The organism is Roseomonas marmotae (assembly GCF_017654485.1).
Taxonomy (GTDB): domain Bacteria; phylum Pseudomonadota; class Alphaproteobacteria; order Acetobacterales; family Acetobacteraceae; genus Pseudoroseomonas; species Pseudoroseomonas marmotae.
In genome coordinates this window covers 1,426,776-1,539,520 of record NZ_CP061091.1, presented here as the reverse complement: position 1 = coordinate 1,539,520, position 112,745 = coordinate 1,426,776, and the positions used below count along the sequence as shown (strand labels likewise).

General features: G+C 69.0%; 110 protein-coding genes (1 of these 110 only partly in view). 53 read left to right on the top strand and 57 right to left on the bottom strand.

The features are described from left to right. Positions 1–189 precede the first annotated feature (189 nt). From IAI58_RS07305 to IAI58_RS07250, 12 genes are all read left to right on the top strand, one after another. Entirely contained in the window at positions 190–1,308 is a 1,119-nt protein-coding gene (locus IAI58_RS07305; protein ID WP_207448262.1) for a tetratricopeptide repeat protein, read from the top strand. Between the two features lie 160 nt (positions 1,309–1,468). Beyond that, positions 1,469–2,293, top strand: coding sequence for an FkbM family methyltransferase (locus IAI58_RS07300; RefSeq protein ID WP_207448261.1), 825 nt, complete (start codon positions 1,469–1,471; stop codon positions 2,291–2,293). A 77-nt stretch (positions 2,294–2,370) separates the two neighbouring features. Further along, positions 2,371–4,524, top strand: coding sequence for a hypothetical protein (locus IAI58_RS07295; RefSeq protein WP_208776042.1), 2,154 nt, complete (start codon positions 2,371–2,373; stop codon positions 4,522–4,524). A 29-nt stretch (positions 4,525–4,553) separates the two neighbouring features. Next, positions 4,554–7,814, top strand: coding sequence for a glycosyltransferase (locus IAI58_RS07290; protein WP_208776040.1), 3,261 nt, complete (start codon positions 4,554–4,556; stop codon positions 7,812–7,814). Between the two features lie 7 nt (positions 7,815–7,821). After that, positions 7,822–8,340 (top strand): hypothetical protein, encoded by a 519-nt coding sequence (locus IAI58_RS07285; protein WP_207448255.1) that lies wholly within the window; start codon positions 7,822–7,824, stop codon positions 8,338–8,340. A gap of 5 nt (positions 8,341–8,345) precedes the next feature. Then, the gene (locus tag IAI58_RS07280; protein ID WP_207448254.1) at positions 8,346–9,539 is read left to right on the top strand and encodes a motility associated factor glycosyltransferase family protein; all 1,194 of its coding nucleotides are present in this window, start codon (positions 8,346–8,348) and stop codon (positions 9,537–9,539) included. Between the two features lie 76 nt (positions 9,540–9,615). Further along, the gene (locus tag IAI58_RS07275; protein ID WP_207448253.1) at positions 9,616–10,935 is read left to right on the top strand and encodes a DUF1800 domain-containing protein; all 1,320 of its coding nucleotides are present in this window, start codon (positions 9,616–9,618) and stop codon (positions 10,933–10,935) included. Then, positions 10,932–12,140, top strand: a complete 1,209-nt coding sequence (locus tag IAI58_RS07270) for a DUF1501 domain-containing protein (RefSeq protein WP_207448252.1) — start codon at positions 10,932–10,934, stop codon at positions 12,138–12,140. The genes IAI58_RS07275 and IAI58_RS07270 overlap by 4 nt, the downstream gene beginning before the upstream one ends. Before the next feature lie 293 nt (positions 12,141–12,433). Continuing rightward, positions 12,434–13,039, top strand: a complete 606-nt coding sequence (locus tag IAI58_RS07265) for an acyltransferase (protein ID WP_207448251.1) — start codon at positions 12,434–12,436, stop codon at positions 13,037–13,039. A 98-nt stretch (positions 13,040–13,137) separates the two neighbouring features. After that, complete coding sequence (locus tag IAI58_RS07260; protein WP_207448250.1) at positions 13,138–14,085, top strand: glycosyltransferase family 2 protein; 948 nt, start codon at positions 13,138–13,140, stop codon at positions 14,083–14,085. Between the two features lie 42 nt (positions 14,086–14,127). Beyond that, positions 14,128–14,940, top strand: coding sequence for an acyltransferase (locus IAI58_RS07255; RefSeq protein ID WP_207448249.1), 813 nt, complete (start codon positions 14,128–14,130; stop codon positions 14,938–14,940). A 134-nt stretch (positions 14,941–15,074) separates the two neighbouring features. Beyond that, positions 15,075–16,517, top strand: a complete 1,443-nt coding sequence (locus IAI58_RS07250) for a hypothetical protein (protein ID WP_207448247.1) — start codon at positions 15,075–15,077, stop codon at positions 16,515–16,517. 63 nt (positions 16,518–16,580) lie between these two features. Here the strand turns inward: IAI58_RS07250 and IAI58_RS07245 are convergent, their stop codons facing one another. Genes IAI58_RS07245 through IAI58_RS07235 form a run of 3 tightly spaced genes read right to left on the bottom strand, consistent with a single transcriptional unit; the run spans position 16,581 to position 19,023 of the window. Continuing rightward, on the bottom strand, positions 16,581–17,147 hold the full coding sequence (locus IAI58_RS07245) for a D-sedoheptulose-7-phosphate isomerase (protein ID WP_237182486.1): 567 nt from the start codon (positions 17,145–17,147) through the stop codon (positions 16,581–16,583). A gap of 59 nt (positions 17,148–17,206) precedes the next feature. Then, the gene (locus IAI58_RS07240; protein ID WP_237182926.1) at positions 17,207–18,253 is read right to left on the bottom strand and encodes a Gfo/Idh/MocA family protein; all 1,047 of its coding nucleotides are present in this window, start codon (positions 18,251–18,253) and stop codon (positions 17,207–17,209) included. 32 nt (positions 18,254–18,285) lie between these two features. Beyond that, entirely contained in the window at positions 18,286–19,023 is a 738-nt protein-coding gene (locus IAI58_RS07235; RefSeq protein ID WP_207448245.1) for an inositol monophosphatase family protein, read from the bottom strand. Positions 19,024–19,108: 85 nt separating this feature from the next. Between IAI58_RS07235 and IAI58_RS07230 the strand changes: the two genes are divergently transcribed. The 4 genes from IAI58_RS07230 (at position 19,109) to IAI58_RS07215 (ending at position 22,311) form a co-directional block, all read left to right on the top strand. Continuing rightward, positions 19,109–19,900, top strand: coding sequence for a 2-keto-4-pentenoate hydratase (locus IAI58_RS07230; RefSeq protein WP_207448243.1), 792 nt, complete (start codon positions 19,109–19,111; stop codon positions 19,898–19,900). Beyond that, complete coding sequence (locus tag IAI58_RS07225) at positions 19,897–20,859, top strand: phosphoglycerate dehydrogenase (RefSeq protein WP_207448241.1); 963 nt, start codon at positions 19,897–19,899, stop codon at positions 20,857–20,859. The genes IAI58_RS07230 and IAI58_RS07225 overlap by 4 nt, the downstream gene beginning before the upstream one ends. A 12-nt stretch (positions 20,860–20,871) precedes the next feature. After that, entirely contained in the window at positions 20,872–21,549 is a 678-nt protein-coding gene (locus IAI58_RS07220) for an acylneuraminate cytidylyltransferase family protein (RefSeq protein WP_207448239.1), read from the top strand. Between the two features lie 78 nt (positions 21,550–21,627). Further along, positions 21,628–22,311, top strand: coding sequence for a hypothetical protein (locus IAI58_RS07215; RefSeq protein ID WP_207448236.1), 684 nt, complete (start codon positions 21,628–21,630; stop codon positions 22,309–22,311). Positions 22,312–22,317: 6 nt separating this feature from the next. On the opposite strand, the gene IAI58_RS07210 is transcribed toward IAI58_RS07215, so the two are convergent. The 5 genes from IAI58_RS07210 to IAI58_RS07190 all read right to left on the bottom strand — a co-directional run bounded on the left by IAI58_RS07210 (position 22,318) and on the right by IAI58_RS07190 (position 27,010). Further along, positions 22,318–23,376, bottom strand: coding sequence for a DUF808 domain-containing protein (locus IAI58_RS07210; protein WP_207448234.1), 1,059 nt, complete (start codon positions 23,374–23,376; stop codon positions 22,318–22,320). A 53-nt stretch (positions 23,377–23,429) separates the two neighbouring features. Continuing rightward, entirely contained in the window at positions 23,430–24,215 is a 786-nt protein-coding gene (locus IAI58_RS07205) for a sensor histidine kinase (protein ID WP_207448232.1), read from the bottom strand. Positions 24,216–24,349: 134 nt separating this feature from the next. Further along, positions 24,350–24,658 carry a 50S ribosomal protein L28 gene (rpmB, locus tag IAI58_RS07200; protein ID WP_207448230.1) on the bottom strand — a complete coding sequence of 103 codons (309 nt, stop codon included), beginning with the start codon at positions 24,656–24,658 and terminating at the stop codon, positions 24,350–24,352. Between the two features lie 125 nt (positions 24,659–24,783). Beyond that, on the bottom strand, positions 24,784–25,050 hold the full coding sequence (locus IAI58_RS07195) for a hypothetical protein (protein WP_207448228.1): 267 nt from the start codon (positions 25,048–25,050) through the stop codon (positions 24,784–24,786). 100 nt (positions 25,051–25,150) lie between these two features. After that, positions 25,151–27,010, bottom strand: coding sequence for an ABCB family ABC transporter ATP-binding protein/permease (locus tag IAI58_RS07190; protein WP_207448226.1), 1,860 nt, complete (start codon positions 27,008–27,010; stop codon positions 25,151–25,153). Between the two features lie 133 nt (positions 27,011–27,143). Here IAI58_RS07190 and IAI58_RS07185 point away from each other — a divergent pair, with 133 nt between their 5' ends. Both IAI58_RS07185 and IAI58_RS07180 read left to right on the top strand, forming a co-directional pair. After that, positions 27,144–28,007, top strand: a complete 864-nt coding sequence (locus IAI58_RS07185; protein ID WP_207448224.1) for an NUDIX hydrolase — start codon at positions 27,144–27,146, stop codon at positions 28,005–28,007. Between the two features lie 298 nt (positions 28,008–28,305). Next, complete coding sequence (locus IAI58_RS07180) at positions 28,306–29,004, top strand: PEP-CTERM sorting domain-containing protein (protein WP_207448222.1); 699 nt, start codon at positions 28,306–28,308, stop codon at positions 29,002–29,004. 93 nt (positions 29,005–29,097) lie between these two features. On the opposite strand, the gene IAI58_RS07175 is transcribed toward IAI58_RS07180, so the two are convergent. Both IAI58_RS07175 and IAI58_RS07170 read right to left on the bottom strand, forming a co-directional pair. Next, on the bottom strand, positions 29,098–29,907 hold the full coding sequence (locus IAI58_RS07175) for a lipid-binding SYLF domain-containing protein (protein ID WP_207448220.1): 810 nt from the start codon (positions 29,905–29,907) through the stop codon (positions 29,098–29,100). A 78-nt stretch (positions 29,908–29,985) separates the two neighbouring features. Continuing rightward, positions 29,986–30,615, bottom strand: coding sequence for a histidine phosphatase family protein (locus IAI58_RS07170; RefSeq protein WP_207448218.1), 630 nt, complete (start codon positions 30,613–30,615; stop codon positions 29,986–29,988). A 119-nt stretch (positions 30,616–30,734) separates the two neighbouring features. Here IAI58_RS07170 and IAI58_RS07165 point away from each other — a divergent pair, with 119 nt between their 5' ends. The 3 genes from IAI58_RS07165 to dgt all read left to right on the top strand — a co-directional run bounded on the left by IAI58_RS07165 (position 30,735) and on the right by dgt (position 34,369). Continuing rightward, positions 30,735–31,433, top strand: coding sequence for a metallophosphoesterase family protein (locus tag IAI58_RS07165; protein WP_207448216.1), 699 nt, complete (start codon positions 30,735–30,737; stop codon positions 31,431–31,433). A 92-nt stretch (positions 31,434–31,525) separates the two neighbouring features. Next, positions 31,526–33,046, top strand: coding sequence for a D-glycero-beta-D-manno-heptose-7-phosphate kinase (gene rfaE1 / locus IAI58_RS07160; protein WP_237182484.1), 1,521 nt, complete (start codon positions 31,526–31,528; stop codon positions 33,044–33,046). Between the two features lie 6 nt (positions 33,047–33,052). Further along, on the top strand, positions 33,053–34,369 hold the full coding sequence (dgt, locus tag IAI58_RS07155) for a dGTP triphosphohydrolase (RefSeq protein ID WP_207448214.1): 1,317 nt from the start codon (positions 33,053–33,055) through the stop codon (positions 34,367–34,369). A 10-nt stretch (positions 34,370–34,379) separates the two neighbouring features. Here the strand turns inward: dgt and IAI58_RS07150 are convergent, their stop codons facing one another. Continuing rightward, positions 34,380–34,835 (bottom strand): hypothetical protein, encoded by a 456-nt coding sequence (locus IAI58_RS07150; protein ID WP_207448212.1) that lies wholly within the window; start codon positions 34,833–34,835, stop codon positions 34,380–34,382. Between the two features lie 256 nt (positions 34,836–35,091). Between IAI58_RS07150 and IAI58_RS07145 the strand changes: the two genes are divergently transcribed. Together IAI58_RS07145 and IAI58_RS07140 are read left to right on the top strand one after the other, a co-directional pair. Further along, positions 35,092–37,371 (top strand): heavy metal translocating P-type ATPase, encoded by a 2,280-nt coding sequence (locus IAI58_RS07145; protein WP_207448210.1) that lies wholly within the window; start codon positions 35,092–35,094, stop codon positions 37,369–37,371. A gap of 79 nt (positions 37,372–37,450) precedes the next feature. Then, entirely contained in the window at positions 37,451–38,206 is a 756-nt protein-coding gene (locus IAI58_RS07140) for a sulfite exporter TauE/SafE family protein (protein WP_207448208.1), read from the top strand. A gap of 98 nt (positions 38,207–38,304) precedes the next feature. Here IAI58_RS07140 and IAI58_RS07135 read toward each other — a convergent pair whose 3' ends face one another. After that, complete coding sequence (locus IAI58_RS07135; RefSeq protein WP_237182483.1) at positions 38,305–38,877, bottom strand: TetR/AcrR family transcriptional regulator; 573 nt, start codon at positions 38,875–38,877, stop codon at positions 38,305–38,307. A 170-nt stretch (positions 38,878–39,047) separates the two neighbouring features. On the opposite strand from IAI58_RS07135, the gene IAI58_RS07130 reads away from it, so the two are divergent. Continuing rightward, on the top strand, positions 39,048–39,446 hold the full coding sequence (locus IAI58_RS07130; RefSeq protein WP_207448206.1) for a RidA family protein: 399 nt from the start codon (positions 39,048–39,050) through the stop codon (positions 39,444–39,446). Between the two features lie 258 nt (positions 39,447–39,704). After that, complete coding sequence (locus IAI58_RS07125; RefSeq protein ID WP_207448204.1) at positions 39,705–39,890, top strand: tautomerase family protein; 186 nt, start codon at positions 39,705–39,707, stop codon at positions 39,888–39,890. Positions 39,891–39,938: 48 nt separating this feature from the next. On the opposite strand, the gene IAI58_RS07120 is transcribed toward IAI58_RS07125, so the two are convergent. Continuing rightward, a complete protein-coding gene (locus IAI58_RS07120; protein ID WP_207448202.1) occupies positions 39,939–41,003 on the bottom strand; it encodes an aspartate-semialdehyde dehydrogenase in 1,065 nt (354 codons plus the stop codon). Positions 41,004–41,221: 218 nt separating this feature from the next. Then, positions 41,222–41,692 (bottom strand): MmcB family DNA repair protein, encoded by a 471-nt coding sequence (locus IAI58_RS07115; protein ID WP_207448200.1) that lies wholly within the window; start codon positions 41,690–41,692, stop codon positions 41,222–41,224. Between the two features lie 61 nt (positions 41,693–41,753). On the opposite strand from IAI58_RS07115, the gene IAI58_RS07110 reads away from it, so the two are divergent. The 5 genes from IAI58_RS07110 (at position 41,754) to ydfG (ending at position 46,773) form a co-directional block, all read left to right on the top strand. Further along, positions 41,754–42,221, top strand: coding sequence for a YcgN family cysteine cluster protein (locus IAI58_RS07110; protein ID WP_207448198.1), 468 nt, complete (start codon positions 41,754–41,756; stop codon positions 42,219–42,221). 30 nt (positions 42,222–42,251) lie between these two features. Beyond that, positions 42,252–42,566, top strand: a complete 315-nt coding sequence (locus tag IAI58_RS07105; protein ID WP_207448196.1) for a cupin domain-containing protein — start codon at positions 42,252–42,254, stop codon at positions 42,564–42,566. Positions 42,567–42,582: 16 nt separating this feature from the next. Further along, the gene (locus IAI58_RS07100; RefSeq protein ID WP_207448194.1) at positions 42,583–45,231 is read left to right on the top strand and encodes a response regulator; all 2,649 of its coding nucleotides are present in this window, start codon (positions 42,583–42,585) and stop codon (positions 45,229–45,231) included. A gap of 2 nt (positions 45,232–45,233) precedes the next feature. Then, complete coding sequence (locus IAI58_RS07095; RefSeq protein ID WP_207448192.1) at positions 45,234–45,923, top strand: M48 family metallopeptidase; 690 nt, start codon at positions 45,234–45,236, stop codon at positions 45,921–45,923. Between the two features lie 100 nt (positions 45,924–46,023). After that, the gene (ydfG, locus tag IAI58_RS07090; RefSeq protein ID WP_207448190.1) at positions 46,024–46,773 is read left to right on the top strand and encodes a bifunctional NADP-dependent 3-hydroxy acid dehydrogenase/3-hydroxypropionate dehydrogenase YdfG; all 750 of its coding nucleotides are present in this window, start codon (positions 46,024–46,026) and stop codon (positions 46,771–46,773) included. Positions 46,774–46,804: 31 nt separating this feature from the next. Here the strand turns inward: ydfG and IAI58_RS07085 are convergent, their stop codons facing one another. The 5 genes from IAI58_RS07085 to IAI58_RS07065 form a co-directional block, all read right to left on the bottom strand. Beyond that, a complete protein-coding gene (locus IAI58_RS07085) occupies positions 46,805–49,156 on the bottom strand; it encodes a bifunctional diguanylate cyclase/phosphodiesterase (protein WP_207448188.1) in 2,352 nt (783 codons plus the stop codon). 142 nt (positions 49,157–49,298) lie between these two features. Continuing rightward, entirely contained in the window at positions 49,299–49,646 is a 348-nt protein-coding gene (locus IAI58_RS07080) for an Hpt domain-containing protein (protein WP_207448186.1), read from the bottom strand. 87 nt (positions 49,647–49,733) lie between these two features. Further along, positions 49,734–50,966, bottom strand: coding sequence for a multidrug effflux MFS transporter (locus IAI58_RS07075; RefSeq protein WP_207448184.1), 1,233 nt, complete (start codon positions 50,964–50,966; stop codon positions 49,734–49,736). 60 nt (positions 50,967–51,026) lie between these two features. Then, complete coding sequence (locus tag IAI58_RS07070) at positions 51,027–51,890, bottom strand: TIGR01459 family HAD-type hydrolase (RefSeq protein ID WP_207448182.1); 864 nt, start codon at positions 51,888–51,890, stop codon at positions 51,027–51,029. Continuing rightward, positions 51,890–52,948: a quinone-dependent dihydroorotate dehydrogenase gene (locus tag IAI58_RS07065; RefSeq protein WP_207448180.1), complete on the bottom strand. Its 1,059-nt coding sequence runs from the start codon at positions 52,946–52,948 to the stop codon at positions 51,890–51,892. Before IAI58_RS07065 ends, IAI58_RS07070 begins: the two co-directional genes overlap by 1 nt. Positions 52,949–53,074: 126 nt before the next feature. Here IAI58_RS07065 and IAI58_RS07060 point away from each other — a divergent pair, with 126 nt between their 5' ends. Continuing rightward, positions 53,075–53,920 (top strand): DMT family transporter, encoded by an 846-nt coding sequence (locus tag IAI58_RS07060; RefSeq protein WP_237182925.1) that lies wholly within the window; start codon positions 53,075–53,077, stop codon positions 53,918–53,920. Here IAI58_RS07060 and IAI58_RS07055 read toward each other — a convergent pair. Genes IAI58_RS07055 through IAI58_RS07045 form a run of 3 tightly spaced genes read right to left on the bottom strand, consistent with a single transcriptional unit; the run spans position 53,917 to position 55,167 of the window. Beyond that, positions 53,917–54,273, bottom strand: coding sequence for a DUF952 domain-containing protein (locus IAI58_RS07055; RefSeq protein WP_207448178.1), 357 nt, complete (start codon positions 54,271–54,273; stop codon positions 53,917–53,919). The genes IAI58_RS07060 and IAI58_RS07055 overlap by 4 nt on opposite strands. A 58-nt stretch (positions 54,274–54,331) precedes the next feature. Beyond that, the gene (locus tag IAI58_RS07050) at positions 54,332–54,793 is read right to left on the bottom strand and encodes a cell wall hydrolase (protein WP_207448176.1); all 462 of its coding nucleotides are present in this window, start codon (positions 54,791–54,793) and stop codon (positions 54,332–54,334) included. Beyond that, a complete protein-coding gene (locus IAI58_RS07045; protein WP_207448174.1) occupies positions 54,790–55,167 on the bottom strand; it encodes a hypothetical protein in 378 nt (125 codons plus the stop codon). The genes IAI58_RS07050 and IAI58_RS07045 overlap by 4 nt, the downstream gene beginning before the upstream one ends. Positions 55,168–55,265: 98 nt before the next feature. Here IAI58_RS07045 and IAI58_RS07040 point away from each other — a divergent pair, with 98 nt between their 5' ends. Beyond that, complete coding sequence (locus IAI58_RS07040; RefSeq protein WP_207448270.1) at positions 55,266–55,490, top strand: hypothetical protein; 225 nt, start codon at positions 55,266–55,268, stop codon at positions 55,488–55,490. Positions 55,491–55,582: 92 nt separating this feature from the next. Here IAI58_RS07040 and IAI58_RS07035 read toward each other — a convergent pair whose 3' ends face one another. The 13 genes from IAI58_RS07035 to IAI58_RS06975 all read right to left on the bottom strand — a co-directional run bounded on the left by IAI58_RS07035 (position 55,583) and on the right by IAI58_RS06975 (position 67,960). Next, positions 55,583–56,092, bottom strand: a complete 510-nt coding sequence (locus tag IAI58_RS07035; RefSeq protein WP_207448172.1) for a hypothetical protein — start codon at positions 56,090–56,092, stop codon at positions 55,583–55,585. A 121-nt stretch (positions 56,093–56,213) separates the two neighbouring features. After that, positions 56,214–57,659: a phage terminase large subunit gene (terL, locus tag IAI58_RS07030; protein WP_207448170.1), complete on the bottom strand. Its 1,446-nt coding sequence runs from the start codon at positions 57,657–57,659 to the stop codon at positions 56,214–56,216. Continuing rightward, a complete protein-coding gene (locus IAI58_RS07025) occupies positions 57,640–57,963 on the bottom strand; it encodes a hypothetical protein (RefSeq protein WP_207448168.1) in 324 nt (107 codons plus the stop codon). Before IAI58_RS07025 ends, terL begins: the two co-directional genes overlap by 20 nt. Positions 57,964–57,965: 2 nt before the next feature. Then, entirely contained in the window at positions 57,966–60,308 is a 2,343-nt protein-coding gene (locus IAI58_RS07020; RefSeq protein ID WP_207448166.1) for a hydrolase, read from the bottom strand. Between the two features lie 57 nt (positions 60,309–60,365). Further along, complete coding sequence (locus IAI58_RS07015; RefSeq protein WP_207448164.1) at positions 60,366–60,806, bottom strand: hypothetical protein; 441 nt, start codon at positions 60,804–60,806, stop codon at positions 60,366–60,368. Further along, on the bottom strand, positions 60,806–62,686 hold the full coding sequence (locus IAI58_RS07010; RefSeq protein WP_207448162.1) for a phage tail protein: 1,881 nt from the start codon (positions 62,684–62,686) through the stop codon (positions 60,806–60,808). The genes IAI58_RS07015 and IAI58_RS07010 overlap by 1 nt, the downstream gene beginning before the upstream one ends. A gap of 4 nt (positions 62,687–62,690) precedes the next feature. After that, positions 62,691–63,260 carry a phage connector family protein gene (locus IAI58_RS07005; protein WP_207448161.1) on the bottom strand — a complete coding sequence of 190 codons (570 nt, stop codon included), beginning with the start codon at positions 63,258–63,260 and terminating at the stop codon, positions 62,691–62,693. 101 nt (positions 63,261–63,361) lie between these two features. Next, positions 63,362–64,198: a phage capsid protein gene (locus IAI58_RS07000; protein ID WP_207448160.1), complete on the bottom strand. Its 837-nt coding sequence runs from the start codon at positions 64,196–64,198 to the stop codon at positions 63,362–63,364. 212 nt (positions 64,199–64,410) lie between these two features. Beyond that, positions 64,411–65,124 carry a capsid assembly protein gene (locus IAI58_RS06995; protein WP_207448159.1) on the bottom strand — a complete coding sequence of 238 codons (714 nt, stop codon included), beginning with the start codon at positions 65,122–65,124 and terminating at the stop codon, positions 64,411–64,413. A gap of 8 nt (positions 65,125–65,132) precedes the next feature. Further along, positions 65,133–66,578: a portal protein gene (locus IAI58_RS06990; RefSeq protein ID WP_207448158.1), complete on the bottom strand. Its 1,446-nt coding sequence runs from the start codon at positions 66,576–66,578 to the stop codon at positions 65,133–65,135. Between the two features lie 3 nt (positions 66,579–66,581). Next, positions 66,582–66,815: a hypothetical protein gene (locus IAI58_RS06985; protein ID WP_207448157.1), complete on the bottom strand. Its 234-nt coding sequence runs from the start codon at positions 66,813–66,815 to the stop codon at positions 66,582–66,584. A gap of 144 nt (positions 66,816–66,959) precedes the next feature. Beyond that, positions 66,960–67,433, bottom strand: a complete 474-nt coding sequence (locus IAI58_RS06980; RefSeq protein ID WP_207448156.1) for a hypothetical protein — start codon at positions 67,431–67,433, stop codon at positions 66,960–66,962. Between the two features lie 83 nt (positions 67,434–67,516). Further along, positions 67,517–67,960, bottom strand: a complete 444-nt coding sequence (locus tag IAI58_RS06975; RefSeq protein WP_207448155.1) for a hypothetical protein — start codon at positions 67,958–67,960, stop codon at positions 67,517–67,519. A gap of 141 nt (positions 67,961–68,101) precedes the next feature. Between IAI58_RS06975 and IAI58_RS06970 the strand changes: the two genes are divergently transcribed. Continuing rightward, the gene (locus IAI58_RS06970; RefSeq protein ID WP_207448153.1) at positions 68,102–68,749 is read left to right on the top strand and encodes a S24 family peptidase; all 648 of its coding nucleotides are present in this window, start codon (positions 68,102–68,104) and stop codon (positions 68,747–68,749) included. A gap of 22 nt (positions 68,750–68,771) precedes the next feature. Here the strand turns inward: IAI58_RS06970 and IAI58_RS06965 are convergent, their stop codons facing one another. Both IAI58_RS06965 and IAI58_RS06960 read right to left on the bottom strand, forming a co-directional pair. After that, positions 68,772–70,688, bottom strand: a complete 1,917-nt coding sequence (locus IAI58_RS06965; RefSeq protein WP_207448151.1) for a putative bifunctional lysylphosphatidylglycerol flippase/synthetase — start codon at positions 70,686–70,688, stop codon at positions 68,772–68,774. Beyond that, complete coding sequence (locus tag IAI58_RS06960) at positions 70,685–72,334, bottom strand: lysine--tRNA ligase (protein WP_207448149.1); 1,650 nt, start codon at positions 72,332–72,334, stop codon at positions 70,685–70,687. The genes IAI58_RS06965 and IAI58_RS06960 overlap by 4 nt, the downstream gene beginning before the upstream one ends. A 98-nt stretch (positions 72,335–72,432) precedes the next feature. Between IAI58_RS06960 and IAI58_RS06955 the strand changes: the two genes are divergently transcribed. The 3 genes from IAI58_RS06955 to IAI58_RS06945 are packed head-to-tail and all read left to right on the top strand — an operon-like array spanning position 72,433 to position 77,797. Further along, positions 72,433–75,237, top strand: coding sequence for an ATP-dependent DNA helicase (locus IAI58_RS06955; RefSeq protein ID WP_237182924.1), 2,805 nt, complete (start codon positions 72,433–72,435; stop codon positions 75,235–75,237). A 53-nt stretch (positions 75,238–75,290) separates the two neighbouring features. Continuing rightward, on the top strand, positions 75,291–75,713 hold the full coding sequence (locus IAI58_RS06950; RefSeq protein WP_207448148.1) for a tellurite resistance TerB family protein: 423 nt from the start codon (positions 75,291–75,293) through the stop codon (positions 75,711–75,713). 11 nt (positions 75,714–75,724) lie between these two features. Further along, positions 75,725–77,797: a prolyl oligopeptidase family serine peptidase gene (locus IAI58_RS06945; protein WP_207448146.1), complete on the top strand. Its 2,073-nt coding sequence runs from the start codon at positions 75,725–75,727 to the stop codon at positions 77,795–77,797. Here IAI58_RS06945 and IAI58_RS06940 read toward each other — a convergent pair. The 4 genes from IAI58_RS06940 to groES form a co-directional block, all read right to left on the bottom strand. Further along, a complete protein-coding gene (locus IAI58_RS06940) occupies positions 77,789–78,166 on the bottom strand; it encodes a hypothetical protein (RefSeq protein ID WP_207448144.1) in 378 nt (125 codons plus the stop codon). The two genes, IAI58_RS06945 and IAI58_RS06940, sit on opposite strands and share 9 nt — an antisense overlap. 249 nt (positions 78,167–78,415) lie before the next feature. Next, positions 78,416–78,619 (bottom strand): cold-shock protein, encoded by a 204-nt coding sequence (locus IAI58_RS06935; protein ID WP_207448142.1) that lies wholly within the window; start codon positions 78,617–78,619, stop codon positions 78,416–78,418. Positions 78,620–78,900: 281 nt separating this feature from the next. Further along, positions 78,901–80,544: a chaperonin GroEL gene (gene groL / locus IAI58_RS06930; RefSeq protein WP_207448140.1), complete on the bottom strand. Its 1,644-nt coding sequence runs from the start codon at positions 80,542–80,544 to the stop codon at positions 78,901–78,903. A gap of 50 nt (positions 80,545–80,594) precedes the next feature. Continuing rightward, complete coding sequence (gene groES / locus IAI58_RS06925) at positions 80,595–80,885, bottom strand: co-chaperone GroES (RefSeq protein ID WP_207448138.1); 291 nt, start codon at positions 80,883–80,885, stop codon at positions 80,595–80,597. A 272-nt stretch (positions 80,886–81,157) separates the two neighbouring features. Here groES and IAI58_RS06920 point away from each other — a divergent pair, with 272 nt between their 5' ends. Then, on the top strand, positions 81,158–81,433 hold the full coding sequence (locus IAI58_RS06920; protein ID WP_207448137.1) for an usg protein: 276 nt from the start codon (positions 81,158–81,160) through the stop codon (positions 81,431–81,433). A gap of 21 nt (positions 81,434–81,454) precedes the next feature. Here the strand turns inward: IAI58_RS06920 and IAI58_RS06915 are convergent, their stop codons facing one another. The 3 genes from IAI58_RS06915 to IAI58_RS06905 are packed head-to-tail and all read right to left on the bottom strand — an operon-like array spanning position 81,455 to position 83,923. Then, entirely contained in the window at positions 81,455–82,381 is a 927-nt protein-coding gene (locus IAI58_RS06915; RefSeq protein ID WP_207448136.1) for an AEC family transporter, read from the bottom strand. A 19-nt stretch (positions 82,382–82,400) separates the two neighbouring features. Further along, positions 82,401–83,030 (bottom strand): guanylate kinase, encoded by a 630-nt coding sequence (gene gmk, locus IAI58_RS06910; RefSeq protein WP_207448135.1) that lies wholly within the window; start codon positions 83,028–83,030, stop codon positions 82,401–82,403. Continuing rightward, positions 83,027–83,923 carry a YicC/YloC family endoribonuclease gene (locus IAI58_RS06905; RefSeq protein ID WP_207448134.1) on the bottom strand — a complete coding sequence of 299 codons (897 nt, stop codon included), beginning with the start codon at positions 83,921–83,923 and terminating at the stop codon, positions 83,027–83,029. The genes gmk and IAI58_RS06905 overlap by 4 nt, the downstream gene beginning before the upstream one ends. Positions 83,924–83,962: 39 nt before the next feature. On the opposite strand from IAI58_RS06905, the gene IAI58_RS06900 reads away from it, so the two are divergent. Next, on the top strand, positions 83,963–84,763 hold the full coding sequence (locus IAI58_RS06900) for an SDR family NAD(P)-dependent oxidoreductase (RefSeq protein WP_408906207.1): 801 nt from the start codon (positions 83,963–83,965) through the stop codon (positions 84,761–84,763). On the opposite strand, the gene IAI58_RS06895 is transcribed toward IAI58_RS06900, so the two are convergent. The 6 genes from IAI58_RS06895 to fabD all read right to left on the bottom strand — a co-directional run bounded on the left by IAI58_RS06895 (position 84,750) and on the right by fabD (position 90,102). Next, entirely contained in the window at positions 84,750–85,637 is an 888-nt protein-coding gene (locus IAI58_RS06895; RefSeq protein ID WP_207448132.1) for a DMT family transporter, read from the bottom strand. The two genes, IAI58_RS06900 and IAI58_RS06895, sit on opposite strands and share 14 nt — an antisense overlap. Beyond that, entirely contained in the window at positions 85,634–86,614 is a 981-nt protein-coding gene (gene mltG / locus IAI58_RS06890; protein ID WP_207448131.1) for an endolytic transglycosylase MltG, read from the bottom strand. Before mltG ends, IAI58_RS06895 begins: the two co-directional genes overlap by 4 nt. An 80-nt stretch (positions 86,615–86,694) precedes the next feature. Next, positions 86,695–88,002 carry a beta-ketoacyl-ACP synthase II gene (gene fabF, locus IAI58_RS06885; protein WP_408906208.1) on the bottom strand — a complete coding sequence of 436 codons (1,308 nt, stop codon included), beginning with the start codon at positions 88,000–88,002 and terminating at the stop codon, positions 86,695–86,697. A 28-nt stretch (positions 88,003–88,030) separates the two neighbouring features. Further along, the gene (locus tag IAI58_RS06880) at positions 88,031–88,270 is read right to left on the bottom strand and encodes an acyl carrier protein (protein WP_120637424.1); all 240 of its coding nucleotides are present in this window, start codon (positions 88,268–88,270) and stop codon (positions 88,031–88,033) included. A 138-nt stretch (positions 88,271–88,408) separates the two neighbouring features. After that, positions 88,409–89,146 (bottom strand): 3-oxoacyl-[acyl-carrier-protein] reductase, encoded by a 738-nt coding sequence (gene fabG, locus IAI58_RS06875; protein WP_207448127.1) that lies wholly within the window; start codon positions 89,144–89,146, stop codon positions 88,409–88,411. A gap of 14 nt (positions 89,147–89,160) precedes the next feature. Further along, a complete protein-coding gene (gene fabD, locus IAI58_RS06870; protein ID WP_207448126.1) occupies positions 89,161–90,102 on the bottom strand; it encodes an ACP S-malonyltransferase in 942 nt (313 codons plus the stop codon). A gap of 252 nt (positions 90,103–90,354) precedes the next feature. Here fabD and rpsF point away from each other — a divergent pair, with 252 nt between their 5' ends. From rpsF to IAI58_RS06820, 10 genes are all read left to right on the top strand, one after another. After that, on the top strand, positions 90,355–90,831 hold the full coding sequence (gene rpsF, locus IAI58_RS06865) for a 30S ribosomal protein S6 (protein ID WP_207448125.1): 477 nt from the start codon (positions 90,355–90,357) through the stop codon (positions 90,829–90,831). Between the two features lie 6 nt (positions 90,832–90,837). Further along, positions 90,838–91,116, top strand: a complete 279-nt coding sequence (gene rpsR, locus IAI58_RS06860) for a 30S ribosomal protein S18 (protein WP_120637428.1) — start codon at positions 90,838–90,840, stop codon at positions 91,114–91,116. A gap of 49 nt (positions 91,117–91,165) precedes the next feature. Beyond that, positions 91,166–92,104: a DUF2232 domain-containing protein gene (locus IAI58_RS06855; RefSeq protein WP_207448124.1), complete on the top strand. Its 939-nt coding sequence runs from the start codon at positions 91,166–91,168 to the stop codon at positions 92,102–92,104. 18 nt (positions 92,105–92,122) lie between these two features. Next, entirely contained in the window at positions 92,123–92,692 is a 570-nt protein-coding gene (gene rplI, locus IAI58_RS06850; RefSeq protein WP_207448123.1) for a 50S ribosomal protein L9, read from the top strand. Positions 92,693–92,888: 196 nt separating this feature from the next. Further along, positions 92,889–94,121: an SAM-dependent methyltransferase gene (locus tag IAI58_RS06845; protein WP_207448122.1), complete on the top strand. Its 1,233-nt coding sequence runs from the start codon at positions 92,889–92,891 to the stop codon at positions 94,119–94,121. 140 nt (positions 94,122–94,261) lie between these two features. Further along, a complete protein-coding gene (locus tag IAI58_RS06840) occupies positions 94,262–95,770 on the top strand; it encodes a replicative DNA helicase (protein ID WP_207448121.1) in 1,509 nt (502 codons plus the stop codon). Next, on the top strand, positions 95,748–96,827 hold the full coding sequence (alr, locus tag IAI58_RS06835) for an alanine racemase (protein WP_419555847.1): 1,080 nt from the start codon (positions 95,748–95,750) through the stop codon (positions 96,825–96,827). Before IAI58_RS06840 ends, alr begins: the two co-directional genes overlap by 23 nt. A 16-nt stretch (positions 96,828–96,843) precedes the next feature. Further along, positions 96,844–97,629 carry an MlaE family ABC transporter permease gene (locus tag IAI58_RS06830; protein WP_207448120.1) on the top strand — a complete coding sequence of 262 codons (786 nt, stop codon included), beginning with the start codon at positions 96,844–96,846 and terminating at the stop codon, positions 97,627–97,629. Further along, positions 97,626–98,402: an ABC transporter ATP-binding protein gene (locus IAI58_RS06825; protein ID WP_207448118.1), complete on the top strand. Its 777-nt coding sequence runs from the start codon at positions 97,626–97,628 to the stop codon at positions 98,400–98,402. Before IAI58_RS06830 ends, IAI58_RS06825 begins: the two co-directional genes overlap by 4 nt. Positions 98,403–98,406: 4 nt before the next feature. Continuing rightward, entirely contained in the window at positions 98,407–98,832 is a 426-nt protein-coding gene (locus IAI58_RS06820; RefSeq protein ID WP_207448116.1) for a VOC family protein, read from the top strand. Here the strand turns inward: IAI58_RS06820 and IAI58_RS06815 are convergent. After that, entirely contained in the window at positions 98,829–99,263 is a 435-nt protein-coding gene (locus IAI58_RS06815; protein WP_207448115.1) for a cupin domain-containing protein, read from the bottom strand. The two genes, IAI58_RS06820 and IAI58_RS06815, sit on opposite strands and share 4 nt — an antisense overlap. A 66-nt stretch (positions 99,264–99,329) precedes the next feature. Then, positions 99,330–100,517 (bottom strand): MFS transporter, encoded by a 1,188-nt coding sequence (locus tag IAI58_RS06810; protein WP_207448114.1) that lies wholly within the window; start codon positions 100,515–100,517, stop codon positions 99,330–99,332. Between the two features lie 191 nt (positions 100,518–100,708). Between IAI58_RS06810 and radA the strand changes: the two genes are divergently transcribed. The 5 genes from radA (at position 100,709) to IAI58_RS06785 (ending at position 106,094) form a co-directional block, all read left to right on the top strand. Next, the gene (gene radA / locus IAI58_RS06805) at positions 100,709–102,148 is read left to right on the top strand and encodes a DNA repair protein RadA (protein WP_207448113.1); all 1,440 of its coding nucleotides are present in this window, start codon (positions 100,709–100,711) and stop codon (positions 102,146–102,148) included. Between the two features lie 34 nt (positions 102,149–102,182). Beyond that, entirely contained in the window at positions 102,183–102,743 is a 561-nt protein-coding gene (locus tag IAI58_RS06800) for a CvpA family protein (RefSeq protein WP_207448112.1), read from the top strand. A 29-nt stretch (positions 102,744–102,772) separates the two neighbouring features. Next, on the top strand, positions 102,773–104,272 hold the full coding sequence (gene purF, locus IAI58_RS06795) for an amidophosphoribosyltransferase (protein WP_237182482.1): 1,500 nt from the start codon (positions 102,773–102,775) through the stop codon (positions 104,270–104,272). Further along, positions 104,269–104,985 carry an SDR family NAD(P)-dependent oxidoreductase gene (locus IAI58_RS06790; protein ID WP_207448110.1) on the top strand — a complete coding sequence of 239 codons (717 nt, stop codon included), beginning with the start codon at positions 104,269–104,271 and terminating at the stop codon, positions 104,983–104,985. Before purF ends, IAI58_RS06790 begins: the two co-directional genes overlap by 4 nt. Before the next feature lie 113 nt (positions 104,986–105,098). After that, a complete protein-coding gene (locus IAI58_RS06785) occupies positions 105,099–106,094 on the top strand; it encodes a DUF4214 domain-containing protein (protein ID WP_207448109.1) in 996 nt (331 codons plus the stop codon). 45 nt (positions 106,095–106,139) lie between these two features. Here the strand turns inward: IAI58_RS06785 and der are convergent, their stop codons facing one another. The 5 genes from der to asnB form a co-directional block, all read right to left on the bottom strand. Beyond that, positions 106,140–107,480, bottom strand: a complete 1,341-nt coding sequence (der, locus tag IAI58_RS06780) for a ribosome biogenesis GTPase Der (RefSeq protein WP_207448108.1) — start codon at positions 107,478–107,480, stop codon at positions 106,140–106,142. Between the two features lie 93 nt (positions 107,481–107,573). Then, on the bottom strand, positions 107,574–108,908 hold the full coding sequence (locus tag IAI58_RS06775; RefSeq protein WP_207448106.1) for an outer membrane protein assembly factor BamB family protein: 1,335 nt from the start codon (positions 108,906–108,908) through the stop codon (positions 107,574–107,576). 5 nt (positions 108,909–108,913) lie between these two features. Further along, a complete protein-coding gene (locus tag IAI58_RS06770) occupies positions 108,914–109,558 on the bottom strand; it encodes a tetratricopeptide repeat protein (protein ID WP_207448104.1) in 645 nt (214 codons plus the stop codon). Positions 109,559–109,655: 97 nt separating this feature from the next. Next, on the bottom strand, positions 109,656–110,990 hold the full coding sequence (locus IAI58_RS06765; RefSeq protein WP_207448102.1) for a dihydroorotase: 1,335 nt from the start codon (positions 110,988–110,990) through the stop codon (positions 109,656–109,658). A 46-nt stretch (positions 110,991–111,036) separates the two neighbouring features. After that, positions 111,037–112,745, bottom strand: partial view of an asparagine synthase (glutamine-hydrolyzing) gene (gene asnB, locus IAI58_RS06760; RefSeq protein ID WP_207448100.1) — the 3' portion only. The gene runs 61 nt beyond the window's last position; 1,709 of the gene's 1,770 nt are visible here — the last part of the coding sequence; its start codon lies beyond the right edge, outside the window; the stop codon is at positions 111,037–111,039.

Here is a 112,745-nt window from a genome sequence, read left to right as displayed (position 1 = left end):
CGCCATCAAGAACCAAATGCCAAATTTCAGTCCGTTCCGACATCATCATGAAGAACTCTTCAAACTTCCCCGTGATGAAGGAGCGTAAAATTTGCGAACCTCCAGCTAACGGTTGTGGGAATTTTCTTCTTAATATATTCCGCCCATGCCGGCACGCCGCCGCGGCACGCCAGAGGACAAAAGCTTTTCATGACTGCCCGCTCCCGAGAATTTCGAGTTGCGTTTGCGCGCAAGCAGAATGAGCGTGCGGTCCTGTCGCTGCGCTCGTCAGCCAAGGGCGGCGGCCAGGAAATCGTGGAGAAGACCCTGACCCAGCAGGGTTGGGTAATACACCGCGCCGTCAGTCAGGCGTATCAGCGCGCAGGCCTTCTGGATGCGGCGCTGGACTGGGCGGAGGCGGCGATCAGGGCCCTCGGCGAGGGAACACAGGACCATGGCCTGCTGGCCTCTCTGCTCGGCCACCTCGGCAATATCCATATGCAGCGCGGCGACACCGCCGCCGCCCGCGACGCCGCCAGGCGTGGATTGAGCGTGGCGCCACAGGCGCCATCTCTGCTGCGGCTGATGAGCCAGACCCTGCGCCAAGAAGGCGATCTGCAAGGCGCGCTGGACTGGGCACAGCAGGCCACAAAAGCCGCGCCCTACGACATCGCAATCCTGAACCATCTCGGCGACCTGCAGTTGCTGGCAGGCGCTTTCGAGGAGGCCGAGGCCACCGCGCAGCGCGGCCTTGAAATTGCCCCCACTTCCGCGCCGATGATGCGCCTGATGACACGCCTGCGGCAGCAGCAGAATGACCATGTCGGCGCCCTGGAATGGGCACGCAGGCTGGCGGCGGCACTGCCGCAGGATCCAGCCGTGATGAATCAGCTCGCTCACTTGCTTCTGCGGGTGGGTGATGTCGAGCAGGCAGAACTGGTCGTGAGTGATGCCCTGAAGATGGCGCCTGGCTTCGCGCCCTTGATGCGCATGATGAGCATGCTGCAGCAACGGAAGGGCGACATGGAAGGCGCATTGGGCTGGGCCAGGAATGCCGTGTCGGCGGCGCCGGCGGATGCAGCTATCCGCGCTCATCTCAGCGCGATCCACCTGCATCGCAGAGAGTACGAAGAAGCCCGCCTGACGGCAGAGCAGGGGCTGCCGCTGGTAACAATGAAGCTACCTCTGTTGCTCGCGCTGAGCCGCGCGGCGCAGGCCATGAACGATCTCGATGCAGCGCGCGAATGGGCGAGGCGTGCGGCTGACGCTTACCCGCAGGATCCAGGCACGCAGCGCCAGCTACAGGCCTGCGAGGCAGCCGCGGCCTGAAACCCGCTCCCTCATCTGGCCGGTGAAAAACTCAGGCACAGACGGCGGATGCCTTGTGAAGATAGCCAGGGCGCCGTTAGTCTGTGCTCCCCCCTTCGCGGCCTGCAAATCTGATCCTGAGGATCGGGCGCAGCTTGGCAGGAGATCATAGTCCCTCACGATGCGACAGCCGAAGCAAGAAGCGAAGCGCAGGACATACGACGCGCTCTACGCGGCGCTGGATCCCAGGAGCGTGAACGGGCTTTACGACACTATCGTGAAGCGTATCTTCACCTCGCATCTGGCGAATGGCGACAGGGTGGCGGATCTCGGCGCCTTCCACGGCCGGCAGACCCTGCTGATGGCCGCGGCCGTTGGTCCGCTTGGCCGCGTCTTCGCCTTCGAGCCGCTGGATACCGCCTTCGCCACGCTGTGTCAGCAGATTGAGCGCCATGGCCTTCAGTCGGTGATCGAGCCGCGCCAGGTGGCGCTCATGGACCGTCACGCCGAGGTCGATTTCTATCTCGTGAACGAGGCCCCAGGCCGCTCCGGCCTGGTCTGGACCGGCAGCCCTTCGGAGAAGGCCGGGAGCTTCACCGCTACGCGAATGCGCGTGCAGGGCACGCAGTTGGACGACGCGCTGCAGGCATCCGGCCCGCTCCGGCTGCTGCATCTTGACCTGGAAGGAGCCGAGCTCACGGCGCTGCGTGGCGCCACGGATCTGCTGATGCGGCACCGCCCACTATTGGTCTTCCGCAACTCGAGGGCTGCGGCGGCGGCCATGCATCATTATACAGCTGAAGAGTTCTGCGGCTTCTTTGATGCCGCTGGCTATGAGATCTTCAATATCCTCAGCTTCCGCTTCCAGGCGCAGGATTGGACCACCGGAAGGCAGCCCAGCTGGTATATCGGCATTCCGGCCGAGGACGAGACCAGCAAGGGAAGCCTGCACGGCATGATCGACGACGTGATCGGCCAGAAAGCCCTGTCGTCGATCTTTGACTGAACGTCGCGCCAAGGCCTTTTAGGGGTGCACGATAGATGGATTTCGCGATGGATTTTCAGGAGTCCGCCTCTCAGGACATGAGCCGACGGACCGCTGAGATCGCGGAAGACCCGCTGCGGATCGAGGAAGCCACCCTCAGCGACCGCAGCGTGGTGCGGATCCGCGCGGTCTGGGCCGGGCCGGCCGAGACCGCGCCAAGGTCCCTCATCGTCAGCCTGGCCGGGCGACGGCTGGGCGAAGCGTCGCGCAGCCTGTCAGGCGGTCGGATCCTTTATCTGCTCCAGCAGGAATTGGGCGAGGACATCCCCATCCATGACCCGGTCCGGGTGATCGTGGAGGCAGATGAAGCCTGGGCCCAGGCGATGCTGGGCGGCAGGCTGGGCCCTGCACGGGGCTGGTTCGCGGATGCGACCTGGACCGCGCACCCTGACGTAATCTCAACGCTCTCCGACCCCGCGCCCAGCATCCTGCTGGTGGGCGAGGCGCTGCCGCAGCAGGGCGCGGCGGAATGGCTGCCGGTGGCCAATCTGGCGGCGGCGCTGCGGCAGGCCGGCTACCGCCCCGTCCTGCTGCATTTCGGCGAGGTGGCGGACTGCGCCGCAAATGCCGCGCAAATGCTGCTGGACTTCGATGTGGTGCATCACCACACCACCATGCTGTCGCAGCGGGGCTGGGACCGTTCGGCGCCCGGTGCCTTGCCGCCTGTGGATCGCAGGCTGGTGCAGAGCATCGCGGCCATTGCCCGGGCCTGCGGCGCCTCCATGGTCATGGCGGTCTCGCCGGCAGGGCTGAACCTGCTGAGCAAGCTGCCGGAGGATCTGCGCCGCGGCGCCCTGATGGCGCGCGATTTCGTGCTGGCACCGCGCATGATCTTCTCCCCCGTGCCCCGGGAAAAGGCCATCGCGACGCTACGGAGCATCCTCTCCGGCGTCACCGCCGTGGTCGAGGATGAGGGGCTGCGGCTGGAACTGCTGAAGTGGCTGCCAGGCGCGCAGGCTGCGGTGCTGCCGCCGGCCGGCGCGCTCCCCCTTCCGCAGCCAGGCCGCGACGATACGCCGGCAACGGTCGCCATCGGGCCGACCGCGGCCCAGGCCGTGGCCGAGGCTCTGCCCGCGACGGAACCTGTGGTCCTGATCAATTCCACGACCCAGCCGGACCTGCTGCTGGCAGGCTTGCGGCGGGCCCGCTGCATCGTGACTTGGTCGGATTCCGGGCTGCCCGGCATGCTGGCGCAGCGGCAGGCTGCCCTCTGGCACCTGCCGCTGGTCGGCCTGCCGGCCTCCCCTCTCCCCCGCATGGTCAGCGAGGAGGCCGGAAAGGCCGCGCTGGTCGCCATGCTGACGGAGTTCCGCCGCTCCGGCGCCACCCAGCCCGCGGCGGGGACGCCGCCCTGGACCGCCACAGGCTTCGCAGCAGAGCTGGGCCTTGCGCCCATTGGCGGGGAGAAGACGGAAGCGGCGCCGATCTTCATCTCGCGGTTGCTGTCCCTGCGGCTCGGCAGCCTGCCGGAGCGCGAGCGGACGGGAATGCTGGTGGACCCCCAGCAGCCGGGAGCCACCTTCCTGGCCGCCGCCTGCCGTGCCGTGCTGGGGAAAGGGCACGTCTTCGCCCAGAACCCGGTGCCGGGCAGCGGCCTGGCGCCTCTGACCAGCGCCCTGGAAGCGGGCATCGAGAACATGCTGGTGGATCTGGGGCCCGACCGGGCGGCGGGCATGGCGCTGATGGAACGCGTCCTGGATTGCGGCGTATTGCCCCTCCCGCTGACGCCGCAGGCATCCTGGGCGGACCATCGCGCCCTGGTGGACTGGCAACACGCGCGGCGGGGCCAGACGGCCTATATCGGCGGCGGCCTCGTACCGGATGATGCCGACCTGGTCCTGACCCCCGGCACGGCGGAACTGCCGGCCGATGTCGTGGAACTGGCCGGCCCTGCCGATCCGCGCCGGGGGCGGCTGCTGACGCTGTTCGCTGCCAGCGAGGACGCTTTCTGGCAACGCCCGCCCTCCCCCGCCATCGGCTATGACAGGGACCCTCGGGCGACGGGCCTCGATATCCTCTCCGGCCTCGCAGGACGGCACGAGGCGATTTCGATGCTGGCGATGGCCCTGCATCTGGGTTGCTCCAGGGTTCTGCTGGCAGAGGAACTGGCGGGGCATCCCCTCCTCGCGGACTCCCTCGCGGCGCTGGCGCGCGCGGGCGTTCAGGTGATGCCAGTGGCCGCAGGAGCCTGATGATGAGCGTGCCACCGGTGAAAGCTGAGATGCGTGTTGCCATATTTGTGACGAATGCGTCTGGGACGTATGGGGGTGGTCGTCTGGCGGCGTTCCTGCTGGCGCAGTGCCTGGCGCGGGCGGGGGCGGAAGTGGCCTTCGTCACCAATGCCAAGCCGGTCTTCTATGAGGACCTGAAGCATTTCGGCCATCCCGGCCGCGTCGCCTTCCACCAGACCAAGGATTTCCACGCCGGACTGCCGGCGGGCGGCTTCGACATCGTCATCATCATCCCCGGCCAGTCGCAGGACCGCCAGTTCTACATCGGCGCCCGCGGCTTCGCCCGCCGCCGCGGCGCCCGCCTGGTGCTGTTCAACTTCGAGACGCCCAACTGGTTCAACAGCCAGGCCCCCACCACCCGCAGCGAGGATATGTGGCTGGAGTGGCGCCGCTGCATCGAGGACGGCTGCCTCGTCCTCTCCAATTCCGAGCAGTCCATGCGCTTCGCCCAGGACTATTACTGCTCGCATCCCGAGACCACCTTCTTCGACTACTGGCACCAGCCGATCAACCTGCAGGCGCTGGCCCGCGTCGCGCCGCAGTATCGCGAGAACCGCGCCGTCTGCTTCGTCCGCGCCCGCGACCCGCACAAGGGCGGACAGGACCTGATCGACGCCCTCTCCGAGGACCTGCGCGGCTGGACCCTCTCGCTGATCGTCGGCTCCGCCAAGCTCGACGAGGAATACCACGAGGCCATCGCCGCCGCCGCGCGCCGCCACCAGATCGCCATCGAGGTCAAGCCGCTGCTGTCGGACACCGACAAGTTCGTCGAACTCAAGCGCGCCCGCATGCTGATCTACCCCTCCCGCTTCGAGGGCTACGGCATCCCCCCCATCGAGGCCCTCTCCGCCGGCACACCCTGCGTCTGCTACGACCTGCCGGTCTTCCGCGAGGTCTGCGGCGACGCCCTCATCGCCGTGCCCTCCGGCGATATCGAGGGCCTGCGCGCCGGCATCCGACAGGTCATCGCCTCCTCCCCCGCAGACTGGAACCACCTGCCCCAACAGGTCGCCTCCGTCTCCTCCATCCTCCAGTGCGGCCAGGCCGCCCTCGCAGCTCTCCAGACGTATCTGCGACAGGAGATCCGCGAAACCGGGCACGCACTGCCCGCGCCGCGTCCGCAGCGGCCTACGCCGCATCTCGTCTATATCAGCGGCGCCCGCCTTGACCCTGCCGGCTTCATCGAGTTGCGCGGATGGTCGCCGCTACGCCAGCGCTCCCGCCTCATGGCCTCAGTGAACGGGGTGGTGCTGGGCGAGGTCACGCGCGGCCTCGCGCGGCAGGATGTGCTGGAGAAGCACCCCTGGCTGGGCACGGCGGATTGCGGCTTCGTGCTGTGCCATCCCCTCCGCGCGGAAACGGAGGAAATTTCCGTGACCGTGACGGCGCTGGGCCGGGATGGCACGCAGTTCGACAGCATCCGCCGTGACTTCGCCGTGGCGGATATCCGCAAACCCGCCGGCAAGCCGGACCCGGCATTGTATCAGCGCGGCGGCGTCAAATTCGTGCGGGAGGGCGAGACCGGTTACATCACCGGCTGGGTGGCCACGACCAAGCCGCTGATGAAGCTGGAAGCCTTCGCCGGCAATCGCACGCTCTGGCTGCAATACGGCCGCACGCGGCCCGATGTCATGGCGAAGCTGGAAGGCTTCCCGCCGCAGGCTCCCGGTTTTGCCATTCATCTGAGCAGCGAGGACATGGCGGCGCTCGATGAAGCGAAGGAAGTGGCGCTGGTCACTACCGCTCCGACGGGCGTCTTCATCGAACGGCTGAAGGTGAAATGGGAGGAGATGGCGCCCGGCGTGGCGGAGCTGCCGCCGGAGCTGCCGAGCGAAGCCCAGCCCCACGCCCTCCCGCTGACGGCCAATATTCGCAAGGTCACCTACGACGAATACGGTGTGGCGGAATTCGAGGGTTATGTGCTCTCGGTGCCGCGCGTCGATGTCATCAAGTTCTGGCTGGGGGATGTCTTCCTGGGCGAGGGGATGCCCGACCGCCTCTACATGAACATCTTCGAGAAGAACCGCGTCTATGGCGATGCCTTCTGCGGCTTCCAGTTCACCGGCCGCGCCATCGGCCTGCCACCGGCCGAGGCCCGCTACCGGGTCGAGTTCTGTTATGGCGAGGATACGGCGCATGTCGTGGAAGGCATCGCCACCCCCAGCCGGCGTGCCGCGGCGGCGCTGCAGACCGATGCCGCGCTTTGGCCGCAGGATTTCCTGACATCCCCCACGCGGCCCGCCGTGGCCGCGCTGGTGGTGGAGGATGCCCGCCTGCTGGACAATGCCATGGGCGCGGCGCACCGGGCCCTGCTCACGCATCTGCGGCACACGGGGCAGGAGATCCTCATCATCCTGCACGGCAATCCGCACCGCTTCTCCGACGAGTTGCCGCGCTGGCGTGCCCTGGCGGATGCGGTGTTGCTGGTCAATCCGGTGACGCCGGTGCCGGGCGCTGCGCCCCTGCCCTTCGCGGATTGGAACCGTTCCTCCGCGGCCTTGCAGGCAGTCCTGGCCTCCCTGGCCGGTCAGATGCCGCGCCTGGCCGCCGTGCTGGTGCAGCGTCCGGCACTGGCCCCCGCACTCGCGGCCCTGCCCGAACATGGCCCCCTGGCGCTGGTGCTGGAGGAGGCGGCCGAAGCCCATCTGCCCTGGAGGGAAGCGGCGCCCCTGGCGCGCCAGCTCGGGCCTACGCCGGGCGAAGGAATGCTGCATCTGGGCCTGGATCCGGCCGGCATCGCCGCGCAGGTCATGCCCATGGACGGTGGCCCGGCGCCGGATGGGAGGCCCTGGCTGGTGCTCAATGGCACCAGCATCGGGGAGGATGCTTATGCCACGCTGCTGTCCACCGCCGCCGATGCCGGGCTGCGTCTGGGCGCCGTGATCGATGCACCACCGCTGGAAACAGCCGGAGCCATCCAGGCGCGGCTGGGACTGCCGCCGCAGGTCGAGCCGCTCTGGCTGCCCTGGCTGGCCGCTATGCCGCGGGATTCGGTGCGGGCGGTGCTGGATCTCGGCGGCGGCCATCCTGGAGCTTTGGAGGCCGTGGCGCTGCAACGCGGCTTTCCGCTCGGCCTCTGGAAGGAGGTGGCGCCGGAGGCTCCGCGGCGCCCCTGGCCGGCGCTGCACCTGACCGAGATCCTCGCCGGGCACGGTGCGGCGCACGGGCCCAGCGGCAGCAGCCCCTACGCGGCCCTGGACGAAGTTCTGGCCGGGCATGCGCGCCGGGTCCTGTTGATGGCCGCGGAGTGATCTGGTCGTGGTGAATGCAGCGAATTCCCCTGCCCTGCCGCAGCTTGGACGCCCCTGGCGGGACCGCTTCCCCGGGCCGGATCCGCAGCCGGTGGATGTGGGCCACAAGCTGGAATTGCATGAGGGTATGCGGGTGCTGGGCTTCTGGCCGACGGAACGGCAGGCACGGCTCTCCTGCCGCCGGATCGGGCCTGAGCCCGAGGCCGTGATCTTTATCGGCGCCCTGGCGCCGGAAGTGCAGACGCTGCGGCTGACCTTCCTCGCCCCGGCGGACCCGGCGCCTTTCGGCCTGCTGCGCCTGTTCTACGAGGACCAGCCGCTGCCGCAGCGGCCGACCCTGGTGCCGGAGACAGTCGCGGCGCTGGTGCCGCAGGCCTGGGCCGTCCAGGCATCGCTACCAGCGGTGGAAGATCAGCCACGGCCTGCCTGGGCACGGCTCGAGATCCGCATTAGCCGCACGCTGCCCGATGCCGCCCATGCCCGCTGGGTCGGGCCGGCGCTACACGCTGTCGAGTTCCTGGGGTAATGGTGATGTTGACGCTTGCCTATGTCGCCGCGAGCGATGTCGATCTGGCGACAGCCTGGCTGCAGCAGACCGTGGCGCAGGGGCAGAAGCCCGTGCTGGTGTCCGACGCTGCGGATCGGCCGGTGCTGCGCGCGCTGGCGCTGCGCTTCGGGCTGGAGCATCACCTGCTGCCCGGCGCGCCGGACTGGCCCGAGGCCCTGGCGCTGCGGCCGCTGCTGGGGCGCATCGCCCAGGGCCAGGCCGAAGCCGTTTTCCTGTGCGATCCCGTGCCCTTCAACATGGTGTTCCGCAACAACGAGGTCGTGCCCTCCTGGGCGGACCGCTTCCCGGCCGTGCGGGTGCTGCACCAGCTGGGCGTGAGGGACTTCCGCTTCATCGGCCGACAGGGCGAGTACAAGGCGCATATCCCCTGGCTGCTGGATAGCCTGGTGGGCCGCCACAGGAACCAGCGCGCCTTCATCGTCGGCAATGGACCCTCGCTGCGGCAGACCGACATGACGAAGCTGAAGGACGAGATCACCTTCGGCTCCAACCGCAGCTTCCTCGGCTACGAGGACTGGGGTTACGCCTTCAAATACTGGGGCATTTCCGACCGCCTGCAGATCGAGATGTATCGGGAGGAATACGAGCAGGGGATCGACCGGGATTCGGTCAAGTTCTTTCCCTTCGAGTATCTGCCCTTCTTCCGCGTGGAGAATGCCTGCCCGATCCCGGTGGCATCCGAAATCTTCTTCGGTGACACTACGCCGCTGCGCTTCCCCTATTTCGCCGAACGCCCGAGCATGGTGTTCATGGCCTTCACCGTGACCATCACGCTGATCCAGATCGCGGCCATGATGGGCTGCAACCCGATCATCCTGATCGGCGTGGACCACAGCTATCCCATTGCCCGCGTCAAGCGCCGCGGCCAGGGTGAGACCGGGCTTAACCCCACCGCGCTGGCGCCGCCTGAGGAGCTTGCCCGCAACAGCAAGCTGGGCTGGGACTTCTGGGAAGGAAATGCCGCGACCGGCGCCACGCATTTCACCGACAAATACACCAGCAACAAGGTCTTCGTGCCGCCACGTACCGCCTGGTCCGAGAGCGCCTACGACTATTGCCGGCTCTGGGGCGAGCGCTATGGCGTGGAAATCCTGAACGCGACCGTCGGCACCCACCTGGAGAGCTTTCCGAAGGTGGATTACGCCAGCCTGTTCTGAAGCCGCCCTCCCTGCCAGTGGCACATAAACCCTTTGTTGTTCGGCTTGTTCCGCGTGCCGTGGCACAATGGGTTCCATGAATGCGCGATCTTTCCAGGCCGCGATCCGCTTCGGGCTGGGACCACGACCGGACCAGCCCGTACCTGCGGATGCCGAACGGTGGCTACTGGACCAACTTGAAGGTCCGGCCCCGGAGCCACCACCTCCCGCCGGCTTCGACCATCCGCCCACCGTAGCCGATGGCTTCCGCATCTGGCGGGAGCGTGATGCCGCCCCGCCGCCGGAGCCCGGCCAAAGAACGCCCGTCGACACCTACTTCCTGGCCGAGAGCATCGCCGCCCACGCCTGGCGCCTGGATACACCGGCCCCCTACCGGGAAAGGCTGGTCGATTTCTGGAGTAACCATTTCACCATCAGCCGCCGTGCCGGAACGCAGGTGTCAGTCACCGTCCCCTCCTTCGTGCGGGACGTCATTCGCCCGGGCGCGACCGGGCGCTTCGCCGATATGCTGGTCGCCGCCTTCAAGCATCCGGCGATGCTGGGCTATCTGGACCAGGCATCCTCCGTCGGTCCCAACAGCCGCTTCGGCCGCCGGACCGGCCGCGGGCTGAACGAGAATCTGGCGCGCGAGATCCTGGAGCTCCACACCGTCTCCCCCGCCGCCGGCTATACCCAGCAGGATGTGACGGAGTTCGCCCGCCTGCTGACCGGCTGGCGCACCGAGCGGGACCGCGAGCCCTTCGGCACCGTTTTCACGGAGGCGGCCCACGAGCCAGGGGAAAAGACCGTGATGGGCCGCCGCTTTGGCGAGGGCGAGCTGGCTGCGGAGCAGGCCCTGCGCTTCCTGGCCGCGCATCCGGCCACGCATCGCCATCTCGCCACCAAGCTGGCGCGCCACTTCGTGGCCGATGATCCACCGGTTTCCGCTGTGGCGCGGCTAGAGGCCGTGTTGAGGGACACCAATGGCGACCTTGGCGCCGTATCTCGTGCTCTGGTGCAATTGCCACAGGCCTGGGATCCGCCCTTCAGCAAGCTGCGTGCGCCCTCCGACTATGTCACCGCCGTCTATCGTGCCTGCGGTGCCGGCGGCGACCGCTTTGGCGAGGCGGCCTTCAAAGCCACAGCCGGCTTCGGACAGCCGGTCTGGAGCGCTCTTCAACCCAATGGCTGGCCGGATCTTGCCCAAGACTGGGCAACACCGGAGGCCGTGATGCAGCGGCTGGACTGGGCTTTTCGCCTGGGCGGGCAGTTTGCCCGACTGCGGCCCCTGGAGGTGCTGGAGACCACGCTCGGTCCCCTGGCGCCGCTTGAGACGCGGCAGGCCCTCATGGGTGCCGGATCGCCCCAGGAGGCACTTGCCCTGCTCTTCGCCAGCGCGGAGTTCCAACGCCGATGAGCCATCTTCCGAAAATCGGCCGCCGCGGCTTCCTGCTGGGACTCAGTGCCTTCGCCGCGAGTTCAGGCGCCAGGCTGGCCCTGGCCAATCCTCCACCCGGCACGCTGGTCACGGAAGCCCGGCTGGTGGTCGTGATCCTGCGGGGGGCGATGGACGGCATGGCGGCGCTCGCGCCCTATGGCGATGCCAGTTACCGCGCCATCCGCGGCGGCCTGGCCCTGCCAGAGCCCGGGCAGGAGAACGGGCTGCTGGACTGCGGCGGCTTCTTCGGCCTCAACCCGCGGCTGACATCGCTGCATACCATGTTCCGCGAGGGATCGCTGCTGCCGGTGCATGCGGTGGCCGGCCCCTACCGCAACCGCAGCCACTTTGAGGCGCAGGACATGCTGGAAAGCGGCGCCCTCGAGCGGGGCGGGCTGACCTCAGGCTGGCTGAACCGTGCGCTGTCGGGTCTTCCGCCGCGGGCACCGGGGCAGCCGGATGCCGGGCTGGCCGTCGGACTGGCCCTGCCACTGCTGATGCGCGGGCCACAGAACGTAGGTATGTGGGCGCCGCCGAGCACGGTACTCCCCCCACCGGATCTTTATGCCCGCATGGCGGACCTGCTGCATACCGACCCGGTGTTGGGACGGGCGGTGACGGATGGGCTGCGGGGGCGCGGCTTCGCGGCGGAGACGCTGATGGACGGATCCCGCCCGTCCGGCGGCTTTCTGGCCTTAGCCGGCGTGGCAGGCAAGCTGCTGAGGTCGCCGGATGGGCCACGTGTCGCGGCCATGGAACTGGCGGGCTGGGATACCCACGCGGCGCAAACCCAGCGCATGGGGCCGGTGCTCGGGCAACTCGACGCCGGGCTGAATGCTCTGCGGGCGCAACTGGGCGAAGCCTGGCGCAATACGGCCGTGCTGGTGATGACGGAATTTGGCCGCACGGCACGCGTGAATGGCAATAACGGCACCGACCACGGGACCGGGGGCGTGGCCTTCGTGCTGGGCGGCGCCGTGGCAGGTGGGCGGGTGCTGGCGGATTGGCCGGGGCTGGCGGAGAATCAGCTATTCGAGAAGCGTGACCTGCAGCCCACGCGGGATCTGCGGGCCGTCGCCAAGGGCCTGCTGCGGTACCACCTGCGGCTGCCGCCGGCAGCCGTGGCCGCGGCCTTCCCGGACAGCGAGAATGTCGATGCCGAAAAGGGGCTGGTTGACGCTTAGAAGCAATCGCCCCGCCCTCAGCGTGAGGTGTCGCATCATGTGCCGGCCCCTGATCCAGCACATTGCAGGCCAGTTCATTAGGACATTACTGAAATCAAAGAAGGCTGCTTAGTTCGTAGCGACGCAGTAATAATATTTACATGTAAATACGTTATTTAAGTCGATATTGCATATTGTTAAATTATTAGTCGCCAGGATCAGAAAATCCTAAAATATCTATCCACCGTTATCTGCGCCAATCTGGAAAACCATAGGTACATCTCTTATGGTTCCGTCAGCAGTTGGATGTGGCCATGAAGGTTTCAGGCGACCTCGCGGAAAATACGATCACCGGTGAATTCGCTGACGGGAGTGCCGTGCACGTCGCTTTTCGAGGAAAGGGCAACCGACTGGAAATTGGCCCGAACGTGCTGTTCAAGGGCGGCACCATCAATTTCCGGGGCAGCGGGCAGAGCGTCAGGATTGCCGGCGATAACGTCATCATGGGCGAAATCCATCTCTCTGGAAACGGCAGCCAGGTCGAGATCGGCCACGGGACCAAAACGAACTCCGGACTGTGGATGAATCTTGGCGAAGCTGATGATCGCGTGCAAATCGGTAACGATTGTCTCTTTGCCAATGTCCGCTTTCGCACCTCTGATTCCCATCCGATTTATGACGATGAAACGGGCGAGCGGATTAACCACTCCAAGCCGATCAGAGTAGGAAACCGGGTTTGGATCGCGGAGGACGTGCTGATCCTCAAAGGCAGCGTGATACATGACGGCGCTGCCATCGGTGCTCGTTCTTTGGTGGCGGGAGAGATTCCAGCCAAATGTATCGCAGTCGGTGTGCCTGCCCGGGTGGTGCGGAAAAATATCCGCTGGGAAGAAAAATTCTCCTCGCCCGCCCGGATTTAGTTTCAACCTTACTCTAAGGGGAATTCTCTCCCCCAAGCCCCGTCCCGGGCGTTCATCCTCTCAGATGCATTCTTCGTCGTAAGCCAGTTAGGAATAACATGGTCACAGATACGGACAGCGCCGCGCTCCCGCGAAAGAAGTCCAGCGTGGTGCTCATGGGGCGAGCGAAGGATGAGGCCCTGCATCTTCTCGAATGGATCAGCTACCACAAGGCCGTAGGCTTCGATGAAATCGTCATCTTCTCGAACGAGAGCAGTGACGGCACCAATGCCCTGCTGGATGCCCTCGCGAATGCCGGGATCATCCACCACCAGATTTGCCACCTTGCCGAGGGGGAAACCCCCGACAAGGATATGAACAAGAGGCTCATCGAATACAGCAGATTGCTTCCTGTCGAATGGGCCGCTCTTCTGGATATCGATGAATATCTCCTCCTGGAGAAGCACAACAATATCCATGATTTCCTGGACGACCACGCCCACGCGGATGCCATAGCATTCAACTGGCGGAGCTTTGGATCGTCCGGCCACAGGGAGCGCACTCCAGGCCTGACAATCGAGCGTTTCACCCGTTGCGCTCCACCCCAGTCGCCGCTCAATAGATGGGTCAAGAGTATTGGCAAGCTAGAAAAAATTACCGGCGGCGGCCCGCATTACTTCCATTTGCGTGATGGCAATAAATTTTATTACCACGCCAGCGGAAACAAATACACGAACTACGCCGATCAGGAGGCGATAAACCATGATATCGCCTCCATCCACCATTACGCCATACGCTCAAAGCTTGAATTCTTGTTGAAGGAGGCGCGCGGAGATGCCCTGCATCCAGTCGAGAAGCAAGGCGAACTGAATCGGTACAACCTGAAGTTCTTCGAATCCCGCGATACGAACCATTGCAGTAACACATCCATCTTCAGGTTCATCAGCGCCACGAAGGAAAACATGGCGGACTTCGCCAGGAGGGCCGGGATCAACGGCCTTCTTCAGGAAATAGAAGACCGCCAGAACCGGATGATGCGCCAGCTTTCCACAACCACGCCGGCATGAGCCAAACGCTTGAAGCAAGCATCATGAAAGGCTGAGCTTCCCATGCGCCATGATCTGCCCGGCTTTCCTCCATTGGGCCAGCCGGGATTCACCCTGCCCGATCTCGACTCCATGAGCTGCATCGAGCTTCGTTCAGCCGCTGATGCGGAAAGCCTGAAGGCGCTGGGCATCGATATTGATTTCGGCTCTCAGGGGCCAGCCACGGACGAGGTCAGGGCAAAGGTGTTTCTTAGCCGGGATATGAGGAAGCGGAGGCTCTCGGTGTCCCTCTCCCCGAGAAGCCGCGGCGCAGTGCTTGTTCTCGGGAGTCCGTTCGGCCTGTCTGGCAAGTTGCATATCGATGGCGCGACCTGCTTCTTGCTGGACATGGGATCATCCCGGAAGAGTTCGACCGGTTCAGTGCATCTCATGTCCAATGGGTGCACCTTCTATTTTGGTCGCGAGGCCTCGGCCAACCATTTCTCGACGACATGCAAGGGCGAGGGAAATGCGACCATCATTGGCAGCGATTGCATGCTGGCTACCGAGATCCTTCTTTACGCCACCGACTTCCACGGGATCTTCGACCTGAAAAGCGGCGCTCTGATCAACGAGCATCCAGAAAATACCAAGACCATCGTCCTCCACCCCCATGTCTGGCTTGGCAGCAGGGTCATCGTGAACAAAGGCGTCAGCATCGGCCCAGGCAGCGCCGTCGGCGCCGCGAGTGTGGTGACGCGGGATATCCCGCGACATGCCCTCGCGGTTGGCAATCCGGCGCGCGTCATCCGGGAAGGCGTTTCCTGGACACGCGAGTTGCAGCCCGGTCAATCCGGCATTCAGGCCGTGACGGATTTCCTGGCGATGATCCCGTGACACGGCACTCGTTCGAGAGGGACATTGGCGCTTTGCCCGGAGCTATGGGCGGAGAGTATTACTCTTCGTGACGGCATGACGCACCGCGACAACCGAAGGACGGCCCAGTAGAGACTATGGACAAAGGACCTCCCTTGCCTTCTTCCGGCGTCGCCCCCGCGGCCTCCCCTGAGGGCCTGGACCTCCCCTCCGCAGGGCTGATCTCCGCCACTCGCAGCACAGCCGGGGAAGTCCTGCTGACGGGCCGCGCCTATTGGTCCTCCGTGCCAGAGCGGGTAACCGCCTTCAGCCCCGACGGCCCGATCCTGCCGGTTCTCTGGCAGGCGGAGCCTGCGGACTCCGGCGTGACGCCGGTGTTGTTCCGGGTTCTGGCACCAGCAGGCATCATCGGCCACCAGCTGGCACTCACGGCCTTCGCCGGGGGCATGGCGTTGCCTCCCTGCCCCGCGATGCCGGTCGAAGCAGCTGAGGCCCCCCCATGCGCGCGCCCGGCGCTTTGCGGTATCGAGCAGGACGAGACGGAAGGGCGCTGGCGGGCATTGCGCGGCTGGGTGCTGGCGCGGGAGCCGATCACTGAGATCCGCTACAGCCCTGACGGCCTCCAGTGGTTTGGCGCCCCTGCCACGCCTGACCCGGATGACGATCCCTCTGTCCATCCGGACTACCCCTTCCGCCGCTCCACCTTCTCCCTGGAATTCCCGCTGACTGGACGCGCGGAGGGGCAGGACCGGCTGCTCTGCCTCGCAAGCGACCATGCCGTCGATCTCCTGAGCGGCTGGCCGCTGAAGGCCGGGCGACATTTCCCGCGGCCTCCGGCGTTCGGCATCCGCAACGCCCTGCAGGAAGTGCTGGCAGGACTGTCCGAGCGCATGCCCGGGCTGCGGGCCATCATGGCGACGGACCCTCGCCTGCTGCCTGAACTTTCGATCCTGCCGGAGGACGCGGGAATAGCGCGCATCCTGCTGCCGGATCTCGGCACGCCCCGCCCCGTCGAGGCGACCGGGGCGGAATGGATCATGCCGAGCCTCGATCCCGCCGGCATCGCGGCAGAACTATCGCCGGTGCCGGAGCCGGCGCTGCTGCAACCGGATATCCGGTTCCTCGCTCTGGATGGCACAGCCATGGCGCCGGCGGCCCTGGGCCATGCCGCCGAAATCCTGTTGGGGATCGCCAAGGCAACCGGGCTGCGCCTGGCGGTGGTCGTGGATGCTCCTCCGCTGGAAGACAGCATGCGGATCGTCCGGCGTCTCGGCCTGCCGACGGAGGCCGTGCTGCTCTGGCCGCAATCCCTGCTTGCTGCCACACCCCGGCAGATCCAGGTCCTGGTGGACCCCGGAAGCCTTCCGGTACCCGGGCCCGTGGCCGCGCTCGCCCTGTCCCGCCGCATCCCGGTCGTGCTCTGGGACGAACTGGCGCCCGCCGGCCTGGACCGCCCCTGGCCGAGATTGCCGCTGGCGCGCATCCTGTCGGTGCCGCCGCCAGATCCGCCGACCTATCCGGCAGAGCCATATGCGCAGCTGGAAGCACTGTTATCCCGGTCGGGCACAGGCCGATCCAGCCTGGATACCGCCTGTTAAAACAGAAGACGGCGGGAACCGGTTCCCGCCGTCTCACATTCATGCCTTGGCGGGCAGCCGTCGTCAGGCGACGGCGTATTCGGCCTTGCCCACCAGCATGTCGACCACGGTGGTCAGCCAGATGTTGTGCATGCCCTCGACAACGTTATAGGCGCGCGAACCCAGCCAGAAGTCGATGTCGGAAAGTCCGCGCAGCGGATTATCCGACGCGCTGCCGGTGAAGCTGACGACCTTGAGGCCGCGCGAGCGCGCGTATTCCGCCGCCGCCACCGCGTTGGGCGACTTGCCGGAAACGGAGATCAGCACCAGCACGTCGCCATCATCGGCGTAGAATTCCACAGCCTTGGCCATGAAGTTCTCGAAGCCGAAGTCATTGGACAGGCAGGTGATCAGGTTGGGCTCGTTGAAGTCCATCGCCCGCACCCGGCCCTGCTTGGTGAAGTCGACGGCGCCATGCGAGGCGATGGAAGCGCTGGCGCCGTTGCCGGCGAACATGAGCTTGCCCTTCCGCTCCCGCACCTGCAGGCAGAGGTCATGGAAGGCGACCAGCTTCTCGTTGATGTTCTCCGTCGCCAACGCGCTGCGATAGAGATCAAAATACTGGCCCAGCCAGCTATTCCATTCGCTCATCACCATCTCCTTAGACAGTCGGATCAATCATGCCGCGTGCGCGCCTTGTATGCGCGGCTTCAACGTTCCTGGCGCACCATCTGCAGGTTTTCATGCAACACCGGGGAGACGGTGTGGTCATTGGCATAGATGCGGTCGATCAGGCTCATCACTTCCAGCGCCTGGCTGGAATTACCGTAGGTCACCGGCATGCCCAGCGTCACAGCATCCATGAAATGCTCGGCCTCGCGGTCCCAGGAGGTGTCGGTCGCATAGTGCAGCCGTTCCTCGCTGGCGAAGTTGGCGGCCGGCGCCGTCGCCCGGTTCTTGGCGATCGTCAGTTCCTCCTCGCCATAGCTGCCGGAGGAGGTCTTGAGCCCGTTCAGCACGAGGTAGCCGCGCTCCAGGAAGACCTCGAGCGAGAAGAGATGCCGCCACTGCGTCATGGTCGAGTGGAAGGAGACCTCCACCCCCGTCTTGCTGGACCGCATGATCGAGAAGACGTTGTCCTCGATGCCGGGGATCTTCCAGTAGCGCGAAGAGACCAGTGCATGCACCTGATCGAAGGGCGCGCCATTGATGTGCAGGAACAGGTCCAGCATGTGGATGCCCTGGTCCAGCAGGATGCCGCCGCCGGCCCGGGCACGGTCGGCCCGCCAGGTCTTCAGGTAGTCGCCGTCCACACTCTTGCCGTAGCGGCCACGCATCCAGAGCACCCGGCCATAGGCGCCGCTGTCCACCACCTGCTTCATCTTGATGACGCCGCCGTGATGGCGGTGATTGAAGCCATACATCAGCACGCGGCCGCTGGCCCGCTCGGCCTCGATGATGTCGTGCACATCCTCGGCCGTGAAGGCCGGCGGCTTCTCGCAGAAGACGTGCTTGCCGGCCCGTAGCGCGGCGATGGTCAGCGGCTTGTTCACCTCGTTCGTGGCGCAGATGAAGACACTGCCGATCGCCGGATTATCGATGATCTCCTGCGCCGAGGCCGCCACGGGGTGGCCCGCAGCGGGCTGCACGGCCACGTCGTAGACCTGCACGATCTGCGCGCGGCCGTCCCGCAGCAGGCTCTCGGCACGGGTCTGCCCCATTTTGCCAAAGCCGATAATTCCGACCTTCTCCGCCACAACAGCCTCCTTCAAACAGCCGCCCGGTCCCGTCAGCGCGAGACAAGGATATCAACCGCGTTTTCGTCCAATGCCGTAAAGGTGATCTCGGTCAGGCCAGCGCCCCGGGCCAAAGCCAGGCCGGCGGCGACATCCCACCACATGATATTGGTTTCCGCGTAGCCGTCGAGCCGCCCCATCGCCACCCAGGCCAGTGAGAGCGCGGCGGATCCGAGCATGCGGATCTTTTTCCAGTCCCGTGTCTGTCCCGCCAGGCGGGCACAGACGACGTCGGGATCGGCATAGCTGGGGAAACCGGTCGCCAGGATCTGACGTGGCGCCTGCGGCGGCGCCAGCGGCGCGCCATTCAGGAAAAGGCCAAGTCCCGGGCCGCCTGTCATCAATTCGTCGCGCTCAGGGTCATAAATGGCGCCGAGCACCGGCTCACGGCCACGACAGAGCGCGATGGAAACGGCATAGAGCGGAATGCCGCGGTAGAAGTTGAAGGAGCCGTCTAGAGGATCGACGACCCAGTGCAGCCCTTCCGCTTCGCCACCGCTGCCCCAGCCCTGTTCCTCACCCAGCACGGGAAGGTCCGCACGCTCGGCCAGCAGGCTCCGGATGCGTGCTTCCGAGGCGCCATCCTCGGCCAGCTTGATGTCACGTCCCAATTGCGTGAGCGGCGCACTCTCCCGATCTCGGGAAGCCACCAGGATGTCGCGGGTACAACGAGCTGCGTCACCTGCCAGCGTCAGCAGGAACTCTGGAGTGTATTCGGTTGTCTTCTGCACGGGGGCCCTCATGCTCGCCCGGTGCCGGCTTTACAGATGAGACTGGGGCATGGCAATCAGTTTCATACAAATTGGTTAGGACGTCATGAGCCCGCAACCCAAACTGGCGCGGCTGATCGCCGAAGCCTTTGACACGGCGCAGATCGTTATCCCGGAACCGCAGGATCTGCCTGCCGATATGGCCGCGGCAGCCCGGGTCAAGGATACGCTGGCGCGTCAGCTGGGACCGATTGCCGCCTTCAAGCTGGGTGCGACGATCGCCGGCGTGCGCACGAGTCTCGGCCTGTCCCGGCCTTTCTTTGGCGTCTTGCCGGAGTCACGTGTTTTCCAGGACGGCGCCACCGTTTCCGGCCCCGGTGCCCGGCAGACAGGCGTGGAAAGCGAATACGGCTTCCGCCTGGCCCGCGACATCACGGCCGACGACCTGCCGAAGGATGCGACCGGCGTTGCCGCGTTGATCGATGCCGTGCATCCGGCGCTGGAGATTCCGGGCACCCGCTTTGCCTCGCTGGGCATTCACGGCGGGCTGGCCCTGATGGCGGATGGCGGCGCCGCCGGCGCGCTGGTGCTCGGTCCCGCCCGTCCCTTCGACCCCCTGGCCGATTATGCCACCGCCCCCGTGACGCTGGAGATCGGCGGCAAGACCGCGGCCGAGGGCCGTGGTGACATTATCGACAATGGCCCCCTCGGTCCGTTGCTGGGCTTCTTTCAGGATGCGCTGGCGGCCGGCTACACGCTGAAGGCCGGACAGGTCATCGTGACCGGCAGCTGCACCGGCTATATCGAGGCGCCACGCGGCGCCAAGGTCGTCGCCCGCTTCGCCGCATTGGGCGACGCCTCCGTTTCCATGTCCTTTGGTGCCGGGCCTGCCGCATGACCACCTCTCCGCGCAGCGTGGCGGTCCTGTCCCGCTCCTTTTCCAAACACCCCGTGCTGCGCGCCGAATTGCAGGCGAAGTACCCGCAGGCCCTCTTCAACGATACTGGCCGCACCCTGGCGGGCGAGGAACTCATCGCCTTCCTGCGCGGCCATGACGCCGCCGTGGTGGCGCTCGAGAAGATCGACGACGCCACCCTGGCCGCCCTGCCGGATCTGCGGATCATCAGTAAATACGGCGTGGGCCTGGATAATGTGGACCTCGCCGCCGCCGCGCGCCGGGGCATCCGCGTCGGCTGGGAAGGTGGCGTGAACCGCCGCTCCGTGGCCGAGCTGGCCATCGGCTTCATGATCGCAGGCCTGCGCGGCGTCATCACCTCGCATGAGGAGATCAAGGCCGGCACCTGGCGGCAGTATCGTGGCCGCCAGCTCGGCGCCGTCACGGTCGGCCTGCTGGGCTTCGGCCATGTCGGGCGCGATGTCGCGGGACTGCTGCGCGCCTTCGGCACCCGGGTACTGACGCATGACATCCGCGATGTCTCAGCCCCCGCCGCCGAACTTGGCGTCGAGGTCACGGACCTCGATACGCTCGTGGCACAATCCGACGTGATCTCGCTGCACATTCCCAACACCACTGCCACCCGCAACATCTTCGGCGCCGACCGTCTGGCTGCCATGAAGCCCGGTGCCGTGCTGGTGAACACCGCGCGCGGCGGGCTGGTGGATGAGGATGCGCTCAAGGCCAGCCTGGCCTCCGGCCATCTCTCGGCCGCCTGCTTCGACGTCTTCGCCTTCGAGCCGCCGCAGGACATGGAGCTGTTCAATACGACGGGCTTCATCGGCACCGGCCATATCGGCGGCAGCGCCGAGGAAGCGGTCGTCGCCATGGGCCGCGCCGCCATCGCGGGGCTGGATAAGGCCACGGACCCGCTTTCCTTCATTCCTTCCTGGGCAGCCTGAGGCAGCGAGAGCATGTCGAATATCGCGATGATCCCGGCGCGGCTTGGCAGCCAGCGCCTGAAGCAGAAGAACCTCCTGCCGCTGAAGGGCGCGCCGCTGATCGCCCATGCGATCCGCAAGTGCCTGTCCTCCGGCGTCTTCGACGAGGTCTGGGTGAATTCCGAGGCCGATGAGATCGCCCGCATCGCCGAGGCCGAGGGCGCGAAGTTCCACCGCCGCCCGGCGGAACTCGCCAACAACGTCGCCACCAGCGAGCAGTTCGTGGCCGAGTTCCTGGACAAGCATCCCTGCGAGCGGGTCTTCCAGGTGCATTCCATCGCGCCGCTGCTGACGATCGAGGACATCGCCGGCTTCGTCCGCGCCATGGAGCAGACCAGCGCCGATGTGATGCTGAGCGTGGTGGATGAGCCGCTGGAGGCCCTCTGCCGTGGCGAGCCGGTGAACTTCACCTTCGCCGAAAAGACCAACAGCCAGGACCTGCCGCCGGTGCGCCGCATCACCTGGTCCGTCACAGGCTGGCGCCGGCAGACCTATCTGGACGCGGTGAAGTCCGGCGGCTGCGCCACCTATGCCGGCAAGGTCGAGCTCTTCAGCGTCGACCGCCTGGCCGGGCATGTCATCAAGCACGCCGAGGATCTGGCCATCGCCGAGGCGCTGTTCGACCTCGTGCATCAGCCCGCCACGGCCTGATGCCCATGTGGCCGGGCGAGGCAGCCCGGCCACCATTCCCCGGCCTGCCCCACGGCGGCATCCTGACGGGAGCGTGCCATGGCACCTGAACGACTGGACGAGATCGCCACCGGGCTGGCCCGTGCTCTAGCCGGCCATACGCCGGGGGCGGAGGACGGCGGCGGCCCGGGTGAGCGGGCCATGCAGGCGCGCATCCTCGACCTCTACGCGCGGGAGCTGAAGGGGCTGGAGGGTGACGAGGCCCTGAGCTGGCTGCTGCGCCGCATGGCCATGATCGAGGCGCGGCTGCACAACCTGCGGCCTGATGACGGCGACCCGCTGGAGGAAGCGGATGCCCCTCCCCGCCTCCTGCGGCTGGCCTGCGATGCGGAGCTGGTCCAGGGCGGCTTCTACCCCGCTGAACGCTCGGCAGAAGGTGTGGAGTTCCGCTGGATCGGCCCCTCACCCCAGGCCAATGTCTTCCTGCCACGCATGCGCCTGCCGCTGGAGGTGCGGCTGCATGTCCATTCCGCCTTCGTGCCGGAGGTGGTGCCGGAGGTGCGCCTCTCGCTGGATGGCGGCCCCTGGAAGCCGGTGATGGTGCGGGAGGGCAGGGACGGGCTGGTGCTCTCCGCCGTGCTGGAGGCCGGGCCCATGGGCCATGGCGGGCTGCTGCGGCTGGATATCGACACGATCCGCACCGACAGCCCCGGCAGGCGGGGCGGCACCGATGGGCGCCACCTCTCCCTCGCCCTCTCCGCCATCGAGGCCGAGAGCGCCTGAAGCAGGCTACCGGGTGGTGCGGGAGGGCAGCAGCGCCTGCACGCCGCGCGCCAGCGGCGCGAGGACCAGTTGCACCAGTGGGACGACCAGTGCCCCCAGCAACAGCCCCAGCACGCCGGAGATGGCGGCCGTGACGAACCACTCGGTCGCCGCACCGAGGGCCGGCAAGGCCCCTGCGGCGCCGAGGGCGGCGTCATGCACCAGATGGCCAGGGCCAGTGACGCCGAATTCCTCCAGGCCGTGCAGGATGATGCCGCCGCCGACCCAGAGCATGGCGGCCGTGCCGACGATGCCGAGGACCCGCAGGAAATGCGGCATCCCCACCACCAGCCCGCGTCCCAGGGCCTGCGTCAATGGCCGCAGCGCCCGATCGGCGCCCGATGGCGCGCCCGCCGCCATGGCGCTCCGCAGGCCCAGCAGGGTCGAGGCCGGGCAGGTGTTCCGGGCCAGCGCCACGCCGGCGTCATCGGCCTTCACGATCAGCGCCACGCTGCCATAGACCAGCAGCGTGATGCCGATGCCCACCAGCGCCAGGATGGCGGCCTTCGTCACGGTGGAGCCGCTGGTCAGCGTGGCCAGGGTCAGCGCCATGATCTCGGCCGAGAGGATGAAATCCGTCTGGATGGCGCTCCGGACCCGCTGCTCCTCCAGCACCGCCGGGTCGCGCGGGGCGGCGCCGATCTTCTCCTCATGCACATGCGCCTCATGCGGGCGGAGGGCGTGCAGGATCTTCTCGGCCCCCTCGTAGCAGAGGTAGAGCCCGCCTAGCATCAGCAGCGGCGTGATGACCCAGGGCGCGAAGTAGCTGAGCAGCAGCGCGCCCGGCAGCAGGAAGAGCAGCTTGTTTTTCATCGAGCCCAGTGCGATCCGCCCGACGATGGGCAGCTCCCGAGCGGCGGCGAAGCCCACGACGTAACGAGGCGTGACGGCCGCGTCGTCGATCACCACGCCCACGGCCTTGGTGCCCGCCTTGGCCGCCTGCGCCGCCACGTCATCCAGGGAGACGGCGGCCATTTTCGCCAGGGCCGCCACGTCATCCAGCAATGCGATCAACCCGAGGCTCACGCCGCTCTCCCGCTTTGTAGCATTCCCGGAATGACGCAGCGGCAGGGCCGGTTTCATGGGCTGTCAGAGTTGGGCTCCAGCACCCGCTCACGCGGCAGGGTCAGCCAGACGCGGGTGCCGATGCCGGGCACGGCCTCGATGCTCAACCCTCCGCCATGGGCGCGTAGCAGGTCATCCGCCACGAGCACCCCGAGGCCCAGCCCACGGGTACCCTGGCCGATGGTCAGGCCGTTCAGATCCTCCCCCGCATGGCCGCTGCCGTCATCCTCCACCAGGATGGCGACGCTCTCATCCGCCCGCACCAGCCGGATCTGAACGGAGTCGCCATCCCGTGTATGCCGCACCGCGCGCGTCAGGACCTGCCGTAGCGTGGCCGAGAGAGCCCTCCGATCGGCGGCCAGGGTCAGGCGGCGCAGTTCCGGGGCCACCTGCCAATGCCGCCGCCCCGGTGCCAGGGACTGCGTGATCTGGCCGATCGCCTCCTCCAGCAGCGGCCCCAGGGGCAGATCGGCCTCCCACAGCACGCGTGGGCCGGCATCGCGCGCCAGGATGTCGGAGACATCAGCGGCCAGCCCCATCAGCGCCCGCGCCCGTCCCGCCAGGCAGGCGTCCGGCGCGGCCTCCCCGGGCCGGGAGGCGGTGGCATAGCCCAGCAGCGTCAGCCCATGGCCCTGCATCTCCTGCGACAGCAGGCCCAGGTAGCGGCCGCGCGCTTCCAGGTCCCGCTCCACTTGCCGGAGCCGCGCCTCGACCCGGTGACGCTCCAGCCGGGCAGAACGGGTGATCAGGCCAGCGACGAGAACGGCGCAGCCCAACACCGCGGGGAGAATGGCATCCATACGCCTCATGCTGTGCGAAGGCGCTTAACAGGGGGTGAATGCCGCCTGGAAAATGAGACGGCGTCGGAACACGAAAAAGGGCGCTCCCGTCAGGCGGGAGCGCCCTTTTCCTTATCCGTTCCGAGCGGGTCGGTTCAGGCGGCGGCCGTCGCGGCGGCCTTCTTGGCCTGGGCGCGCAGGATGCGGCGCTTCAGGGTCTGGGCCTCGGCCGGCAGGTTGCGGTTCGGCGTGCCGATCAGGAAAGCGTCCAGGCCACCATTGTGCTCCACCGTGCGGATGCCGTTGGTGGAGAGGCGGATCTGGATCGAGGTGCCCAGCACGTCGGAGAAGAAAGACGACTCCTGCAGGTTCGGCAGGAAGCGGCGGCGCGTCTTGTTATTGGCGTGGCTGACGTTGTTGCCAGCCTGGACGCCCTTACCGGTGATCGCGCAACGGCGAGCCATGGCAATACCCTCTAGATTCAGCAGGCTGGGCACGCACGGCACCACTCGCCCGTCGGTGACAGGAAATCAGGAGGCGGCGTAATGGCCTGCCGCCCCGCCTGAGTCAAGGATTCGCGCGGGTCGGCTCAGTTGTTTCCGGCCGCCGGCGGGCTGGACTGGCGCATCTCCTCCAGCTCCCCCGATTCGACCGAGGCCAGGGCGCTGCGGAGAACATTGGCGATGGCCTGGTCCTTCATGCTGCGGGCCATCAGCCCCAGGGCCCCACCGAGCAGCGCCGAGGCCACGGAGATCGGCGCGATGTTCTGGCCAATCATATATTCGATGGCCTTATCCACGACCGAACCGGCGTGGCTGAGGTCCTCGGGGGCCATTCCCTGCGGATCAAGTTGCATGTGATGCCCTCCTGGATACGGTTCGGTCACATAGTCAGTGTCAGGCGTCGGCGGAAGCCCCAGGCCCCGCCTTCTTGCCCGCGGCCCGGCCAAAGCTCGCTCAGGGCGCCACGCCGGCCTCCCGCGCCGCCTCCTGCGCGGCGGCGGCGGCCTCGGCGGCAGCCACCGCCTCGGACTGCCGGCGCCACATCTGGGCATAGAGCCCGCCGCGCGCCATGAGCGAGATGTGGTTCCCGCGCTCGGCGATCTGGCCGTCCTGCAGCACCATGATCTCGTCCGCCTCCACCACGGTGGAGAGGCGGTGGGCGATGACCAGCGTGGTCCGTCCGGCCGAGACCCCGCGCAGCGCCGTCTGGATCTCCTGCTCCGTGCGGGTATCCAGCGCGCTGGTGGCCTCGTCGAGGATGAGGATGCGCGGGTTCTTCAGGATGGTGCGGGCGATGGCCACGCGCTGCTTCTCGCCGCCCGAGAGCTTCAGCCCGCGCTCGCCCACCCGGGTATTGTAGCCGTCGGGCAGGCGCATCACGAAGTCATGCACCTGGGCGAGCCGTGCCGCCTCCTCCACCTCCGCATCCGTGGCGCCGGGGCGGCCATAGGCGATGTTGTAGCCGATGGTGTCGTTGAACAGCACGGTGTCCTGCGGCACCACGCCGATGGCCGCCCGCAGGCTCTCCTGCGTCACCCCGCGGATATCGTGGCCATCGATGCGGATGGCGCCGCCCTGGACGTCGTAGAAGCGGAACAGCAGGCGGGAGATGGTGGACTTGCCCGCCCCCGTCGGCCCGACGATGGCCAGCGTCCTGCCCGGCGGCACGCTGACGGTGACGCCCTTGAGGATGATGCGGTCGGGACGGTAGCCGAAGCGGACATTCTCCAGCTCCAGCGCGCCTGGGCCGGGCGGCAGCGGGATGGCATCGGGGGCATCGGCCACCTCCTGCGGCTCCCGCATCAGGGTGAACATGGCCTCCATGTCCGTCAGGCCCTGCTTCAACTCGCGGTAGACAAAGCCCAGGAAGTTCAGCGGCAGGTAGAGCTGGATGAGGTAGGTGTTCACCAGGACGAAATCGCCCACCGTCATGCTGCCAGCCTGCACCCCCCGCGCCGCCATCAGCATCACCGCCGTCAGGCCGATGGCGATGATCGCCGCCTGCCCCATGTTCAGGTAGTTCAGCGTCACCTCGGAACGGACATAGGCGCCCTCGTAGCGCGCGAGCGAGCTGTCATAGCGCCGCTCCTCATGCCGCTCATTGCCGAAATACTTGACGGTCTCGTAGTTCAGCAGGCTGTCGATCGCCTTGGTATTGGCGTCCTGGTCCATTTCGTTCATGGCGCGGCGGAAGCGCAGGCGCCAGTCGGTGAAGACCAGGGTGAAGGCCACGTAGAGGCCGATCGTGATCAGCGTCACCACGGCGAAGGACCAGTCGAACATCCCCCAGAGGATGGCAGCCACCAGCAGCACCTCGAGCAGCGTCGGGACGATGCTGAAGACCATGAAGTCCAGCACGAAGTTGATGCCCTTCGTGCCGCGCTCGATGACACGGGAGAGGCCGCCGGTCTGCCGGTCCAGGTGGAAGCGCAACGAGAGCGCGTGCAGGTGCCGGAAGACCTGCAGGGCGATCACCCGGGCCGCCCGCGCCTGCACGCGAACGAACACCGCGTCCCGCAGTTCCGCGAACCAGGAGGAGGCGATGCGGAGCAGCCCGTAGCCCACCACCAGCGCCACGGGGATGGCCAGGATGGCGGCCACGCCTTCCTTCGGCGTCAGCGCATCCACGGCGCGGGCATAGACGATGGGCACCAGCACATTGGCGCCCTTGGCCACGACCATCAGGACCAGGGCGATGACGACCCGCGCCCGCAGGCCTGGCTCACCCCGCGGCCAGAGATAAGGGGCGAGGGTACGTAAGGTGGAAGCATCGCCGCGGCCCCGGCTGGGCGCGGCTTTGGTCTCGGCGGGCAAGGGAAATACTCCGGCGGTCTGGGACCGTTACATGGAGATACCTGCCGGGGCTGACAATGCGTCGCCGGGCTCAGCCAGGCCGTCGCCGCGCCGCCCATTGCCCGAGGCGCCATCAGGGGCCAGAAACCGGGACATGGAACACGCTGCCCTGGATGGCTTCGCGCGGCACATCGCCGCCTGCAACAACCTGGCCTCGCCGGCCGGGCTGGTCCCCTTCCGCATCCTGGGGCAGCAGGTCGGCTGGCTGCAGCCGGAACTGGCGCGCTGGCTGACCTACCGGCCGCAGCATTTCCATTTCGATGCCTCGGGCGCCGCGCTCGCGGCCAACCTGCGCGGCATGGCCCGGCGGGATGCCGCCCTGGCCGATGCGGTGAAGGGCATGGCCCGTGCCGGCTATGGCTCGGAACGCGGCGAGTTGTTCGACGTGCGCTCGACACCGGACGGGCCGGTGCTGGCCCGGCTGGACCGCGGCGCCGTGCCGGCCTTCGGCGTGATGGCCCAGGGAGTGCATCTGAACGGGCTGGTGCGCCGTGCCGACGGGCTGCACATGTGGCTGGGCCTGCGCGCGCGCGACAAGGCGGTGGCGCCGGGCCAATGGGACAATATCGTCGCCGGCGGCATCCCGGCTGGATTGAACGCGCTGGAGACCCTGGTGAAGGAAGGTGCCGAGGAAGCGGGCCTGCCGCCGGAGATGCTGGGCGCGGCGCGGCCGGTGGCCCGCATCTCCTACAACATGCAGCAGGATGAGGGCCTGCGCCGGGACATCCTGCATGTCTTCGACCTGGAACTGCCGGAGGACTTCACCCCCACCCCGCATGATGACGAGGTGGAGCGCTTCGAGCTCTGGCCGGCCTGGAAGGTGCTGGAGCTGGTAAGGGACACCGACAGCGTGAAGTTCAACGTCAACCTGGCGCTGATCGACCTCTTCCTGCGGGAAGGGATGATCGACGCGGGAGGGACGGAGGGCCGGGCATTGGCGGCGGCCCTGCGGGACTGAGCCTTGGGCCGGGAGCGGGAAGCGACAGCTTTCCCGCATCTGGTTTATTAGCGGCCTGGACGCGAATTAACCTTACGTTGTCTCACATTACTTACTAAAAATAGTACATGCCGTATGCTGTCTTACATGATTAAAGCGAAGATAGAGTTAAGCGAGTCGATTTACTTTACGCTACACAATATTTTCAGTTTTAATTTTGCGTAACAAACTGATTTTGCTTCGCATTTTCGTCTGGCATTCCACTTGCAATATGATCGCGGGGACTTGCCCCAGGCATGCTGTAGTGTGGAGATTACCGATGAAAACATCCGGATGGCTGGGCACGGCGGTCTTCGCCAGCCTCGCCTATCTCAGTGTCTCGGTCGCGCAGGCCGCGCCCGTTACCTCCAATCCCAGCTTCACGACCGGCGGGATCACCTTCAACAACTTCACGATCGCGCTGTCAGGTGAAGGCAACAGCTTCCCTACAATCGCCAAGAACGTCGATGTCAGCCTGATTCCCGAAGGCGTAGGGCTTCAGTTCAGCAGCAGCTTCAGCGTGCTCACTGATCCCAAAGCCGAGATCCCCAGCGGCTCGGTCCTGGATGCGGCGATCAGCTACATCGCCAGCGGCACTTCCGGCGTCACCTCCATCGGCCTCTCCTTCGACGCCTCCTTCTTCGGCCTTGCCGTCGCCTCCGTCACGGAAACAGCATGGGCCGATGCCAACCGGACGCAGATTGCTGGCCAGGTCAAAGTCACCTGCGGCTTCCTGGAGGGGTGCACTCCCAGCGACTCAGCCAAGGTCGTGGCGTTGAACGGTTCCTACGACAAGCTCTACATCACCAAGGACATCCTCCTGCGGGCCTTACCTAGCGGGGGGAGCGCGGAGACGTCCTTCATCAACCAGACCTACAATCCCAAGCCGACCCCGGTTCCGGAGCCCGCGACACTCGCGCTCTTCGGCACGGGCCTGGCGGCCCTGGGTCTGATCCGCCTTCGGCGCAAGGCGGCCTGAGCCTCCAGCCACGGCGAAACATGAAAGGGCCGGACCCCTGAAGGTCCGGCCCTTTTCTTATGAGCGGCAACCGGCGGCAGCCTACGCGGTGCCTCAGCGAAGAGGCGTGGCCTGCACGCCCTGGGGATAGCTGGGCGGCTGGTAGTTCCCCATGGGCTGCTGCCCGGCCGGGGTCTGCGGCGTCGCGGCGGCGGGCTGGCTGGTGGCGCCGAAGCGGATCAGCATACCGCGCAGCGGGTCGGCCCCGGGATTATGCGCGGCCATGTCGATGACGATCTGCCGCGCCGAATAGTTCTGGCCGTAATAGGCCCGGTTGGCCTCGCTGTTGCTGCCCATGATCGAGCCGTCCAGCGAGATGCCGGCATAGAGGCCGCGGGCCCGCGCCACCGTCACGATATCCGCGCCCACCGCTGCCGTGGTGGCCCCGGCGATGCCGCCGCCGATGGTGGCGACGGCGACCGAGGCATCCGCGCCGATCTTGAACTGGCTGTCCAGCAGCGCGCCCAGGCCCTTGTTGGTCAGGATCATCATCATGACCTGCGCGTCCTGCACGCCGATCTGGAAGCCGATGCTGCCGGCGCCAAGATTGTAGAAGGCTGGCGAGGACCAGGACCCCGCTCCGTCCCGCGCCAGCAGCACGCAGGAGCCGCCCTGCCCGCCGACGATGAAGCCGGCCCGGAAGATGCGCGGGCAGACCATGACGGCCCTCGCCTTCTGCAGCAGGGCCACCGCATCGGCCTGCGCGCCACCGCCATTGATCGGGCCCAGCATCTCCTGCACCGTCAGGGTTGACCGGTCGACCAGGGCCTGCTCCTCGCCCTGCGCGGAACCGGTGCAGGCCGGCAGCAGCACGGCCAGGGCGGCAACCGCGCCACGAGCCTTCCGCGAGATGGAGTGCCGCATCAAAAACCTCCTCCAAACCTTTGGTGGGACATGACCTTCTAACGCAGGCGTGGCAAGCCAAACTTGCGCCAGCCTGCCTCAGGGCACGGTCAGCGGCGGCTCCTCGTTGATCGAGGCCACACGCCAGTCCGCGCCGTGCCGCTCCAGCCGCGTCAGGGAGAGGTTCTTGACGGAGAGCTGGAAGGCCTGGTGCGGGTCCAGCCGCATGGCATGCGCCACCGCCGCGCGGATCGAGCCGCCATGGGCGATGATGACGATGTCCTGCCCGGGCATCTGCTCCGCCATATCCTCCAGCGCCGGGCCGACGCGGCCGATCACATCGGCCAGGCTCTCCCCGCCGGGCGGGCGCTCCCCGGCGGAATGGGGCCAGAAGGGATGCGGCGGCTCGGTCAGGAGGGCGGTGAACTCCTCATGCGTCATGCCCTGCCATTCGCCCAGATGCTGCTCGACGAAGCGCGGCTCCACCTCCAGCCCCACCGGCGGCAGGCCGGCCGCGAAGATCGCGGCGGCGGTGGCCTGGGTGCGGGAGAGCGGGGTAGTGAACCAGCGCGCCCCGGCCGGCAGCCGCGTGGCCAGCCAGCGATAGGCGGCGACATCCTGCGCCAGGGAGATGGCGCAGATGGAGACATCCATGTCGCCATACATCACGGCCCTCGCCGAGGGTTCGACGATGGCGTGGCGGATCAGGAAGAAGCGGGTCTTATGCACCCGCGCTCTCTAGAACGGATCGGTGCCGACGGAAACCGGCCAGAGGCACCCTGTCTCTGCCCGGCCCGCGCATCGCGGAGGGCGTGCGGGCGGGCGGCGAATCTGCTCTGCTGCGCGCCATGTCCTCCCTGTCCCTCCCCTGCGCGGCACCGGGCCGCCTGCCCCCGGGCCTGCGCGTCTACGCCATTGGCGACGTGCATGGCTGCGCCGGCCAGCTGGCCCGGCTGCACGATCTTATCGCCGCGGACTGGGCGGCCATGCCGGCGCGGAAGGCTGCCGTGGTGCATCTGGGTGACTACGTGGACAGGGGGCCGGACAGTCCGGGCGTGCTGCGGCGTATCGCCGGGCCAGCGCCGATCCCCGGCGCCGAATCGGTCGCGCTGCGCGGCAATCATGAAGCGATGATGCTGGATGCCCTGGCGCCCAGCGCCTCGCCGGAGGCCCGGGCGCTCTGGCAGATCAATGGAGGCCGCGCCACCCTTGCCGCCTATGGCGGCACGGTGCCGGATCGGGACCTGGAGATCCTGCGCGGCCTCGCCCTCTCCTGGCGGGCCGGGGATTATCTTTTCGTCCATGCCGGCATTGTCCCCGGCAAACCCCTGGATGAGCAGGCGGAGATGGATCTTCTCTGGATCCGTGAGCCCTTCCTCTCCTGGACCGGGCCGCTCGGCATGGTGGTGGTGCATGGGCATACGCCCGTGCCGGCCCCGGTGATACGGCCGAATCGGATCGGCATCGACACCGGCGCGGTGGGGGGCGGCCCCCTGACCTGCCTGGTGCTGGAGGATGACAGGCTCCGCTTCCTCCAGGCCCGCTGACCACCTTAAATGGAGATTGAAACGCTTCTCCTCGCCGCCCCGGCGTGACGTTGTCTTGCGCCTTGGGCCAGGGCTGCGCTAGGCCGTTGCCGATGCAAGGCACCTTGCCCCCTGCGGACCCGGCAAGCCCGGCGGATCGCGCGCCCTTCCCCGCAGCCGACACCCCTGGCCCAGACCTGGCCGAAGCGGTGCGGCAGCTTAAGCGCGCCTCCGTTCTGGTGGTCGGCGACGCCATGCTCGACCGCTACGTCTACGGTCAGGTGAAGCGTATCAGCCCCGAGGCCCCCGTGCCTATCCTGGGGGTGGAGCGCGAGGTCGCCATGCCCGGCGGCGCCGGCAATGTGGTACGCAACCTGACAGCCCTGGGCGCGGCGGTGGCCTTCCTCTCCGTGGTGGGCGACGACCAGGCCGGCAGCGACCTGACCGGGCTGATCGGCGGCCAGCCGGGGGTGGAGCCCTGGCTGCTGGTGCAGGGTGGCCGCGCCACCACCAGCAAAACCCGCTTCATCGCCAATGGCCAGCAGATCATGCGGGCCGACCACGAGATCGCCCGCCCGATCCATGAGCGGCTGGCCGACCGGCTGGTGCGTATCGCCGCCGACACCGTCGCGGCCACCAGCGTCATGGTGCTGTCCGACTACAACAAAGGCGTGCTCTGCACCGATGTGCCGGCGCGGCTGATCGCCGCCGCCCGCGCCGCCGGCCGGCGCGTGGTGGTTGACCCGAAGGGGCTGGATTACGGCCGCTATGCCGGCGCCGACATCATCACCCCCAACCGCGCCGAGCTGGCCCAGGCCACCGGCATGCCGGTGGATACGGAGGAGGAGATCGTCGCCGCCGCCCGCCACCTGCGCGATGCCCATGGCTTCGGCGCCGTGCTGGTGACGCGCAGCGAGGACGGCATGACGCTGCTGGAAGGGGATGAGCTGCATCATTTCCCCGCCGAGGCGCCGGAAGTGCATGACGTCTCCGGCGCGGGCGATACCGTGGTGGCCGTGCTGGCGGCCGGCGTCGCGGCCGGGCTGGCGCTGCCGGTGGCCGCGCGGCTGGCGAATATCGCCGGCGGACTGGTAGTCGGGAAGGTCGGCACCGCCGTGGCGCGGGAGAACGACCTGCTGGAAGCCCTGACGCCCGAGCGCGGCACGCTGCGGAAGGTGATGCGCCGCGCCTCCGCCGCCGAGCAGGTGGAGCGCTGGCGCCAGCGCGGCTGGCGTGTCGGCTTCACCAATGGCTGCTTCGACCTGCTGCATCCCGGCCATGTGCATCTGCTGGAACAGGCGCGCAGCTGGTGCGACCGGCTGGTGGTGGGGCTGAACGCCGATTCCTCGGTCAAGCGCCTGAAGGGCCCGAGCCGACCGATCCAGCAGGAGGCGGCGCGCGCCGCCGTGCTGGCCTCCCTCTCCACCGTCGACCTCGTGACCATCTTCGAGGAGGACACGCCGGTCGAGCTGATCCGCCTGCTGCGGCCGGATGTGCTGGTGAAGGGCGCCGATTATACCGTCGATCAGGTAGTGGGCGGCGATCTCGTGCAGGAATGGGGCGGGGTGGTGAAGCTGGCGGAGTTGCTGCCGGGCAATTCCACCACCGCCACCGTGGCCCGTATCCGCGGCTAGGGCGGCATGGACTGGGGCGCGCTGTTCAATACCGGGCGCTTCCCGGACCGGCCGGCACGGGACGACCCCGCGCGCAACCCCTTCCAGATCGACCAGGACCGCATCGTCTTCAGCCGCCCCTTCCGGCGCCTGCAGCAGAAGACGCAGGTCCATACCATGATCGGCAACGCCCATGTGCGGAACCGGCTGGTGCATACGCTGGAAGTCGCCTCGATCGGCCGTTCCATCGGCTTCGGCGTCGGTGCCGCGCTGCGGGAGGAGCTGGCCGCGGCCGGCCGCACGCCGGACGATCTCGGCTATCTCGTGCAGGCCGTCTGCCTCGCGCATGACATCGGCAACCCGCCCTTCGGCCATGCGGGCGAGGAGGTGATCGCCACCTTCATGACTGAATGGCTGGAGGGGACAGGGCGCAAGGCCGGCCTGCTGCTGGACGAGGACCTGCGCTTCTTCGACGGCAATGCCCAGGGCTTCCGCATCCTGACGCGCTCGGACGGCTACCGGGAGCGGGGCGGGCTGCGGCTGACCTTCGCCAGCCTGGGCGCCTTCGTGAAGTATCCCTGGGCCGCCACCGACCCGCGCGCCGCCCGGCGCGGCACGGCCGGCGTCAAGTTCAACCGCTTCGAGACGGAGGCCGGGGGCTTCGATGCCGTGCTGCGCGAATGCGGCATGGCCGGCCCCCTGCCCCGCCACCCTGCCGTCTGGCTGATGGAGGCGGCGGACGACATCACCTATGGCCTCGCGGATATGGAGGATGCGGTCGAGCTGGAGATCGTGCCCTTCCGCACCTACCGCGACCTCGTCATGCCGCTGACCGACATCACCGCCGCGAGGCTGGAGGAGGAGGACGGCATCCCGCAGAAGATCGCCCTGCTGCGCTCGGCCGCCGCCGGGCGATTGATCGGCGCGGTGCGGGATGCCTTCTGTGCGCGGCAGGCCGGGTTCCTGGCCGGCACTATCTCCGCCGGGCAGGGGCTGACGGACATGCTGCCGCCGGAGCTGGACGAACCCTTCCGGGCCCTGGCCAGCGCCAATAGCGACACGCTCTACATGCATCCGCGCAAGGTGCAGTTCGAGATCGGTGCGCGGGACGTGCTGGAGAAGACGCTGGGCGTCTTCCTGGAGGCCAGCCTCGCCTTCGTGCAGGCGGGGGGAGAACCGGAGAGGCTGCCGCTGCGCGCCCGGCAGGCGCTAACGCTGATGCAGGACTACCACCCCCGCCCCGGCTTCTCCGCCAGCGAGACCATCCGCTGCGCCATCGATTTCGTCGCGGGCATGACGGACAACTACGCCGCCAATCTGGCGGCGCGGCTGCGCGGGCTCTGACGGGCCGGGCCTAATTCCCGATCGGCTCCATGGTCATAGGCAGGCTGTCGGTGGGGACCCGCGCAGGCACCGGTTGGCGCAGGCAGCCGCGCACGATCGGCGCGCAGACACCGTTCTCCCCGCCCACATCGTCGTTGTCGCCAGTATAGTTCAGGCCGATCACGCGGTTGTCCGCCACGCGGAACAGCGCGTGGCAATAGCTGCCGCTGCCGGCCAGGTTGAAGCCGCCCAGCAGCGGCAGGCTGACATTCAGCCCGCCGACATTGGCGTTCTTCTCCTCGTAGGACAGCAACCGGGTTCCGTCCGCCAGTTCCTTGCTGCGAGTGGGGATGCCGGCGCAGGCCTGCAGGTCATCCACCCGCATGCCCACCAACCTCTGCTGCGCTTCTTCGGCCACCCGTGCACCAGGTGAGGTGCAGGCGGCCAGGGCCAGGAACAACATCGGCAGCGGGCAGGCAGGGCGCATGAAGTCTCCTTCTCGACAGGGTAGCGGGCGGGAGGTGGGTCCTGCGGCGCCGGTCTTGAACCCCTGGCCGCTGCCGGCTGACGGCCACGTGGCCAGGGCCGCGCCCGGCATGGAGGTGGGTGATCCAGGTCAATGACGCCATGCCGGGACGAGGGCATGCTGCCTCAGGCGCGGCGCCCTCCCCTGGAGGGACGGTCCTCGACCGCCCCTTCGCCCGGCTTGTGTCATGCTGCCGCGCATCGGTCTGGAGGCTTTCATGCGCGGTTACCTCCTCCTCGGCTGGGTGCTCGCGGGGCTGGCCGCCGGCGGCGTGCTGGCCTTCCTGGGCAATCCCCTGGCAGCCTGGATCTGGTCCGCCGCCGCCGCCCCGGTGGCGCTGCATGTCGGCCTCAATGTCGTCCGCGCCCTGATCGGTGGCCGGCTGGGCGTCGATGTCATCGCCCTCGCCGCCATCCTGGGCGCCCTGGCACTGGAAGAAGCCGCGGCGGCAGCCGTCATCGCCCTGATGGTCTCCGGCGGCGAGGCGCTGGAAGCCTGGGCCGAGGGCCGCGCGACGCGGGCCCTGACGGACCTGGTGGCGCGCGCCCCGCGCCGCGCCGCGCGCATCCAGGGCGAGGCTATCGAGGAGATCGATGTCTCGGCCATCCGCCCTGGCGACCTGCTGCTGGTCCGGCCGGGCGACACCGTGCCAACGGACGGCCTGCTGGCGGACGCCCTCGCCGTGCTGGATGAGAGCATGCTGACCGGCGAATCGCGCCCGGTGGAAATCCCGCAGGGCGGCGCGCTCCGCAGCGGCGCGGTCAATGCGGGCGGCGCCTTCAGGCTGCGGGCCGGGCGGGACGCGGCATCCAGCTCCTACGCCGCCATCCTGCGCCTGACGCAGCAGGCGGCGGCGGCCCGCGCGCCGCTGACCCGGCTGGCGGACCAATGGGCGCTGGGCTTCGTCGCCTTCACCGCCGTCTTCTCCCTCGCGGCCTGGGCCCTGACCGGGGACCCCGTGCGGGCGCTGTCGGTTCTGGTGGTGGCCACCCCCTGCCCGCTGATCCTGGCCGCCCCCGTGGCGCTGGTGGCGGGTATCGGGCGGGCGGCGCGGCGCGGCATCGTGGTGAAGGGCGGTGGCGCGCTGGAGCGGCTGGCGCGCGTCCGCACCGTGCTGTTCGACAAGACCGGCACCCTGACCCCGGGCCAGCCGCGCCTGGCGGCCGAGGATGCCGACCCGCGCATCGGCCGCGATGCGGCCCTGCGCCTGGCGGCCGCGCTGGCGCAGGGCTCCACCCATCCCGTCTCCGCCGCCCTGGTGGCGGCAGCGGCATCGCGCGGCATCGGGCTGCCGGTGCCCGAGGCCGTCACAGAGGTGGCAGGCGGCGGCGTCTCCGGCGTGGTCGAGGGCCGCAGGCTGCTGCTCGGGTCCGAAGGCTTCCTGCGCAGGTCGGGGGTGGAGCCGCAGGCCGGCTTCGGCATCAATGCGCAGGTGGCGACGGCAGCGGCCTCGGTTGCCTGGCTGGCCGTGGATGGCCAGGCGGCGGCCGCCTTCGTCATGGCGGACGGCGTGCGCCCGGAGGCGCCGCGCACCATCCGGCAACTGCGCGCGCTGGGCGTGCGGCGGATCGTCATGCTCACCGGCGACCGCGTGGCGGCGGCGGCGCCGATCGGGCGCGTGCTGCGCCTCGACGAGGTGCGGGCGGGGCAGGAGCCGGCCGACAAGATTGCCAATGTGCGGGCCGAGGCGGCGAAGGCACCGACGGCAATGGTGGGCGACGGAGTCAACGACGCACCCGCGCTGGCCGCCGCCGATGTGGGCATCGCCATGGGCGCCACCGGCACCGCCGCGGCATCGGAGGCGGGGGATGCCGTACTGCTGGTCGACCGCGTTGACCGGGTGCCGGAGGCCATCGCCATCGCCATGCGCTCACGCCGCATCGCCTTGCAGGCGATCGCGCTCGGCATGGGCTTCTCCGGCCTGGCGATGGGCGCGGCCGCCGCCGGCTGGCTGACGCCGCTGGCCGGGGCGGTGGTTCAGGAAGCCATCGACGTCTTCGCCATCCTCTATGCCCTCACGGCGCTGCGGCCAGGGGCGGGGGAAGTGGCGCCGGCCGCCTTTCCGGCCGGCACCGGCCTGGCGGAGCGGCTGCGGGAACATGCCGGTCTTCGGCAACTGACCAGCAGCCTGCGGGAAGCGGCCGAGGCCGTCGGCACGCGCCCGGACATCCTGCCGGCGCTCACGGCGCTGGAACAGAAGCTGCGGCAGGAATTGCTGCCGCACCAGGATGCAGAGGAGCGGACCCTCTTCCCCGAGGCCGCGCAGCGGCTGGGCGGGCGCGACCCGATGGCGCCGCTGATCCGCATGCATGCGGAGATCGAGGGGCTGGTGGATCAGCTGGGGATGCTGCTGCGGATAGCCGCTCGGGATCATGGGGGGCAGGCCCTGCCTGAGTTGCGCCGCACCCTCTTCGCCCTGGAGGCGCTTCTGAGCCTGCACCTGGTGCTGGAGGAAGGGATGCTGGAGGGGCTGTCGGACGACAGCATGGCGGCATAGCGGGCTGCGCCCACCAGCGCCGCCTGGACAGGCCGCCCAGCAGCGGCGAGCCTGCCACGCCGCCGGAGCCCTTCTTCCAATGTTCCTTGTCGACCTGCCGCCCCTCCCCGCCCTGCTGGCCACGCTGGGGGCCGCGCTGATGGCCGGGCTGGCGCGCGGCTTCTCGGGCTTCGGCTCGGCGCTGATCTTCATCCCGCTGGCCAGCGCGGCGCTGGGGCCGAAGCTGGCGGCGCCGCTGCTGCTGCTGGTGGACAATGTCACCACCCTTCCCCTGCTGCCCTCCGCCTGGCGCCGGGCGGACCGTGCGCAGGTGGCGGCCCTGGCCGGCGGCGCCGTCCTCGGCGCCCCCTTCGGCACCTGGCTGCTGCTCCAGGCCGACCCGGTGCTGCTGCGCTGGGGTATCTGCCTCCTGGCGCTGGGCATGCTCGGGCTGCTGGCCTCCGGCTGGCGCTACCACGGGCGCCCGGCGCTGCCGCTCTCGCTGATGGTGGGGGCGGGCTCCGGGCTCTGCTCGGGCGCGTCGCAATTGGGCGGGCCGCCGGTGGTGGCCTATTGGCTGGGCGGTGCCATCCCTGCGGCGCAGGTACGCGCCAACCTCGTGCTCTTCTTCGCGGCCAGCGGTGTGATCAGCGCCGCCGCCTATCTGCTGGGCGGGCTGCTGGGGGCGGAGGCCGCCTTGCTCGCCCTGATGGTGTCACCGCTCTACGCCCTGGGCGTGTGGGGCGGCAGCAGAATGTTCGGCCGCGCCAGCGAGGCCGGCTTCCGCCGCGCCTGCTTCTGGCTGATCGGGCTCGCGGCGGTGCTGGGGCTGCCGCTCTGGGACCGGCTGCGCTAGGCGAGAAGCCGGTCAGAAGTCCTTGCTGCCGTGGGAGGCGGGTTTCCGCACCATGATGGACCCGCCCGCTCCGTGCGGATGGCCTTCACCCGCTCTCGTCAGCCCCTGGTTTTCAGCAGGCCGGATGCGAGATGCCGGAAGGCTTCGGTAGCCTTGGGGAGAACGGCCCCGGGGTCATCGGCGGCGGCGATCCAGAGCGCGGCGTTCAGCGCTGCCCCGTTGATCAGGCGGGCGGCGGCCTCGGCATCCACCGGCCACACCGTTCCGGCATCGATCAGCGCCTGGATCGTCTCCGTCGTCGTTCGGAGGCAGGCGTTCTGGCCCGGCCATTGCGAGGGATCGCCCAACACGGCCGGCCCGTCCAGCAGCATGATCCGCTGGATCTCCGGCTCCAGCGCTAGCTCGATGTAAGCCACGCCCTCCGCCAGGAAGCCGAGCCACGGCGTCTCAGCCTGATCCCGCGCCGCCCGTGCCTTTGCCACCATCTCCGCGTCGAGCTGGTCGATGACGGCGCGCAGCAGGCCCTTCTTGTCGCCGAAGTTGTGATAGAGCGCCCCCCGTGTCAGCCCGGCCGCAGCGGTCAGGTCATCCATGGATGCCGCCGCGTAGCCCTTTTCCGCAAAGGCCTGCCGCGCAGCCCGGATCAACTTGGCCCGGGTCTCTTCCATCATGCGCGCGCGTTGTCCCACAGCCACTAGCAGCCCCTCCAGCCTTCAACATACGTCCTGCACGTCAATTGACATACGAACCGTATGTCGGCATGTGTCATCATACGAGGCGTATATGAATGCGCTCTCGCTGCCGGGAAAGGGTTCCCGGCTCAAAGAGAAAGGGGGCCGCAATGGCCAAGCGTGACGCGATCTTCCCACCCGGTCGTCAGGCGCTTTACGAGAAGCACCGCTATTCCGCGGCGATCCGCTCGGGCGACCTGCTTTTCGTCTCCGGTCAGGTCGGCAGCCGCGAGGACGGCTCGCCCGAGCCTGATTTCGCCAAGCAGGTGCAGTTGGCCTTTGACCGGCTGGACACCGTACTGAAGGCCGCGGGTTGCAGCTTCGATGACGTGGTCGATGTGACGACCTTCCATACCGACCCAGAGGCACAATTCGAGACCGTGATGGCCGTGCGTGACAAGGTGATCGGCGCACCCCCCTATCCCAACTGGACCGCGCTGGGCGTGAACTGGCTCGCCGGCTTCGACTTCGAGATCAAGGTGATCGCGCGCATACCACAGGCCGCCTGATCCGGCTGAAGGCGCAGCGCGGGCGACGGGCCGGCCAATGGGCCGGCATATCGCCCAACGTTGGAGCAAACCAGATGCGAGGGTCGGTTCACACCCCGGACCCGGCGCCAGCGAAGGCCGCGGTCCGCCCAGCCTGTCAGCGATCATGCGGGCGGCAAAGGAAGCTCAATTTCGAAGCGGGGCTTCCTGATCCGGTTCTCACCCTGGCGGCCTGCGCGATTCCTGGCCTAGCCTTCCCCGGCAGCAAGGAGATCGCGCATGCCTGAGATCATGGTCTTTGCCGCCGAAGGGCGGACGGTGGAGCAGAAGCGTGGGCTGGTCCGCGACCTGACCGATGCCATGGTGAAGAATTTCGGTGTCCCGGCGGATTCCGTGACCGTGCAGATCGTGGAATCCCCGAAGGACTCCAAGGCCAAGGGCGGCGTGCTCTTCAGCGACCGCTGAAGCAGGCCGGGGGGCGCCATGGCGGGCGCCCCCTACCATCTTACGTCCTTACCGCTTCAGCAGCAGCTCGGCGATCTGCACGGCATTCAGCGCCGCACCCTTCAGCAGCTGGTCGCCGGCGACAAACAGCGCCAGCGAGCGGCCGGAGGGGTCGCCGAGATCGGTGCGGATGCGGCCCACCAGAACATCGTCGGTGCCGCTCGCCTCGGATGGCATCGGGAAGTGGTTCTTCTCCCGGTCGTCCACCAGCCGCAGGCCGGGGGCCTGGGCCAACAGGGCGCGGGCCGCTTCCGGCGTCACCACCTCGTCGAATTCTACCGTCAGCGCCATGGCATGGGCGCGCAGTACCGGCACGCGGATGCAGGTGATGCCGATGGGCAGTGCCTCCGCGCCCAGGATGCGGCGGGTCTCCGCCACCACCTTGGTCTCCTCCCCGTTGTAGCCGCTCCCGACATCCATGTCGGCGTTGTGGCTGAAGAGGTTGAAGGCATAGGGGTGCGGCAGCACCTTCGGCTCGAAGCTCTCACCGCGCAGATAGGCGGCGGTGGATTCCCGCAGCTCTTCCATCGCGGCCGCGCCGGCGCCGGAGGCCGCCTGATAGGTGGCGGCGGTCAGGCGGCGGATCGGGTGGGCGCGGTGCAGCGGCGCCAGGGCCACGGTGGCGATGGCGGCGACGCAGTTGGGGTTGGCAATGATGCCACGATGGCCCGCCAGCGCCCCCGCGTTCACCTCGGGCACCACCAGCGGCACGCCGGGCTCCATGCGGAAGGCGGAGGAATTGTCCACCACCACCGCGCCCGCCTTCACCGCCACCGCCGCATAACGCTTGGAGATGCCGGAACCGGCGGAGAAGAGCGCGATATCCACGCCCTCGAAGCTCGCCTCGTCCAGCGCCTCGACCACCAGCTCCTGGCCCCGGAAGGACAGCGTCTTGCCGGCTGAGCGCGGCGAGGCCAGCAGCTTCAGGCGGGAAAGCGGGAAGCCGCGCGCTTCCAGGCAATGCAGCAGCTCGACGCCCACGGCGCCGGTGGCCCCGACGATGGCGACGACGGGGTTGGCGACTTCCACCTGGCGGAAGGTCGCCTCGGCGGCGGGTTCAAGGGTGGTGCTCATGTCAGTCTCTCATCCGTTATGCCGGGAGAGACGGGGCGCCTGTCCGGCGCTGGCCCCGTCCGTCTCCGGCGGGGCCTTCTGGTGCTTATGCCGTGGCGATCACCGCGCAAGCACCGAAGGACGCCCCGCCGGAGCGGTCGTCTTGGTAATGCGCTTAATGATGATCGGGGTCGCGAACATGGCCGGATGCTTAGGCGTGGCGAGGGTGTGCCGTCAACTCATTCCACCCGTAGGGCCGCGCGCATCTCGGCCGCGCCCGCCGGGTCCGCCAGCATCTGCAACCGCCCGGCTGCTAGCCGCGCGTAGCGCAGCAGCAGCGCGCGGCGCCGCGCCGGGGCCAGCTTGTGCTCGGCCGGGTGGCGCAGGATCGCGGCCTCCCCGTCATCGGCCACGATCAGGCCTACATCCTCGGGGATCAGCGCCTGCGGAAAATCCAGATCCACGGCAAAGTAAAGCCGGTCGCACCAGTCGCGGTATTCCCACCATTTGCTGTCGGTCAAGAAGTCGCGGGCGCAGCTTTTCACCTCGATGGCGGTGAAGCCGCCGTCATTGTCGAGCGCCAGCAGGTCCATGCGCCGGCCATTCGGCAGCGGCACCTCGGGCACCGCCGTCCAGCCCCGCTGCGCGCAGAGGCGGGAGGCCGCGCGGCAGACGCGCAGCGTGCGTTCGGGAGGGAGCAGTTCGGACATGGCGGGGTAGTTCGCACTCTGTTCCCTGGCCGGTCAAGGTTTAAGAGGCTAGGGAAGGCCCATGGCGGACGACCCCCCCTTCTGGAAGACCAAGCCTCTGGCACGGATGAGCCGGTCGGAGTGGGAAAGCCTCTGCGACGGCTGCGGCCGCTGCTGCCTGCATAAGCTGCGGGACGAGGATACCGAGGAACTGGCCTGGACCACCGTGGCCTGCCGCCTGCTGGATACCCGGACCTGCCAGTGCCGCGACTATCCCAACCGCCGCGACCATGTGCCGGACTGCGTGAAGCTGACGCCGAAGAAGCTGGCGAAGATCGACTGGCTGCCCCCGTCCTGCGCCTACCGGCTGGTGGCGGAGGGCAAGGACCTGCCGGACTGGCACCCGCTGGTCTCCGGCGACCCGGAGACGGTGCATACATCCGGCGCCTCGGTCCGTGACCGCGCGATACCGGAGCGGCAGGCGCGGGACCTGGAGGACCACCTGGCCGAATGGCCGGGCACCTGGCCCAGCCCGCCCGGCCGCCGCTAGCCTGCTTCCCCAAGCCAGAGAGGATCGTCCATGAAGGAACCCTTGCGCTGCCGTCCCCCCGCCACCGGGACGGTGCAGATCGACAGCGAGGATGTGCGCGTGATGCGCTGGGACTTCCCGCCCGGCGCCGAGACAGGCTGGCACCGCCACGGCTTCGCCTATGTCGTCGTGCCGCTGCATCCGGGGCGGATGCTGATCGAGCTGCCCGATGGCGGAACGATGGATGTGACCCTCACCCCCGGCCAGAGCTATGAACGTGTGGCCGGCACCGAGCACAACGTGGTCAATGCCGGCACCGAGGCCTTCAGCTTCGTTGAAATCGAGATGAAATCGCGGCCGGGTTGAGGGGCGACCGCCGGCGGTGGGTGACAAGCCCACCCACCCCGGCCATATCGGTGCTGCTGCCCTGACCGCCCCGAGGTGCCCGACCGTGCCCATCGCCGCGCTGGATGTCGATTTCGAACGCCTCATGGCCCTGGCGCCGCACCCCTACGTGCTGATGGACCGCGCGTTTAACCTGCTCTGGATGAACGAGGCCTATCTGCGGGCCACCGGGCGGGCGCGGGAGGAGCTGATCGGGCGCAATATGTTCGAGGCCTTCCCGAAAGGTCCCCACGACCCGGAGGGCGAGAGCATCAAGATGCTCCGCGCCTCGCTGGAGCGGGTGCTGGAGACCGGGCAGAAGGATGTGCTGGCGCTGATCCGCTATGCCATCGCCCGCCATACCGGAGCCGGGGCCGTCTTCGAGGACCGTTACTGGAGCGCCAGCCATACCCCGATCCTGAACGACCAGGGCGAGGTCACGCTGATCCTGCAGCAGACCGACGACGTGACGGAATTGCAATCGCTGCGGCTGGGCCAGGCCGGGCAGGCCGGGGCCTCGCAGCTGGCAGGCGGCTTCTTCCGCCGCGCCCAGGAAGTGCAGCACGAGAAGGAGGCGCTGGGGGCCGAGCAGGCGCGCCTGCGCCGCCTGCTGGACCAGGCCAGCGTCTTCGCCGCCTTCTTGCATGGCCCGGACCATGTCTATGAACTCGCCAACCAGGCCTATCTGCGGCTGATCGGGCGGCAGGACATCCTGGGCAGGCCGGTGCGGGAGGTGCTGCCCGAACTGAAGGACCAGGGCTTCCTGGAGACACTGGACCAGGTCTTCACCACCGGCACCACCTATCACGGCCGATCCGCCCTGGTGAAGCTGCTGGACGAGGATGGCGCCACCGTCAACGACCGGGTGCTGGATTTCGTCTTCCAGCCCATCCTGGAGCCGGATGGCACCATCTCCGGCATCTTCGTCCTCGGCAGCGACGTGACGGAGGGTAAGCGCGCCGCCGACGAGCTGGAGCGCTACAGGAACCACCTGGAAGAGATGGTGGCCGAGCGTACCCGGGAGCTGGAGGAGAGCGAGGCCGAGCGCCGCAGCACCGAGGCCGCCCTGCGCCAGAGCCAGAAGATGGAAGCCATCGGCCAGCTCACCGGCGGCGTGGCGCATGACTTCAACAACCTGCTGCAGATCCTCAGCGGCAATCTCCAGCTGCTGCAGCGCCGGTTGCATGAGCGGGAGGACCAGAAGCGGGTCTCTGCCTCGCTCGCCGCTGTGGAGCGGGGCGCCAAGCTGGCCTCGCAGCTTCTCGCCTTCGCCCGGCGGCAGCCGCTGGAGCCACGGGCCATCAATCTCGGCCGCATCATCCGCGACATGGACGAGCTGCTGCGCCGCGCCCTGGGCGAGGCGATCGAGGTGGAGACGGTGATCGCCGGCGGCCTGTGGAACACGCTGACCGACCCTGACCAGGTGCAGAACGCCATCCTGAATCTGGCGGTGAATGCACGGGATGCGATGGGCGGCAGCGGGCGCCTGACCATCGAGGCGGGGAATGCCATGCTGGACGACCTCTATACCGGCCAGCATGATGATGTCCGGCCCGGGCAGTATGTGATGCTCGCCATTTCCGACACCGGCAGCGGCATGTCGCCGGAGGTGCTGGAAAAGGCCTTCGATCCCTTCTTCACCACCAAGCGCGAGGGGCAGGGCACCGGGCTCGGTCTTTCCATGGTCTATGGCTTCGTCAAGCAGAGCCACGGGCACATCAAGATCTATTCCGAGCCCGGCCAGGGCACGACCATCCGCATCTACCTGCCCCGCACCTTCTCGGCCGAGGAGGTGGTTCCGGACATCTCCTCGGCCCCGATCGAGAGCGGCAATGAGACGATCCTGGTGGTGGAGGATGACCCGGTGGTGCAGTCCACCGTCGTCGATCTGCTGAAGGATCTCGGCTACACGGTGCTGAAGGCTTCCGACGGGCAGGGCGCGCTGACCCTGGCGCGCAGCGGCATCGCCATCGACCTGCTCTTCACGGATGTGGTGATGCCCGGACCGGTGCGGGCGCCAGATCTGGCGCGGCAGGTGCAGCAGTTGCAGCCGGGCGTCGGCGTGCTCTTCACCTCCGGCTATACCGAGAACGCCATCGTGCATGGCGGCCGGCTGGACCCTGGCGTCAACCTGCTGAGCAAGCCCTACCGGCGGGAGGATCTGGCGCGGAAGGTGCGCCACATCCTCAACAACCGCCAGCAGGCCCTGGCCGCCGCCGCGCGCCTGGAGCCCTCGCCGCCCGCGCGCCCGGCCGTGGCGCAGCCGCCGGAACCTGTCCCGGAACGGCCGTTGCGGGTGCTGCTGGTGGAGGACGACCCGCTGATCCAGATGGATAGCGAGGACATGCTGGCCGGCCTCGGCTGCCATGTCCGCGCCGTACGGGAGGGGCGCAGCGCGCTGCGGGAACTCGAGCGTGCCACCTATGACGTGCTCTTCACCGATATCGGCCTGCCCGGCATTTCCGGCGTCGAACTGGCGCGGCAGGCGGTGCAGCAGCAGCCGGAGCTGAAGGTGATCTTCGCCAGCGGCTTCGGCCAGCAGGAGGAGGCGCGGGAGGCGGTGCCCGGCGCCCTCTTCGTCACCAAGCCCTATGGGCTGAACAAGCTGGAAGCCGCGTTGCAAAGCGCCATGGTCCCGCGAAGCTGAACATGACGCGGATCGAGGAAGTGCCACTCGGCCGGCGCTCCTGCCCGGTGCAGTGGCGCATCTCGGCGCGTGCCCGGCGGGTTTCGCTCAAGATCGATGTGGCGCTGGGGGTAGTGGTCATCACCCTGCCGCAGCATGCACCGCGCCAGGCCGGGCTGACCCTGCTGCATCTCCATGCCGCCTGGGCGCTGGCCGGGCTGGACGCCCTGGCCCCCGCCGTGCCGCTGGAGGATGGGGCGGTGGTGCGGCTGGGCGACGTGCCCCATGCCATCCGCCATGAGCCCGGCGCCGGCAACCACCTGGAGGATGGCGAGATCGTCGTGGGCGGCCCGACGCCGCAGCTCCGCCGCCGCGTGCTGGCCCTGCTGCGCGGCGAGGCGGCGCGGCGCATCCCCCCGCGCGCGGCGCGGCATGCCCAGGTGCTGGGCGTCTCGCCCCGCATCGTGCGGTTGAAGGATACCCGCAGCCGCTGGGGCAGCTGCGCGCCGGATGGCACTCTCGCCTTTTCCTGGCGGCTGGTGATGGCCCCGGAATGGGTGATGGACTACGTGGTCGCACATGAGGTGGCGCATCTGCGGGAGATGAACCATTCCCCCCGCTTCTGGGCGCAGGTGAAGCGGCTGAGCCCGCACCGGCAGCAGGCGCATGACTGGCTGCGGCGCCATGGCTCGGGCCTGCTGCGCGTCGGCTGAGCGCCGGCCGGCGCTGCGGGAGACAGCGCGGGGGTGACGGCGCGGCGCGGCCTGCCTACCCTGCCAGCTTCCAGGAACCGCCTGCCAAGGAAGACCGTCCATGATCGTGCTCATCACCGGCGCCACCGCCGGCTTCGGCGCCGCCATCGCCCGCCTTTTCGCCAGCGAATCCGGCGCGCGGATCATCGCCGTAGGCCGCCGGGCCGAGCGGCTGGAGAAGCTGGCGGAGGAGCTGGGGCGGGAGAAGGTGCTGCCCCTGCGGCTGGATGTGCGGGACAGCGCCGCCATCGCCGCCGCCATCGAGGGCCTGCCGGCCGACTGGGCGGCGATCGACCTGCTGGTGAACAATGCCGGCCTGGCCCTGGGGCTGGAGCCCGCCCAAAGGGCCAGTCTCTCGGACTGGGAGACGATGATCGACACCAATACCAAGGGGCTGGTGGCGATGACCCGCGCCGTGCTGCCGGGGATGGTGGAGCGAGACCGCGGGCATATCATCAATATCGGCTCCACCGCCGGCGAGTGGCCCTATCCCGGCGGCAATGTCTATGGCGCCACCAAGGCCTTCGTGCGCCAGTTCAGCCTGAACCTGCGCGCCGACCTCTTCGGCACCCAGGTGCGGGTGACGGATATCGAGCCAGGGCTGGTGGGCGGCACCGAATTCTCCAACGTGCGCTTCGGTGACGACGCCAAGGCCGCCGCCGTCTATCAGGGCGCCGATGCGCTGACGCCGGAGGATATCGCCGATGCGGTGCACTGGGTGGCCACCCGCCCGGCGCGGGTGAACGTCAATACGCTGCAGGTGATGCCGGTCTGCCAGAGCTTCGGGCCGCTGCGCGTGCACAAGGGCTGAGGTCTGCCCCCTTCCCTTCGGCCCCGGCGGCTCAGGCCGCCAGGGTATCGCCGGAGGAGATGGACGGGTCCCGGCGCCCCGGCACCGGGCCGGGGCGGCCGAACAGGTAGCCCTGCGCCTCGTCGCAGCCTTCCCGCCGCAGCAGGTCCAGCTGCGCCTGGCTCTCCACCCCCTCGGCCAGCACCGGGATCTCCAGCGCCCTGCCGATGCCGATGACGGCGCGCAGGATGGCCACCGCCTGCGGCGAGGTATCCAGCTCCGTCATGAAGGTACGGTCCAGCTTGATCTTGTCGAAGGGGAAGGACCGCAGCGTGCCCAGCGAGGAATAGCCGGTGCCGAAATCATCCATCGCCACCCGCACGCCCAGCGCCTTGATGCGCTCCAGCAGCGGCAGGGTGCGGCTGCGGTCCTGCATCAGCATCGTCTCGGTGATCTCCAGCTCCAGCCGCTCGGCCGGCAGGCCGCTGGCGGAGAGGGCCTGAGCCACTACCCGCGGCAGGTCCGGCTGGCTGAACTGCACCGGGGAGAGATTGACCGCCACCTTGCCCAGGGCGGGATGGGCGGCGGCGATGGCGCAGGCCTCGCGCAGGACCCAGTCGCCAATCGGCAGGATCAGTCCCGTCTCCTCGGCCAGCGGGATGAATTCAGAGGGCGGGACCATGCCGCGCTCAGGGTGATGCCAGCGCAGCAACATCTCATGGCCGCAGGGGGCGCCGGTCAGCAGATTGACCTGCACCTGACAGACCAGGCGAAGCTGGTCGCAGCCGATGGCGATCCGCAGGTCTTCCTTCATGCGGCGGCGGTGCCGCTCGGCCGCGTCCATCTCGGCATGGTAGAAGCACAGGCCACGGCCGGGCGAGGCCTTGGCGCGGCGCATGGCAAGATCGGCATTGGCACGCAGATCCTCGCCGCCACGGCCATCGGCCGGGTAGAGGGAAACGCCCATGGCCGCCGTGACCGAGAGTTCGGCGCCGCTGATATGGCTCGGCTCGGCCAGGCTGCCCTCCAGCCTGGTGATCAGGTCGAAGACCTCCACCGGCTCCTGGAAGGGCATCAGCACGCCGAATTCGTCGCTGCCGAGGCGGGCGGCGAAAGCCTGGCGGGGCAGCGCCTGGGTGATGCGGCGGCCCAGGCCATGCAGCAGCGCGTCCCCCCCCGCATGGCCATGCAGGTCGTTGATGTCCTTGAACCGGTCCAGGCCGAGATGCAGCATCGCGAGCGAGGGCGGCGCCTCCTGCCGCTCGGCCAGGCGCAGCATCTGGTCCATCCGCTGGGCGAAGCGGGCACGGGTGGGCAGGCCCGTCAGCGGGTCATGCACCGCCAGATGGCGGATACGCCGCTCCTGCTCCCGCCGCTCCCGCAGGTCGCGGAAGGCGAAGATGGTCATGCCAGGGCCTGGCGCGTCTTCCCGTATCGCGACCTCGACCTCCAGCACCGAGCCATCGGCATGGTGCAGCCAGCCCTCGCGCGGCTCGCCCTCCCCCGCATGCTTCAGCCGGTCGCGCAGCGACAGGAGACCGCCGGGCAGCGACATCTCCAGCACTTCCTCCCGTCCACGGCCGAGCATGCGGACAAGGATGTCGTTGGCTTCGACGATGCGGCCATCCTCGACCACCGCCAGCCCCTCCAGTGTCGAATTGGCGAGGCCGCGCAGCCGATGGCCGGATTCGGCGCGGTTGCGGCGGTCGATCATCCAGGCGGCGGCGGCGGCGGCCATCACCAGCAGCCCCACCGCCGCCACCGCCACCGCCAGTTCCGGATGCCTGGACGGCGGGATGGCCGGGCCCAGCGGGATGACGGTGGCGGCGGCCATGCCGCTGAAATGCAGGCTGGCCACGGCCAGCGCCAGCCAGAGGGTGCCCAGCAGACGGTCGCGCCAGGGGCGGTCGCGGCCAAGCGCGGCGCGCAGGGCCATCACGCCGCAACCCATGCCCAGCAGCAGCGAGACCGTGACCAGAAGGGGTTCGAAGCTGACGACGCCACCCTGCTCGATCGCCGCCATGCCGGTGTAATGCATCAGCCCGATGGTCAGGCCCATGCCCATGCCCCCCGCCAGGGCTGCCCGGCGCCAAACCGCCAGGGTGGAGGCGAGCCCCCAGCCCAGGATGGCCAGCAGCAGCGAGCCGATGGTCGGCAGCAGCCCGAAGCCCAGGGGGAAGCCCGGCTCATAAGCCAGCATGGCGATGAAATGCGTGCACCAGACGAAGGTGCCGCCGGCCACGCCCCCCAGCAGCAGCCAGCCCGCCCGCGATAGCCCCCCACTTCCCGCCGCGCGCCGCAGCAGGGCCAGGGAAATGCCCGCCCCGATCAGGCAGACAGCCACTGCGAGGATGACCAGCAGTGGATCATGCTGCTCGGTCAGGCAGGTGTATACACGCAGCAAGACCATTCCCTTCGGCTGACATCCCAAGCCGGATCGTGGCCAGTCCTGGCCGCCTGTCTCCAGTCAAGGACAGGCTAGCCGGTCGTTACGGGAAAGTCTCGCATTTGCGTGATGGCGCCGGAGGCTCCGCGCGCGGCGGGGCTCAGGCCCGGGCCGGCGGAGGGGCGGCGATGAGGCCTGCGAGTTCCGAGAGTACCGAGGCCGCCTCATCCTCCAGGACGCCCACGGAGTCGGGCGCGGCCGCCGAATCGGGCAGCATGGCCCGCCGGGCCAGTTCTTCCAGCCTGCGGGCGCCGATGGACCCGGCCGCGCCGGCCAGGCCATGCGCGCCGCGCCGGTAAGCCTCCATCTCTCCCGCCGCCGAGGAGGCCACCATCTGCTGCACCAGCCGGGCCAGATCCGCCTGGAAGGTCCTGACAACGCCGATGAAGGCATCGCGGGGGAGCTCGCTGGCGAGCTGGCGGACAAACGCGGGATCGATGGCTTTCACATCGCCAGGGTTGCAAAACCCGGGGGCCCGGTCAACGCGGAGAGACATGCATATAGTTTCGATATGATATCTTTTTTGTGCCATGCGTCAGGCCTCGCCCAGACGCTGGGCCCAGGCCAGGCCGAGTTGGGACAGGATGGCGCAGGCGGCCATCACGAGGGCGGTGCCGAAGCCGGTGCCGATCTCCAGGACTCCCGTCATCAGGGTCATCAGCGCCCCCACCCCCATCTGCGCCGCCCCCACCACGCCCGAGGCAGTGCCAGCCAGCTTGGGCTGCACGCTGATGGCCGCGGCCAGGGAATTGGGCTGGGAGATGCCGTTGCCCACGCCCATCAGCAGCATCGGCAGGAAGAACATCACCAGCGAAAGCGGCAGCAGCCAGAGCGTGAACAGGGACAGCATGGCGCCGATGGTGGTCAGGATCAGCCCGATCTGCAGCATGAGCCGCACGCCCAGCCGCCCGGAGAAGCGCCCCGCCAGGAAGGAGCCGAGGGCGAAGGAGAGCGAGACCACCATGAAGGCAATCGCATAGGTGCGGGGCGTATGGCCCAGCCCTTCCACCAGCACCAGCGGCGCCCCGGCCATGAAGGCGAAGAAGACGCCGGAGGAAAAGGCGGTGACGAGGGTGTAGCAGCAGAAGACCGGGTTGGCGAAAAGCCGCGCATAGGCGCCGAGGATGCCGAAGATGCCCGGCAGCGGCTGCGGTTCCCGCAGCGTCTCCCCCAGGTAGCGGAGCACCAGCAGCGGCAGGACCAGGCCAATGACGACACAGGCCAGCATGGAGGCACGCCAGCCGGCCAGGACCTGCAGTTCCGCACCCACCAGCGGCGCCATCATCGGCGCCACAGTCATGCCCATCATGATGAAGCCGATCTTGCTGGCCGCCTGGTTGGCGGGGAAGACATCGCGCACCATGGCGCGGGTCATCACCATGCCGGCGCAGGCCCCGGCGGCCTGGGCGGCGCGCGCCACCACCAGCAGCCCCATGGACGGCGCCAGCGTGGCCGCCACCGAGCCCACCAGGTAGATGGCCAGCCCGCCCAGCAGCAGCGGCCGCCGCCCGAAGCGGTCGGAAAGCGGGCCATAGATCAGCTGCCCCACCGCGATACCGATCAGATAGACCGTGAGGCTGAGCTGCGCCGCGCTGTAGGGCACGGCGAAGGACTGGGCCAGCAGCGGCAGCGACGGCATCAGCACCTGCAGGGTGAAGGGTCCCGCGCCGGTCAGCAGCGTCAGCAGCCAGATGGACGGCAGGCGCGGCGGCGCATGCGGTGGCTGTAGGATCGTGGAGTCGTCACGGGCGATGTCACGGGGGCTCATGCCGCCATTCTCGCCCGCCGGCCCCGTCCCGGCCAGCCCGCTTGCGCCAGCCCGCTCGCGTCAGGCCGCCCAGCGCAGGCTGCGAAGCGCGGCGATGGGCCTGACGTGCTGGCGGGCGGCCTCGGCCTCCAGCAGCGCGTCGGAGGGGTCGGGGCCCATATTGTCGGCGGCCAGGCCCGTCATCGCCCAAACCGCGTCGATGCCGGCGTTCTGCGCGCCCAGCAGGTCGGTATGCGGGGTGTCGCCGATGGCCACCACCCTCTCCCGCGGCACGGCCAGGGTGGCCAGCACGGTCTCGTAGATCTTCGGGTCCGGCTTGCCGATCTCCATCACATCCCCGCCCAGTTCCTGATAGCGGTCGGAGAAGGCGCCGGCGCAGATCAGCCGCTTACCGCCGAACATCACCGCGCGGTCGGGATTGACGCAGAGCATCGGCAGCCCGTGCCGGGCACATTCCTCCAGGATCGGCTGGTAGGGCTCGACGCTGGCGGCGCCCAGTTCGAAATCGGGGCCGGTGTTCAGCAGCCATTCGGCCTCGGCCGGGCTGGAGACCAGGGGGAGGTCCAGTTCCTCGACCACCGATAGGTCGCGCTCCGGCCCGATATGGAAGGCGCGGCGGCCGAGCTTCGCGAACCAGGGGTCCTGGCGGTCGCGCAGCATGGTCCAGGCGACCTCGCCCGAGGTCACGATGCCGTCGAAGAGTTCGGCGCCCAGGCCCATGCCGGCCAGCTGCCTCGCCACGAACCAGGAGCGGCGCGGGGCATTGGAGAGCAGCACGATGCGCTTGCCCTGCGCGCGCATCCCGGCCAGCGCCTCCGGCACGCCGGGATAGGGCGTCTGCCCGTCATGCAGCACGCCCCAGATATCCAGCACGAAGCCGTCATGGCTGCCGAGCAGTTCGTTGACGCTTTCCAGCATACGCATCAGGCATCGACTCCCACGGCATCGGCGAGGCTGGAAAAGCCATCGCGTTTCAGCAGCGCGGCCAGTCCGCGCTTCAGTTCCGGCACCAGGGCGGGGCCGGCATAGGCGAAGCCGGCATAGAGCTGCACCAGCGCGGCGCCGGCGCGGATCTTGGCATATGCCTGCTCCGGGGTGGCGATGCCACCGCAGCCGATCAGGACGAGGCGCCCGGCGGCCAGGCGATGGACCCGCCGCAGCAGCGCGGTCGAGGGCTCGAAGAGCGGCGCGCCGGACAGCCCGCCCGCCTCGACGCGGTGGGGACTGGTCAGGCTGGCCGGGCGGGCGATGGTGGTATTGGAGACGATCAGCCCCGCCACGCCATGCGCCACGCAGGTTTCCACCAGGGCCGGCACGGCGTCTTCGGCCAGGTCGGGGGCGATCTTCACCAGCACGGGCGGCTGGCGCGGCGCATGGGCGCGGGCGTCAGCGATGGCCTGCAGGATAGCGGCCAGCCGCGCCTCCCCCTGCAGGTCCCGCAGGCCCGGCGTATTGGGGGAAGAGATGTTGACGGTGACATAGTCGGCCTGCGTCGCGACGCCGAGATAGAGGGCGGGGTAGTCCCGCTCCGGCTCCGCGCCATCCTTGTTGATGCCGATATTGGCGCCGAGCACCGCCGGCAGCGGGCGCGGCAGGGCGGCGAGCCGGGTGGCGAAGGGCTGCAGCCCGAGGTTGTTCATGCCCATGCGGTTGATGACCGCCGCGTCCTGCTCCAGCCGGAACAGGCGGGGCCGGGGATTGCCGTCCTGCGGGCGCGGCGTGGTGGTGCCAGGCTCGACGAAGCCGAAGCCCAGGCGCATCAGCGGCAGCACCGCCTGCGCGTTCTTGTCGAAGCCTGCCGCCAGCCCGATGGGATTGCGGAAGGAGAGGCCCAGCGCGGTGGTGGCCAGGACGGGGTCATCCACCCCGCGGTCGGAGCCCGCGAGCCCGAGGGCAAGCGCCTTCAAGGCCAGGTTATGGGCGCGTTCGGGGTCCATGCCGCGCATCAGCGGCATCAGGGCGGAGGCAAGTGCGGGGGTCATGACGCGGGCGCTTGTGCACCGCCGTGAGCCTGAAGGGAAGAGCCGCGCCCCTTCATCGCCCCAGCGGGGATTGCGCGGCCGGCCGGGCTGTGCCTCTTGCGGGCGCCTGGACAAGGGAAAGATGCCGTGACTGGCCCGTTGCTGATGATGGCCGCCCTGGGCCTTTTCGCTGTGCTGGATGCCAACAGCAAAATCCTCTCGGGCGCCTATCCCTTCGCGCAGGTGGTGGTGATCCGGCATCTGACGATGCTGTTGCTGCTCCTCGGCGGGCGCCTGCTGCGCCCTGGGCTGGGCGGGCCGCTGGGCACGGCGCATCCCGTCCTGCACCTGCTGCGGGCGGCGGGCATGCTGGGCTCGGCCGCCGGCTTCTTCCTGGCGCTGCGCGAGATGCCGATGGCAGAAGCCTATCTGGTCTATTTCACCGCACCCTTCATGACCATGGCACTGGCCGCGCTGGTGCTGGGCGAGGTGCCGCCGCGCGCCGCCTGGCTGTGGTGCGGGGTGGGGTTCCTGGGCGTGGCGGTGGCGATGGCGCCAGGGGTGCAGGCGGGCGGCAGCCTGCGTGCCTATGGATTCGTGCTGATGGGCACGGTCAGCTACGCGATGGTGATGACCATCAACCGGCGCCTGCGGAATGAAAGCGGCGTGGCCCGGCTGATCCTGTGGTCGGCCCTGCCGGGAGGGCTGGCGATGCTGCCCCTGGCCCTGCTGGACTGGCGCCCGCCGAGCGGCATCGACTGGCTGGCCATGGCGGCCAATGGCGTGCTGGCGGGGGCGGCGACCATCTTCCTGGCCCTGGCCTTCCGGGTAGCCACCGCGGCGCGGCTGGCGCCGCTGGAATTCTCGGCCCTGGTCTGGGCCGTGGGGCTGGACGTGGCGATCTGGGGCCACTGGCCATCCGCCACCGCCATGGCCGGCGCCGCCATCGTGATCATCGCCTGCATCATGAGCCAGCGCGTGACGCGGGATTAGGGGATTTCGGGCGGGAAGATGTGCTGCCCGTCCGGCCCCAGCGGCAGCGGCGTGGCCGCGCGGAGCGCCGAAAGCGGCAGCGGCGCATAGAGATGCGGGAAGAGGCCGGGGCGCCTGCCGCCGGCGGCGGGTTCCCATTTCAGCGCCTCCCCCAGCACCGCCGCATCAGCGGCCAGCAGCCAGAGGTCCTTCTGGCCGGCGCGGTGCCTGGCGGCGCTGGCACGTAGCTGCGCGGCGGTCGAGAAATGCAGGAAGCCATCCCGCCGGTCATCCGCGCTGCCGTGATAGGCGCCGTCCCGCTGCGCCGCGCGCCAGTCGGCATCATGGACCATGGTGTAGATAACGGGTTCCATGGCCCCGGTTTAGCGCGGTATCCGGGACCGCGCCACCGCCGTATGTTTCGTATTTGTTCTAATTCTGGGTCACAGCCTCCGCCTTGTAGAAGAGGAAGCCGCCCAGTTCGGCGCAGGGCGTCCGCGCCACCGCCCAGGCGGGCAGTTCTTCCTCCCCATGATGATGGGTGGCGCCGGAGGTGGGGTCGGACAAGAGCCCGGCCATGGCGCGGACGGCGATGCGGCGGCACATGGCCAGCGCCGGGGCGCCGGCCGGCGCGGCCATCATCAGCAGGTGGCGCGGGTGGCGCGGGTTCCAGCAGGAATACTGGAAGGGCGCGCGGCAGACCCCGGCCACTCCCCTGCCCCAGCGCGCGGCCTCGCCCTGCTCGGCACGCCGCACGCGGTTCATGACCACCGCCGCCAGCGCCTCGATGGCACGGACGGAGCGGGTGCCGGCCTCGGCCCAGAGGGTGAGCGCGAGGATATCGACCGGCGCCAGGACGGGGCTCGCCTGGTGCCTGTGGGGAAGAATGCTCATACCCTGTCCTCCGGCCGCCAGCCGCGCTGGGGCTGTTGCGCCGCCACCGCCGCGGCCGCCACGGTGGCGGCGCGGGTCGCGACATCCAGTTTTTCCTCGATCCGCAGCAATTGCTGCGTCAGCCGCTGGTCCACGTCGCGGATCAGCGAGAGCGGCACGTAGGTCCGCGCCACTTCCAGCTTGAAGGCCGCCAGCTCGTCGCGCGTGCGGGCCAGGGCATCGGGCCCGCGCGGCTGGGGCAGCGAATCCTCCGGCGCGGGGAAGCGCTCGGAAAGGCCGCGGCGCAACCCGTGCATCATCCAGAACAGCGCGGCCATCATCGGGGCCTGCACCGCCGTGGCCAGCATCTGCGGCTCCATCTCTGCGGAAATCATGCGGCCCTCCTCGGCCTGCTTGAACAGCGAAGGCGCCGGGGCCACCCTGCACAGCAGGGGGCCACCGGCGCCTCCGGCAACCAGTTGCGTTGGGAATGATGTGGAACGAGCCCTATCTTGAGACCTGCTGCCGATCGGCACTGCACCGTCTGACCCTGGTGGGACAGCTGGGACGGCCCGACGGGCTGAAGGACGGCCCCTGCCTGCACCGACTGGCCGGCATGGGCTTGGCGGAACAGGGCGTGGACAGCCGTTTCCGCATCACCGCCCCTGGGCGGGTGCGGCATGCGGATGAAATCCTGAAAGTGAAGAAGGTGGCCTGAGGACCGCGCGGCGGACGCAGTTCACCCGCTGGCGGAACGATACTGAAACGGAATTCTATCCTAGCGCAAGAAAAAAAGCTGGGCCTCGGCCGTTAATTCGGGCGCCGATATGCCACCGTCCCCGGCGGCAGGGTGAGCCTTGCCGCCGGCGGCGCCAGCAGCATCTGCGTGCGAAGCTGGCAGCAGCCGATGAAGTCGGCCCAGACCTCCAGTTCCACGGCGAAGACCCGCTCCTCATCCTCCCGGGTCGGAGGGCGGTCGAAGACGGGGTGCAGGATCGCGCCATGACCTCGCATGTCCAGCCTCGTCAGGAACAACATGAGGCGCCGGGGCGTCTGCCCCCGCAGCGCCCGCCGGACGGACCAGGCGAGGTCCGCCTGCCAGGCGTACCAGGCATCGGCCTGCCAGGGCGGCGCCACAAGGCCAACAGGGCGGGCGGGAATGAAGCGCCGCCCCTCCGGCGATTCATGCACCAGTGCGCGGGTGGTCGGCACTGCCAGCCCTCCGCGGAAGCGGAAGATGCCGACAGGCTTGTCGCCGGTGTCGAACCAGTCCTTCACCGGCGTGGCGGTAGCGGGCGAACAAGGCATCACCTGTGCCATGGGCCTTCTGCTCCATTGTGCAGGTGCAGCATGACATAGGCTGGCTTGCCGAACGGTAAAGCGTCCGTGCCTTCATGTGGCATCTGAAAGACCGAGGCTGGCGCTTGTGGAAATGCCAGGCTCAGGATTGCTGCATGCCGCGCCAGCCCGCTCCGCGCGGCGCGGGGGGCGCGCCGGGAAGCCGCACCGGCTCGGCCAGCAGGCAGCCGGAGAGGGCGTCCAGCGCATCGTCGCGAAGACCCGGGGTATCCGGCTTCCACTCCGCCATCTCGGTCGGGAAGGGCGTGCGGAACACCCGCTCATGCGCGTGCAGTCTGCGCGCCGCCAGCACCGGGTCCAGCGCGGAGAGGATGCGCTCCTGCTTCGCGTGGCGGCTGTGCTGCTCCACCACGGCACAGGCGGCCCCAGCCCGCGCCATCTCCCGCCTCAGCAGCGCCGGCAGGAAGCGGCCGATGCCGTTGGTTTCCACCCGCAGCACCGGCAGCAGCAATTCCCGGGCGATCTGCGCCACCTGTCGGCATTGCTGCGTCGCCGGATCGTCCCGTGCATCGGGGTCATGCGTGAGATAGGCCAGGCGATGCAGATAGTGGTTGCCCTCGGCGTCGCTGTAGGTGGCGGCGAGGACGGATCCATCGCCGCTGCCGGGGCGGCCATAGGCCGGGTCCCAGAACCCCCCGCCCGAAACCATCCGCCGCCCCAGCAGCGTCAGCACGGGGCGCCCAGCGGCCTCGTGGTAGTCAGTATCCTCGGCGTAGCGGATGATCAGCCGGGGATCGAGCCGCGCGGCGCCGCCGGCCACCGGCCGCAGGAGCATCTGCCGGCCGAAATGCACCGGCCCCACCTGCTCCCGCATCCGCGCGACGGCGCAGGCCGAGAAACGTTCAGGCCAGACGCTGCGCCCTGCCCCATCCAGCAGTGGAATCCGCAGGCGACGGTAGCTGCCGAGGAAGGCCGTGCCCTCATCCGGGTGCAGATAGAGGCTTTCCGCGCAATGCGGCGTGCCGACATAGAGGATGGTGCCGCCGGGGGTCAGGATGAACTCCGTCTCCGCCAGGCGCTCCCGAAGTTCGGCGCGTTTGCCTGGCGAGTCACAGTTTCCGGCCACTTCCACGTCATCGCAGATAATGACATCGGCGCGGGTTCCCGTGATATTGCCGCCCAGGCCCGCAGCCAGCATCGAAGGATCTCGCGGCGCGCCCTGGCGGTTGACGATGAAGCGGTCCGATGCCCAGGCCTCCGCCTGCTGCGGCACCAGATGCGCGCAGAGCGGATGCCGCTCGATGATGCGTCGGACGGCGGCGACCATCTTGGTGGCGAGCGCATGGTCCGCCGCCAGCACCAGGATCCGTGTCTCAGGCCACCGCGCCAGCAGCCAGGCGCAGTAGAGCCCAACCAGCGTGGACTTGCCGCAGCCGCGGAAGGCCATCAGCAGAAGCCGCCCCTCCTCCGCCCGCCGCCGCGCGTCCAGCCAGCGCAGGACGCGGCGGTGGACCGGCGGCGTGCCCTGGCCGAGATGCGTGTTCCAGACCCAGACGAATTCCAGAAGGTCAGCCGGGGCTTCCGTCATCGGCGCCATCCTCCTCATCCTCCCGCGGCTCGACGGCCAGCGCGCCGCGGGCCTGCCGCAGCAGCGCATGGGCCTGGGCGATGCCGGCCACCTCCTCCCCCGCGCCGGCGGCACGGGCGAGCTTCAGAAGATGCTCCAGATGGGCCAGCGCCGATTTCGCGGCGGCGTGATGCGCGGCGAAGGCCTTGGCATCGTCATGCATGCCCGGCGCGGGGCCGCGCGCGATGAAGGCGCCATAATCCTCCACCACGCGCATCACCGCTGCCTCCAGTTCGGCGGCCAGCGCCGGGGGAATGCCCTTCATGGTCAGATCCTCGGCTTGGTGGCGCGCAGATGGAGCGTTCCCGCGCCGATGGTGATATTCGCGCCGCTGATATTCTGCGCGGTGACCCGCACCTCGTCAGTACTACCGGCGCCGCCGACGCTGGCATGGAAGATCACGCCGCCGTTCTGGAAGCCCGAGGCCTTGGCGAACGAGGCCTGCACGAAGTCGCCCTGCCGCACACCTGTGAGCCGGACATCCCGCGTGGCCGTCTGGCCTGCCTCCAGCTGCCCCAGGGTCCAGTCTCCGTCGGAAGTCGTGTATTCCCGCACGCCCCATTTACGGCTGCCGCCATAGACCAGTGCCGGCGCATGCATGGGCGAGCAGTAAAGGCGCAGCGACTTCGCCAGCGCATCGGCGGTGCCGCCGCGCACGCCAATGGCGGCGAAGCGCGCATTCGCGTGCAAGGTCACGCGCTGAAGCTTGTTGATCGCCAGACCACCGACCAGGCCGTCCAGATTGGCATTGCCTTCCCAGAAGAAGGAAGGAGCACCAGCATAGACGGCGTTCATGTTGGAGAAGAGAACCGGGCTCGTCTCCGTCAGCAGGTTCTCGTTGCCGTCGAACTGCATCACCACCGGGCGAAGTTCGGTGCCCTCGGCCGCGATGAAGAACTCCTTGCACTCGCCGCAATCCACGACGAAGGCCAGTCCGCGGCTGGTGGGGATGCCCACGGCATCGGGATGAAGGTTGAACAAGGCCAGGCCGGCGAAGGCGGCCGCCGTCAGGTTGCCGGGTGGGCTGACGGGATTGCCGGCGAGCACGGCCATCTGCTCGAAGCCCACCCCGTCGGCGGTATCCACGGTCTGGCGGAAAGCGCGCTGCCGCAGGTTCTCCGCCGCCGCGACCAGCCGGGGCGTGCCATGCGCCGCCGCCGCCTGATGCAGCGGAATGACGGTGCCACCGGCGCGCGTGGCCGTGGAGGCATAGAGGATCCCCGTGCCGGTGAAGGCATAGGTGCCGGTATAGGCGACCTCATACAGGCAGTCATTCGCGCCGCCCGTATGCGCGGCCACGAAGGTACTGCACTGCTCCATGCGGATGCCACGCGCGACGATGCCACGTTCATCCCCCGCCGCCAGCAGGAAGGGGATGGCGGTGACGGTGGCAGGCGTGCCCTGGCGCTGCAACTCGAAAGCGGGACCCAGGAAGAGATGTGCGTTGTGGCGAGGATAGGCATCCGTGGCGCAGGAGAAGCGCACGCCGAAGCGGTCCATGCTCCGATGCGTGGCAGAGGAATTGGCGAAATGACCGCCGATATAGCGGATGCTGTTGTTCCAGCCGGCAGCCGTCTCGCAGCGGATATCGAGCCCGATGCGGTTGTCGACGAGACGGCCCAGGTGGATCGTGCTGTCCTCGAAGCCGCGCTCCACGCCCAGGGTGCGCACGCCGATGGTGAAGCCCTCGGCCTGCCGGATCTCGACGGTGGAGGCATCGAGGTTGCGGAGAAGAATGCCGATATCGCCCTCGTCCAGCCAGCTGGAGAGGGTGGCGCGCGTGACACGCAGGCCCTGGTAGAGCTTGCTCGCATTGCGCGCCGCCGCGCCGTCGCCCAGCGTCAGCGCCACCTGCCCGTCCGGTCCGGCATAGACGATGGTGCCGCGCATGGTCAGCCCCGTCGCGGCCCCCGGCAGCAGCAACGGCATGGTGGTGCGGTAACTGCCCTCGCCGATCAGCAGGTGCCTGGACGATGCCGCGGCGGCGTTCATCGCCGCCTGCAACGCCGGGCCGTCATCGTTGATGCCGTCGCCCATCGCACCGAAGTCGCGGGCCGAGAGAGCCTCGCCCATCTTGTCGGCGATGGTGCGGGGAATGGCGCCGCGATGCGGCACCTTCAGCGTCCCCTCCTCCCGCACGAAGGCCGTCGCATTGCCCAGGCTGTCGAAGCCCAGCACGCGATTGGCGCGGGCGCTGCGGTCCGGCAGCACCAGCCCGCTCGGCACCTCGCCGGGATTGGCGCGCAGCGTGTTGCCGAGATCGTCGCGGAATTCCTGCAAGGCCGCCACCTGGCGGTCCAGGTCGTCGTTCAGCGTATTGGCGCGCAGCACGCCATTGGGCTGGAAATCCGTGTTGCGGGAGATGACCAGCCGGCGCCGCAGCGCCAGCCTGCTCCCCGCCGCCGGGGGGGCCGGGAAGACGACGCGGCCACCGTCGGAGGCGCCCGCCCCCAGCACCGTGTAGCCGCCGGCCAGCAACAGCCCGTCCAGCCGCACCTCCAGATCAGCGGGCTGGAATATCGGAAAGGGGTAGATGAAGACTGTCTGCGCGCCATCCGCCGCGTAGTGCACACGCGGCGCGACGTCGCCGATGCGGATATGCTCGGCCATTCGGATCTCTCATGCGGAAGGGGGTGAGGAAGGGCGGGCCGGCCAGCGGGCGCAGCCTCAGTCGAGCAGGTTGCGCACCGCGTTACCGAAGCTGCTGCCGGCGCGCAGCCAGGTGGTCAGCGAGCCATCGGCGTACAGCAGGCTGCTGCGTCCACTGGCCATGCGGGCGGCGTAGCTCTCGTTGCTGTCCGCCGCCGCTTCCGCCGCATCCCGCGCGAGACCGGAGGTGACGGCACCGGCCGAGCCCTGGTCGGGGCTGATGCCGGAGGCGCCGAGGCGCGCGCGGGTGGAGGCGACGGCACGCTCCAGCCGGTCCTGCCGGCCGCGCGTCTCGGCGGCCTGGGTTGCGGCCAGCTGCTGCGCGCGCGCATCCAGCGACTGCTGCTGCGCCTGCGCCTGCGCCTTCGCGCTGGCAGCCTGCTGCTGCCCCTGCCGCACCGTGCCGTAAAGCGAGGCGCCGGTGCCGACGAGCGTGGCGATGGGAGCGAGTTGTGCCATCAGTCGGTCATCCTGGTCTCGGTGGTGACGGAAAGCAGCGTCATCGGCAGCGGCGTATCGCCCTCGATGCGCCAGAGCGGCTTGATGGTGTCGCGACGCCAGCCCAGGCCCCGCAACGTGACATCGCCGGTGAAGCTTGGCGGTGCCGCATCGAGCAGCGGCGTATCCAGCCGCCGGAAGGACACGGGCGCCGGACCCCGGCCAAGATCGACGGAGAGCGCCGCCGTCTCCAGCAAACGGAAGGTGGCCGCCACCAGCCGCAGCGGCCCCGCGCGGGAACCGGCGGCGGAGAAGAGCAGCGGCGGCAGCGGCTCCACCAGGTGCTTGAAGGCGAGCCCGGCCTGGATCGAACGGGCCGGCGCATCCAGCGTGATGGCGCCCGCGGCAACCGGAAACTCGCCACGCGGCGCGCCGTCGGCTACCACTTGCAGGCTGGTGCCGGGCAGATGCCCCAGCCCGCTCCAGACCCGGCGCTCGCTGTCGCTTTCGCCGCTCAGCCCGGCATCGACGGCCAGCATGTCGTCGAAACGCTCCAGCCGCCAGCCACCCAGGCGCTGGACGGCGCACCAGACGGTGCCATCAATCTCCGCGAGAGAGCCGAAAACGCCAGCGGTGTCCTGGCGTGTCCAGGCCGTCACCTGCTCCGTCCGGTAGAGCGTCAGCGTGGCCAGCCAGCCGCCTTCCATCGCGACATGCAGCAGCCGCCTGGTCTGGTCATAGGCCATGGCCAGGGGCGTCCGCACCAGATGCCGCGCCACCAGTGCCAGGTCGCTGGCCTGATAGGCCTGCTGCACCTCCGTATAGGCATATTCATGCACCGCCTGGCCGGAGCGGGAGACGAAGATGGTGCTGCCATCGACATCCACCGGCTGGATCAGCCGCGCGACGGGCGAGCCTATGCGCGTCTGCCGGTGCAACTGGATGGAGGCCGGGGTCATCGGGTCGCCCGTCACCATCCATTCGGCGCCGGAGGTGAATATCTGCAGGTGCCGGCCCGAAAAGACGGCGCGGATGGCGTTCACCTGATCCGACAGCAGGCCGAATTCGATCGCCTGGTCATCGAGCCCGGTGCCGAGGTCGAAGTTGAACAGGTCGCCCGAGCGGGAGAGCCAGAGACGGTTCGGCAGGTCCCGCGAGCCGCCCAGCACCAGGCGGTCCTGGTGGAAGCAGGCCGTCACCGGCCAACCGCGCGCGCCGCTGAAGGCGGCCTCGTCCCAGTCCTCGGTCGGCGCGGTGCCGTCCAGCGTCTCATGCACCAGGGCAGTGGCCGTCACCGGCGATGTCACCGCCGTCACGATTACCGGCTTCATACCGATCCGCAGCCGCGCATTGACATGGCCTGGCTGGAAGAACGGCGCGCCAGCGGTCAGCGTCACCTCTCCGCTGCTGCCGCTGCTGGCCATGGTGACCCCAGGCGGCGCGAAGCGGTGGAAAGGCTCGCTGATGAATTCCCAGCCCGAGAGCGTCCAGTCCATGTGGCTGCTGCGGGTGACGCGCTGCGGACCAAGCTCGGGGTGCAGGATCAGCAGCGTGTCGGCGCTCTGGGTATAGGCGATCTGCTCCAGCATCGCCTCGGTCCAAGGTGCCGGCAGCTGCGCCACCGGCACGTCGCCCATGAAGACCTGCAGGGAATGCGCGGTCAGTACCAGCAGGTAGGTCTGCTCGGTATTGAACTCGAAGGCAATCAGCCGCGCCTTGCCCGGCAGCAGCGCCACATGGCGCAGGCCCGGCCGGCGCGTGATGCCGCCGGTGGGCTGAATGAAGACATTGCGGAGGCGCCGCGCGCCATTCTCGAAGGCGCGCAGATCCCCGCGGCCCAGAAGCTGGTCGCCGAGTTCGCCTGCGGTGAAGCTGGTTTTGACGCTGCGTGCCAGGGCCATGGCCTCACCCCCGCGCCATGATGAGCGGGAAATCCTCCAGCGCCCGCACCGTGTCCTGCTGGCTGTCCGTCAGCCTGGCACTGCGGAATTCGCTGTCGGCCAGCCGGTGCAGCATTTCGGCACGGGAACTGCTCTCGGTCAGCGGAATACAGAATTCGGCGGCCAGCCGCGTGACCAGCGCGGCGGCGAAGAAGGGCGGAAAGGTGCTTTCCTCCGGCCGGAAGACATAGGTCAGCGCCACCCGTCCGACATCCGCATGCAGCCGGCGCTCGTGCAGCCGGTAGCGCACCCCACGCCCTGCCCCGCCGCTGCCGGCGGAGAGCACGCGCAGGAAATCAGCTGGAAGCTGGAAGGCATGGCGGTAATCCGCATGCGGCACCTCGGCCAGCCGCGGCAGTTCCATCTGCCCCGTCGCGAAGGACCAGGGGTGGGAGGAGAGCATGGCATCGCGCACGGAAGGATAGAGATGGGCCGCCACCTCCGCCTCGGCGGTGCCTTCGTCGAAGGAGGCGACGGGCTGCGCACCGATCTTCAGCATGGCGCGCGAGCAGAGGACGAGGGCGGAGAGCGCCATCGGCAAAGACTCCTGTTCGGCGGTATCGGAAATGGAAGCCGGCCGGAGGTTCCGCACCTCCGGCCGTGCCGCGCTCACGCCTGGAAGGCGCGCATCCGCGGCTATGCCTCGAAGGCGCGCATCCGCACGACGCCGGTCTCATCGACCAGCACCGCGCCCTGGCTCATCATGTTGTTGACGAAATAGGCCGCGCGGTCGCCGTGCCAGGTGATATCCGTGGTGACTTCCTGCGCCACGCCATGGCCGATGGCGGTCTTGTGGTAGAAGTAGCAGAAGCGCAGGTTGCCGCTCTTGGTCAGGCCGGAATGCGGCATCCAGGTCGCGCCGAGCCAGCGCTTGGCCTGCGTGCCTTTCCAGGGCAGATCGGCATCGCCCACATACTGCGTATTGGCGAATTCCTCGATCTGCAGCAGCTCGCTCCACTGCTTCCAGCCGACGATGGCGAAGCGGTTGCCGTCATCCGCCACATCGGCCGCGCCCAGCATCTCGAAGGCCAGCAGCACCTTGGCCTTGGTCAGGCCATCGGTGTCGGTGGTGCCGGCGGCGGTGCCGGTCGCCTCGCGCGTGCCCGCATCCATGGCGGCGATGATCAGCTCATCCGTCTTGCGGCCCAGCGCATAGGCACCGGCATTGGCCACCACGGCGCGCTCGTCGATATTGGTCTTCAGCTCATCCAGGCGGTCGATCCACTCGCCGGCATAATAGTCCTGCAGGAAGCACTCCACGTTGGAATGTGACAGGTTCATCACCGGCACGGCACCGTTGCGCGCCTTCGCCGCCGCCGTGCCGCGGCCGACGATGGGGAAGACGGTGGAGGCGCCGCGCACGCCGTTCTTGCTCCGCACCGTCGGGCGCAGCTTGCTGCCCTGGCGCTGGTAGGCCTCATGCACCTCGGACTCGAACTGCTTCGCGAAAACCTGATCGATCGTGGCGGACATCGGATGTTCCTTGAAGGAGATTTCGGGTTTGGTGCCCGCACCGCGCGGTTGGTCCCGTCAACGGGGCCGGCGATGCGCGCGCGCCATCGCGCCCGCCATTGCGGGTTGGGCGAGGCGAATTTCGGGAAATCGGGCCGCCAGGATGCGATGCACCGAACCGGCGGCCCGTCGCGGCAGGGCGAGCGAGGCTGCGGAACCCTGCCGCTATCAGCTCAGCTGTTGCCGAACAGCCGCTTGAAGCCTTCGGTCACGCGCTTGACGTATTCCGGCTCGCGGGTGCGCCAGTAGCGCGGGTCGCGCATCATCTTGCGAAGCGCCTGCTCGTCCACCCCCCCGGCGGGCTCGGCCTCGCGCGCCAGGCTGGGCTCGGTCCGGGCCATCATGCCATGCAGCGCCAGCACGCCCTCAGCGGTGGTGGAGAGCGCCTCGAAAGCGCCTGGCGGCAGATTGGCGCGGCCCCAGGCGGCGATCTGCGGCGCCAGGCGCCTGAACTGCGCCTCGCCGCCCAGCGCTTCCGCCAGCTTGCCGCGCTGCTTGTCGGCCTCGTAATCGGCGGCGGCCTCGGCGATCAGCGGCAGCAGCCGCTCAGCGGCCAGGTCATAGACCAGCTGCACCTGGGTGCAGGTGAAACCCGCCTCATGCAGCCGCCTGTTGATGCCCTCATCCGGGCCACAGAGCTCATGCTTCGCTTCGACACTGTATTCCTCATGGGAATCCGGCACGCCGATGGCGCGGCGGAAGCGCTGCTTCTCCTCCTCCGGCGCATCGGGCGCGGGCGGGGCGAAGCGCTGGGACATGCGCTTCTCCAGCTCCCTGTACGATTTCAGCAGCGCATCCACGCGCAGCGCGCCGTGCTCGTCCCGGAACTTCTCCGGCACATCCTCGGGGGTGTCCGTCGCGGCGGCTTCAAGCAGGTTCTCGGACATGCGGGCCTTCACTCCTCGGTGGGGGCGATGGGGGTCAGAATCCCGGCCGGCGCGGCCAGCGCGCGGGCCAGGTGTCTCGTGGCGGCGGCAACGTCGATCTGCGCGGTGGCCTCGGCCCCCAGCGCCGACGCGGCCTGCAGGAAGAGCAGCGTATTCGCCGCGTCGGCGCGGCCCTGAACGCGGGCCAGAGGCGACTGGTAGGTCAGCCGCACCTCCCGCCCATCCAACAGCATGGGCGGCACCTCGCCCCTGCGCCGCAGGATGGCCAGGCACCGGGCCACCAGCGGCGTCAGCAGCTCCGCCTGCAAACGGCCATAGGTGGCGCCCAGCAGCCGGGCGGTCTGGGCGCTGCGTTCCAGCACCTCGGTCGCGGTCATCCGGGCATCCTGCGGGGCGGAGAGCCGGTCCGCGAGCATCGCCGAACGGATGCGCTTCCGCAGATCCTCCAGCACCAGCTCGGAGACATCGAAATTTCCTGGTGCCGCCAGCGGCGTCAGGCCGGAGGAACCGGGCGCCTTGGGGATGATGGCCCCCGGCGTCAGCCGCACCGTGGCAGGGTTCAGCACGCCGTCATCCTCGGCCTGCCAGATGCCCGTCGCGGCGATGGAGGCGTTCTTCAGCACCAGCTCCACCACCTTGTTGGCGGTGCGGATATCCGGCAGCGTCTTCATCACGGGGCCGCGGCCATAGGTCTCGCCGGGTGCCTTGAGCCAGCGGAAGGCGATGAAGGGGCTGTCCGCGAAGCGTCCGGTGGCCAGTGGCACGGCGCGGCCGTCATGGTCCAGCACGGCCTGGTATCCGCAGCCGCCTTGCCCGTCCGGCCAGACCGCCTCCACCACCCGGAAGCGCCCGGGCGCCTCTCCCTCCGCCTCCGGCTTCAGCCCGGCCGGCAGGATGGCGCGGGGGTAGCGGCGGGCGATGGCCGCCGCATCCAGTACCATGGCGCGGTAGATGGTATCCAGCCGCCCGCCGGCGCCTTCCTCCAGCACCGCCTGGGTCAGCGGCACGGCGGTGAAGCGCAGCGCGCTGCTCTCGCCTGGCGGTGCCTCCTCCACCAGCAGCACGCCGGTGCCGGCCACCACCAGGTCCAGGAAGGACTGATGCATCTCCAGCACGAAGTTGGAGCGATCGAGATGCCCTTGCAGCACCTCCGCCGCCTCTTCCAGCGTGGCGGCGGCGGCGGCGGCATCCGGCCCCTGCTCGAGCGCCCGGCTCGGCGCCAGGCCGAACCAGCGGGACCAGGGGGGCGTCAACTCGGCCAGCAGGCTGGCGGAAAGCTGTTCGGCCGCGTCGGCGGCCGTGGCGTCATAGAGCATCGGCCCGCCGCTGCCAGGCGTGGCGGAGAGCACGTGGTCGTAGCATTCGCGCCAGACGCTCTCCCACGGCCGCCGCCGCTCCAGCGCGGCGGCGTGCCGTGCCAGCACGGCCTCCGGCGTCATCTCATTCCCGGCCATGCCTTATTCCCCCAGCAGGGTCTTGCGGGCGCTGGCGGCCGGGCGCGGCGCCTCCGTCAGCACACCCCGTTCGGAGGTGACGATGGTGCCGGCCAGGCCGCGCCGCGCGCGATCCTGGTTCTGCCCGCGTGCCGCCTGGGCAGCGGCGGCCACATCGGCCTGGCTGGCGGCGGGGGCGGCGGGGGGTTCGGACGCGGTCACCACCACCGGCTTCGGGGCTTTCATCAGGCCACCCATGCGCGTGCGGACTCCTCTGGTTGCGGTCAGGGAACCCACCCAAAAAGACACGGGCCCGGCCGATGTGGATCGGCCGGGCCCGTGCGAGTTAGGGGGATCGGAGGAAGATCAGCGGGCGCAGCTCGCCCGGTGACAAGACTGCATCTAGCGGAATAAATTCCTTTCGTCAAGATTTTTCTCCTGTCTCAGGAGAGTCCTTTCCAAAGCCCGGAACAGCCCCCGGGGCGTCACGGCGAAAGGCGCCCCCTGCCCCAGCAGCGCCCGGCACACCGCCACGCAGGAATAGGGGGAGAGCGTCGGCAGCGCCCGGCACCGCGGGGCGCCGGGCGTGAAGGGCCCCAGCACCACCAGCCCGGCCCGGCGGTAGAAGCCCGGCAGGTCGAAGTCCGGCACCAGCATGGGGCGCGCCACCAGCAGGCGGCCCGACAGCGGCTCCACCACCGTCCAGCCCTGTCTATCCTCCACCGCCGCGAAGCAGTGGCGGAAACCCGGCTTCAGCAGCCGCAGCCAGAGCCGGTCCGCCCGCCCGCCAAAACCGATCCAGATCCGCTGCGCGCCCTCTGCCAGAGCATGACGGTGGGAGGCCCGAAGCGGCGCGGCCGCACCTTCCTCTTCCACCGCGACCCGGCCTGGTGCGATGGATGCCCCCACTCGGCCCGGCTGACGGACAGGCGGCGCCTGCCGCGCCAGCGCACCGCGCCTCACGCCTCGCCGCCCATCGGCCAGCGCGCCAGTTCCACCACCTCCGCCATGCCGCCACCGCGCGCCGCCCCAGCGACGATGCCCTTCATACGCAACGGCCAGTCCAGCCGCTGCATCGCCTCGTTCCAGATCCGCCAGTCGTTCTTCTCGCTCAGGTGTCGCGGGTCCGGCGCCACGCCCCGCTCGCCCCAGATCCGCAGGATGCGCGCATGCACCAGGTCGATGCGCCGCTGCCGGTAAAGGCGGTCCAGGCATTTCACCACGTCATCCGGCTCACAGGGGCGCAGCCTGCTACCAGCGCCAGCGACAATGCGCGCCCCTTCACGGCGAGCGATGAGGCCGGACATCGTCCAGATCCAGGCTTCCTCGGCAGAATGGAAAGGCTCGGCCTTGGCCATGGAAGAGAGCACCGGCATGGCATTGGTACGAAGGGCAGAGGGCATAGGGGCTGTGTCCTTTCTTATCTAAACGTGAACACAACAGAAACATCGATCATTTCGGTTGTAGGCGTCAACACCTATTTGTGATGATGTTCCTAGGATTAACGTCTTGCTTGAGCGCAAAGGCGTTAGGATGATGCGCCCATGCGTCATGACGATATCTGGCGGGCCATCGATGCCCTGGCTGCAGAGCACGGCCTCTCCGCCTCGGGCCTCGCGCGCCGCGCCAAGCTGGACCCGACCGCCTTCAACCCCTCCAAGCGCGTGGGTGCCGATGGCCGCCCCCGATGGCCCTCGACCGAGAGCATCGCCAAGATCCTGGAGGCCACGGGCACGGAGATGGAGGTCTTCGCCGGGCTGGTGACCGGCGCCCCCACCCTGCACAACAGCAGCCGCCCGAATCCGGGCCGGCGCATCCCGCTGCTGGGCCTGGCGCAGGCGGGAAGCGAGGGTTTCTTCGGGGATGGCGGCTACCCCGTGGGCGGCGGCTGGGACGAGATCAGCACGCCTGAACTTTCCGATCCCAATGCCTATGCGCTGGAAATCTCGGGCGACAGCATGGAGCCGGTATTCCGGGACGGGGATACGATCATCGTCTCCCCCAATTCACCGGTGCGGCGCGGTGACCGCGTCGTGGTCCGCACCATAAAGGGCGAGGTGATGGCCAAGGAGCTGCTGCGGCAATCCGCCCGGCGGATCGAGCTGGCCAGCCTGAACCCGGCCCATCCCAATTACAGCTTCGATCTTTCCGAGATCGCCTGGATGCACCGCATCCTCTGGGCCAGCCAGTAAGGCTGGCCCGCCGCCCGCGCGGTCAGGCCTGCTGCATCTGCTCCAGCAGCCCGCGCGGGTCGCCTTCGGCATTGGAGACGAGATAGCCGCCATCCGGCAGCATCACCGCCGCCAGCCCGCTATCCTCATAGGCGCGCAGCATCCCCGGCCCCACATGCCAGAAGGCGTGGCTGACGCCGTTGCGCTCGCAGATATCGCGGAAGCGCCAGAGGGCGGTGATGCGCGCCTGCTCCTCCTGCCCCGCCGGGTCGCCCAGGCCGACCCAGACGCCGTCCAGCTTGCGGAAGGCGAAGCCGGCGCCATCGACCAGGATGGCGCCGTCCGCCAGCTCCGGCACCTCGGCGCCCAGTTCCGCCAGCCGGGCCCGCGCCGCCTCGTCATACGGTGCGGCCACCAGGCGGGAGGGGCGCAGCAGCCGCAGCACCGCCACCAGCAGCAGCACCCCTGCCACTCCGACCGCCAGACGCAGCGAGGCCGGCGCGTCGGAGGAGAAGGGCACAATCCACCAGGGCATATCCGTCACGGGCCCGGTCCCGGCCACGCTGGCCAGCAGCAGGGCGCAGAAGATGCAGGCCGTCAGGGAGATGACCGTGCTGGCCGAAAGCGGCTCCCCGGTCAGGCGGGCATCGCGGTAGAAGGCGGTCCGCATGCTCGCCAGCAGGCCGGCGGGCACCAGGAAGACCACCACCAGCCACCAGGGCTTGCCCTTCAATACCACTGCCGCGGCACCCAGCAGCAGCAGCATGATGCCGCTGTTGCGGGCGATCCGCAGGCGCCGCAGCATGCCATAGGATACCACCAGCAGCAGGGAACCGATGACGGAGGCCGCGAAATGGCTCGCCAGCGCCGCCCATTCCCCCGCCCATAACGCCAGCCGGGTGCCATAGGAGGGCAGCGCGCCGATGAAGAGCAGGGCGATGCCCATCAGGGCCGTCAGGCCGGAGAGGGCCGGCACTTCCAGCGCATCGGCCACCCGCGCCTCGGTGCCGAGATTCGTCAGCAGGTGGCGCCGCTGGCTCAGCTCGAATCCCGCGAAGAGCAGACCGGCGATGAAGAGCGGCACGATGTAGTAGTAGAGCCGGAAGAGGAACAGTGCCCCGATCACCTGCGGCGCCGGCACGAAGGGCTGCAACGAGACCAGGACCACGGTGTCGAAGACGCCCAGCCCCCCCGGCACATTCGCCGCCAGCCCGGCCGAATAGGCCGCCAGATAGATGCCGAGGAACAGGGTGAAGCTCAGCCCCTCCGCCGGCGGCAGCAGCACGTAGAAGATCATGGTGGTGACGACCACGTCCACCACCGCCAGCAGCGTCTGCCCCAGCGCCATGCGGAAGCCGGGCAGATCGATCTTGTGCCCGAAGGCGGTGAAATGCGGCAGCACGCGGGAGAGGACCAGGTAGCAGGCCACCACCAGCAGCAGCAGCACGCCCAGGCCCCGCATGGCCCAGAAAGGCAGATGGTCGCGGAACCAGGGCAGGATGTCCGGCTCCAGGATGAGCACCAACCCGCCCAGTGCCATGCCGCCCAGCCCGAAGGTCAGGCTGGTGAAAGCGATGACCTTGGCGATCTCGACCGGCGTCAGCCCCCAGGCGGCATAGAAGCGGTAGCGCACCGCAGCGCCGGAGACGGCCGCGACCCCCAGGTTATGTGCCAGGGTATAGGCGCAGAAGGAGGCCAGGGAGGTACGCAGATAGCTGACAGGCTTGCCGGCATAGACCGAGCCCAGCCGGTCATAGACCGTCAGCACCGCATAGGCGAGCAGCGTCCAGCCGCCGGCGATCCAGAGGGTGCGGGCCGGCACCGCCTCCACCGCCGCGGTGATATCGGCGATGGAGAGGTGGCGGAACTCCTTCTGGACCACATAGATGGCGCCGGCCAGCAGCAGCAGGCCGAAGGCCGTTGGCCCATGCCGCCGCAGCAGGGCCAGCACCGGCTTCACGCCTGACCGGCCCCGGATGCCGTGTCAGGTTCGGATGGCCGGGCCAGCGCTTCCTCCACCAGCCGGATGGTCTCGGGGATGCCATAGGCGGCGGCCACCGAGCCGAAGCGCGGCCCCTGGTCGGTGCCCACCAGCACCTGGTAGAGCGCGCTGAACCAGCCGCGCGAGACACCCGGCCGCCCACCATCCTTGGCCGGCACCAGGAAGGGGTCCCGGCGGCCGGCGTCATAGACCAGGGTCTGGATGAACTCGGCCTGGGTCAGGCCGGGCGGCATCGCCTCGATCTCCGCCTGGTGCTGCTTCAACAGGTCCACCAGCGCCTCGAAGGAGGGCCGCTCTTCCGGCGTCGGCGCACGCGGGCGCAGGCTGGGCAGGATGAAGTCGCGGGAATAGGCAACGGCATAATTCACCAACTGCCCAAGCAGCGGTTGGTTCTCCGGGGTCGCCTCCGGCGCGTAGTTGCGCACGAATTTCCACAGCCGCTCCGGCGTATCGGCGGCCGAGACGGTGACGAGATTCAGCAGCATGCCGAAGGTCAGCGGCGGCTCTGGCGTATTCGGCACCTCGCCGCCATGGATATGCCAGTCCGGGTTGGCCGGGTCCGGGCTGGCCCGCAGCTTCTCCCGCTGCTGCAGATATTCATCCGTGGCGCGGGGGATCACGTCGAAATGCAGCCGCTTGGCGCGCCCGGGCTGCTGATACATGAAATAGGCGAGGCTCTCGGGCGGCGCGTAGCGCAGCCATTCCTCGATGGTCAGGCCATTGCCCTTGGACTTCGAGATCTTCTGGCCATTGGCATCCAGGAAGAGCTCATAGGTCAGGGTGGCCGGCGGCTCCGCCCCCAGCACCCGGCAGATGGCGGAGGAGAGCTTGACGCTGTCGATCAGGTCCTTGCCCGACATCTCGTAATCGACGCCGAGGGCGAACCAGCGCATCGCCCAGTCCGCCTTCCACTGCGCCTTGACGTGCCCCCCCGTCACCGGCGTCTCGAAACGCTCGCCCGTCTCGGGGTCGCGCCAGACCACGGTGCCGTCCTGCGGCCGCGTCTCCTCCATCGGCACCTGCATGACCACGCCCGTCCTGGGGTGGATCGGCAGGAAGGGGGAATAGGTGGCGCGGCGGTCGGGGCCGAGCGTCGGCAGGATCACCTGCCGCACCTCCTCATGCGCCTCCAGCATCCGCTGCAGGGCGGCATCGAAGCGGCCGGACCTATAATAATCGGTGGAGGAGGCGAATTCGTATTCGAAGCCGAATTCGTCCAGGAAGCTGCGCAGCCGGGCGTTGTTGTGGTGCCCGAAGCTCTCATGCGTGCCGAAGGGGTCGGGGATGGCGGTCAGCGACTTGCCGAGGTGCTGGCGCAGCATGTCGCCATTCGGGACATTGTCCGGCACCTTGCGGAGCCCGTCCATGTCATCGCTGAAGGCGATCAGCCGGCTCTCCAGCCCGGTCATGCGGGTGAAGGCGTTCCGCACCCAGGTCGTGCGGGCCACTTCGCCGAAGGTGCCGATATGCGGCAGGCCCGAGGGGCCATAGCCCGTCTCGAACAGCGCCGATTTTTTGCCGGTGGCCGCCATGCGATCGGCGACCTTGGCGGCTTCCTCGAAGGGCCAAGCCTTGACAGTACGGAGGGTGGGATCGGCGCTCATGCCCCGCCCCATGCCAGCGCCAGGGCGCATGGTCAACGCACGCATTCCGCAGAGCGGCTCATCATGGCCTCGTTCGCCTTTTGCCCCTAGGATAGCGCGTGCCTCCGCCGCCCCAGCCCCCCCGCCTGCTGCTGCCCGCCGCGCCCGCGCTGATCGCCGCCACCCATGGCGCCGCCGTTCTGCTGACGCCGGATGGCGAACTCTCCACCCTGCCCGCCCGCCAGGCGGTGGAGGCCCTGGAGGAACTCGGCCCGCCGATGCTGGTGCATGCGCCGGCCATGGCCAAGCGCCTGGGCATCGCCTCCATCCCCGGCGCCTATGACCTGCTGGAGCTCTTCGCCTTCGCCCTGCCGGCCCAGCCGGCGGCGCCCACGCCGCGCGGCCTGGCCATCGCGCTCGACCTGCCGCCACCGGAGGATGCCGAAGCCGCCGCCGCCCTGCTGCCGGAGATCGCCACCGAAATCCTCCGCCGCCTGGCCCGCGCCCGTGGCGCCCAGCCCAACCGCGATGCGGCCATGCTGGCGGCGCGGCTGCGGGATGCCGCCCATTGGCCCTGGGCGGATTCGGTGCTGGCGGCCCTGGGCCAGCCGCAGGCGCGCGGCAGCAATGACGGGCTGAAGGTCTGGCGCACCCTGGCGGAATGGGAGGAAGTCGCCCCGCCCCCGCCCCCTGCCAACCTGCCCGTCACCGCCGCCGAAGCCCGCGCCAGGCTCGCGGAAATCCTGGGCGAAGGCGCCGAGCAGCGCCCCAGCCAGGGCGATTTCGCCAGTGCCGCCAGCATGGCCTTCGCGCCGCGCGAAGTGCCGGGCGAGCCGCAGCTGGTGCTGGCCGAGGCCGGCACGGGCACCGGCAAGACCCTGGGCTATGTGGCGCCGGCCAGCCTCTGGGCCGAGCGCAACGGCGCGCCGGTCTGGATCGCCACCTATACCCGCAACCTGCAACGGCAGCTGGACCAGGAGCTGGCCCGCCTCTACCCGGACCCGGAGGAGCGGCGCCGCAAGGTCGTCATCCGCAAGGGGCGCGAGAACTACCTCTGCCTGCTGAACTTCGACGAGGCCGTCAGCGGCGCCATGCCCGCCCGCATCGTCGCCCTGGCCCTGGTGGCGCGCTGGGCCGGCGCCACGCGCGATGGCGACCTGATGGGCGGCGACTTCCCCGGCTGGATCGCCGAGCTGTTTCCCGCCGGCTCCATCTCCCTGCTGGCGGACCGGCGGGGGGAATGCATCCATTCCGCCTGCCCGCACTGGAAGCGCTGCTTCGTCGAGAATTCCATCCGCCGCGCCCAGACCGCCAATCTGGTGGTGGCCAACCATGCCCTGGTCATGGTGCAGGCCGCGCTGGGCCCGCGCGGCGGCGATGGCGAGAGCGGCCCCGCCCTGCGCTATGTCTTCGACGAAGGGCACCACCTGTTCGATGCGGCGGATGGCGCCTTCGCCGCCGCCCTCTCCGGCGCCGAGATGGCGGAGCTGCGCCGCTGGCTGCTGGGCAATGAGGGCGGCCGGGGGCGCGCCCGCGGGCTGCGCCGCCGCCTGGAGGAGCTGCTGCCCCAGCATCCCAGCCTGATCCCGCCGCTGGACCATGCCGAGCAGATGGCACGCTCCCTGCCCGCCGCCGGCTGGTGGGACCGCTGGGAGGACCTGCCCGGCGACACCCCCCGCCCCGGCGAGGAATTCCTGCGCGCCGCCCGCGTCCAGGTCCTGGCCCGCGCCACCGAGGCGGATTCGCTCTATGACGCCGAGGCCGATCTCCACCCCCTGCATGAGGGCCTGCCCGGCGCCGCCGCCAGGCTGGAGGAGGCGCTGGAAAAGCTCCAGGCGCCTCTGAAGCATCTCTCAAAGCTCCTGACCGATATCCTGGAGGACCCGGACCAGGAGCTGGAGACCGGCGACCGCATCCGCCTGGACGTGGCCGCCCGCAGCATCGAGCGGCGCGCGCTGATCCCGCTGGCCGCCTGGCTCTCCATGCTCCGGCAGCTGCGGGAACCCGCGCCAGAGCCCGGCACCCGCCCCCTGTATGTGGACTGGCTGGAACTGAACAGGCGGGATGGCCGCGACTTCGATGCGGGGCTGCACCGCCACTGGCTGGACCCCACCGTGCCCTTCGCGACGCAGGTGGCGGCGCCGGCGCATGGCGTGCTGATCGCCTCCGCCACTCTGCGTGACGCGGCGGACAGGCGCGACCCGGAAGCCGCCTGGCGGGAGGCCGAGGCGCGCACCGGCGTGCAGCATCTGCCCAACCCCGCCATCCGCGCCGCCCTACCCTCCCCCTTCGACTACGCGACCCAGACCCTGGCCATCGTGGTGGAGGATATGAACCGCGACAGCCCGGGACAGGTGGCCGCGGCCATGCAGCAGCTTTTCCTTGCGGCGGGCGGCGGCGCGCTGGGCCTGTTCACGGCCATCCGCCGGCTGCGGGACGTGCATGCCCGCATCGCCCCCGCCCTGGCCGAGGCCGGCATCCCCCTCTACGCCCAGCATGTCGATGCGATGGACAGTTCCACCCTGGTGGACATCTTCCGGGCGGAGGAGGATTCCTGCCTGCTGGGCACGGATGCGCTGCGGGACGGGGTGGACGTGCCGGGGCGCGCCCTGCGGCTGCTGGTCTTCGACCGCGTGCCCTGGCCACGCCCTTCGATTCTGCACCGGGAGCGGCGGATTCATCTCTCCGGCGGCCGCCCGACGGCCTATGATGACGGCATCGCCCGCCACCGGCTGCGCCAGGCTTTCGGCCGGCTGATCCGCCGCGCCGACGACCGGGGTGTTTTCGTGATGCTGGACCCCCGCACGCCCTCCCGCCTGCTGGGCGGATTGCCGCAGGGTGTGGTGCCGCGGCGGCTGGGGCTGGCGGAAGCCGTGCGTCAAACCGCCGCTTTTCTTGCATCTCCGGCGCTCCCGCCGGGTTGAAGCTGTATCGTGGCCTATGATCGAGCCGGACTGAACAAGGAAGACGCCTCCCGATGCCGCAGACCAAGACCCATTTCACCGTCCATGAAGGACTGATCTGCGCCATGGTGCTGATGTCCGCCGCCGACCAGCACATGTCGGACGCCGAACTGGGCATGATGTCGCGGCTGGTGCAGGAACTGCCGGTCTTCGCCGGCTTCCAGGCGCGCGAGATCGAGCCTGTGACCGAGACCTGCCTGGCCCTGCTTGGCCAGACCGACGGCCTGGACCGTGCCTTCACCATGATGCGCGACGCCCTGCCCCCGCGCCTGCGGGAGACGGCCTATCTGCTGGCCTGCGAGGTCGCCGCCGCCGATGGCGAGGCGACACAGGGAGAGCTGCAGTTCCTGCAGGATTTCCGTATCGGCATGGATATCGACCGGCTGATCGCGGGCGCCATCGAGCGTGCCGCCAAGGCCCGTTACCAAATGGCCTGAGGTACCTCGCTGTGACCATCGCCCCAGACGCTCGCCCGACCCTCGACCACCCGGATGACGATCCCTTCCTGTGGCTGGAGGAGATCGAGGGGGCGGAAGCCCTGGCCTGGGTCGAGGCGCAGAACGGGAAGACCCTCGCCCGCCTGTCCGATTCCCGCACCGCCGCCGACGCCGCCGCGCTGAAGGCGATGATGGACCGGCCGGACAAGATCCCGCACATCACCCGGCGGGGCGGCCTGCTCTATAACTACTGGCAGGATGCCCAGCATCCGCGCGGCCTCTGGCGCCGCACCACACTCGCCTCCTACCGCAGCGACAGCCCGGACTGGGAATTGCTGCTGGACCTCGATGCCCTGGCGGCCGAGGAAGGCGAGGACTGGATCTGGAAGGGCGCCACCACCCTGCCGCCGGCGCATGACCGCGCGCTGCTGCGCCTCTCCCGCGGCGGTGGCGATGCGGTGGTGCTGCGGGAATTCGACCTGGGCAGCCGAAGCTTCGTGCCCGGCGGCTTCGACCTGCCGGAGGGCAAAAGCAACGCCGCCTGGCTGGACCGCGACACGCTGATCCTCTCCTCCGCCCTGGGTGACGGGATGGCGACGCAATCGGGCTATGCCCGTGCCATCCGCCGCTGGTCACGCGGCCAGGACCCCATGGCCGCCCCCGTCCTCTTCGAGGTGCCGGCGGAACATATGGGCGCCTGGGCCGGCATCGACCGCTCCAGCGCCGAGGAGCGCGTGGTCTTCCTCGACCAGATCGGCTTCTTCGACGTGGCCGTGCATCTGGGCGACCGCGAGGGCCCGCGCCTGCGGATCGACCTGCCGACCGACCTGCGCCTGAACTGGGAAGGCGACCAGGTGGTGCTGCAGCCCCGCACTCCCTGGGCCGTGGACGGCACCACCTACCCCCCGGACATGCTGCTGGGCACCCGCCTCTCCGCCCTGCTGGACGGGCAGCGCAGCTTCACCCGCCTCTTCGAGCCGGCGGAGCGCCGGGCGCTGGAAGGCTTCTTCTGGTGCGATGGCCGGGTGGTGGTCTCGGTGCTGGACGACCTGCGGCCGGATCATACCATCTGGACCCCGGCCGAAAGCGGCTGGACCTGCCGCCGGCTGGAAGGCCTGCCGGAAATCGGCGTGGTCAGCGTCTGGCCGATGGATGCCGAGGCAGAGGAATCGGACGGCACCCTGCTGGCCATGACCCAGGACCCGCTGACCCCGCCCACCCTGCTGCAAACCGCCACCACCCCGGCCGCCCCACTGGTGCTGCGGCAGGCGCCACGCCTGTTCAATGCCCAGGGCCTGCGGGTGACACGGCACGAGGCCATCTCCTCCGACGGCGAACGCATCCCCTATGTGCAGACCGGGCCGGAGCAGGAGACAGGCGACGCCCCCGTGCACATGACCGGCTATGGCGGCTTCCAGGTGACAATGTCGCCCACCTATCGCGGCAGCACCGGGCAGCTCTGGCTGGAACGCGGCGGCACCGCCGTCCTGGCCCATATACGGGGCGGCGGTGAATTTGGCACCCGCTGGCACGAGGCCGGCCGGCGGGAGAAAAAGCATCTCTCCCACGACGATTTCGCCGCCGTGGCGGCCGACCTGGTCCGCCGGGGCGTGACGGTGCCTGGGCGCATCGCGGCCGAGGGCGGTTCCAATGGCGGGCTGCTGATCGCCAATATGCTGACGCGCTACCCGGAGCGGTTCGGCGCGCTCTTCTGCACCATCCCGCTGATCGATATGCGCCGCTACACCAAGCTGCTGGCGGGCGCGAGCTGGATCGCCGAATACGGCGACCCCGACAAGCCGGAGGACTGGGCCTTCATGCGCCAGTTCGCCGCATATCACGCGGCCGAGCCGGGGCGGCCCTATCCGCCGATCCTGCTCGCGACGACGCGGCGGGATGACCGGGTGCATCCCGGCCATGCCCGCAAGATGGCGGCGAAGCTGCAGAAGCTGGGATATGACGCCCGCTTCTACGAACCCACCGCCGGCGGCCATGGCTATGGCAAGGACAATGCCGAGGCCGCCCAGTTCATGGCGCTTGGCGCGGCCTTCCTGCGGCGCGCCATCGGCTGGGAATCAGAATAAGACGGTCAGGCCGGCGATCCCGACAATCGAGCGCGTGCCTTCCGGGCGGTTCATGCCGGCGCTGACCAGGACACGCAGCGCCAGCTTGGCGCCGCCCGGACCCTCACCCAGGACATAGCGCCCGCCCAGCCCGATCTGCGGCCTGACATCGAAGGCGTTCCGCAGATCGCGCCCGAAAGGCGACTGCCCCGTCAGGTTGATCGGGCGGCCATTGTGGCCCGGGCTGATCAGCCGCGTCACCAGATAGCTGCCTTTGCCGGTGGAATAAGGCAGAGCACCGCCGACGACGGCACTCAGGCTCAGATCGCCCTGCTGCTCACCCCGCGCCATCGCGCCGGGAGACCAGAGGAGAATAAGCAAGGCGAGCACAGCAGAGATTCTGCGCATTGCCATGGTGGAACCCCTTTCTGCTGTAGTAGCGACCGGGGGCTCACTAACCTGTGAGGTTGCGCCGCAGCAATCTTTTTTGCCTCGGTTCTGCCATTTTCCCGCCTTATTTGATGGGCGGAGACAGAAGTTCTTCCTTATTGACGAAAAAGCACAAAAAACGGCCCATGCCGGAAAGGCACAGGCCGTTCAGTCGGGGCCATGCTGGCCCCACCGCTGAAGCTCTTTGGCTTACAGCGGCTTCAGGTTGGTGGCTGCGGCCTTGCCGCGCTCCTGCACCACCTCAAAGCTGACCTTCTGATTCTCCTGCAACCCCTGCAGGCCGGCGCGCTGCACAGCGGTAATGTGCACGAAGACGTCCTTGCCACCGTCTTGCGGGACAATGAAGCCAAAGCCCTTGGTGGCGTTGAACCACTTCACGGTACCGATCGCCATGTCCGAGGCTCTCCTTCTCTCTGGCGGACCCGGCGGACATCGCCAGGTTCAAGATCCCATCCGGTTCACGGCTCTTGATGGGCGCCCGGAAGATTCCGGAGGCACGGCAAGGCGATCAGCAGCGGTGGCGTAGCGAAGTGGGCCAGATCGTTTCGCTCGTGTCAACGCAAACACGTTATCTTCATGCAACATCTTTTCGTAAGGAAAAGGGGCGGTCCTTGCGGACCGCCCCTCCCCCGAACAGCCGTTCCGAACGGGGCCGGATACCGGCCCCGGAGGGATCAGAAGTCCATGTCACCCATGCCGCCCATGCCGCCCGGGCCACCGGCCGGAGCAGAAGCCTTGGCCGGCTTCTCGGCGATCATCGCCTCGGTGGTGATCAGCAGGGCCGCGATGGAGGCCGCGTCCTGCAGAGCCGTGCGGACGACCTTGGTCGGGTCGATGATGCCGGCGGCCACCAGGTCCTTGTACTCGTCGAGCTGGGCGTCGTAGCCATACTCGTAGGTGTCGTCGCGCAGGACTTCACCGGCGATCACGGCGCCGTCCTTGCCCGCGTTCTCAGCGATCTGCTTCAGCGGCGTCTGGATCGCGCGGCGCACGATCTCGATGCCGACCTGCTCGTCGTTGTTCAGGCCCTTGAGGTCGGACAGCTTCAGGGAAGCGCGCAGCAGGGCCACGCCACCACCGGGAACGATGCCTTCCTCGACCGCGGCGCGGGTCGCATGCAGCGCGTCGTCGACGCGGTCCTTGCGCTCCTTCACCTCGACCTCGGTGGAGCCGCCGACGCGGATGACGGCCACGCCGCCAGCCAGCTTCGCCAGGCGCTCCTGCAGCTTCTCACGGTCGTAGTCCGAGGTGGTCTCCTCGATCTGCGCCTTGATCTGCTCCACGCGGCCCTGGATGTCGGCCTTCTCGCCGGCACCGTCGACGATCGTGGTGTTCTCCTTCTCGATCCGGACCATCTTGGCCTGGCCGAGCATGGCGAGCGTCACGGTCTCGAGCTTGATGCCGAGATCCTCGCTGATGACCTGGCCACCGGTCAGGATCGCGATGTCTTCCAGCATCGCCTTGCGGCGGTCACCGAAGCCCGGGGCCTTCACGGCGGCGATCTTCAGGCCACCGCGCAGCTTGTTGACCACCAGGGTGGCCAGCGCCTCACCTTCCACGTCCTCGGCCACGATGATCAGCGGGCGGCCCGACTGAACCACCGTCTCCAGCAGCGGCAGCATCGGCTGCAGCTGGGACAGCTTCTTCTCGTGGATCAGGATGTAGGGGTTCTCGAGCTCGGCGATCATCTTCTCCGCATTCGTGATGAAATACGGGGAGACGTAGCCGCGGTCGAACTGCATGCCCTCGACGACGTCCAGCTCGGTCTGGATGCCCTTGGCTTCCTCGACCGTGATGACGCCCTCGTTGCCGACCTTCTCCATCGCTTCCGCGATCATCTGGCCGATCTCGGACTCGCCATTGGCGGACAGCGTGCCGACCTGCGCCACTTCGGCGGAGGTGGTGATCTTGCGGGACTTCGCCTGCAGCTCAGCGACGATCTGCGTCACGGCCTTGTCGACGCCGCGCTTCAGATCCATCGGGTTCATGCCGGCGGCCACGGCCTTGGCACCCTCGCGCACGATGGCCTGGGCCAGCACGGTCGCGGTGGTGGTGCCGTCGCCGGCCAGGTCGTTCTGCTTCGAGGCCACTTCGCGCACCATCTGCGCGCCCATGTTCTCGAACTTGTCGGACAGCTCGATTTCCTTGGCGACCGTCACACCGTCCTTGGTGATGCGGGGCGCGCCGAAGGACTTGTCGATCACGACGTTGCGGCCCTTGGGGCCCAGGGTCACCTTCACGGCGTCGGCCAGGATGTCCACGCCGCGCAGCATGCGCTCACGGGCGGGGGCGCCGAACTTCACGTCCTTAGCAGCCATTGTCTTCTACCTCGTCTGTTCTGTTGGAATCGTCGGGCAGCGGGGCCGGTTCAGGCCGCCAGGATGCCCAGGATGTCGGATTCCTTCATGATCAACAGGTCTTCGCCCTTGATCTTGACCTCGGTGCCCGACCACTTGCCGAACAGGACACGGTCGCCCGCCTTCACGTCGAGCGCGACCAGCTGGCCCGCCTCGTTGCGCGCGCCGGAGCCGACGGCGACAACTTCGCCTTCCTGCGGCTTTTCCTTGGCGGTGTCGGGAATGATGATGCCACCGGCGGTCTTCTCTTCGGCGGTCAGCCGGCGAACGACAACGCGGTCATGCAGTGGACGGAAGCTCATGGCCCTCTCCTCGACGCCCTAAATCTGGCGCATCCAGCGACGGTTTACTCTCCCGGACCGGCAAGCCCTGTCAGCACTCACCCCGGGAGAGTGCTAAGCGATCTAAGGGGCTCCGCCGCTTACGTCAAGCGTTTGTCAGCACTCTCCATACTTGAGTGCTAATATCCTGATAAAAAAGGATTTTTCTTCCAGCCGCCGCTTCGGGCATGCGATGATGCCCGCATTGGGCGGAAAAGGCCGACGGCTGAACAGGACGCGGAGACATCCGAATCATGCTGCTGCGTGACATCGATTCCTTCGTACGCATTCCCGACTGGCGGCTGACCACCGCGCATATCCTCTACCACCTGCCGGACCACCCCGGCCTGTTGCAGAGCTTCATCTGGCAGAAGCTGGACCAAGCCCCCGGCTTCCCCGAGCTGCACCGATTCCTGGAATTCTGGCGGCGCGACATCCACGGTCCGCTGCATTCGGTGCGAGTCGCCTCGGCTGCCCTCAGCCGCCCGGCGGAGTTCCGCTACGCCGATGGCGAGTTCCGCCTGCACTGAATCCGAATCGGGCGCAGCCCTTCAGCCTGCCTCCAGCAGGACCAGCAGCGCCGTGACCGTGGCCATCGACAACAGGGTCGAGAGCAGCACCGTGGCGCCCGAGCGTTCCGCCCCCGCGGCATAGCGGCGGGAGAGGAAGAAGGCATTGGCCCCGGTCGGCATGGCGGCGGCGATCAACGCCACCGCCATCTGCAGCGGCGGGAGGCCGATGGCCAGCCCCGCCAGCCAGACCAGCAGCGGCATCAGCAGCAGCTTCAGCCCGGAGCAGAGCAGCGCCGAGGGCCAGTCCCGCCGCGCGTCGAAGGCCACCAGCGTCGCGCCCAGGCAGAAGAGCGCCGCCGGGACGGCCGCATCCCCCACCATCTTCAGGAAGTAGCGCAGCATCTCCGGCACGGGGATACCGCCCTGATAGACGATGAAGCCCGCGAGCACCGAGATGACGATGGGGTTCCGCAGCACCGAGACGATGGTGGCGCGCAGGATCTTCAGGACCGGCGCCCGTCCGCCATGGGCGACCTCGCCGATGACGGTGCCGATCGGCAGCAGGATCAGCGAATGCAGCCCGATGATGGCCAGCAGCTGCGCCAGCCCCGCGTGCCCAAAGGCCACCAGCACCAGCGGCACGCCGATCATGCCGGTATTGCCGAAGGAGGCGTTCAGGCCGAAGGTCCCGGCCTCCCCGAGCTTCATGCCCAGCACCCCCCGCGCGAGCAGCATGGCCAGGGCATAGGTGGCCAGGCAGCCGGCGAAGAAGGCCAGGGCGGTGCCGCCGCCGCCGGCATGCGGCGTGGTGGCGCCGTTGAAGAGCAGGCAGGGCAGCGCCAGGGTGAAGACGAAGCCGCTCATCCCCCGCAGCCCCTCCTCCGAGATCCAGCGCCGCCTCGCTGAAAGATATCCGATGCCGATCAGCGCGAAGATCGGCACGACGATCTGCAGCAGCACGCTCATGCGGCGGGCACCGCCGCCCTCACTCCCCCAGCAGTCCGGAGACGAAACCCGAAAGCCATGGCTGCCGCGCGCGGGCGCTGCGGCCGGCATGCAGGATGGCGCGCACCTCCTCCACCGTCCGGTGGAAGTCGTGGTTCACCAGCACATGGTCGAAATCGCCGTAATGGCTGATCTCGTCCCGGGCGGCGCTCATCCGGCGGGCGATTTCCTCGGCCGAATCCTGGCCGCGCCCATGCAGCCGCCGCTCCAGCTCCACCAGGCTTGGTGGCAGCAGGAAGATGCCGAGCACATCTCCCGGCAGCGCCTGGCGCAGCAGCCGGTGCCCCTGCCAGTCGATGTCGAAGAGCACGTCCCGCCCCGCCGCCAGGGCCTGCTCCACCGGCGCGCGCGGCGTGCCGTAGAAGCGGCCGAAGACCTCGGCATGCTCCAGCAGCTCATCTGCCGCGATCATGCGCTGGAACGCCTCCCGCTCGTGGAAGAAGTAGTGCACCCCTTCCTGCTCGCCGGGCCGGGGCTTGCGGGTGGTGGCGCTGACGGAGAGCCGCAGTTCCGGCTCCTGCTCCAGCAGCGCGCGGCTGACCGAGGATTTGCCGGCGCCCGAGGGAGCCGAGAGCACGAGGCAGAGCCCGCGCCGGGAATTCTGGTTCATTCGACGTTCGCCGCCTGCTCGCGCAGCCGCTCGATCGCGGCCTTCAGGTCCAGGGAAAGGCTGGTCAGCCCCAGGCTGGCCGATTTGGCGCCCAGGGTATTCACTTCGCGCCCGAATTCCTGCGTCAGGAATTCCAGGCGCCGCCCCGCCGGCTCGCCACCCGCCAGCAGGGCGCGGGCGGCGGCGATATGGGCTCCCAGCCGGTCCAGCTCCTCCCGCACATCGGATTTCTGCGCCAGCAGCGCCACCTCGATCGCCAGCCGCTCCTCCGGCACGCGGCGCTCGCCCTCCAGCAGCTCGGCCAGGGCGGCGCTCAACCGGGCGCGATGGGCGGCGGGCTGCTCGGCAGCCAGGGCCACCGCCCGTTCCCGCAGCTCGGCGATCTCATCCAGCAGGGCATGCAGGATGCCCGAGAGCTTCTCCCCCTCCTGCTGCCGCGCCGTGGCCAGGTCGTCCAGGGCCTGCTGGAAGCCGGCGGTGATGGCGGCGTTGCGCGCCTCGGCCTCCTCCTCCCGCGCCTCCGGCACCTCGCTCCGCAGCACGCCCGGCATGGCCAGGATCGACTCGGCGCGCGGCGGCGGGCAGCCTGGGATGCGCGCCGCCACTTCCAGCGCCAGGGCCAGGGCCTGCTCCAGCGCCACGGGGTCCGGTGTCAGGCGCGGCGCCGGCCGGTCCTCCCGCTTCATGCTGAGAGTGGCGGAGATATTGCCGCGCCGGAAGCGCGCGACCGCGGCCTCCCGCAGCCGGGGTTCCAGCATGTCGGGGCCGGGCGGCAGGCGCAGGCGCACATCCAGCCCGCGCCCATTGACGCTGCGCAGTTCCCACACGAAACCCGTGCCATCCGGCAAGGTGCCAGCCTGCCGGGCGAAGCCGGTCATCGAAGAAAGGGCCATGCGCGGCCTTCTCTATCCCCCCGCGACAGGATGCAAGACGTGACGGAACATCGCAGCCCCTCTCCCTGGCGGGATGTCGCCGTCACGGGTGCCTCCTCGGGCCTCGGCCGGGCCCTCGCGCTGGCCTGCGCAAGCCCCGGGGCGCGCCTGCACCTGGCCGCCCGCAACGCCGCCAGGCTGGAGGAAACCGCCGCCGCCTGCCGCGCCGCCGGCGCCGAGGTCACGGCCACCCGGCTGGACGTGCGTGACGCCGATGCCTGCGAGGCCTGGATCGCGGGGATGGAGCGGATCGACCTGCTCCTGGCCAATGCCGGCGTCTCCGGCGGCACCGGCGGCGGCACGGAACCCGCCGCGCAGACGCGCGCCGTCTTCGAGACCAATGTGAACGGCGTGCTGAACACCGCCCTGCCCGCCATGGCCCGCATGGCCGCCCAGGCGCCAGGGCCGGGCGGCATCCGCGGACGGATCGGCGTCATCGCCTCCATCGCCGCCTTCGTGCCGGCGCCGAGCGCTCCCGCCTATGCCGCCAGCAAGGCCGCCGTGCAGCGCTGGGCGGAAGCCACGGATATCGGCCAGCGGGGCCAGGGCGTGCGGCTGCATGCCATCTGCCCCGGCTTCATCCGCACGCCCATGACCGATGTGAACCGCTTCCCCATGCCCTTCATGCTCTCGCCCGAGGAAGCCGCGCGCCGCGCCCTGGCGGGCATCCGCGCCGGGCGGAGCCGGGTGGCCTATCCGCGCCGGACCTATGTCCTGGCGCGGCTGGCGGCGCTGCTGCCGATGGGGCTGATGGCGCGGGCCGCGCGCGGCGTCCCGCCCAAGGATGTCAGCGCCGGGTAGCCAGCCAGACGCCGCCCAGCACCACCACGCCGCCCGCCAGCACCTGCGGCGCCGGCCATTCCCCCAGCCACAAGGCCCCCACCAGCGCCGCCGAGACCGGCTGCAGGTAGCTGACCAGCGAGGCCTTGGCCGCCGGCGCCCGCCCCAGCAGGGCGATGAAGAGGGAGAGCGGCACCGCCGAGCCCGCCACGCCCAGCAGCACCAGCGCGATCCAGATCTCCCGCGGCTGGTCCAGGAAGGCCAGCCCCTCGACGGCCAGGGCCGCCGGGGCGCAGACCAGCAGCGCCACCACCTGCTGGCCGACCACCAGATGCTCCGGCACCGCCGGCCGCACCCGGCGCACATAGAGCGTGCCCAGGGCATAGGAGACGGCGACCACCGCCATCATCCCGGCAGCCCAGAGATCGGCCTCCCCGCTCAGCGCACCAGGGCCGAGGATGACGGCGATACCCAGCAGCCCCAGCGCCAGCCCCAGGAACATGCCGGCGCCCGGGCGCTCGTCCCGCAGCAGCAGCAGGCTCAATCCGCCGACCACCAGCGGGGAGATGGACTGGATCAGCGCCGCCGGGGCGCTCTCGATCCCCGTCATGGCGCTGGCGGTCAGGATATTGGGCACCCAGCCATTCAGCGTGCCCACCACCAGGATATGCCCCCAGGTGGCGCCGCTGGGCCAGGAGAGGCTGCCGCGCAGGGTCAGGAACAGCGTCACGGCGGCGGCGGAGAAGAGCGCCCGGATGGCGGCCACCGCCATGGGCGACATGGCCGGCGCCACGTAGCGCAACAGCGGGAAGGCCGCGCCCCAGAGCCCGGCGATGACGATCAGCCGCAGCCAGAGTCCGGAGCGGGACAGAGGCGCCGCGGCGGCGGCGCTCAACGCGAATTCGCCCGCTGACGCTCCAGTTGCCGCCAGCGGGCGACGTTGCGGTTATGCTCGTCCAGCGTGCGCGCGAAGGCATGGCCGCCCGTGCCATCGGCGACGAAATAGAGTTCGTCGGTCTCGGCCGGGTGCAGCACCGCTTCCAGCGACTTCTCGCCAGGGCTGGCGATCGGTCCGGGCGGCAGGCCGCGGATACGGTAGGTGTTGAAGGGATGGTCGCGGTCCAGGTCGGCACGCGTCAGGGGCCGGTCCAGCGGCATGCCGTCGGCGGCGGCATAGGCCACGGTGGGGTCGGATTGCAGCGGCATGCCGCGCCGCAGCCGGTTGATGAAGACAGCGGCCACGCGCGGCCGCTCCTCCGGCATCCCCGTCTCCCGCTCGACGATCGAGGCCAGGACCAGCGCCTCGCGCGGCGTCTCCAGGGGCAGGCCCTCGCTGCGCCCCTTCCACAGCCGCTCCAGTGTCGCCGTCATGGCCTGGGTGGCGCGGCGGATCAGGACAGCGCGGGCATCGCCATATTCGTAGGAATAGGTCTCCGGCAGCAGGGCGCCTTCATCGAAGGCGGGGGTCTCGCCGGTCAGGCCCGGGGCCGCCTCGATGAGCGCCGCGATCTGCCGCGCCGTCAGCCCTTCCGGCAGGGTCAGGCGGCGCTGCACGGGCCGCGCGTTACGCAGCACGTCCAGCACCTGCGCCAGGGAGGCATGGGCCGGGAAGAGGTATTCACCCGCCCGCAGCGGCCCTTCGGACCGGGTCAGCCGTGCGGCCAGGGTGAAGATGCGGGGGTCGCGGATGGCGGACTGCTCCAGCAGCACCTCGCCGATCGCCTGGGAACTGCCGCGCGGCACCACGATGGCGGTGGGCTGTGGCAGCGGTCCGGGTGAGCGCCATTGCTCCCGCGCCCACCAGGCGCCCCCGGCCAGCCCGACACCCGCCAGCAGGACCAGCACCAACAGGGCTTTCAGCACCTTGCGCATAGGGCCTCGCTGCTCGTCAGACCGGGAGGGCAGGAAGTCTGCCGGGGATCACGGCTCCCCGGCCGGCCGTTTTCCTGAGGTCAGGAGACCTTGCGGAACAGGATGCTCGCATTGGTGCCGCCGAAGCCGAAGCTGTTGGACAGCGCCATGTCGATCTTCCGCTCCTGCGGCTGCAGGGCCACGCGGTCGATCACGCTCTCACGCGAGGGCTTCTCCAGGTTCAGCGTCGGCGGCGCCACGCTGTCCCGGATGGCCAGGATCGAGAAGATTCCTTCCACCGCGCCCGCCGCGCCGAGCAGATGCCCGATGGCCGACTTGGTCGAGGACATGGCCAGCCCCTTGGCGGAATCGCCGAACATCCGCTCCACCGCCTCCAGTTCCAGGTCGTCGCCCAGCGGCGTGGAGGTGCCGTGCGCGTTGACATACTGGACCTGCTCGGGGCTGACCCGGGCATTCCTGAAGGCCGCCTTCATGGCGCGGTAGGCGCCGTCATGGCCCTCGGCGGGCGCGGTGATGTGGTAGGCGTCACCGGACATGCCGTAGCCGATCACCTCGCCATAGATCTTGGCGCCGCGCTTCTTGGCGTGCTCGTATTCCTCGAGCACCATCACGCCCGCGCCCTCGCCCATGACGAAGCCATCGCGGCCCTCGTCCCAGGGGCGGGAAGCCTTCTGCGGCGTGTCGTTATAGGCGGTGGAGAGCGCGCGGGCCGAGCAGAAGCCGGCGATGCCGATCTCGCAGACCGCCGCTTCCGTGCCACCCGCCACCATCACGTCGGCATCGCCGAGCGCGATCAGGCGCGCGGCGTCGCCCAGCGCATGCACGCCGGTGGCGCAGGCCGTGACCACCGCGTGGTTCGGGCCCTTGAAGCCATACTTGATGGAGACATGGCCGGAGGCGAGGTTGATCAGCGCCGCCGGGATGAAGAAGGGCGACAGCCGCCGCGCCTTGCCGGCACCGACCAGCTGCGAGGCATTGTAAATCTCGGGCAGGCCGCCGATGCCGGAGCCGATCATCACGCCGGTGGCGCAGCGATCTTCTTCCGACTCGGGCACCCAGCCAGAATCCTCGACCGCTTCCGTCGCCGCCACGAGGGCGAGCTGGATGAAGCGGTCCATCTTCTTCTGGTCTTTGATCGGGATGAACTCGTTGAGATCGAGTTTTCCCTCAGCCCTGGACCCGGCAGGCACCTCGCCGGCGATCTTCGCCGGCAGGTCCTTCGGATCGAAGAGGCCGATCGGGCCGATGCCGCTTTCGCAGGCAAGCATCCGCTGCCACACATGTGCGACGCCGACGCCGAGAGGGCAGGCAATGCCCATCCCGGTGACGACGACACGGCGCGGCGTCGTCAGAGAACCGAACACGCGTGCAACCTCCCGACCTCTTATCCTCTTGAAGCGCGAACTCGAAGGGGCCTCAGGCCGCCTTCTGCGCCTCGATGTAGTCGATCGCGTCCTTGACGGTCGTGATCTTCTCGGCGGCGTCGTCCGGGATCTCGACCCCGAAGGCCTCCTCGAACGCCATCACCAGCTCGACGGTGTCGAGGCTGTCGGCGCCCAGGTCATCGATGAAAGACGCCTCAGACGTCACCTTGGCCTCTTCGACGCCGAGATGCTCGACAACGATCTTCTTCACCTTGTCGGCGGTATCGCTCATGGCGCGATGTCTCCTGCTGGAACGCTGCCTGCGGCGGCGGAAGGGAACAGCCCCTCCCATGGCCCGCGCGGGCTTAACACGGAAGCTTCACGGGGAACAATTCCCCCCGGAAGGAAGGAAATACCCGCGGAAGCGGGTTCAGATCATCGCCATCCCGCCATTGACGTGCAGGGTGGCGCCGGTGACCCAGCCGGCTTCTTCGGAAGACAGATAGGCGACGGCCGCCGCAATATCAGCGGCCTCCCCCATCCGTCCCATCGGAATCCGTTCCATCAGCCGCGCCTTCTGCTGCTCGTTGAGCGCATCGGTCATCGGTGTGGCGATAAAGCCCGGGGCCACCACGTTCACCGTGATGCCGCGGGAAGCGACCTCCTGAGCCAGCGCCTTGCTCATGCCGATCAGGCCGGCCTTGGCGGCGGCGTAGTTCGCCTGCCCGGGATTGCCGGTGACGCCGACGATGGAGGCGATGGAGATGATGCGGCCGGCGCGGCGCTTCATCATGCCGCGCATGGCGGCGCGGGCCAGGCGGAAGGGGGCGGCCAGGTCGACCTCCAGCACATCCGCCCAGTCCTTGTCGGACATGCGCATGGCCAGCCCGTCGCGGGTGAAGCCGGCATTGTTGACCAGGATGTCCAGCTTGCCGAAGGCGCCTTCCACCTGCTCCACCAGCGCCGCCGGCGCGGCGGGGTCGGTCAGGTTGGCCGGCGCGACCAGGGCGCCCTCGCCCAGTTCGGTGGCCAGGGCCTCCAGCACCTCGCGGCGGGTGCCGGAGAGCGCGACCTTGGCGCCCTGCCTGTGCAGCGCGCGGGCGATCTCGGCACCGATCCCACCGGTCGCACCGGTGACGAGCGCCACCTTGCCTTCAAGGCTGAACATCTGAGAGGCTTCCCCTACAGGCTTTTCAGGAAGGCTTCGATCTCGGCGGGAGTGCCCACCGTGACAGCCCGTGCATCCGGCGCCAGCCGCTTGGCCAGCCCGGTCAGCACCTTTCCAGAGCCGATCTCGGCGAAGCTGTCCACGCCCAGTTCAAGCATGGTGCCGACACATTCGCGCCAGCGCACCGTCCCCGTCACCTGGCGCACCAGCAACTCGCGGATCTCGGCCGGGTCGGTCGCCTTTGCGGCCGTCACATTGGCCACCAGCGGCACCAGCGGCGGCCGCACATCGGCAGCGGCCAGGGCCTCGGCCATCGCATCGGCGGCGGGGGCCATCAGGGCGGAATGGAAGGGCGCCGAGACAGGCAGCAGCATGGCGCGCTTGACGCCCTCGGCCTTGGCCAGCGCCACGGCGCGCTCGACGGCGCCACGGTGGCCGGAGATCACCACCTGGCCGCCGCCATTGTCATTGGCGGCCTCGACCACCTCGCCCTCCGCGGCGCGCTCGCAGATCGTGCTGGCCTGGGCCATCTCGACCCCCAGCAGCGCGGCCATGGCCCCGAGGCCGGCCGGCACCGCCTTCTGCATGGCTTCGCCGCGCAGGCGCAGCAGGCGGGCGGCCGTCGCGACATCGAAGCTCTGGGCGGCGGCCAGGGCGCTGTATTCGCCCAGGGAATGGCCGGCAACCAGCGCCACGCGGGACTTCAGGTCGAAGCCGCCTTCCTGCTCCAGCACCCGCAGCACCGCGAGGCTCATGGCCATCAGCGCCGGCTGGGCGTTGGCGGTCAGAGTCAGCTCCTCGGCCGGCCCCTCGAACATCAGGCGGGAGAGGTTCTGCTTCAGCGTCTCGTCCACCGCCTCGAAGATTTCGCGCGCGGCGGGGAAGCTGGCAGCGAGGTCGCGGCCCATGCCGACGGCCTGGCTGCCCTGGCCTGGAAATACAAAGGCGAGCGGCATGGGGCGGATTGTTTCCCACGTGTGAATGCGGCGGGCCGGGGTAGAGGCGGGGCGCGCGGGTGTCAAGAAATCCTTGTCAGCATTGTGGCAGGCGGGAGGGGTCCGACCCCGAATCCTTTGACTTCGCCCCTCCCCCATGCTTTAGGCCGCCCACCCTGCCGGGCGCGTGGCATCGCGCCCGGCTATGCCCGTTTGCGCTTCACGGCATGGTGCCGCCGGAGCCTCGGGCTGAGACAGCCACAGGGAGATCCCATGCCGCTTTATGAAACCGTGCTCATCGCGCGGAATGACCTGACTCAGCAGCAGGTCGACACCATCACCGATCAGATCTCTTCCATCATCACCGAAGCCGGTGGTGAGGTGAAGAAGCGCGAGTACTGGGGCCTGCGCGGCCTGGCGTACCGCATCAAGAAGAATCGCAAGGGGCACTACATGCTCCTCGGCCTCGACTGCCCGGCGGCCGCCGAGCAGGAGATGGCGCGCCAGCTCGGCCTCAATGAGGACGTGCTGCGCCACATGACCATCCGCGTCGACGCGATCGATGCCGAGGCGCCCTCCGCCATCCTCGCCAAGCGTGGCGACGACCGTGAGCGCGACCGTGGCTTCCGTGGCCCGCGTCCGGCTGGCCGCTTCGGCTCCGGCCGTGGCCGCGAGCGTGGCGACGACCGCGAGGAATTCCGCGCGCGTCCCCGCGACGAGATGGAGCCCGGCCAGGGCGGCGAGGAGTAAGAGAGCATGTCCGACAGCACCGACCTGAACCCCGCCGCCCGCCGCCCCGCCGTTGGCGCGCGCCGCCCGTTCTACCGCCGCCGCAAGTCCTGCCCCTTCTCCGGCCCGAACGCGCCGAAGATCGACTACAAGGACGTGCGCCTGCTCTCTCGCTTCCTGAGCGAGCGCGGCAAGATCGTGCCGAGCCGCATCACCGCGGTCTCCGGCAAGAAGCAGCGTGAGCTGGCCAACGCCATCAAGCGCGCCCGCTTCCTGGCCCTGCTGCCCTACGTCATCAACGACTGAGGCTGAGGGACGGGAAGCAGGACATCAGCACCACGCAGGAATCACCATCTTGAGCACCGGCACGCCCCGTACTGGCCTGACCAACGACCCGCGAGTCCTCGCGGGGGCGGCGGCCGGGCTCGTCTCGGCGCTGGCGGCGATCTGGACCTTCCGGGGCCTGCCGCTGGGGTCGATCCTCTTCTGGTTCGTTCCCCTGCCGCTGTTCCTGGCCGGCCTGGGCTTTGGCCTGCCATCCCTGCTGATCGCCCTGGCGGCGGCGGGGCTGGCCTTGCTGGTGGACAGTGCCAGCATGACGCCCCTGATGGTCTATCTGGGCACCTTCGGCGTGCCGGCGGTGCTGCTGCTGGGCGCGGGCCTGCGCGGGCTGACGCAAGGCGGGGGGCATGTCGCCCTCGGCCTGCCGCTGACGTTGCTCGGGCTCTGGCCGGCCGCCATCGTGCTGCTGGCGGCCATGCTGCTCTCCGGCCTCGAAGGCGGGTTGGAGCAGTGGCTGCTTGGCGCGGTGGAACTCGCCCTGACCCGCATGGGGGTGGAGGATCCCGGCACGCTGGCCGTGCAGATCGTCCGCTTGCAGGCGGCGGCCCTGGCGGTGTGGCTGGCCTTCGTGCTGGTGGCCAATGCGGCCATCGCGCAGCGGCTGCTGCAACGCCAGGGCCTGGGTCCGGTGCCGGCGATCCGCTGGCACACGGCCCGCCTGCCCCGCTGGTATCCCGCCCTGCCGGCCGTGGCCGCGCTGGGCTGGCTGCTGGCGGACCCGGCAAATGCGCTGACGCCGCTGTCGCTCTGCCTGGTGCTGACGGTTCCGCTGCTGCTGCAGGGGCTGGCCGTGCTGCATACCCGGCTGCGGCCGGCGAAGGCGCGCGCGCCTATCCTGGTGCTGGCCTACACCCTGCTTCTCGTCTTCAGCCTGCCCGGCGCCATCATTCTGGTGGTGCTGGGGCTCGTCGATCAATTCGGGCGCCGTAACCCGCCGCCCGCCAACACCTGAGATCGGGGTTCAAAACCGATGATCGAAGTCATCCTGATGCAGCGGGTCGAAAAGCTCGGCCAGATGGGGGAGCTCGTCTCCGTCCGTCCTGGCTACGCCCGCAACTATCTCCTCCCCCAGGGCAAGGCCATCCGCGCAAGCAAGGCCAACCTGGAGCGTTTCGAGAAGGAGCGCGTCCAGCTTGAGGCGCAGAACCTGAAGCGCCGTGAGGAGGCCGAGCGCGTGGCCGAGCGGATGGACGGTCTCTCCGTCATCATCATCCGCCAGGCCGGCGAATCGGGCGGCCTCTACGGTTCCGTCAGCGTCCGCGATATCGCGGATGCCGCGAAGGAAGCCGGGCTGACCATCAGCCGCAGCCAGGTCCTGCTGGAACAGCCGATCAAGACGACGGGTCTGACCGCCGTCCGCATCGAGCTGCACCCGGAAGTGCACCTGCCGCTGACGGTGAACGTCGCCCGTTCCCCGGAAGAGGCCGAGAAGCAGGCGCGCGGCGAAGACCTGCGCGCCGAGCAGCAGGCCGAGAACGAGAGCCTGGAGGCCGAGCTGGCCGCCGAGCTGTCCGAGCTGGGCGCCGCGTCGGAGGACTAATCTCCTCTCCGCAGTGTGAAAGGGGGCGCCTCCGCGAGGGGGCGCCCCTTTTCTATGCTCTCACCATCAATGTTTTCATGGATAGCGCTTAATATCTTCTGATGAAGGTTTAGTAACTTCTTCATTTACTTGACTGGACAAGATCGCCGCCTGATTGCCACGATCATTCCTCGTGGTGAAAGAGGAAGGCTCGGGCATGCTGTTCGACCGTATTCTGTCCCGCTTGATCCAGTGCGGGACCCTGACCGTCCGCTATCCGGATGGCCGAATCATTGAATACCGTGGCGCCGAGGGGCCCAGCGCCGGACTCGATATCCGCAGTCAGCGGGCGGTGTGGAGGCTGTCCACCAACCCGACCCTCGCCTTCGGCGAGGAATACATGGACGGCAATATCGTCCCCATGGCCTGCTCGATCTATGACCTGACCGAGCTGATGTCGATCAACCTGATGCGGAGCAGCTTCAGCCACCCGGCCGAGGGCGTCATGGAAAAGGTGCGCTGGGCGCGCCGGCGCTTCGACCAGCTCAATCCCGCCAGCCGCTCCCGCCGCAACGTGGCGCATCACTACGACCTCAACGGCCGCCTCTACGCCCTCTTCCTCGACCGGGACCGCCAGTATTCCTGCGCCTATTTCCCCACCGGGAACGAGACGCTGGAGGAGGCGCAGCTGCTGAAGAAACGGCACATCGCCTCCAAGCTGAAGCTCGACCAGCCGGATCTGGAGGTGCTGGACATCGGCTGCGGCTGGGGCGGCATGGCGCTGCACCTGGCGCGGGAGCACGGTGCCCGCGTCACCGGCATCACCCTCTCCACCGAGCAGCTGGAGGTGGCCCGCGGCCGCGCCGCCGAGGCCGGGCTCTCGGACCGCGTGACCTTCGAGCTGATGGACTACCGGGACTGGAAGCGGCCGGTGGACCGCATCGTCTCGGTCGGCATGTTCGAGCATGTGGGCATCGACCACTACAAGACCTTCTTCCGCACCCTGCGGGGCGCCCTGAAGGAGGATGGCGTGGCGCTGATCCATGCCATCGGCCGCTCGGACGGGCCGGGCAGCACCAATGCCTGGATTTCCAAATACATCTTCCCCGGCGGCTATTCCCCGGCCCTGTCCGAGGTGCTGCAGGCGGTGGAGAAATCCGGCCTCTGGTCCACCGATATCGAGGTGCTGCGGCTGCACTACGCCCATACCATCTCCCACTGGCGGCGCCGCTTCGCCGCCAACCGGGACGCCATCCAGAGCCTCTACGACGAGCGCTTCTGCCGGATGTTCGAGTTCTATCTGGCGGGGTCGGAGCTGTCCTTCCGCTACATGGGCCATATGAACTGGCAGTTGCAGCTGGCTCGCAGGGTCGATGCCCTGCCGCTGACCCGAGACTACATGCTGGACGCAGAGCGCCGAGTCGCGGACCGGCCGCGCGAGGACGCCTGAAGCTTTCCTGTCGCCCGCAATTCACGCCCCGGCGAGAGCGGGGCTGATTGCGGGCGTAAAGACAAGGCTCAGCAAAGCATCCCCGTTATCCACAGTCCCCCTCTCCCCCGAAGGGGGGCAGACGGGGTAATCTACCGGCCATGAACAGCGTTCCCCAGACCGATGGCCTGCTTCGCCTCTCTCAGCGTCAGCCGCCAGCGAACCTGCAGGCGGAACAGGCGTTGCTTGGCGCCCTGCTGGCCAACAACAAAGCCTATGAACGGGTGTCCGAGTTCCTGGCGGCGGAGCATTTCGCCGACCCCGTGCATGGCCGCATCTATGCCGCCATCCAGCGCCGCATCGAGGCCGGGCAACTGGCCGATGCGGTGACGCTGCGGGGCGAATTCGCCCATTCCGGCCTGCTGGACGACCTGGGCGGCCCCGAATACCTGGCACGGCTGATCTCGGCCATGGTCGGCATCATCAATGCCGGCGACTACGGCCGCATCATCCATGACGCCTGGCTGCGCCGCCAGCTGGTGGACCTGGGCGAGACGGTGGTGAACCGCGCCTTCGGCACCGATGAGGGGCTGGAAGGCCGCGAGCAGCTGGAAGCCGCCGAGCAGGCGCTTTTCGACCTCGCCAAGGACGGCGGAAACGAGGGCGGCTTCGTCCCCTTCGGCCGCGCCCTCACCGACGCCGTCGCCATGGCGGAGAAGGCCTTCACCAGCGGCGGCGGCGTCTCCGGCCTGTCCACCGGCTTGCGCGACCTCAATGCCAAGACCGGCGGGCTGCATCCGTCGGATCTGCTGATCCTCGCCGGCCGTCCCGGCATGGGCAAGACGGCACTGGCCACCAAGATTGCCTTCGGCGCGGCCCAGGAAATCCTGCGCCGGGCGGAGGACGAGCACGGCCCCGGCGCCGTGCCCAAGGGCGGCTGCGCCATCTTCTCCCTGGAAATGAGCGCGGACCAGCTCGCCACCCGCCTGCTGTCCGAAGCCGCCCGCATCTCCGGCGACCGCATCCGCCGTGGCGAGATCATGCAGCGCGACTTCGACAAATTCGTGGAAGTCTCGCGCGAGCTGGCCCGCCTGCCGCTCTATATCGACGACACGCCGGCCATCACCATCTCGGCGCTGCGTACCCGCTGCCGGCGCCTGAAGCGGACGCGCGGCCTCGACTTCATCGTGGTGGACTATCTGCAGCTGATGCGCCCCGCCGCCGGCTCCCGCCCCGAGAACCGGGTGCAGGAGATCAGCCAGATCACCCAGGGCCTCAAGGCCATCGCCAAGGAGCTGGCGGTGCCGGTGATGGCGCTGTCCCAGCTCTCCCGTCAGGTCGAAAGCCGCGAGGACAAGCGGCCGCAGCTTTCGGACCTGCGCGAATCCGGCTCGATCGAGCAGGACGCGGACATGGTGATGTTCGTCTATCGCGACGACTATTACCTGAAGATGCAGGAGCCCAAGGACGTCAACTTCACCGATGGTGAGAAGCTGCAGGACGCCATCACCAACTGGCAGGCGCGGATGGAGAAGGCGCATAACCGCGCCGATCTGATCGTGGCCAAGCAGCGCCATGGCCCCACCGGCACCATCCCACTGTTCTTCGAGGCCGAATTCACCCGCTTCGGCGACCTGGACTTCGCCCATGGCCACGATGATGGCTACTGAAGTTCCGCAGGCCGAGCTGGAGGTCGATCTCACCGCCATCACCGCCAACTGGCGGGACCTCGCCGCCCGACATGGCGCGCAGGTGGCGGGGGTGGTGAAGGCCGATGCCTACGGGCTCGGCGCCGGGCCGGTGGCGCGGGCGCTGGCCCAGGCCGGCTGCCGCCATTTCTTCGTCGCCCAGTTCCAGGAGGGGCTGGCCCTGCGGGAAGCCTTGGGCGAAGGGCCGATGATCGCCGTGCTCGGCGGCTTCCCGCCCGGCGCCGATCCCGGCGCGGGGCTGACGCCCGTGCTGAACGGCCCGGCGGATATCGCAGCCTGGCAGGCCGCGCCCCCCTGCCCCGCCGGCACCATCCTGCATCTGGATACCGGCATGGAGCGCCTGGGCCTGACCCCCGCCGAGCGCGCGGCGCTGCCGCCCGGCGCGCTGGACGGGCTGGGCCTGCGCTATGTCATGACGCATCTGGCCTGCGCCGATGAGCCGGGCCACCCGCTGAACGAGCTTCAGCCCCGGCGCTTCGCCGAGGCCGCCAGCGCCTTTCCCGGCACCGCCCGCTCCCTTGCCAATTCGGCCGGCCTCTTCCACGGCGCCGCCATGGCCTCGGACCTCGCCCGCCCCGGCTGCGCGCTCTATGGCATCAACCCGACGCCCGGGCGCCCCAATCCCATGCGGCAGGTGATGCGGCTGACCGTACCCGTGCTGCAGGTGCGGCAGGTCGCGGCCGGCACCTCGGTCGGCTATGGAGCCAGTTGGGTAGCGAAACGTGACAGCAGGATCGCAACCATTGCCGCGGGCTATGCCGATGGCTACCTTCGCGCCCTGTCCAGCCGGGGCGTCGGCATCTTCGCCGGCCGCCCTGTGCCGCTGGTAGGCCGGGTTTCCATGGATCTCATCACCCTCGACGTGACCGACATCCCTGATCTGCGCGCTGGCGACAGGGTGGAGATGATCGGTCCCGGCCAGACGCCGGATGATGTGGCGGCGCTCGCCGGCACCATCGGCTACGAGGTGCTGACCTCGCTCGGCGCACGCTACCGGCGCCATTACCGGCCGGCATGACACGGCGGCTTTAGAATTGACCTATTTCCTGAACTTCCTGGCGGGCCTCGGCCGCGCCGTGCTGGGGCTCTGCCGCAGCACCGGCGCCATCGCCCTTTTCGCGGCGGAGGGGCTCTCCCACCTACTGCGGCCACCCTTCTACCCCCGCATGTTTCTCCGCGCCTTCGTGGAGATCGCCTATTTCTCCCTGCCGGTCGTCTCGCTGACCGCGGTCTTCACCGGCATGGTGCTGGCGCTGCAATCCTATTCCGGCTTCTCCCGCTTCGGCGCGGAAAGCGCGATCGCCAATGTCGTCGTGCTCTCCATCACCCGTGAGCTCGGCCCGGTGCTGGCGGGGCTGATGGTGGCGGGACGCATCGGCGCCGCCTTCGCGGCCGAGATCGGCACCATGCGGGTGACGGACCAGGTGGACGCGCTGACCACCCTTTCCACCAACCCCATGAAATACCTGGTGGCGCCGCGCCTGCTGGCAGGCACCCTGGCCATGCCGCTGCTGGTGGTGGTGGCGGATATCCTGGGCGTGATGGGCGGCTGGCTGATCGGCACCACGAAGCTGGGCTTCGGCTCCGCCAGCTATCTCACCGCCACGCTGAACTTCATGCAGACCATGGACGTGGTCTCGGGCCTGGTGAAGGCGGCGGTCTTCGGCTTCATCGTGGCGCTGATGGGCAGCTACCACGGCTACAACAGCCGTGGCGGCGCCCAGGGCGTGGGCGCGGCGACCACGGCGGCCGTGGTCTCATCCTCCATCCTGATCCTGGCGCTGGACTACGTCATCACCGAGATGTTCTTCGCCCGATGAGCGGCAGCACCCCGAAAATCCGCCTGCGGAACCTGCGTAAGTCCTTCGGCCCCAAGGTGGTGCTGGATGGCGTGGACCTGGATGTGCAGGGGGGCCACAGCATGGTGATCCTGGGCGGATCCGGCTCCGGCAAGTCCGTCACCATCAAGTCCATCCTGGGGCTGATCCCGCCGGATTCCGGCACCATCGAGATCGACGGGCGCGACGTGCTCGCCATGCCCCGGCGGGAGCGGGAGGCGTTGAACGACCGTATCGGCATGCTCTTCCAGAATGCCGCGCTCTTCGACAGCCTGCCGGTCTGGGAGAATGTCTGCTTCAAGCTGCTGGCCCAGAAGCGCATCACGCGCGGCAAGGCGCGGGACAAGGCGGCCGAGATCCTGGCCCAGGTGGGCCTGGACGGCAGCGTCGGCGACCTCTCGCCCAGCGAGCTTTCGGGGGGCATGCAGAAGCGCGTGGGTCTGGCCCGCGCCATCGCCGGCGAGCCCGATATCATCTTCTTCGATGAGCCGACCACCGGCCTCGACCCCATCATGGGCGCGGTGATCGACGGGCTGATCGTGGATGTGGTGAAGCGCCTGGGCGCCACCGCCGTCTCCATCACCCATGACATGGCCAGCGCCCGCCGCATCGGCGACACGGCAGCCATGATCCACAAGGGCCGCATCGTCTGGACCGGCCCCGCGGCGACGCTGGGCAATACCGGCAATGCCATGGTGGACCAGTTCGCGCGCGGGGAGCGCGAGGGGCCCATCACGATGGAACTGCGGAAGTAGGACCGTGGAGCAGCGCCTCAGCCTGATCACGCTGGGCGTGCCCGACCTGACGGCGGCCACCGCCTTCTATGAGGCCCTGGGCTGGCGGCGCGGCATGCGCGCGGCCGAGGGCGTGGCCTTCTTCCAGGCCGGCGGCCTGATCCTCTCGCTCTACCCGCTGCGGGACCTGGCCGCCGATGCCGGCCTGCCGGCGGAGGGCCAAGGCTTCCGGGGCGTCGCCCTCGCCTACAACACCCGCGACCGGGCTGAAGTCGACACCGTCCTGGCCGAGGCCGCGCGGGCGGGCGGACGGATCGTGAAGCCGGCGCAGGACGCCACCTGGGGCGGCTATTCCGGCTATTTCACCGATCCGGCCGGGCATCTCTGGGAAGTGGCCTGGAACCCGGGCTTTCCCATCGGCCCGGACGGAGCGATGAGCCTGCCGGATTAGGGGTGCAGTTCCAGATTGGCGCTGTCGCCTTCGGTCTGGTCGATCACCAGCAGGCGGACCGCCTCGCTGCCCAGGGCCTCGCCGGAATGCCAGTGGTCCAGCACCTCCACCACCACGTCGCCAGGCTTGTAGTCCCAGCCCTTCCCCTCCGGCGTGACGACGCGGAGTTGCCCCGCCATCACATAGGCGACCCGCTGCTGCGGATGCCGATGCACCGGCAGGCGCGACCCGGCGGGGATCTCGTAGATGGAGACCACCAGCGTCCCATCCTTCTGCGGGAAGCGCAGCGGCTGGCCAAGCGCCGTCTCATGGCCCCGGAAGATTTCCGTCACCTTCGTCTGCTGCGGGGCCACAGGGGCCTGGGCACAGGCGACCAGCGGCAGCAACAACAAGGCTGCCGCCAGTGGGCGGGGCAGCGGGTATCGATACATTCCTGGAATCTCCTCTGAGCGTAGAGGGTAGACCTGCCAAGCCCAAGCTACCAGGGCACAGTTGCCCTAGGCTTGGCCCGGCACCGGCGCCGGCGGCATCCGGCGCAGCAGCAGCAGACCCGCCGCCGTGGTCAGCGCCCCCACCAGGAAAGGCGTGGCGGAGCCGCCGAAAGCCGAGGCCAGGCCCAGCAACGGACCGCCCAGCCCCAGGGAGAGGTCAAAGAAGGCGATGAAATTGCCGACCGCCTGCCCGCGCTGGCTGGCCGGCACGCGCCGCGTCGCCTCCACGCCCATGGCCGGAAAGATCAGCGAGAAGCCGATGCCCGTGACGACCGCCCCCAGCAGGGCCAGCCAGGGGAGCGGCGCCCACCACAGCAGCATCTGCCCCAGGAACTGCGCCGCCAGCGAGGCGGCACCGACCACCATCCCGCCCTGCCGGTCCGGCAGATGCGCCAGGAAGAGCCGCACGCCGATATAGCCGGCAACGAAGCCGGTCATGGCCAGCCCCGCCCCGGCCCAGCCCAGCGCCTGGTAATGCAGCGGCAGGAAGGTGGTGACGGCGGTGAATGCCAGGCCCGCCAGTCCCAGCACCATGCCAGGCCGCCAGATCAGCCCGACCACGCGATGGAAGGGCAGCCGCAGCCCGGCGGAACCGGCGGTGCCGCGCAGCACCAGGGCGATGCCCGTGCCCAGCAGCGGCGCCAGGATCGCCAGGACCATCACGCTGCCGAAGCCTCTGTGCTGCAGCAGCCAGAGGCCCAGCGGCGCCCCCACGCCCAGCGCCGCATACATCGCGATGCCCTGCCAGGCCATGACCTTGCCGGTGCGCGCCGGACCCATGCGGCCGATGCCCCAGGTCATGGTTCCCGTCAGGAAGAAGCTCTCCGCCATGCCCAGCGCGGCACGGGCCAGCAGCAGCAGCGGCACCACCAGCAGGTGCCCGGCCGGCAGGATGAGGGTGGCCACCAGCATGACCACCCCTGCCAGCGCCGCCAGCGGCAGGCCGATCAGCGCCGAGCGCCGGGGGCCGAAACGGTCGCAGATGGTGCCGGAGACATGGCGCGTGGCCACGGTGGCGAGCGACTGCGCGCCGATGACGGCGCCGACCATCGCGGGGCCGAAGCCCATGGCATCGTGCAGATGGAGGGCCAGCGCCGCCAGCGGCATGCCCACGGACAGGAAGCCCAGGAAGACGATGGCCACCAGCGGCGCCATGGCGCCCGCCGTGCTCATCGGTGCGGGGGGAGAGGACATGGACAACAACGCCATTCTGGCGGCCCGGCCCGTCTGGCCGGCGCCGGTTGGGATGCGTTGAATGACGTGAACGCTTACGCGCCGGATGGCGGGCCACACGGCCTCGGACCGGCTTAGGCCCGATCCCGCAACGAGTGTCAAGCCGATGGCGGCACCTACCCTCTGTGCGCGCTTTGTTCTAGTATGCGGCCATGGCCAAATCCGTCACCCGCTTCGTCTGCCAGAATTGCGGCGCCATCCATCCCAAATGGCAGGGGCGATGTGACACCTGCGGTGAATGGAACACCATCGCCGAGGAAGCTCCGGAATCCCGCCCTTCCGGCCCCACGGGCAAGAGCAGCGGCGGGCGCAGGATCGAATTCGTCGGGCTGAAGGGCCGGGCCGACCCGCCGCCGCGCACGCGCACCGGCCTCACGGAACTGGACCAGGTGCTGGGCGGCGGCTTCGTCCCCGGCTCGATCGTTCTGGTGGGCGGCGATCCCGGCATCGGCAAATCCACCATCCTGCTGCAGGCGGCGGCCAAGGTCGCGGCGGCAGGCAAGCGCACCCTCTATATCTCCGGCGAGGAGGCCATCGATCAGGTTCGCATGCGCGCCCAGCGCCTCGGCCTCGCGGAAAGTCCCCTGGCGCTGGCCGCCGCCACCAGCCTCCGCGACATCGCCGCGACCCTGGAGGAAGAGCGCGACGCCACCCTGGTCATCATGGACTCCATCCAGACCGTCTGGCTGGACAGCCTCGACTCGGCGCCCGGCACCGTCTCCCAGGTGCGGGCCTGCGCGGCGGAGCTGGGGCGGCTGGCCAAGACGCGCGGTTTCGCACTCGTGCTGGTGGGGCATGTCACCAAGGAAGGCACGCTGGCCGGGCCACGGGTGCTGGAGCACATGGTGGATGCCACCCTCTATTTCGAAGGCGACCGCGGCCACCAGTTCCGCATCCTGCGCGCGGTCAAGAACCGCTTCGGCGCCACCGACGAGATCGGCGTCTTCGAAATGACCGACCGCGGGTTGGTCGAGGTCTCCAACCCCTCCGCGCTGTTCCTGGCGGAGCGGCGCGGCAATATTTCCGGGAGTGCCGTTTTCGCCGGCATGGAGGGTTCCCGGCCCGTGCTGGTCGAGATCCAGGTCCTGCTCTCCCCTTCCGCCAATGGCGGCTCGCCGCGACGGCAGGTGGTGGGCTGGGATTCCGGGCGGCTGGCCATGCTGATGGCGGTGCTGGAATCCCGCGCCCGCGTGGGGCTCGGCCAGAACGACGTCTATCTCAACGTGGCCGGCGGGTTGCGGGTGAACGAGCCGGCGGCCGATCTCGCCGTCGCCGCCGCCCTGGTCTCGGCGGCGACGGACCGCCCCACCCCGCCGGACATGGTCTTCTTCGGCGAGGTCGGCCTCTCCGGCGAGGTGCGGCAGGTGGCGCAGAGCGATACGAGGCTGCGAGAGGCCGCCAAGCTCGGCTTCTCCGCCGCCACCCTGCCCCGGCGCGTGGCGCGCGGCGGCCGCGCGCCCTCGGCGCCGGATGGGCTGCGGCTGTCGGAGATCGGCCATCTGGCCGATCTGGTGGCCCCGCTGGCCGCCAGCCCGAAACCCAAGGGCACCCGCGAGCCGGACAAGGCCGAGCCGGCCGAAACCGAGGGCTGACACCACCGCAAGGCTTAGGTATAGGCTCGCCCCGATGACCTGGGTTGACGGCGTTGTTCTCGCGGTGCTCGCCGTCTCGGCGCTCATCGCTTATTTTCGTGGCTTCGTGCGGGAGGTGCTGGGAATCGGCGCCTGGGTCGGCGCGGTCGCCTTCGCACTCTATGCCCAGCCGGCGGTGAAGCCGGTGGTGCTGAAATACCTGACGGAAGACTGGATGGCGGAGGTCGCGGCCCTGGGTCTGGCCTTCCTGGCCGCGCTGATGGTGCTGAAGCTGCTGATCGCCTGGTTCGCCGGCATGGTGCGCCATTCCGCCCTCGGGGGGGTGGATCGCGCCCTCGGCATCGTCTTCGGCGTCGCGAGAGGTGCTTTCCTGCTCGTGCTCGCTTATATCGTCGGCGGGCTGTTCCTTCCTTCCACCGAGCTTTGGCCGGAGGCGGTTCGGAATGCCCGCAGCCTGCCGGTGGTGGCGGATGCGGCCTCAGCCGTCGTGTCCCAGCTTCCGGCCGAATACCGCCCTCGCCTGCCGGAGCTGCCGGAGCGCAGCCTGCCGAGCATGGATGAATTGCTGCGCCCCCCTGCCCGGGGGCGGACCTGACGACCCTTCCGGCCGGGCCGGGAATGAGGATGCACATGCAGTCCATGCCGACGACCAACCCCTGGGCCACCGATGCCGGGGATGACGACCATTTCAAGGAGGAATGCGGCGTCGTCGGCGTCTGGAACGCGGCCGATGCAGCGGCCATGGTGGCGCTCGGCCTGCATGCCCTGCAGCACCGGGGGCAGGAGGCGGCGGGCATCGTCGCCCTCTCCGAGAAGGGCATCTTCAATGCCCACCGCGCCCAGGGCCTGGTGGGAGATAATTTCTCCTCCGCCAAGGTGATCGCCGGCCTGCCGGGCCGCACGGCCATCGGCCACAACCGCTACGCCACCACGGGCGAGACGGCGCTCCGCAACGTCCAGCCGCTCTATGCCGACTTCGAGTTCGGCGGCCTGGCCGTGGCGCATAACGGCAACCTGACCAATGCCGCCGTGCTGAAGCGCGCCCTGGTCCGCCGGGGCTGCCTGTTCCAGAGCACGACGGATTCCGAGGTCTTCGTCCACCTCATCGCCATCAGCCTCTATTCCAACGTGGTGGACCGGCTGATCGACGCGCTGAAGCAGGTCCAGGGCGCCTATTCCCTCATCGCCCTGCATGACGGCGCCATGATCGGCGCGCGCGACCCGCTGGGCGTCCGCCCGCTGGTGCTGGGGCGCCTCGGCCCGGCCGAGGGCAATAGCTGGGTCCTGGCCAGCGAGACCTGTGGCCTCGACATCGTCGGCGCCGATTTCGTGCGCGACGTGGAGCCGGGCGAGATCGTCGTCATCGACCAGGGCGGGCTGCGGAGCATCCATCCCTTCGGGCGGCAGCAGAGCCGCTTCTGCATCTTCGAATACATCTACTTCGCCCGCCCCGATTCCATCGTCGAGGGCACGCCGGTCTACGAGACCCGCAAGCGCATCGGCGCCGAGCTGGCGCGGGAGAGCGGGGTGGATGCCGATGTGATCGTGCCCGTTCCGGATTCCGGCGTGCCGGCGGCCATGGGCTACGCGGCCGAATCCGGCATTCCCTTCGAGCTGGGCATCATCCGCAACCACTATGTCGGCCGCACCTTCATCGAGCCGACGGACCAGATCCGCCACCTCGGCGTGAAGCTGAAACATTCCGCCAACCGCCCGATGATCGCGGGCAAGCGCGTGGTGCTGGTGGACGACTCCATCGTGCGCGGCACCACCAGCCGCAAGATCGTCGAGATGGTGCGCCAGGCCGGCGCGAAGGAGGTGCATATGCGCATCTCCTCCCCGCCCACGACAAACCCCTGCTTCTACGGCATCGACACGCCGGAGCGCGCCAAGCTGCTGGCCGCCAATCACGACATCGAGGAGATGGCGCGCATCATCGGCGCCGACAGCCTCGCCTTCATCTCGCTGGATGGTCTCTATCGCGCGCTGGGCCAGGCCAAGCGCGACGGGACCAACCCCGCCTATTGCGATGCCTGCTTCACGGGAGATTACGCCATTCCCCTCACCGATCTTGACGGCCCCTCCGAGCGGGCGCCGGCGCTGCTGGCTATCAACGGCGTATGACGGCCAAGCCGCTTGAGGGCCGCGTTGCCCTGATTACCGGCGCCAGCCGCGGCATCGGCGCCGCCCTGGCGGTCGAAATGGCCCGGCAGGGCGCGCAATGCGTGCTGATCGCCCGCACCCAGGGCGGGCTGGAGGAGACCGACGACGCCATCCGCGCCGCCGGTGGCCTGCCCGCGACCCTGCTGCCCTTCGACCTCGTGAAGGCGGCCGACCAGATCGACGTCATCGGCCCCTCGATCGTCAAGCGCTTCGGCCGGCTGGACATCCTCGTGCATAACGCGGGCGAACTGGGCAAGCTCACACCGGTCGCGCATATCGACCCGAAGGACTGGGCCAATGTGGCCGGCGTCAATCTGACGGCGACCTGGCGGCTGATCCGCACCTGCGATCCGCCGCTGCGCGCCTCCGACGCCGGACGGGCGGTCTTCCTCACCACCGCGCGGGCGCGGCAGCCCAAGGCCTACTGGGGCCCCTACGGCGCCACCAAGGCGGGCATGGAGCATCTGGTGCAGACCTGGGCCCAGGAAGTCGAGAAGACGGCCCTGCGCGTCAATCTCTTCGACCCCGGCGTGGTGGCCACCCGCATGCGCGGCACGGCGATGCCGGGCGAGGATCCGAGCAGCATTCCGCAGCCGGCACATGTGGCGCCGCAGATTGCCGCGATTTGCAATCCCTCTTTTACGCAGCACGGAACAATCGTAACGGCCTCCTAACGGAGGTTGCGCTTGTGCCGCCTCATTGGGCGGCACAAAACGCGCCGTGATCTTGCCTGGCGCAACCAGGCGGGGCCTGAAGGGTTTGTGCCGCCGTAAAGGAGGACACCTCGATGGCGAATGTGCGCTACCAGATTCCCGCTGTTTCGGGCGTGCTGACCGGCACCAATGGCGCCGATACCTATCAGGGCACCGCGAATTTCGACGTCGGGCAGTTCGATGCCGGGCGTCGCAGCGCGATCGTCCTGAATGATGGCGAAGGCCCCATCAGCGTCGCCAGCGCCGCCGGCCTCGACATCGTCAACAGCGTCGAGACGCTGCTCTTCGTCGATGGGCGCGAGGTCTATAACCCCGAGGATCACGCCGCCCAGGTCGTGCGCCTCTATGAGGCGACGCTGGACCGTGAAGCGGAACAGGGCGGGCTGAATACCTTCATCCAGATGCTGGATAACGGCGCCAGCCTCTCCGACGTCGCCTCGGCCATGATTAACAGCGACGAGTTCAACAGCAAGTTCGGCGCCGGCCTGAACAACACGCAGTTCGTCGAGGCGCTGTATCAGAACATGCGCGGTGCCGCCGCCTCCCCCGCCGAGATCGCCGGCTGGACCGTGATGATCGACAATGGCGACATGTCACGCGCCGACGTGGCCGTGCAGTTCGCCGAATCCGCCGAGAACCGCGGGAACACCGCCAGCATCGTGGCCGACGGCATCTGGGACCGCGATGAAGGCGCGATCTCCATCGCCAACCTCTATGATACCGCCTTCGACCGCCTGCCGGATCTCGGCGGCTTCTCCGCCTGGGTGTCCCTGGTGAATGGCCAGGACTTCACCATGAAGGCGGTGGCCGACTCCTTCTACAACAGTGACGAGGCGGCCTCGCTGCGCGCGCTCAGCGACGCTGATTTCGTCAATGCCGTCTATAACAATGCGCTGGAACGCGATGCCGAGGCCGATGGTCTGGCCAACTGGGTGTCGCACCTGAATGACGGCATGTCGCGCGCCGAGGTGATGCTCGCCATCTCCGACAGCGCCGAGCATCAGCAGATCACCGCTGACGTGTTCCAGAGCGATAATCCGCTGAGCTACGGCGTCAGCCTGATCGGCTGAACGGGGCGCGCCGCAACTGCGAAGGGGGCCTCTCGGCCCCCTTTGTCATTCCTGGTCCACGTAGGGGTTGCTTGTGCCCCGCAGCTGCAGCCGGATCGGCACCCCCGGCATGTCGAAGGCCTCGCGGAAGCTGTTCACCAGGTAGCGGCGGTAATCCTCCGGCAGGTCCTCGGCACGGGGGCCGAAGATCACGATCGTCGGCGGCCGTGCCTTGGGCATGGTGGCGTAGCGCAGCTTGATGCGCCGGCCATCGGCCAGCGGCGGCTGGTGGCGGGACAGGGCGCCCTCGAACCAGCGATTCAGCTCTCCGGTGGGAACGCGCTTGTTCCAGCGCTCCATGGTCTCGCGCACCGCCGGCATCAGCTTATCGACGCCCCGGCCCGTCGCGGCGGACATCGCCACCACGGTGATGCCCTTCAACTGCGCCAGCGAGGTCTGCAGCGTGTCCTCGATGCCCTGCCTGGCGGCAGCGCGGTCTTCCACCGCATCCCACTTGTTCAGCGCGATCACCACCGCGCGGCCCTCGCGCTCCGCCAGCCGGGCGATGCGGAGGTCCTGCTCGTCCAGCCCCAGCAGGGCGTCGAGCACCAGCACCGCCACCTCGGCCTCCTTCAGCGCATTGATGGTGGCGCCGACGGACATCTGCTCCAGGCCCTCGACGATGCGGGCCTTCTTGCGCATGCCGGCCGTGTCCACGATCCGCACGCGGCCCACCGCGTCGCTGAACTCGCTGGTCACGGCATCCCGGGTCAGGCCGGGCTCGGGGCCGGTGATCATACGCTCCTCGCCCAGCAGGGCGTTCAGCAGCGTGGACTTACCGGCATTGGGGCGGCCGACCACGGCCATCCGCAGGGGCCGGTCCTTGCCGTCCTCCTCCTCGTCCTCCGCTTCTTCCGGCAGCATGGCGGCAATGGTGGAATGGAGGTCGGAGATGCCCTCGCCATGCTCGGCGGAGATGGCCACGGGGTCGCCGAAGCCCAGTTCATAGGCTTCCAGCGCGGCCATGCCGCCGCCACGGCCCTCGGTCTTGTTGGCCAGGACCAGCACCGGCACCTTCTGCCGGCGCAGCCAGGTGGCGAAGGCGCGGTCCGAGGCCGTCAGGCCGGTCCGGGCATCGACCACGAAGAGGATGAGGTCCGCCTGGCGGATCGCCGCCTCGGAGGAGGCGCGCATGCGGCCGGCGACGGTGTCGGGAGGCGCTTCCTCCAGCCCCGCGGTATCCAGCAGCATGACATCGCGGCCACCGATCCGCGCCTCGTATTCCTTACGGTCACGAGTGACGCCGGGGGTGTTGTCCACGATGGCGAGCTTACGCCCCACCAAACGGTTGAACAGCGTGGACTTGCCCACATTGGGGCGGCCGATGATGGCGATACGAGGCAGCATGCCCGCGCTTTACATCGGAACGGCAGGCGGGGAAATCACAGAGATGGCATGGCGGTCATGGCGAAGGGGCGCCCGGGCCCCTTCGCCACCCTTTCAGGCCCCCCGGTAGGCGACCAGACTGGCGTTGTCGCACAGTGCGACCAGCGTGCCGGAGGCCACCAGCCACGGCAGGGTGCTGCCCGCCGGCAGCCGCAGCCGGCCGGCGACGGCGCCGGAGGAAGGATCGATCTGAAGCATCTCCCCCTTGCTGGAGGGCAGCAGGATACGCTCCCCCGCGAGCAGCGGCGGGCCGAAGATGGCGGGGTCTTCCTTCTTGTCCCCGGGCGCCGCGTTCAGTTCGGTCAGCCAGCGGATGCGGCCATCCTCCCGCCCGATGGCGATCAGGTTGCCGGTGCCGCCGATGATGAAGACCCAGTCGCCCACAACCAGCGGCGTCTCGGTGCCGCCGATCTCGCGCTCCCACAGCCGGCGGCCGGAACGCAGGTCGAGGGCCATGGAAAGCCCGCCCATGCCGCTGGCATAGACGCGCCCGCGGTCGATCACCGGCAGGCCGCGGATGCCGGAGATATCGCCCAGACCGCCACGGCCGGCGGCCAGGCTCTCGGTCCAGTGCACCCGGCCATCCTCGGGCCGCAGCGCCACCAGCTCGCCCGAGGCGAAGCCGGCCACGACGAAATCCTCGGACACCGCAGGCGTGGGCAGGCCCAGCGGCAGGGCCGGCACGTTCTGGGCGCGGTAGTTCCAGAGCTCCTTGCCGTCCTCGGTCGAATAGGCGGTCAGGTAGTTGTTCAGCGTCGGGATGAAGATACGCCCATTCGCCACGGCGGGCGCGCCGCGTGCCGGCGCGGGGAGCCGGATGCGCCAGCGCGGCTGGCCGGTGGCGGGGTCCAGCGCCAGCAGCTCCGCCATGCCGGAGGCGACATAGAGCGTGCCCGAATCATAGGCGCAGCCGCCGCCGACGGCGCCCACATCATCCTTCTTGGGGCGCGTGTCGAAGCGCCAGCGGCGCCCGCCGCCCCCGAGGTCATAGGCCGAGACGACGCCAAAGGCATCGGCGGCATAGACCGTGCCCTCCGCCACCACCGGGCCGGCGGTGATGCGGCGGCGGTAGCCGCTGCCATCGCCCACGGAGGCCCGCCAGGCCTCGCGCAGCGAGCCCGGCAGCGCCAGATGGCCGGGGTCATGGCCGATATTGCCGCCCGGCACGGGCCAGTCGGCCCGCGTCTCGGCCGGCGGTAGCTGCATCGGCTCGGCAGCCAGGGCCGTGTCGGCCTCCAGGTTCCGGCGCGGCTGCAGCACCGCGCGGCGCTCGCCCAGCAGCGGCTTCTTCCGCTCACCGAAGATATCGTCCAGCGTATCGCAGCCAGCGACCAGACCGGCCGCGCCCAATAGCGCCATGCGGCGCGTCCAGACCGTTCCGTTCCGCATCGGCGTCAGCCCCCCAATTCCGCGGCCACCCGGCCAGCCCGCTCCCGCACCCCCTGGGGGGCGGTCACGTCATTGGCCAGGGCTTCCAGATTCTTCTTCGCCTCGGCCGGCTGGCCACGGCGGACCGCCACCAGCGCCTGCAATTCACGGGCGGAGGCGCCCCAGGCGCCCCCCACCAGCGGCGCCAGCCGCGAATCCAGCGCCGCCGGGTCATGGCTGTCCAGCCCATGCAGCGCCCACATCAGGCTGGCGAGGTCGCGGTAGAGCTTCGGCACGCTGCTGTCGCCCGCCACCTGGTCCCAGATGGCCAGGGCGGCATCGCGCTCGCCCGTCTCAGCCTTCAGCGCGGCCGCGCGCAGGCGGGACAGCATGCGATAGCCTTCCGGCGCGTCCTGGGCGATGGCGGCGAAGCGCTCGCCTTCCGCCTTGAGATCAGCGCCCGCCGCCTCGGTGGCACGGCTCACCTCCAGATAGGTCAGCGCGGCCTTCCCGGCCTGCTGCTGCTCATACCAACGCCAGCCCTGCCAGCCGCCGATACCGGCCACCGCCAGCAGCGCCACGCCGGTCAGGATGCCGCCGTAACGCAACCAGATCCTACGTGCCTGTTCGGCCCGCAGGTCTTCTTTCACCTCGTCGAAGATATCCGGCAATTCCGGTCCCCACAGCAGCGGCGGGAGCGTGGATCACCCCCAGGGATAGCAGGGCGGACCATAGCGGCCCGCGCCCGGAGCGTTAAGGGCGGAGCCGTCAGCCCCGCGCGAGCCCGGTGTCGAAGCGCACCGTGCGGCCCGTCGGGGCGCCCAGGACCTCATCCTCCCGCATGGCCAGCTGGCCGCGGATGATGGTCATCACCGGCCAGCCCGTGCAGGTCTGGCCCGCGAAGGGCGTCCAGCCGCAGGGAGAGGCGATCCAGCTATCCTCGATGGTACGGCTGCGCTTCAGGTCGACGATGGTGAAATCGGCGTCATAGCCGGCAGCCAGGCGGCCCTTGGCCACGGCGCCATAGACGCGGGCGGGGCCTGCGGCCATCAGGTCCACCATGCGGGTCAGGCTCAGGCGTCCGGCGTTCACATGGTCCAGCATGATCGGCACCAGGGTCTGCACGCCGGTCAGGCCGGCGGCGGTCGCCGGCCAAGGGCGCTCCTTCGCCGCGCGGGAATGAGGCGCGTGGTCGGAGCCGATGCAGTCCACCGTGCCATCCGCCACCGCCGCCCAGGCCGCCTTCATGTGCCGCTCGTCACGGATGGGCGGGTTCATGACGGCATAGCCGCCAAGGCGCTCATAGGCCTCGTCGGTCTGGGAGAGGTGGTTCACCAGCACCTCGACCGTCGCGACGTCGCGGAAGTCGCGCAGGTATTCCAGTTCCTCGGCGGTCGAGACATGCAGGATATGCGCGCCACGGCCGGTCTCGCGGGCCAGGGCCATCAGGCGGCGGGTGCCCAGGAAAGCGCATTCCACGTCGCGCCATTCGGCATGCAGCCGGTGCGGACCGCCATCAGCGAAAAGGGGCTTGCGCTCCTGCAGCCGGTACTCGTCCTCGGAGTGGTAGCAGATGCGCCGGCGGCCGGAGCGCATCACGCGTTCCAGCGTCGCGTCATCCTCCACCAGCAGGTCGCCGGTGCTGCTGCCCGCGAAAACCTTGATGGCGCAGACATCCGGCTGCAGCTCCAGCGCCGCCAGCTCCGGGATGTTGGACTTGCCGGCACCCACATAGAAGCCGATGTCGCACCAGGCCTTGCCCTCGACATAGGCCCGCTTCTCCTCCAGCGCCGCCTGGCTGGTGATGGAGGGGGTGGTGTTAGGCATGTCGAAGACCGCCGTGATGCCGCCGAGGATGGCGGCCTTCGTGCCGGTCGGGATGGTCTCCACCGCCGGGTCGCCGGGGTCGCGCAGATGCACATGCGGGTCGATCAGCCCGGGCAGCACATGCAGTCCCTGGCAGTCGATCTCCTGCGCCGCGCTGGCGGCACGCAGGTCACCGATGGCGGCGATGCGGCCGGCGCGCACGCCGACATCCGCATCCTCCTCGCCCCATGGCAGCACGCAGCGCCCACCGCGTAGGATAAGGTCGAAGCTGGTCATGCGCGGGCGCCTCCGTGACTATCGGTTCATCCAGGGCTTTAAGCCATCAGCCCTGGCCGAGATAGGCCAGGACATCACCTTCCGGCCGCCGCCCCTCGATATGGCGGCGGTGCCAGAGGGCGTAGAACAGCAGGTGCCAGGCGGCGAAACCCTCCCGCTTGCCGGCGGCGGCGCGGAAGAGGGCCACCACCTTCTCCGGCCGCGCCACCTCGGCCACGCCGGCCTGGGCGGCCACCAGCGGCCCCAGCTTCTCGGCGGCATCGGCGATCCAGGCGCCGACCGGCACGGTGAAGCCCTGCTTCGGGCGGAAGGGCTCGGCGGCCGGGAAGTTCTGCGCCAGCCATTGCCGCAGCAGCAGCTTGCCCATGCCCTTCCTTACCTTCAGCGCATCCGGGAGGCGGAAGCAGGCCTCGGCCACGGCGCTGTCGAGGAAGGGCGTGCGCCCTTCCACCCCATGCGCCATCAGGCAGCGGTCCAGCTTGATCAGCAGGTCGTTGGGCAGCCAGTCCGCCACATCCAGCGCCTGAGCCGCCATCAGCCGGGTGCGGCCCGGCAGGGCGGTGGCGGCCTCGGCGGCGATCATGCCGTCCCGCCAGCCGGTGGGGTCCTGGCGCAGCACGTCGCGCCCGCCGGGCAGGCGGTCGAAGGTGCCGTGGCTGCGCGGCGCCTTGCCGCCCAGCCACCACGGGCGCATAGCCGCGCGGTAGCGGCCATAGCCGCCCAGCATCTCGTCCCCGCCCTCACCCGAGAGCACCACCTTCACATCCTCCCGCGCCCGGCGGGCGAGGAACCAGGTGGGGATGATGGCGTAGTCGGCCGCCGGGTCGTCCATGGCGGCCACGATTTCCGGCAGGTGCCGCCAGACCTCCTGCCGCGTGACGGTGATGGTCTCGTGCTTCGCGCCGGCCGCGCGGGCCATGGTGGCGGCATGCGCCCGCTCATCCGCGGCACCCGGCACGTCGAAGCCGGCGGTGAAGGCCAGCACAGGCTGCTCGTTCAGGCGCGACATCATGGCCAGCACCGCCGCGCTGTCCGTGCCGCCGGACAGGAACATGCCATAGGGCACGTCGCTGCGCTGATGCAGCTCCACGCTGTCGCGGAAGGCGGTCTCGAAGCGGCGCAGCGCCTCGGCCTCTGTGATGTTCAGCGGCCCGCCTTCCGGCAGGGCCTCCCGCCGGCGGCGCTCCAGCACCCGGCCATCGCCGATCGCCACCGTCTCGCCCGGCAGCAGGCGGGTGATGCCCTCGAAGATCGTCTCGGCGCCGGTGGTGAACTGCATCTGCAGCAGCTCCGACCGTGCCTCGGCCCGCACGCGCGGCGTCACCAGCCCGGCCGCGATCAGCGCCTGCGCCTCGGAGGCGAAGGCCATGCCCCCCGGCACCTCGGCCAGATACATCGGCTTGATGCCGAAGGGATCGCGGCTCAGCACCACATGGCGGGAGACGCGGTCGTGGATGGCGATCGCATACATCCCGCGCAGCTTCTCGGCGAAGCCCAGCCCGGCGCGGCGGAAGAGATGCAGCGGCGGCTCGCAGTCGCTGCCGGTGGCGCAGGAGAGCGCGTTATCCGTCCGCAGCTCGCGATAATTGTAGATCTCGCCATTGGCCACCAGCGAGGCCGGCCCGGCGAAGAGCGGCTGGTCGCCGGTATCGAGGTCGATGATGGCGAGCCGCGTATGCGCCAGCGCGACGGGGCCGGCGACATGATGCCCCGCCCCATCCGGGCCGCGATGCGCCAATGCACCGGTCAGGCGCT

Bases quoted from the DNA above. Each gene is read 5' to 3' on its own strand.
- IAI58_RS07305 (WP_207448262.1), top strand. From the start codon at position 190: ATGACTGCCCGCTCCCGAGAATTTCGAGTTGCGTTTGCGCGCAAGCAG.
- IAI58_RS07300 (WP_207448261.1), top strand. From the start codon at position 1,469: ATGCGACAGCCGAAGCAAGAAGCGAAGCGCAGGACATACGACGCGCTC.
- IAI58_RS07295 (WP_208776042.1), top strand. From the start codon at position 2,371: ATGAGCCGACGGACCGCTGAGATCGCGGAAGACCCGCTGCGGATCGAG.
- IAI58_RS07290 (WP_208776040.1), top strand. From the start codon at position 4,554: ATGCGTGTTGCCATATTTGTGACGAATGCGTCTGGGACGTATGGGGGT.
- IAI58_RS07280 (WP_207448254.1), top strand. From the start codon at position 8,346: ATGTTGACGCTTGCCTATGTCGCCGCGAGCGATGTCGATCTGGCGACA.
- IAI58_RS07275 (WP_207448253.1), top strand. From the start codon at position 9,616: ATGAATGCGCGATCTTTCCAGGCCGCGATCCGCTTCGGGCTGGGACCA.
- IAI58_RS07270 (WP_207448252.1), top strand. From the start codon at position 10,932: ATGAGCCATCTTCCGAAAATCGGCCGCCGCGGCTTCCTGCTGGGACTC.
- IAI58_RS07265 (WP_207448251.1), top strand. From the start codon at position 12,434: ATGAAGGTTTCAGGCGACCTCGCGGAAAATACGATCACCGGTGAATTC.
- IAI58_RS07260 (WP_207448250.1), top strand. From the start codon at position 13,138: ATGGTCACAGATACGGACAGCGCCGCGCTCCCGCGAAAGAAGTCCAGC.
- IAI58_RS07255 (WP_207448249.1), top strand. From the start codon at position 14,128: ATGCGCCATGATCTGCCCGGCTTTCCTCCATTGGGCCAGCCGGGATTC.
- IAI58_RS07245 (WP_237182486.1), bottom strand. From the start codon at position 17,147: ATGAGCGAATGGAATAGCTGGCTGGGCCAGTATTTTGATCTCTATCGC.
- IAI58_RS07230 (WP_207448243.1), top strand. From the start codon at position 19,109: ATGAGCCCGCAACCCAAACTGGCGCGGCTGATCGCCGAAGCCTTTGAC.
- IAI58_RS07225 (WP_207448241.1), top strand. From the start codon at position 19,897: ATGACCACCTCTCCGCGCAGCGTGGCGGTCCTGTCCCGCTCCTTTTCC.
- IAI58_RS07220 (WP_207448239.1), top strand. From the start codon at position 20,872: ATGTCGAATATCGCGATGATCCCGGCGCGGCTTGGCAGCCAGCGCCTG.
- IAI58_RS07215 (WP_207448236.1), top strand. From the start codon at position 21,628: ATGGCACCTGAACGACTGGACGAGATCGCCACCGGGCTGGCCCGTGCT.
- IAI58_RS07205 (WP_207448232.1), bottom strand. From the start codon at position 24,215: ATGGATGCCATTCTCCCCGCGGTGTTGGGCTGCGCCGTTCTCGTCGCT.
- rpmB (WP_207448230.1), bottom strand. From the start codon at position 24,658: ATGGCTCGCCGTTGCGCGATCACCGGTAAGGGCGTCCAGGCTGGCAAC.
- IAI58_RS07195 (WP_207448228.1), bottom strand. From the start codon at position 25,050: ATGCAACTTGATCCGCAGGGAATGGCCCCCGAGGACCTCAGCCACGCC.
- IAI58_RS07185 (WP_207448224.1), top strand. From the start codon at position 27,144: ATGGAACACGCTGCCCTGGATGGCTTCGCGCGGCACATCGCCGCCTGC.
- IAI58_RS07180 (WP_207448222.1), top strand. From the start codon at position 28,306: ATGAAAACATCCGGATGGCTGGGCACGGCGGTCTTCGCCAGCCTCGCC.
- IAI58_RS07175 (WP_207448220.1), bottom strand. From the start codon at position 29,907: ATGCGGCACTCCATCTCGCGGAAGGCTCGTGGCGCGGTTGCCGCCCTG.
- IAI58_RS07165 (WP_207448216.1), top strand. From the start codon at position 30,735: ATGTCCTCCCTGTCCCTCCCCTGCGCGGCACCGGGCCGCCTGCCCCCG.
- rfaE1 (WP_237182484.1), top strand. From the start codon at position 31,526: ATGCAAGGCACCTTGCCCCCTGCGGACCCGGCAAGCCCGGCGGATCGC.
- dgt (WP_207448214.1), top strand. From the start codon at position 33,053: ATGGACTGGGGCGCGCTGTTCAATACCGGGCGCTTCCCGGACCGGCCG.
- IAI58_RS07150 (WP_207448212.1), bottom strand. From the start codon at position 34,835: ATGCGCCCTGCCTGCCCGCTGCCGATGTTGTTCCTGGCCCTGGCCGCC.
- IAI58_RS07145 (WP_207448210.1), top strand. From the start codon at position 35,092: ATGCGCGGTTACCTCCTCCTCGGCTGGGTGCTCGCGGGGCTGGCCGCC.
- IAI58_RS07140 (WP_207448208.1), top strand. From the start codon at position 37,451: ATGTTCCTTGTCGACCTGCCGCCCCTCCCCGCCCTGCTGGCCACGCTG.
- IAI58_RS07135 (WP_237182483.1), bottom strand. From the start codon at position 38,877: ATGATGGAAGAGACCCGGGCCAAGTTGATCCGGGCTGCGCGGCAGGCC.
- IAI58_RS07130 (WP_207448206.1), top strand. From the start codon at position 39,048: ATGGCCAAGCGTGACGCGATCTTCCCACCCGGTCGTCAGGCGCTTTAC.
- IAI58_RS07125 (WP_207448204.1), top strand. From the start codon at position 39,705: ATGCCTGAGATCATGGTCTTTGCCGCCGAAGGGCGGACGGTGGAGCAG.
- IAI58_RS07120 (WP_207448202.1), bottom strand. From the start codon at position 41,003: ATGAGCACCACCCTTGAACCCGCCGCCGAGGCGACCTTCCGCCAGGTG.
- IAI58_RS07115 (WP_207448200.1), bottom strand. From the start codon at position 41,692: ATGTCCGAACTGCTCCCTCCCGAACGCACGCTGCGCGTCTGCCGCGCG.
- IAI58_RS07110 (WP_207448198.1), top strand. From the start codon at position 41,754: ATGGCGGACGACCCCCCCTTCTGGAAGACCAAGCCTCTGGCACGGATG.
- IAI58_RS07105 (WP_207448196.1), top strand. From the start codon at position 42,252: ATGAAGGAACCCTTGCGCTGCCGTCCCCCCGCCACCGGGACGGTGCAG.
- IAI58_RS07095 (WP_207448192.1), top strand. From the start codon at position 45,234: ATGACGCGGATCGAGGAAGTGCCACTCGGCCGGCGCTCCTGCCCGGTG.
- ydfG (WP_207448190.1), top strand. From the start codon at position 46,024: ATGATCGTGCTCATCACCGGCGCCACCGCCGGCTTCGGCGCCGCCATC.
- IAI58_RS07075 (WP_207448184.1), bottom strand. From the start codon at position 50,966: ATGAGCCCCCGTGACATCGCCCGTGACGACTCCACGATCCTACAGCCA.
- IAI58_RS07070 (WP_207448182.1), bottom strand. From the start codon at position 51,890: ATGCGTATGCTGGAAAGCGTCAACGAACTGCTCGGCAGCCATGACGGC.
- IAI58_RS07065 (WP_207448180.1), bottom strand. From the start codon at position 52,948: ATGACCCCCGCACTTGCCTCCGCCCTGATGCCGCTGATGCGCGGCATG.
- IAI58_RS07055 (WP_207448178.1), bottom strand. From the start codon at position 54,273: ATGGAACCCGTTATCTACACCATGGTCCATGATGCCGACTGGCGCGCG.
- IAI58_RS07050 (WP_207448176.1), bottom strand. From the start codon at position 54,793: ATGAGCATTCTTCCCCACAGGCACCAGGCGAGCCCCGTCCTGGCGCCG.
- IAI58_RS07045 (WP_207448174.1), bottom strand. From the start codon at position 55,167: ATGATTTCCGCAGAGATGGAGCCGCAGATGCTGGCCACGGCGGTGCAG.
- IAI58_RS07040 (WP_207448270.1), top strand. From the start codon at position 55,266: ATGTGGAACGAGCCCTATCTTGAGACCTGCTGCCGATCGGCACTGCAC.
- IAI58_RS07035 (WP_207448172.1), bottom strand. From the start codon at position 56,092: ATGGCACAGGTGATGCCTTGTTCGCCCGCTACCGCCACGCCGGTGAAG.
- terL (WP_207448170.1), bottom strand. From the start codon at position 57,659: ATGACGGAAGCCCCGGCTGACCTTCTGGAATTCGTCTGGGTCTGGAAC.
- IAI58_RS07025 (WP_207448168.1), bottom strand. From the start codon at position 57,963: ATGAAGGGCATTCCCCCGGCGCTGGCCGCCGAACTGGAGGCAGCGGTG.
- IAI58_RS07020 (WP_207448166.1), bottom strand. From the start codon at position 60,308: ATGGCCGAGCATATCCGCATCGGCGACGTCGCGCCGCGTGTGCACTAC.
- IAI58_RS07015 (WP_207448164.1), bottom strand. From the start codon at position 60,806: ATGGCACAACTCGCTCCCATCGCCACGCTCGTCGGCACCGGCGCCTCG.
- IAI58_RS07010 (WP_207448162.1), bottom strand. From the start codon at position 62,686: ATGGCCCTGGCACGCAGCGTCAAAACCAGCTTCACCGCAGGCGAACTC.
- IAI58_RS07005 (WP_207448161.1), bottom strand. From the start codon at position 63,260: ATGGCGCTCTCCGCCCTCGTCCTCTGCTCGCGCGCCATGCTGAAGATC.
- IAI58_RS07000 (WP_207448160.1), bottom strand. From the start codon at position 64,198: ATGTCCGCCACGATCGATCAGGTTTTCGCGAAGCAGTTCGAGTCCGAG.
- IAI58_RS06995 (WP_207448159.1), bottom strand. From the start codon at position 65,124: ATGTCCGAGAACCTGCTTGAAGCCGCCGCGACGGACACCCCCGAGGAT.
- IAI58_RS06990 (WP_207448158.1), bottom strand. From the start codon at position 66,578: ATGGCCGGGAATGAGATGACGCCGGAGGCCGTGCTGGCACGGCACGCC.
- IAI58_RS06985 (WP_207448157.1), bottom strand. From the start codon at position 66,815: ATGGGTGGCCTGATGAAAGCCCCGAAGCCGGTGGTGGTGACCGCGTCC.
- IAI58_RS06975 (WP_207448155.1), bottom strand. From the start codon at position 67,960: ATGCCCTCTGCCCTTCGTACCAATGCCATGCCGGTGCTCTCTTCCATG.
- IAI58_RS06970 (WP_207448153.1), top strand. From the start codon at position 68,102: ATGCGTCATGACGATATCTGGCGGGCCATCGATGCCCTGGCTGCAGAG.
- IAI58_RS06960 (WP_207448149.1), bottom strand. From the start codon at position 72,334: ATGAGCGCCGATCCCACCCTCCGTACTGTCAAGGCTTGGCCCTTCGAG.
- IAI58_RS06950 (WP_207448148.1), top strand. From the start codon at position 75,291: ATGCCGCAGACCAAGACCCATTTCACCGTCCATGAAGGACTGATCTGC.
- IAI58_RS06935 (WP_207448142.1), bottom strand. From the start codon at position 78,619: ATGGCGATCGGTACCGTGAAGTGGTTCAACGCCACCAAGGGCTTTGGC.
- groL (WP_207448140.1), bottom strand. From the start codon at position 80,544: ATGGCTGCTAAGGACGTGAAGTTCGGCGCCCCCGCCCGTGAGCGCATG.
- groES (WP_207448138.1), bottom strand. From the start codon at position 80,885: ATGAGCTTCCGTCCACTGCATGACCGCGTTGTCGTTCGCCGGCTGACC.
- IAI58_RS06920 (WP_207448137.1), top strand. From the start codon at position 81,158: ATGCTGCTGCGTGACATCGATTCCTTCGTACGCATTCCCGACTGGCGG.
- IAI58_RS06915 (WP_207448136.1), bottom strand. From the start codon at position 82,381: ATGAGCGTGCTGCTGCAGATCGTCGTGCCGATCTTCGCGCTGATCGGC.
- gmk (WP_207448135.1), bottom strand. From the start codon at position 83,030: ATGAACCAGAATTCCCGGCGCGGGCTCTGCCTCGTGCTCTCGGCTCCC.
- IAI58_RS06905 (WP_207448134.1), bottom strand. From the start codon at position 83,923: ATGGCCCTTTCTTCGATGACCGGCTTCGCCCGGCAGGCTGGCACCTTG.
- mltG (WP_207448131.1), bottom strand. From the start codon at position 86,614: ATGCGCAAGGTGCTGAAAGCCCTGTTGGTGCTGGTCCTGCTGGCGGGT.
- IAI58_RS06880 (WP_120637424.1), bottom strand. From the start codon at position 88,270: ATGAGCGATACCGCCGACAAGGTGAAGAAGATCGTTGTCGAGCATCTC.
- fabG (WP_207448127.1), bottom strand. From the start codon at position 89,146: ATGTTCAGCCTTGAAGGCAAGGTGGCGCTCGTCACCGGTGCGACCGGT.
- fabD (WP_207448126.1), bottom strand. From the start codon at position 90,102: ATGCCGCTCGCCTTTGTATTTCCAGGCCAGGGCAGCCAGGCCGTCGGC.
- rpsF (WP_207448125.1), top strand. From the start codon at position 90,355: ATGCCGCTTTATGAAACCGTGCTCATCGCGCGGAATGACCTGACTCAG.
- rpsR (WP_120637428.1), top strand. From the start codon at position 90,838: ATGTCCGACAGCACCGACCTGAACCCCGCCGCCCGCCGCCCCGCCGTT.
- rplI (WP_207448123.1), top strand. From the start codon at position 92,123: ATGATCGAAGTCATCCTGATGCAGCGGGTCGAAAAGCTCGGCCAGATG.
- IAI58_RS06845 (WP_207448122.1), top strand. From the start codon at position 92,889: ATGCTGTTCGACCGTATTCTGTCCCGCTTGATCCAGTGCGGGACCCTG.
- IAI58_RS06840 (WP_207448121.1), top strand. From the start codon at position 94,262: ATGAACAGCGTTCCCCAGACCGATGGCCTGCTTCGCCTCTCTCAGCGT.
- alr (WP_419555847.1), top strand. From the start codon at position 95,748: ATGGCCACGATGATGGCTACTGAAGTTCCGCAGGCCGAGCTGGAGGTC.
- IAI58_RS06825 (WP_207448118.1), top strand. From the start codon at position 97,626: ATGAGCGGCAGCACCCCGAAAATCCGCCTGCGGAACCTGCGTAAGTCC.
- IAI58_RS06815 (WP_207448115.1), bottom strand. From the start codon at position 99,263: ATGTATCGATACCCGCTGCCCCGCCCACTGGCGGCAGCCTTGTTGTTG.
- IAI58_RS06810 (WP_207448114.1), bottom strand. From the start codon at position 100,517: ATGTCCTCTCCCCCCGCACCGATGAGCACGGCGGGCGCCATGGCGCCG.
- radA (WP_207448113.1), top strand. From the start codon at position 100,709: ATGGCCAAATCCGTCACCCGCTTCGTCTGCCAGAATTGCGGCGCCATC.
- IAI58_RS06800 (WP_207448112.1), top strand. From the start codon at position 102,183: ATGACCTGGGTTGACGGCGTTGTTCTCGCGGTGCTCGCCGTCTCGGCG.
- purF (WP_237182482.1), top strand. From the start codon at position 102,773: ATGCACATGCAGTCCATGCCGACGACCAACCCCTGGGCCACCGATGCC.
- IAI58_RS06790 (WP_207448110.1), top strand. From the start codon at position 104,269: ATGACGGCCAAGCCGCTTGAGGGCCGCGTTGCCCTGATTACCGGCGCC.
- IAI58_RS06785 (WP_207448109.1), top strand. From the start codon at position 105,099: ATGGCGAATGTGCGCTACCAGATTCCCGCTGTTTCGGGCGTGCTGACC.
- der (WP_207448108.1), bottom strand. From the start codon at position 107,480: ATGCTGCCTCGTATCGCCATCATCGGCCGCCCCAATGTGGGCAAGTCC.
- IAI58_RS06775 (WP_207448106.1), bottom strand. From the start codon at position 108,908: ATGCGGAACGGAACGGTCTGGACGCGCCGCATGGCGCTATTGGGCGCG.
- IAI58_RS06765 (WP_207448102.1), bottom strand. From the start codon at position 110,990: ATGACCAGCTTCGACCTTATCCTACGCGGTGGGCGCTGCGTGCTGCCA.